Source organism: Spirosoma fluviale, assembly GCF_900230225.1.
GTDB lineage: Bacteria > Bacteroidota > Bacteroidia > Cytophagales > Spirosomataceae > Spirosoma > Spirosoma fluviale.
Genome location: NZ_OCNH01000004.1, coordinates 345735 through 461077, shown reverse-complemented (window position 1 = coordinate 461077; position 115343 = coordinate 345735). Strand labels below are relative to the sequence as shown.

Annotated in this window: 69 protein-coding genes and 1 tRNA gene (2 of these 70 cut by a window edge); 32 read left to right on the top strand and 38 right to left on the bottom strand. The window is 51.1% G+C overall.

All coding sequences use genetic code 11. The features are described 5' to 3' along the window. Positions 1 to 2022: the 5' portion of a BamB-related PQQ repeat family beta-propellar protein gene (locus tag CRO74_RS23025; RefSeq protein WP_097129312.1), read on the bottom strand. Its footprint begins 339 nt before the window's first position; only the first 2022 of its 2361 coding nucleotides appear in the window; the start codon lies at positions 2020 to 2022; its stop codon lies off the left edge, out of view. A gap of 370 nt (positions 2023 to 2392) precedes the next feature. Here CRO74_RS23025 and CRO74_RS31365 point away from each other — a divergent pair, with 370 nt between their 5' ends. Then, positions 2393 to 2854 carry a hypothetical protein gene (locus CRO74_RS31365; protein ID WP_144035968.1) on the top strand — a complete coding sequence of 154 codons (462 nt, stop codon included), beginning with the start codon at positions 2393 to 2395 and terminating at the stop codon, positions 2852 to 2854. Between the two features lie 584 nt (positions 2855 to 3438). Here CRO74_RS31365 and CRO74_RS23020 read toward each other — a convergent pair. The 11 genes from CRO74_RS23020 to pbpC all read right to left on the bottom strand — a co-directional run bounded on the left by CRO74_RS23020 (position 3439) and on the right by pbpC (position 22633). Further along, positions 3439 to 3512 (bottom strand) — tRNA-Pro (locus tag CRO74_RS23020). Positions 3513 to 3515: 3 nt separating this feature from the next. Then, complete coding sequence (locus tag CRO74_RS23015; protein WP_262508244.1) at positions 3516 to 3755, bottom strand: GIY-YIG nuclease family protein; 240 nt, start codon at positions 3753 to 3755, stop codon at positions 3516 to 3518. A gap of 166 nt (positions 3756 to 3921) precedes the next feature. Then, positions 3922 to 6327: a M1 family metallopeptidase gene (locus tag CRO74_RS23010; RefSeq protein WP_097129308.1), complete on the bottom strand. Its 2406-nt coding sequence runs from the start codon at positions 6325 to 6327 to the stop codon at positions 3922 to 3924. A gap of 24 nt (positions 6328 to 6351) precedes the next feature. Continuing rightward, positions 6352 to 8733, bottom strand: coding sequence for a M1 family metallopeptidase (locus CRO74_RS23005; protein ID WP_097129307.1), 2382 nt, complete (start codon positions 8731 to 8733; stop codon positions 6352 to 6354). 25 nt (positions 8734 to 8758) lie between these two features. Then, a complete protein-coding gene (locus tag CRO74_RS23000) occupies positions 8759 to 11137 on the bottom strand; it encodes a M1 family metallopeptidase (protein ID WP_097129305.1) in 2379 nt (792 codons plus the stop codon). A 117-nt stretch (positions 11138 to 11254) separates the two neighbouring features. Further along, positions 11255 to 11869 carry a HupE/UreJ family protein gene (locus CRO74_RS22995; protein WP_097129304.1) on the bottom strand — a complete coding sequence of 205 codons (615 nt, stop codon included), beginning with the start codon at positions 11867 to 11869 and terminating at the stop codon, positions 11255 to 11257. A 2-nt stretch (positions 11870 to 11871) separates the two neighbouring features. Next, on the bottom strand, positions 11872 to 12384 hold the full coding sequence (locus CRO74_RS22990) for a gamma carbonic anhydrase family protein (RefSeq protein WP_097129302.1): 513 nt from the start codon (positions 12382 to 12384) through the stop codon (positions 11872 to 11874). A gap of 178 nt (positions 12385 to 12562) precedes the next feature. Next, positions 12563 to 13963: a hypothetical protein gene (locus CRO74_RS31360; RefSeq protein ID WP_097129300.1), complete on the bottom strand. Its 1401-nt coding sequence runs from the start codon at positions 13961 to 13963 to the stop codon at positions 12563 to 12565. A 129-nt stretch (positions 13964 to 14092) separates the two neighbouring features. Next, the gene (locus CRO74_RS22980; protein WP_097129299.1) at positions 14093 to 19675 is read right to left on the bottom strand and encodes an alpha-2-macroglobulin family protein; all 5583 of its coding nucleotides are present in this window, start codon (positions 19673 to 19675) and stop codon (positions 14093 to 14095) included. 88 nt (positions 19676 to 19763) lie between these two features. Next, positions 19764 to 20204 carry a nuclear transport factor 2 family protein gene (locus tag CRO74_RS22975; protein ID WP_097129297.1) on the bottom strand — a complete coding sequence of 147 codons (441 nt, stop codon included), beginning with the start codon at positions 20202 to 20204 and terminating at the stop codon, positions 19764 to 19766. A 68-nt stretch (positions 20205 to 20272) separates the two neighbouring features. Next, positions 20273 to 22633 carry a penicillin-binding protein 1C gene (gene pbpC / locus CRO74_RS22970; protein WP_097129296.1) on the bottom strand — a complete coding sequence of 787 codons (2361 nt, stop codon included), beginning with the start codon at positions 22631 to 22633 and terminating at the stop codon, positions 20273 to 20275. 93 nt (positions 22634 to 22726) lie between these two features. Between pbpC and CRO74_RS22965 the strand changes: the two genes are divergently transcribed. Beyond that, positions 22727 to 24121 (top strand): MBL fold metallo-hydrolase RNA specificity domain-containing protein, encoded by a 1395-nt coding sequence (locus CRO74_RS22965; protein ID WP_097129294.1) that lies wholly within the window; start codon positions 22727 to 22729, stop codon positions 24119 to 24121. 239 nt (positions 24122 to 24360) lie between these two features. Here the strand turns inward: CRO74_RS22965 and CRO74_RS22960 are convergent, their stop codons facing one another. Beyond that, positions 24361 to 24564 (bottom strand): hypothetical protein, encoded by a 204-nt coding sequence (locus CRO74_RS22960; RefSeq protein ID WP_097129291.1) that lies wholly within the window; start codon positions 24562 to 24564, stop codon positions 24361 to 24363. 129 nt (positions 24565 to 24693) lie between these two features. Here CRO74_RS22960 and CRO74_RS22955 point away from each other — a divergent pair, with 129 nt between their 5' ends. The 3 genes from CRO74_RS22955 (at position 24694) to CRO74_RS22945 (ending at position 27962) form a co-directional block, all read left to right on the top strand. After that, positions 24694 to 26145 carry a BatD family protein gene (locus CRO74_RS22955; RefSeq protein ID WP_097129289.1) on the top strand — a complete coding sequence of 484 codons (1452 nt, stop codon included), beginning with the start codon at positions 24694 to 24696 and terminating at the stop codon, positions 26143 to 26145. 96 nt (positions 26146 to 26241) lie between these two features. Beyond that, positions 26242 to 27321 carry a chorismate synthase gene (gene aroC, locus CRO74_RS22950; RefSeq protein WP_097129287.1) on the top strand — a complete coding sequence of 360 codons (1080 nt, stop codon included), beginning with the start codon at positions 26242 to 26244 and terminating at the stop codon, positions 27319 to 27321. Positions 27322 to 27389: 68 nt separating this feature from the next. Continuing rightward, on the top strand, positions 27390 to 27962 hold the full coding sequence (locus CRO74_RS22945) for a Uma2 family endonuclease (RefSeq protein WP_097129286.1): 573 nt from the start codon (positions 27390 to 27392) through the stop codon (positions 27960 to 27962). 39 nt (positions 27963 to 28001) lie between these two features. On the opposite strand, the gene CRO74_RS22940 is transcribed toward CRO74_RS22945, so the two are convergent. Beyond that, positions 28002 to 28205, bottom strand: a complete 204-nt coding sequence (locus CRO74_RS22940; RefSeq protein WP_097129284.1) for a hypothetical protein — start codon at positions 28203 to 28205, stop codon at positions 28002 to 28004. A 39-nt stretch (positions 28206 to 28244) separates the two neighbouring features. Between CRO74_RS22940 and CRO74_RS22935 the strand changes: the two genes are divergently transcribed. Next, a complete protein-coding gene (locus CRO74_RS22935; protein WP_097129357.1) occupies positions 28245 to 29255 on the top strand; it encodes an FAD:protein FMN transferase in 1011 nt (336 codons plus the stop codon). A 229-nt stretch (positions 29256 to 29484) separates the two neighbouring features. On the opposite strand, the gene CRO74_RS22930 is transcribed toward CRO74_RS22935, so the two are convergent. Beyond that, on the bottom strand, positions 29485 to 30843 hold the full coding sequence (locus tag CRO74_RS22930) for a Gfo/Idh/MocA family protein (protein WP_097129282.1): 1359 nt from the start codon (positions 30841 to 30843) through the stop codon (positions 29485 to 29487). A 217-nt stretch (positions 30844 to 31060) separates the two neighbouring features. Here CRO74_RS22930 and CRO74_RS22925 point away from each other — a divergent pair, with 217 nt between their 5' ends. Further along, a complete protein-coding gene (locus CRO74_RS22925) occupies positions 31061 to 34099 on the top strand; it encodes a carboxypeptidase-like regulatory domain-containing protein (protein WP_245877960.1) in 3039 nt (1012 codons plus the stop codon). A gap of 168 nt (positions 34100 to 34267) precedes the next feature. Continuing rightward, positions 34268 to 35641 (top strand): APC family permease, encoded by a 1374-nt coding sequence (locus tag CRO74_RS22920; RefSeq protein ID WP_097129279.1) that lies wholly within the window; start codon positions 34268 to 34270, stop codon positions 35639 to 35641. Between the two features lie 96 nt (positions 35642 to 35737). Here CRO74_RS22920 and CRO74_RS22915 read toward each other — a convergent pair whose 3' ends face one another. Together CRO74_RS22915 and CRO74_RS22910 are read right to left on the bottom strand one after the other, a co-directional pair. Next, positions 35738 to 38212, bottom strand: coding sequence for a GEVED domain-containing protein (locus CRO74_RS22915; RefSeq protein ID WP_245877959.1), 2475 nt, complete (start codon positions 38210 to 38212; stop codon positions 35738 to 35740). 289 nt (positions 38213 to 38501) lie between these two features. After that, positions 38502 to 41534 carry an FAD-binding and (Fe-S)-binding domain-containing protein gene (locus tag CRO74_RS22910; protein ID WP_097129275.1) on the bottom strand — a complete coding sequence of 1011 codons (3033 nt, stop codon included), beginning with the start codon at positions 41532 to 41534 and terminating at the stop codon, positions 38502 to 38504. Positions 41535 to 42424: 890 nt separating this feature from the next. Between CRO74_RS22910 and CRO74_RS22905 the strand changes: the two genes are divergently transcribed. The 9 genes from CRO74_RS22905 (at position 42425) to CRO74_RS22865 (ending at position 68322) form a co-directional block, all read left to right on the top strand. After that, positions 42425 to 45538: a SusC/RagA family TonB-linked outer membrane protein gene (locus tag CRO74_RS22905; RefSeq protein WP_097129273.1), complete on the top strand. Its 3114-nt coding sequence runs from the start codon at positions 42425 to 42427 to the stop codon at positions 45536 to 45538. An 87-nt stretch (positions 45539 to 45625) separates the two neighbouring features. After that, positions 45626 to 47215 (top strand): RagB/SusD family nutrient uptake outer membrane protein, encoded by a 1590-nt coding sequence (locus CRO74_RS22900; protein ID WP_097129272.1) that lies wholly within the window; start codon positions 45626 to 45628, stop codon positions 47213 to 47215. A gap of 101 nt (positions 47216 to 47316) precedes the next feature. Beyond that, on the top strand, positions 47317 to 50781 hold the full coding sequence (locus CRO74_RS22895) for a VCBS repeat-containing protein (RefSeq protein WP_097129356.1): 3465 nt from the start codon (positions 47317 to 47319) through the stop codon (positions 50779 to 50781). Positions 50782 to 51399: 618 nt separating this feature from the next. Continuing rightward, positions 51400 to 54531, top strand: a complete 3132-nt coding sequence (locus tag CRO74_RS22890) for a SusC/RagA family TonB-linked outer membrane protein (protein ID WP_097129270.1) — start codon at positions 51400 to 51402, stop codon at positions 54529 to 54531. A gap of 126 nt (positions 54532 to 54657) precedes the next feature. Beyond that, positions 54658 to 56139 (top strand): RagB/SusD family nutrient uptake outer membrane protein, encoded by a 1482-nt coding sequence (locus CRO74_RS22885; RefSeq protein ID WP_097129268.1) that lies wholly within the window; start codon positions 54658 to 54660, stop codon positions 56137 to 56139. A gap of 205 nt (positions 56140 to 56344) precedes the next feature. Next, entirely contained in the window at positions 56345 to 59836 is a 3492-nt protein-coding gene (locus CRO74_RS22880; RefSeq protein ID WP_097129266.1) for a VCBS repeat-containing protein, read from the top strand. A 208-nt stretch (positions 59837 to 60044) separates the two neighbouring features. After that, positions 60045 to 63401 carry a VCBS repeat-containing protein gene (locus CRO74_RS22875; protein WP_097129265.1) on the top strand — a complete coding sequence of 1119 codons (3357 nt, stop codon included), beginning with the start codon at positions 60045 to 60047 and terminating at the stop codon, positions 63399 to 63401. 288 nt (positions 63402 to 63689) lie between these two features. Beyond that, positions 63690 to 66869, top strand: a complete 3180-nt coding sequence (locus tag CRO74_RS22870; protein ID WP_097129263.1) for a SusC/RagA family TonB-linked outer membrane protein — start codon at positions 63690 to 63692, stop codon at positions 66867 to 66869. A 1-nt stretch (position 66870) separates the two neighbouring features. After that, positions 66871 to 68322, top strand: a complete 1452-nt coding sequence (locus tag CRO74_RS22865) for a SusD/RagB family nutrient-binding outer membrane lipoprotein (RefSeq protein ID WP_097129262.1) — start codon at positions 66871 to 66873, stop codon at positions 68320 to 68322. 4 nt (positions 68323 to 68326) lie between these two features. On the opposite strand, the gene CRO74_RS22860 is transcribed toward CRO74_RS22865, so the two are convergent. The 5 genes from CRO74_RS22860 to mscL all read right to left on the bottom strand — a co-directional run bounded on the left by CRO74_RS22860 (position 68327) and on the right by mscL (position 73621). Next, the gene (locus CRO74_RS22860) at positions 68327 to 69997 is read right to left on the bottom strand and encodes a hypothetical protein (protein ID WP_097129260.1); all 1671 of its coding nucleotides are present in this window, start codon (positions 69995 to 69997) and stop codon (positions 68327 to 68329) included. Positions 69998 to 70074: 77 nt separating this feature from the next. Continuing rightward, positions 70075 to 70566, bottom strand: a complete 492-nt coding sequence (locus CRO74_RS22855; RefSeq protein ID WP_097129258.1) for an NADH-quinone oxidoreductase subunit C — start codon at positions 70564 to 70566, stop codon at positions 70075 to 70077. 1 nt (position 70567) lies between these two features. Beyond that, a complete protein-coding gene (locus tag CRO74_RS22850) occupies positions 70568 to 70945 on the bottom strand; it encodes a hypothetical protein (protein ID WP_097129257.1) in 378 nt (125 codons plus the stop codon). Between the two features lie 88 nt (positions 70946 to 71033). Further along, positions 71034 to 72983, bottom strand: coding sequence for a M1 family metallopeptidase (locus CRO74_RS22845; protein WP_097129255.1), 1950 nt, complete (start codon positions 72981 to 72983; stop codon positions 71034 to 71036). 158 nt (positions 72984 to 73141) lie between these two features. Further along, complete coding sequence (gene mscL / locus CRO74_RS22840) at positions 73142 to 73621, bottom strand: large conductance mechanosensitive channel protein MscL (protein ID WP_097129253.1); 480 nt, start codon at positions 73619 to 73621, stop codon at positions 73142 to 73144. A 326-nt stretch (positions 73622 to 73947) separates the two neighbouring features. On the opposite strand from mscL, the gene CRO74_RS22835 reads away from it, so the two are divergent. From CRO74_RS22835 to CRO74_RS22810, 6 genes are all read left to right on the top strand, one after another. Then, the gene (locus CRO74_RS22835; protein WP_097129252.1) at positions 73948 to 75537 is read left to right on the top strand and encodes an N-acyl-D-amino-acid deacylase family protein; all 1590 of its coding nucleotides are present in this window, start codon (positions 73948 to 73950) and stop codon (positions 75535 to 75537) included. A 124-nt stretch (positions 75538 to 75661) separates the two neighbouring features. Then, positions 75662 to 77695 (top strand): response regulator, encoded by a 2034-nt coding sequence (locus CRO74_RS22830; RefSeq protein ID WP_097129250.1) that lies wholly within the window; start codon positions 75662 to 75664, stop codon positions 77693 to 77695. A gap of 546 nt (positions 77696 to 78241) precedes the next feature. After that, positions 78242 to 79759 (top strand): alpha,alpha-trehalase TreF, encoded by a 1518-nt coding sequence (gene treF, locus CRO74_RS22825; protein ID WP_097129248.1) that lies wholly within the window; start codon positions 78242 to 78244, stop codon positions 79757 to 79759. Between the two features lie 112 nt (positions 79760 to 79871). Further along, positions 79872 to 80624: an outer membrane beta-barrel protein gene (locus CRO74_RS22820; RefSeq protein ID WP_097129247.1), complete on the top strand. Its 753-nt coding sequence runs from the start codon at positions 79872 to 79874 to the stop codon at positions 80622 to 80624. Between the two features lie 95 nt (positions 80625 to 80719). After that, positions 80720 to 81337, top strand: a complete 618-nt coding sequence (locus CRO74_RS22815; protein ID WP_097129245.1) for a Cj0371 family chemotaxis-regulating polar lipoprotein — start codon at positions 80720 to 80722, stop codon at positions 81335 to 81337. A 106-nt stretch (positions 81338 to 81443) separates the two neighbouring features. Then, positions 81444 to 83102, top strand: coding sequence for a glycerol-3-phosphate dehydrogenase/oxidase (locus CRO74_RS22810; protein ID WP_097129243.1), 1659 nt, complete (start codon positions 81444 to 81446; stop codon positions 83100 to 83102). Between the two features lie 33 nt (positions 83103 to 83135). Here CRO74_RS22810 and CRO74_RS22805 read toward each other — a convergent pair whose 3' ends face one another. Continuing rightward, the gene (locus CRO74_RS22805) at positions 83136 to 84497 is read right to left on the bottom strand and encodes a sulfatase family protein (protein ID WP_097129242.1); all 1362 of its coding nucleotides are present in this window, start codon (positions 84495 to 84497) and stop codon (positions 83136 to 83138) included. A 267-nt stretch (positions 84498 to 84764) separates the two neighbouring features. Between CRO74_RS22805 and CRO74_RS22800 the strand changes: the two genes are divergently transcribed. From CRO74_RS22800 to CRO74_RS22785, 4 genes are all read left to right on the top strand, one after another. Beyond that, entirely contained in the window at positions 84765 to 87785 is a 3021-nt protein-coding gene (locus CRO74_RS22800; RefSeq protein ID WP_097129240.1) for a SusC/RagA family TonB-linked outer membrane protein, read from the top strand. A 12-nt stretch (positions 87786 to 87797) separates the two neighbouring features. Beyond that, positions 87798 to 89297 (top strand): RagB/SusD family nutrient uptake outer membrane protein, encoded by a 1500-nt coding sequence (locus CRO74_RS22795; RefSeq protein WP_097129239.1) that lies wholly within the window; start codon positions 87798 to 87800, stop codon positions 89295 to 89297. A 200-nt stretch (positions 89298 to 89497) separates the two neighbouring features. Continuing rightward, on the top strand, positions 89498 to 90919 hold the full coding sequence (locus CRO74_RS22790; protein ID WP_097129237.1) for a glucoamylase family protein: 1422 nt from the start codon (positions 89498 to 89500) through the stop codon (positions 90917 to 90919). Between the two features lie 330 nt (positions 90920 to 91249). After that, positions 91250 to 92455, top strand: coding sequence for a Gfo/Idh/MocA family protein (locus tag CRO74_RS22785; protein WP_097129354.1), 1206 nt, complete (start codon positions 91250 to 91252; stop codon positions 92453 to 92455). Between the two features lie 76 nt (positions 92456 to 92531). Here the strand turns inward: CRO74_RS22785 and CRO74_RS22780 are convergent, their stop codons facing one another. Then, positions 92532 to 94874, bottom strand: coding sequence for a mechanosensitive ion channel family protein (locus tag CRO74_RS22780; protein ID WP_097129236.1), 2343 nt, complete (start codon positions 94872 to 94874; stop codon positions 92532 to 92534). A 377-nt stretch (positions 94875 to 95251) separates the two neighbouring features. Between CRO74_RS22780 and CRO74_RS22775 the strand changes: the two genes are divergently transcribed. Next, positions 95252 to 96664 carry a hypothetical protein gene (locus tag CRO74_RS22775; RefSeq protein WP_144035967.1) on the top strand — a complete coding sequence of 471 codons (1413 nt, stop codon included), beginning with the start codon at positions 95252 to 95254 and terminating at the stop codon, positions 96662 to 96664. A gap of 45 nt (positions 96665 to 96709) precedes the next feature. Here the strand turns inward: CRO74_RS22775 and CRO74_RS22770 are convergent, their stop codons facing one another. The 9 genes from CRO74_RS22770 to CRO74_RS22730 form a co-directional block, all read right to left on the bottom strand. Then, positions 96710 to 98242: a carboxypeptidase regulatory-like domain-containing protein gene (locus CRO74_RS22770; RefSeq protein WP_097129233.1), complete on the bottom strand. Its 1533-nt coding sequence runs from the start codon at positions 98240 to 98242 to the stop codon at positions 96710 to 96712. Positions 98243 to 98285: 43 nt separating this feature from the next. Continuing rightward, complete coding sequence (locus CRO74_RS22765) at positions 98286 to 99716, bottom strand: CsgG/HfaB family protein (RefSeq protein ID WP_097129231.1); 1431 nt, start codon at positions 99714 to 99716, stop codon at positions 98286 to 98288. An 82-nt stretch (positions 99717 to 99798) separates the two neighbouring features. Next, positions 99799 to 100221: a curli production assembly/transport component CsgF gene (locus tag CRO74_RS22760; protein ID WP_097129230.1), complete on the bottom strand. Its 423-nt coding sequence runs from the start codon at positions 100219 to 100221 to the stop codon at positions 99799 to 99801. 24 nt (positions 100222 to 100245) lie between these two features. Further along, the gene (locus tag CRO74_RS22755; RefSeq protein ID WP_097129228.1) at positions 100246 to 100767 is read right to left on the bottom strand and encodes a CsgE family curli-type amyloid fiber assembly protein; all 522 of its coding nucleotides are present in this window, start codon (positions 100765 to 100767) and stop codon (positions 100246 to 100248) included. Between the two features lie 398 nt (positions 100768 to 101165). Next, positions 101166 to 102413: a hypothetical protein gene (locus CRO74_RS22750; RefSeq protein WP_097129226.1), complete on the bottom strand. Its 1248-nt coding sequence runs from the start codon at positions 102411 to 102413 to the stop codon at positions 101166 to 101168. Between the two features lie 1144 nt (positions 102414 to 103557). After that, positions 103558 to 103944 carry a hypothetical protein gene (locus CRO74_RS22745; RefSeq protein ID WP_097129224.1) on the bottom strand — a complete coding sequence of 129 codons (387 nt, stop codon included), beginning with the start codon at positions 103942 to 103944 and terminating at the stop codon, positions 103558 to 103560. A 68-nt stretch (positions 103945 to 104012) separates the two neighbouring features. Further along, positions 104013 to 105749, bottom strand: coding sequence for a beta strand repeat-containing protein (locus CRO74_RS22740; RefSeq protein ID WP_097129223.1), 1737 nt, complete (start codon positions 105747 to 105749; stop codon positions 104013 to 104015). A gap of 709 nt (positions 105750 to 106458) precedes the next feature. Then, the gene (locus tag CRO74_RS22735) at positions 106459 to 107391 is read right to left on the bottom strand and encodes an RraA family protein (RefSeq protein WP_179830279.1); all 933 of its coding nucleotides are present in this window, start codon (positions 107389 to 107391) and stop codon (positions 106459 to 106461) included. Between the two features lie 98 nt (positions 107392 to 107489). Next, on the bottom strand, positions 107490 to 108428 hold the full coding sequence (locus CRO74_RS22730) for an RraA family protein (RefSeq protein WP_097129219.1): 939 nt from the start codon (positions 108426 to 108428) through the stop codon (positions 107490 to 107492). Positions 108429 to 108716: 288 nt separating this feature from the next. Between CRO74_RS22730 and CRO74_RS22725 the strand changes: the two genes are divergently transcribed. Further along, positions 108717 to 110141 carry a mandelate racemase/muconate lactonizing enzyme family protein gene (locus tag CRO74_RS22725; RefSeq protein WP_097129217.1) on the top strand — a complete coding sequence of 475 codons (1425 nt, stop codon included), beginning with the start codon at positions 108717 to 108719 and terminating at the stop codon, positions 110139 to 110141. Between the two features lie 101 nt (positions 110142 to 110242). On the opposite strand, the gene CRO74_RS22720 is transcribed toward CRO74_RS22725, so the two are convergent. After that, entirely contained in the window at positions 110243 to 111154 is a 912-nt protein-coding gene (locus CRO74_RS22720; RefSeq protein WP_097129215.1) for a TIGR01777 family oxidoreductase, read from the bottom strand. A 180-nt stretch (positions 111155 to 111334) separates the two neighbouring features. On the opposite strand from CRO74_RS22720, the gene CRO74_RS31700 reads away from it, so the two are divergent. From CRO74_RS31700 to CRO74_RS22710, 3 genes are all read left to right on the top strand, one after another. Continuing rightward, positions 111335 to 111472 carry a hypothetical protein gene (locus CRO74_RS31700; protein ID WP_179830273.1) on the top strand — a complete coding sequence of 46 codons (138 nt, stop codon included), beginning with the start codon at positions 111335 to 111337 and terminating at the stop codon, positions 111470 to 111472. 57 nt (positions 111473 to 111529) lie between these two features. Beyond that, positions 111530 to 112060 carry an energy transducer TonB gene (locus CRO74_RS22715; RefSeq protein ID WP_097129213.1) on the top strand — a complete coding sequence of 177 codons (531 nt, stop codon included), beginning with the start codon at positions 111530 to 111532 and terminating at the stop codon, positions 112058 to 112060. A gap of 206 nt (positions 112061 to 112266) precedes the next feature. After that, positions 112267 to 112773, top strand: coding sequence for a hypothetical protein (locus CRO74_RS22710; protein ID WP_097129211.1), 507 nt, complete (start codon positions 112267 to 112269; stop codon positions 112771 to 112773). A 193-nt stretch (positions 112774 to 112966) separates the two neighbouring features. Here the strand turns inward: CRO74_RS22710 and CRO74_RS22705 are convergent, their stop codons facing one another. The 4 genes from CRO74_RS22705 to CRO74_RS22690 all read right to left on the bottom strand — a co-directional run. Further along, positions 112967 to 113521 carry a hypothetical protein gene (locus CRO74_RS22705; protein ID WP_097129210.1) on the bottom strand — a complete coding sequence of 185 codons (555 nt, stop codon included), beginning with the start codon at positions 113519 to 113521 and terminating at the stop codon, positions 112967 to 112969. Between the two features lie 126 nt (positions 113522 to 113647). Next, a complete protein-coding gene (gene rimK / locus CRO74_RS22700) occupies positions 113648 to 114556 on the bottom strand; it encodes a 30S ribosomal protein S6--L-glutamate ligase (protein ID WP_097129208.1) in 909 nt (302 codons plus the stop codon). Between the two features lie 44 nt (positions 114557 to 114600). Continuing rightward, positions 114601 to 115089, bottom strand: coding sequence for an ATP-dependent zinc protease family protein (locus tag CRO74_RS22695; protein WP_097129206.1), 489 nt, complete (start codon positions 115087 to 115089; stop codon positions 114601 to 114603). 4 nt (positions 115090 to 115093) lie between these two features. Further along, on the bottom strand, positions 115094 to 115343 hold the end of the coding sequence (locus CRO74_RS22690) for a DNA polymerase III subunit (RefSeq protein WP_097129205.1). It continues 866 nt past the right edge of the window; only the last 250 of its 1116 coding nucleotides appear in the window; its start codon lies beyond the right edge, outside the window; its stop codon occupies positions 115094 to 115096.

The following is a 115343-nucleotide window of genomic DNA, read 5'->3' as shown; positions in this document are numbered from 1 at the left end:
CCATTTATGGTCGCCGGTGTTCAGGTCGATGGCTGTGATGCGTCCGTAAGGCGGTTTCACCAGCGGCAAGCCATACGGACCAATGCGGGCATTGCCCATATAGGCCACATAATCCATGTCCGAAATAGCGGGGGCGGCCTCCAGGCTCATGGGCCGGATAACGGTGCTGGACGATACATAGAGCATGCCCGTTTCGGGGTCGAGGACACCGCCCTGCCAGTTGGCCCCGCCCACGGCATCGGGGAGCATCAGCGTGCCTAAATTTTTGGGTGGATCATACTGGCTGATGGGCGTGAAGAGCGGCCCCTTTTTGTAGCGACTGACAATTTTCAGTGCTGCCTTTTTTATCTCGGGGGTGAAATCGACCAGAATATCATCCGAATACCCCTGTCGATCAAACGCGGCCGGTTTTGTCGGGAACGGCTGCGTGGGCGATGTCCATTCGCCTTTTACATCGCTTTTGGGAACGGGCCGCTCCTCAATGGGCCAGACGGGTTTTCCGGTCACGCGGTCAAACACGAACGCAGAGGCCTGTTTGGTCACCTGCACTACCGCTTTGATGGGTTTGCCGTCTACCCGTATGTCGGCCAGAATGGGCGGGGCGGGTAGGTCATAATCCCAGATGTCGTGGTGGATCAACTGGTAGTGCCAGACTTTTTTGCCCGTTTTGGCATCCAGACAAACCAGACTCTGCGAAAACAGATTGTTGCCGGGTCGATGCCCACCGTAGAAATCGCCGGTAGCGGCTTCCAGCGGCAGGTACACATAGCCTAGTTCCGGGTCGGCGGTGAGGGGTGCCCAGGCGCCGGCGTTTCCGGTGTATTGCCAGCTATCCTTTTCCCAGGTTTCGTTTCCAGCTTCTCCGGCTTGCGGGATGGTGCGGAAAATCCATAGCTGTTTGCCGGTTTTCACGTCATAGCCCATAATGTCGCCCCGCACCTGTTTTTTGGAAGTCGGAGCCAGACCAACCGGAAAACTGGCCCCCATGATAATCACATCGTTGACAATGATCGGGGGCGAGGTCGAACCGATGGTGGAGGTGAGCGGGTCGACGTGCGGGCCAAGGCCTTTTTTGAGGTCTACCACGCCATTATCGCCGAAATCGGGGAGGAGGTGCCCGGTTTGCGCGTCGAGGGCGATGAGCTGAAAGCTGGGCGTGATATAAATGACCCGGTCCTTCCCTTTGTCGGGCGAAGTCCAGTAGGCGACGCCCCGGCCGGAATTCTGACGGGGTACGTACGTCTTGCGGTCCTTTTCGTCGAACCGAAACGTCCACAGCGTTTCGCCGTTTTCGGCATTGATGGCGGCTACCGTTCGGCTCAGACCCGCCGTGGTATACAGCACGCCATTGACCATCAGGGGCGTCGATTTAAAATAGAATTCCGGGTTCGAGCCGAAATTATCGGTCTTCCAACGCCAGGCAATTTTGAGCTGTTTGGCGTTGTCTTTATTGATCTGGCTCAGGGGCGAGTAGTTGGAACTGGCATAGTCGCTCCGGTGCTGCCGCCAGTCGCCCTCAATGGTGGTTGGTTTGTCGGTGTAGGTGGCGGGTTTAAACTGCATACTCACCCGCGATGAGGGGGGAGGGGTACCCATCGGAATCAGCCTCAACCGTGCCGTTGCAGACGGTAACGCCACATCGCCCTCCGGAAAGCCGTTCGCACTCAGGATATACGCGATCAGCGACGCGTAGGAAGCATCGTCCAGCGAATGCGGGTTAGTTTTGGGCATGGACGATTTGGTCAGGTCGAACAACTGCCCCACCGATTTATCGCTCCACTTGGCTACGAACCGCTCGCCAACCAGCGCGTTGCCGCCTTCCGTCCCCCGCAGATCCCGACCATGACAGGCCGCGCAATGCGTGGCAAAAAGAGCTGATCCTGCTTCAACCTGTTTCTGGGTGAAAGCGCCCAGATTCGCCGTTAGCCCGACTTTGGGGCTGGGCCGTTGCTGCGCGTTTAAACTTGAATGAAAAAGGAAATAAACAACGACTAAGCCAACGGATGTGGATAAGTTCTTCATTTAGCCGGGGTAACGGTAGTATCTATTTGTCCGGAAAAGTACGATTGATACAGTATATACCCCATGCTACGGAGTGCGGTTTACACACAAGTGGCCTAAAAGCCAAACTCGTATTGGCACTAGTGCCAGCCTGTGTTCTAGCCGTTCACTGATTGAATTGAATCAGATCGTTAGCGTGTAACAGGGCTCTATTAGGTGCTGTTGCATCTTACTCGCTATATAAATCGTAATGTTGGCTCGTGTTTTAACTAAGCTGGTGAATGCTCAAAAAAAATAATAGAGCAATCCACTCACCTTTATACAGGTCGTCTTATTAAGTAGCAGACAGTTAGGATAGGCCTATCGGCTATTTGTTAAACTTAAAATTAGTATGAAACTCTCCATCCATGTTCCACCCGTTTACAGATTATTATTCTTTTTAGGGCTTTCCGCTGGCTTGTTAGGGCTAATCGGGGAGTCAAAAGCCCAGTATCCCAGCAGCCGATCTACTTACCAGTTGCCAAGTTCACCTACTACCCCTTCTTATGGTACCAGTGGCTCTTACAATTCTTCTCCAGATTCACGATTGAACAGTGGTTACACACGGCAAAATGGTACGGTAGTAGCCCCCTATTATTCAACTGTACCGGACAATACGAATCAGAATAATTACTCAACTCAAGGGAATAATAATCCCTACACTAATTCTGCCGGTAGCCGGGCTAGGGATTATTCACCTGATGCGTCTAATTACGGTCAGGGGAGAGATATTCAAACGGGCCCAAGAGGAGGGCAGTATTATGTCAATGACCAGGGTAACAAGGTCTATGTTCCCAAAAGAAGTAACCCATAGTATTTAGATAAAGCTGTAGCTTCTCAAATGCCTGATCATGGTGTGTTAAGGACTCAGGCCACTTAATCTAATGTGAATAGTGGGCTATGCTGTTTGAATATCAGTAGTCTAAGTGCCGTAGGTACGGAATGATTGTAGTAAAAGTGGCCCTCTGATTCACCGGGCGTGCCATAGGTACGCGACCCCTACTGCTTGTTGCGTACCTACGGCACGCCGGTTGGAGCAGGAGGCCACTTTGCTACAAACATCTCGTGCCTACGGCACTTAAGGCCTGAATTTTAGTCACGTTAACCTATTCTTGAGGCTGACACAGCCGGGCAGTATATACTGTTGCACTAAAGGCATAAAAAAAGGCCAACTCATTGAGTTGACCTTTTGTGTCGGGAAGGCGGGATTCGAACCCACGACCTTCCCGCTCTCGGCGGGACACGCTACCCGCTTGGGCACAAAAAAAGGCCAACTCGTTGAGTTAACCTTTTGTGTCGGGAAGGCGGGATTCGAACCCACGACCTTCCCGCTCTCGGCGGGACACGCTACCCGCTTGGGCACAAAAAAAGGCCAACTCGTTGAGTTAACCTTTTGTGTCGGGAAGGCGGGATTCGAACCCACGACCTCTTGCACCCCATGCAAGCACGCTACCGGACTGCGCTACATCCCGAGGTTATTTTAACAGGTTGTTGTCCTGCAAATATCGTTTAATACCTCGACTTTTAATCGTTTTCTCCAAATGTATTGCTTCGCTTCTACTGGCACACTCAAAGCAATGAACCATTCGCCAGGGGGCACCTTTGGAGGTGTAATTTCCTTTACCTGAATTGTGTTCAAGCAATCGTCGGTTCAGGTTTTCGGTTTGTCCTGCATAATACTTCATGAGTGAATCACTGTAAACTATATATACCACGTGATTCTTACACGACCTTCCCGCTTCTGGCGGGACACGCTACCGGACTGCGCTACATCCCGAATTGGTTTGCAAAAGTAATGGATAATGGTCAATGTACAATGGATAATAATGTAAATTCTCTAGTATCATTATCCATTGTACATTGGCCGTTATCCAGTATTCATTAATTCTTCCCGCTGCCCTGAGTGGCAGGTGGTTGATTGGCCCGCCGTTGCTGCTGCATGGGGTTTGGGCCTTGTGGACCGAAACGCTGCTGTTGCTTGAACAACTGGAAACGCGTGGGTTGCGCCATGCGTGGGAATGAATTGTTTTCCGTATCGATGTCGGCGATCTCCTGGAAAGGGTCCAAAACCCATTGTTTCACTTTCTTAGGTGTAGCAATGACCTTGTTGATCGAAACATCATTGAAGCGCCAGATTTCGGCCGGAAAACGGGCTACCGAGTCGGTACCATCTTCGAACTCCATCCGTATAATCACCGGCATGGGAAGACCCCCTTTGTTTTTCAACGACAGGGTATAAAAGTTCGTCGCTGCGTTTGTTTCCAGCGTTTTGCGCTCATCGGGGCTTAGGGTTGCCAGGTAATCCTGGTATCGCTTCTTGTCGGCTTCGGTAACAGCATAGGGGTCATAGCTGTTGTAGAAGTCCTTCATGGTGCTGTCTTTCGCGACAACCGTTTCGGCCTGCGTGGCGGCATCCCGCTGCTTGCTGATGGTACCCGCGCGACGTTTTGCTTCGGCACGGGCCGCTGCTTTTGTTACCTCCGGATTGCCCGAATCAACCTGGAACCAGTTTACCTCTACCAAATCCTGATCGACCGGCTCAACGCCGTAGAACCAGCCTTTCCAGAACCAGTCCAGATCAACGCCCGAGGCATCTTCCATGGTTCGGAAGAAGTCGGCGGGTTCGGGGGATTTGAAGGCCCATCGGCGGGCGTACTCTTTAAAGGCGTAGTCGAACAGTTCGCGGCCCATCACCGTTTCGCGCAGGATGTTCAGCGCTGTTGCTGGCTTTGCATACGCGTTAGGCCCAAGGCTAATAACATTATCGGACGATGTCATGATGGGCGATAACACGGATTTGTCCGACTTCATGTAGTCGACAATCAACTGAGGCTCACCCCGGCGGGTGGGGAAGTTGTAATCCCATTCTTTTTCGCTCAAATACTGACAGAACGTGTTCAGACCTTCGTCCATCCATGCCCATTGGCGCTCATCGGAGTTGACGATCATGGGGAAAAAGTTGTGCCCTACTTCGTGGATGATTACGCCAATCATGCCCGCTTTGACCTGCTCCGAGTAGGTGCCATCGGGTTCGGGGCGACCACCGTTGAACGAGATCATGGGGTACTCCATGCCGCCACCGGCCGTTGCATGGCAGGAGATAGCTACCGGATACGGATACTTGATGGTTCGGTTACCGTACGACTTCAGCGTATGCTCAACCACGCGAGTCGAATACTGCCCCCAGAGTGGGTTGCCTTCTTTGGCGTAGAACGACATCGACCAGATTTTACGACCATCGCCGTACACATCGGTTTGCATGGCATCCCAGATAAATCGGCGGCTGCTGGTAAACGCAAAGTCCCGCACGTTCTGAGCTGCATATACCCATGTCTTTTTACCAACCTTGTCAGTTGGTTTTGTTTTCAGCGCTTCCTCGGCTTCGGCCTGGGTAACGATCACAACGGGGATTTTGGCCGTAGCCGCCTGCGCCATTCGCTTCTGCTGTGTTGCCGACAATACCTGCTTGTAATTCTGGCATTCGCCCGTAGCCCCAACAATGTGATCGCTGGGGGCGGTTATGGCTACTTTGTAGTTGCCGAAGATGAGGGTAAACTCGCCCTGTCCCAGAAACTGCTTGTTCTGCCAGCCCGTTACGTCGTTGTAAGAGCAAAGGCGGGGGAACCAGTGGGCAATGAAGTAGTTGTAGTTGCCATCTTTGGCAAAGAACTCCATACCGCTCCGGCCGTAGTACTCCGTTACGAAGTAGTTCCAGTCCACATTGAACGAGTAGCTGCCGCCGGGTTTTAAGCCTGCTGGCAGGTCGATCCGCATCATGGTTTCGTTAATGACGTACTTGAGCGCTTTCCCTGTTTTGGCATCTTTTACCGAAGTAATGTGGTAGCCATATTTGTCGGAAGCCTGCTGGCTGCTGCGTTCACGAACCGAGGTCAGGTTCTGCAACTGAGCAAAGCTCATACCGCTTTCATTCACACTGCCGGTGCGGGTTACACTACCGGGAGAGCCTTTGGCAAACAGGTTCTGGTCGAGTTGAAGCCAGATGAACGGTAGCTCGTCCGTCGAGTTGTTATGATACGTAACCGTTTCGGAACCGATGATCTTCTGATTGGCGTCGTCAAGTTCTACCTTGATGTCGTAATCAGCGCGGTTTTGGAAGTAATCTTTTCCCGGAGCGCCGGAGGCTGTACGAAAGGTATTGGGCGTGGGCATCATGGAGCCCAACTGCTCGAAACGCGAGTTGGCGTTCTGCGTAGGGGCTGCTGGTGCCTGTGCCATCGAAGCGGCCGACCCGAAGGTCAAGCTCGCCATTAACAGGAGTTTTCTCATAGTTTATTGTAGGTTGATGCTAGGTTAATTTCGGCCGGTGCCTTGTTTGGCGGGGGATTGTTGACGTTGTTGTTGCATAGGGTTAGGAGCCGCTCCGCCACCCCGCTGTTGCTGTTTGAACAACTGGAAACGCGTCGGCTGAGCCACCGGCGGGAAGCTGTTGTCCTCCGTGTTGATGTCGGCAATCTCATAGAAAGGGTCCAGTGTCCACTGCTTGACCTTCTTGCTGGTGGCAATCACCTTGTTGATGGCCACATCGTTGAAACGCCAGATCTCAGCCGGAAAACGAGCCACCGAGTCGGTGCCGTCTTCAAACTCCATCCGCACAATGACGGGCATGGGAATACCGCCCTTGTTTTTGAGCGAGAGGGTGTAGAAGTTGGTGCCTGCTTCGGCCAGTTGGCGCTCCTCGGGGGTTAGGGTAGCCAGGTAGTCCTGGTAGCGCTTCTTGTCTTCAGCCGTAACGGCATAGGGGTCGTAGGTGTTGTAGAAGTCCTTCATGGTGGTGTCCTGAGCCACCACGGTCTGGTCTTTGCTGGCCGCATCGCGCTGTTTGCTGATGGTGTTGGCCCGCTTCTGGGCGGCTGCCTTGGCTTGGGCTTTGGTGATCTCGGGGTTCTGGGAACCGGCCTGGAACCAGTCGACTTTGACGAGTGTCTGGTCGACGGGCTGTACGCCGTAGAACCAGCCTTTCCAGAAGAAGTCCAGGTCAACGCCGGAGGCATCTTCCATAGTTCGGAAGAAGTCGGCGGGTTCGGGGGATTTGAAGGCCCAGCGTCGGGCGTACTCTTTGAAGGCGTAGTCGAAGAGCTCGCGGCCCATGATGGTTTCGCGCAGGATATTGAGGGCCGTAGCCGGTTTGCTATACGCGTTCGGGCCAAAGGTTCCTCTCGGAATGTTATCGGAACTGCTCATGATGGGCACCTGGAGGTTAGAATCGAGCCGCATATAAGGCACAATACCTTGTGGAGTAATACCACGGGCCGGATAATCGGCGTCCCACTCCAGACCGGCCAGCCCGTCCAGGAAACTGTTGAGTCCTTCGTCCATCCAGGACCACTGCCGCTCATCGGAGTTGACGATCATGGGGAAGAAGTTGTGACCCACTTCATGAATGATCACGCCGATAAGTCCATTCTTCGTACCCACCGAATACGTACCGTCGGCTTCGGGACGGGCACCGTTAAAGCTAATCATGGGGTATTCCATGCCGCCCACAGGTCCGTGAACCGAGTAAGCTACTGGATATGGGTAAGCGATCGTCCGGCGTGAGTAGGAGCGCAGCGTGTGCGCCACCAGCCGGGTTGAGTACTGGCCCCAGAGTGGGTTGCCTTCTTTTGGATAGAGCGACATGGCCCAAACGCGCTTGCCTTCCACGTTCGGATTCAACGCATCCCAGATGAACTTGCGGCTGCTCGCAAAGGAAAAGTCGCGAACGTTATCGGCTTTGAAGACCCACGTCTTGGTACCTGTGGGTTTGCCTTTCTCAGCGGCTTCGGCCTCTGCCTGTGTCACGATGACGGTGGGATTTTCGCCTGGCTTATCGCCTTTGCCTTTGGCCTCGTTCCAGCGCTTGATCTGAGTGGGCGTCAACACCTGCGTGGCATTCTGTAATTCGCCCGTTGCGCCCACAATGTGATCGTTGGGCACGGTCAGCGCCAGTTTGTAATTGCCGAAGATGAGGGTAAACTCACCCTGCCCCAGAAACTGCTTATTCTGCCAGCCCGTCACGTCGTTGTAGGAGCAAAGCCGGGGAAACCACTGGGCAATCTCGTAGATGTAGTTACCGTCTTTCGGAAAGTATTCGTACCCACCACGAGCGCCTGTCGACCGAACGTCGACAATATTGAAGTTCCAGTCGATGGAGAACGTAACCGACTTACCGGGGCCAACGGGCTGTGGCAGGTCAACTCGCATCATGGTCTGATTGATGGTGTGCTTGAGGGCTTTCCCCGCCTGATCGCGCACTGCCGTGATTTTGTGGCCGTAGTCTTTGGCAATCAGCGTTGCATTGGCGTTGATCTGCTGGAAACTCGCGCCCTGCTCGCTGATCGTGCTGGTTTGCGAGGTCCGGCTATCGGCGTCGGCCCTAAACGTATTCTGATCTAACTGTATCCACAAATAAGGAAGCGCATCACCCGAATTGTTATGGTAGGTGATGATTTCGGAGCCCGTTATTCTCTGTTTGGTATCATCCAGCGTTGCTTTTATGTCGTAGTCGGCGCGGTTCTGGAAGTAGTCCTTACCGGGAGCACCGGAGGCTGTCCGGAACGTGTTGGGCGTGGGCAGCATGGGGCCTAACTGCTCGAAGCGTGTGTTTGCGCGCTGCGTAGGGGCCGCTGGTGCCTGTGCCATCGAAGCGGCCGACCATAGGGTCACGCTCGCTATTAACAGGAGTTTTCTCATAGTTTGTAATAAGCAGCCGCTATGGTTAGTTGCGGCCGGTACCTTGTTTGGCGGGGGATTGTTGACGTTGTTGTTGCATAGGGTTAGGCGCTGCTCCGCCACCCCGCTGTTGCTGTTTGAACAACTGGAAACGCGTCGGCTGAGCTACCGGCGGGAAGCTGTTGTCCTCCGTATTGATGTCGGCAATCTCGTAGAAGGGGTCCAGCGTCCACTGCTTCACCTTCTTGCTGGTGGCAATGACCTTGTTGATGGCCACATCGTTGAAACGCCAGATCTCAGCCGGAAAACGAGCCACCGAGTCGGTGCCGTCTTCAAACTCCATGCGTACAATGACGGGCATGGGGATGCCGCCCTTGTTCTTCAAGGAGAGGGTGTAGAAGTTGGTACCCGCTTCGGCCAGTTGGCGTTCCTCGGGGGTCAGCGTAGCCAGGTAGTCCTGATAGCGCTTCTTATCGTCGGCGGTGACGGCATAGGGGTCGTAGCTATTATAAAAATCCTTCATGGTGGTGTCCTGAGCGACCACGGTCTGGTCTTTGCTGGCCGCATCGCGCTGTTTGCTGATGGTGTTGGCCCGCTTCTGGGCGGCTGCCCGGGCTTGGGCTTTGGCGATTTCGGGGTTCTGGGAACCGGCCTGGAACCAGTCGACTTTGACGAGTGTCTGGTCGACGGGCTGCACGCCGTAGAACCAGCCTTTCCAGAAGAAGTCCAGGTCAACGCCGGAGGCATCTTCCATGGTTCGGAAGAAGTCGGCGGGTTCGGGGGATTTGAAGGCCCATCGTCGGGCGTACTCTTTGAAGGCGTAGTCGAAGAGTTCGCGGCCCATGATGGTTTCGCGCAGGATGTTGAGGGCCGTAGCCGGTTTGTCATAGGCATTTGGCCCGAAGGTATTCGGTAAAATATTATCCGAGCTGCTCATGATGGGCACTTGCTGGGTCGAATCGAGCCGCATGTAAGACACGATCGACTGGGGTTGGATGCCCCGCGCCGGGAAGTTAGCGTCCCATTCTAAACAGGTCACCCCTTCGAGGAAACTGTTGAGTCCTTCGTCCATCCAGGACCACTGCCGCTCGTCGGAGTTGACGATCATGGGGAAGAAGTTGTGACCCACTTCGTGGATGACTACCAGAATCAGGAAGTTTTTGGTGCCTTCTGAATACGTACCATCTTCTTCAGGACGAGCCCCGTTGAAGCACATCATCGGGTATTCCATGCCGCCTACGGCTCCGTGAACCGAGTAGGCCACCGGATACGGATAGGCGATCGTCCGGCGCGAGTACGAGCGCAGCGTGTGCGCCACCAGCCGGGTTGAGTACTGGCCCCAAAGCGGGTTGGCTTCCTTAGGGTAAAGTGACATGGCCCAGACGCGCTTGCCTTCCACGTTGGGGTTCAGGGCATCCCAGATAAACTTGCGGCTACTGGAAAATGCGAAGTCGCGGACGTTATCGGCTTTGAAGACCCAGGTTTTGGTGCCGGTGGGTTTAGCTTTTTCGGCGGCTTCGGCCTCGGCCTGTGTCACGATGAGGGTGGGGTTTTCGCCGGGTTTGTCGCCTTTACCCCTGGCCTCGTTCCAGCGTTTGATCTGCGTTGGGGTCAACACCTGCGTTGGGTTCTGTAACTCGCCCGTTGCGCCCACAATGTGATCGTTGGGTACGGTCAGCGCCAGTTTGTAATTGCCGAAGATGAGGGTAAACTCGCCCTGCCCCAGAAACTGCTTGTTCTGCCAGCCTGTTACGTCGTTGTAGGAGCAAAGCCGGGGAAACCACTGCGCTATCTCATAGACATAGTTGCCATCTTTCGGGAAGTATTCGTAACCCGATCGGGCGTGGGTGGCTTTGGCATCAACGATATTGAAGTTCCAGTCGATGGAGAAAGTGACCGACTTGCCGGGACCAACGGGCTGTGGCAGGTCGATGCGCATCATAGTCTGATTGATAGTGTACCGGAGCGCTTTCCCGGCCTGATCGCGCACTGCCGTAATTTTGTGCCCGTAATCTTTACCTTTTAGAACCGAGCTGGGGTCAAGCTGCTCTGCCGTCATACCCCGTTGAGTGTTTATGCTGTTGGTTTCGGTTGTGTTACCATCAGCGTTGGGACGAAACAGGTTCTGATCCAACTGAAGCCACAAATATGGAAGCGCATCGCCCGAATTGTTGTGATATATGATGGTTTCCGAACCGGTTATATGCTGTTTAGCATCGTCGAGCGTTGCTTTTATGTCGTAGTCGGCACGATTCTGGAAATAGTCTTTTCCCGGAGCGCCGGAGGCTGTACGGAAGGTATTGGGCGTGGGCAGCAGAGGACCTAACTGCTCAAAGCGCGTGTTAGCATGCTGTGTTGGAGCTTGCGCCTGTACCAACCCGAAGGGGATGGCCAAACTAGCCAACAGCAAAACTATCTTTTGCATAAACAAGATTGTAGTTGTTGATAAGAAGGGTAAAAGTACAAAAAAAGAGGTTATCCATTGCTCAATATGATGAGTGGATAGACCTCCTGTTTAAATTTTAATCGATCTGGTAAAAGGCTACTCCAGCAGTTCCTGTAGATAGTCATTGCCAATAATGAGCGATAAGGCCATACCCGCCACAATACCGGAAATGATAAGCGTCCAGCGTAAACGGCTGACTTTGGCAAATTCAATGATAATAAACGCAGCCCCCAGAATGAGTGCAACAATAACTAACTGGCCGATCTCCAGCCCGATATTAAAGGCGAGCAGGGGTTTTATGATGTTTGCCTCACGGCCGAGCAGGCTGCGGAGGTAGTTGGAAAATCCCATGCCATGGATAAGGCCAAACAGAAGCGCGAGTACATATCGCCAGGATCGTTTTTGAGGCCTATCGGGTGTCAGCCACGTTTTAGGTTCCTCGAAAAAGAAGTTGGCAATGGCGGTGATGAGAATAGTAACGGGAATAAGCAGTTCGATCAGGGCGGTTTTATACTGGATGAGTTGAAGGGTCGCCAGGGCCAGAGTTAGTGAATGCCCGATGGTAAAAGCCGTTACCAGAATGATCACCTGTCGCCATTGCGGAAGAGTGTACACGGCGCAGAGGGCTATTACAAACAGGACATGGTCGTACCCCCGTGGGTCGGTAATGTGCTCGAAGCCTAAACTAAGGTAAATGAAGAAATCATCCATGCTTATTCGTTAAACCAGGCTGCATACATGACATAATTATTGGCCGTACGACTGAATATCTCAGCCTGTTCTGGCGAAACGGCTTTCAGAAAACGGGCTGGATTGCCCGCATAAATCGAACCGGGCGGCACCTGGGTATGCTGGGTTACAATGGCCCCGGCCGCAATAATACTGCCGGTACCCACCACGGCCCCATCCATCACGATGGCACCCATGCCCACAAGTACGTCGTCTTCAAGGGTACAGCCATGAACAATGGCATTATGCGCAATCGACACACGACTGCCAATGGTTGTCTTGAATTTCTGGTAAGTGCAATGAATAACAGCACCATCCTGAATGTTGGTCCGGTCGCCAATGACGATGGAATTAACGTCGCCCCGCACAACAGCGTTGAACCAAACGGTACAATCCCGCCCCATTAGTACATCACCAACAATTGTTGCATTGTCGGCAAACCAGCAGTTGTCGCCAAAAGTGGGGTGATTGCCCCGAACAGCTTTTATTAGTGCCATGTTACAAATATAATCCGAGTGGGATAGGTTGTACTTTTTTCTGCCGTTTACGCATAAAAAAAGGCTGATTCAACGAATCAGCCTTCAAGCAGTATCGACCGTCCCGGCAAAAAGTTTGTGAACTGCTGTTAACACCCGATCGGGACGGTCGCCGGTCCGCCGAAGCGGCACTACATGCTTATTTCTTTTCCAGTTTCTCGGCTGCCTTGTCCAGGTCCTTGCCGATATCATCAACAACCTTACCGGCGTCTTTCTTCACTTTATCAAAGTCATCGGCGCTGGACCGCTGCACTTTGTAAAACGAGTCGGAAAGCTGACGGCGTTTATCTTCCAGATCTTTAACCCGATCTTCCCGTTTCCGGCGATCCCGCTTGCTTTCGTTCTTCACTTCGGCTTTGGCTTCATCAAGCTGTTTGTCGACTTTGTCCATTTGCTCCGAAATGCGGTCGCTTAGATCGCGCTTGTCCCGATCACTTGATTGATCGTTCTTGTTGCTGTTTCGGTCATTATCGCGGTCGTTGTTCCGGTTGTCGCTATTGTTGCTCATCGAGCGATTGTCGCGGCTGTCGTTGTTGCGGTCGTCATTCCGGCGATTATCCCGATCACTGGACGAGCCAGCGCTATTCGAACGATCATCAGAACGGCTGTCCCGGTCGCGGTCATTCGAACGGTCATTTGAGCGGTCGTCGTTGTTCCGGTCACGGTTGTCGTTCCGGCGATCGTCGTTCATGTTCCGGTTGTCCCGGTCGTTGTCGCGATCCCGGTCGTTGTCCCGGTTTCGGTTGTTATCGCGGTCGTTGTACGAATTGCGATTGCTGTCGGAGCGGTCATCATTGCGATCCCGGCTATACCGGTCATTGTTCGAATTCCGATCATCATAACGGCGGTTGTCGCGATCACGGTCATTAGAAGAGTCGCGGGAGTTACGGCTGTCATTTCGATCATCGTACCGGTCATTATACGAGTTGCGACTGCTGCCGGAGCGGTCATCGTATCGGTCAGAGTTGCGGTTATTGCTGTAGCGATCGTCGTCCCGGTCAGAGTTGCGGTTACTGCTGTAGCGGTCCTCATACGAATCCCGACGATCGGATGACCGGTCATTATTCGAGTAGCGGTCGTTATACGAATCACGCCGGTTATACGAACGGTCGTTGTCGTCGTCGCGGTCCCTGTACGAATCCTGGCGATCATACGACCGGCTATTGTATCGGTTGTTGTAGGTATCCCCACTCGACATCCGGCCCGAGCGATCCGAGTCATCACTACGGTAGCTCATCCGGTCGTTCGACGACTGATAAGGGTTTCGGTATGAACTGTTGTCACGCGAATCATCCCGGCTTGTACGGTCGTCATCCCGATCTCTGTCTCTGTTCCGGCGGCTAAAGATACCACCTTCATCATCGCCATAGGTTCGGCTGCGTGAGTCCCGGCTGTTTTGTGAACTGTTGCGGTCGGCCCGAACGATGTCTTCCCGGCTATTGTCTGAGTTTCCGTAAATCAGGCGTTCTGTCGATGCGCAGGATGATAGCCCAGCCATAGCTACCAGCAACGCACCCACTACCCATGTTTTCCTTTTCATAACGTCGTATCTTTTATTGATATACTAAAATCAGCTTGTGTTGAGTATCCGTGCTGTTTTGACCTGTATAACCAACAAGTGACTATAAATGTTAGGAATTTAGTGGGATAGTCGGGGTACTCAAGTCCGCTACCGAATGGTTAGGGCACCCGCTCCGTTATAACTTCGGTACTCCGCATTGTACATGGCATCGGCCGATACAGGCCCCAGTACGAACCGGCCTTTCGACACGGCCCGGGCCAGGTAATAAAACGTTCGCTCGGTGCCCGTTGCCGTCGTATAAAAATTGATCCGGTCGTCGCGCAGGTCGAAATGGTCGGGTTGGTCCGACACACTGGATTTCGATTTACTGATCCAGGGCATATCACTGGCTTCACGGCCCGGTGACCCGGTTAAGCGGGGATTTTCCACTTCCAGGCCCGCCGGAAGCAAGTCCGTCACCACCACGTTTTCGACGGTAAGGCCATTCTGGCTGGCCAGCGTAATTTTAACAACCACCAGGTCATTCTGCCGAATATCACTGATCGGCTTACCGTCGCGGTTGAGGTATTGCCGACGAACCCGCAGGCCATTGTCTTCGGCGGTCAGCTTGCCACTGGCCGGAATGCCTTCACTTTGGGCATAGTAGTAAACGCTGCCGGTACCGTTGGCGCTCAGGGTAAGCGGAGCATTGGTCGGTACCCGCCTGACTGTCAGCAGGCTACTATTGAGAGCGCCAAGCGGCTTTCCGGCGGCTGTCAGGGTAGCGGTTGCCGTACTGCCCGCCGTTTGCCGGGCGAGTTTGCCGAGCGACAGAAAAGCGAAGGCGGCTTCCTGCGTGTTCAGATAAGCGGACTGTTTCAGAGCCGCTGAGAGTTGCCTTGCCAGAGCGGGAATCTGAATATTATCCCGGTCGGTGTCGATGAGGGCATCGAGAACGAGGGCCAGGTTACGAAGGGGCGAGGCATAGCTGTCTCCCGTTTGCCGTCCGGTCGTGTTGTCACTAAACTGCTTTGGCAGCAATGAGGCATAACTCCGGGTGTCGCCCACACGGAAGAATGTCGATGCCAGCAAATAGCGGCTATCGTTGGTGAGCAGACCGGCGTTCTGCTTGTAGTAGTTCATGGCCGAGCGGTTCGGCTTACCGGCTACAGACAAGGCGTACAAGGCATAGATCGTTGTGCGGCTCGCTACTTTCTTTACGGTTCGTCCACCGGCCTCATCGAAGGTAACGGCATTTTCGGTGGCGGGGCTGTTGGTGAGTGTTGTCAGGTAGTCAATTGCCGAACTCAGTATGGATGACCGGACTTCGTAGCCTGCTTCCTGCGCTTCGGCCAGAAAATGTACGGCATAGGCCGTAGCCCAGTCATCCACATTCGATTTTCCGGACACGGCGGCCATGCCCGGCCACATCGTAAAGCCGCCGTTTTGTGCCTGCAAACCCTCTACCTGCTGAACCGCCTGCCGGATATTCGTGGCCGGATTCAGATCGCTTTCGCCCGCTCGGACGAAGTAGGTACTGGTCGATAGCTGTTTGGCCAGATCGGCGAAGTACAGTTGAGGGAACGCTTTTGAAATCGTCTGCTCCAGGCACCCGTGCGGATACCCCAGCAGGAAGGATAACTCCCGCCCGTACTGAGCTACCGGCGACCGGCTCAGGGTTACACTGGCACGCGCTGTTCCCGGCAAAAAGCCGCTTGCCAGTCGAAGCGCCTGGGTTTTACCACCGGCCACCGCGCCCAACAGGGTCGTTTTTTGTAAGGATGCCGCCGGACGAACCGTAATTTCGGTTTTCTCGGTGAAGGTTTCGTTCAGGCCATTGACCGTTACCGTAATGGCTCCCGCCCCAATGGCCTGTTGGGCGGCTACCCGGAAGATGGCCCGGCTTTCGCGACCTGGTTGAATGGTGAGTTTTTGCGTACTGATGCTATCGGCGGTCAATGGCCCCGTCAGACTCAGGCGGGCGGTAACGGTGGCTACCTGTTTGGTCGTGTTGCTAAGGTTAACAGGTAGCTCAACCCGGTCGCCGGGAGTCAGAAAACGGGGTACGCCCGTACTGATCACGATGGGGTCGGCCACTTTTATGTTGCTATTGGCCGATCCGAATGCATCGTTTTTGTAGGCAACGGCCATCACGCGTAAATCGCCCGAAAACTGTGGAATGTCAATCGGAAAGTCTACGTTGCCGTCGGAGTCCGCTTTCTTGATGCCGCTCCAGAGAGCTACCAGTCGTACCCGGCCGTTACTGAGCGGGTTAACGCGCCGTTCCAGGTCGTAGCCGTCGCCCCCCACGCTCGACTTCGATTGCAGCGAAAGCTCAGGGTACAACAGGGCGTACAGATCGTGGCTGGTCACTTCGAGGGCGCGTTTCTGGTAAAAGAACCCGTGTGGATCGGGCGTTTTGAAGTTCTTTAATTGCAGGATTCCTTCGTCCACAACGGCAATTGTTACCTGAGCGTTGCCCGCTGTTTTAACCCGAATCGTCTGCTTCGTTTTGGAACGCGACTGCGTAACGGCGGTAAGGGTTACGGGTAGGCGGGTGTACGCATCCTGAACGGCAATGGAGGCAAAACCATGCGCTACGGTGAGCGGTAGATTCGTCGCGTCGATGGCCCGGATCAGGGTGGCCGTCACGTAAACGTTGGGCAGGTGCTCAACGCCAGCCGAAAAGCTCCACTCGGCCGATTTGTTCGTGGTGGTGAGCCAGTGTTGTTCCAGAACGCGATTGCGCTCTACCGTAACGAGCAACCTGCCATCGAAAGGAGCTTTAAACAGAACCTTGATCTTGCTGCCGGTTTGCACGGTAGACTGGCCCGTTTCGATCAGCACCTGCCCTTCCTGACTGACCTCGAACGAAGAAGCCGACGTACTTCCGAAACCATACGCATAGAAACCCGTGGCCGCGTATTTGTCCGCAGCCGCATCGGGCCGACGAACGCGGACTTCGTATTCGCCCGATACCGTGGGTACATAGCGAAACGACGCCTTACCTCCTTTGAACAAAAGAGTGTTTGTATAAACGGATTTCTCGCGCCTTTTGGTGGTGTACTTGACGTTGTTGTCGGCTTTTTCGATAACCGTCTGGTAATCGAACCGGATTACCTCAACGACTGCCGAAGCCGACGAACGCAATTGCCCGGCCGGGTCCAGAGCCACAAGGTCGACGGCGAGCGGGGCGTTGGTGGCTACGTAGCGGTCAGGTAAGCGCAGTCCGTAGAAGGTTTCCTGCGTTAAAACATCCAGCCGACGAAGCCGGTTGACGGGCCGTCCGTTTTCATCAAAGACGGTCACGAACAGTTTTCCTTCCAGCAAACCAATGTCCTGATAAAGTTGAGAAATCGGGAAGCGTTCGGTGGCCTGGCCGTTGGCATTTGTCCGGCCCTGCCTAACTTCTTTGGGAAATAGATCCGTTTTGGCGGTTTCGCCCCCCGGTGAGGCCCCATTGGCCATAGTGAAGGCATACTCGCCGAAACCTTTGGGCGCAAAGGCTTTTCGCTTTAGCTGAAGTTCCACTTCATAGGCCCGGTCGGAAGCGGGTGGCCCGAACAGGTTCATCGCCGTAGCCGATAGAGTAATTGTCTGGCCTGCTTTGTAACTCGTCCGGTCGGTGAGTACGTCGACTTTGATGCGGTCGGGGACGAACTCCTCCACGCTAATGGATTCTGATGCCAGCAGCACGTTATTGGCGTTCAGAATCTCAACGGTGTAGGAACCCGTTACAGCGGCCGGGTCGAGGGGCACATCGGTTGTGACCGATCCCTGCGTATCGGTCGTTTTGCGAAACGCCCGGAATTCGCGTCCGTTGGGCATCAGCACCCGAACCACAATGGGAATCTGGCCAACGCTTTGCCAGGTTTGTGAGCGAATGATCGTGTTGAAATGAATGGTATCGCCGGGGCGGTAGATGTCCCGGTCGCCATAGACGAAGGCATCGAAGCCGGACGGGTTATCGCGTTTGCCGTCTACCTCGAAACGGGATGTTTCGACCTGCGTATCGGGCAAAAACAGGAAGTTGAAATCATCCTGGTTCGACTGGCTGGCCGTGGCCGGTGTGGTTGTGCGGGCGGTCAGCAGGGCTATTTTAAATCCCGGCGCTTTCTCGCTCACCTTGTCGAATTTTACAAAGCCGGTACCATCGGTCTTGAGAGTATACACCGACTGGTTGTTGCTGCTGATCAGCGTGACCTCCACACTTTGCAGCGGTTCGCCGGTGCGGATGGAGTTCGCCCAAACCAGCACCTCGTCGTTCGTATGCCGCGCAATCAGGCCAATATCCGATACGGAAACCAGTTGAGAAGCCTGTAAATACGCTTCATTTTTTGAGTTGACCGTTACCAGATAAACACCGCGGAGTGGATACTCGTTGGAACCTTTATTCTGATCCGGTAGGGCCAGATTCAGGGCCGATACGCCCCGAACTTTGGGCAGGTCGGTCGTTTCGACGGTTTTATTGACGAGCACATCGCTTAAATCGCCGGTCTCATCGGCACTGTAGTTGAACGAGCCGGAGGGTCCCCATTCGCCATTGGCCTTTTCGGTATACTCTTCGTACCGGTTTGACCGCAGGTAGTTCAGGAGATTGTTCTCGTAGACTTTCACGATTTTGACCTGCACTTTCGGGACGTTAACAATGTTGAGCCCAACGTTGCGCGCGCCTTTCGAGGATAAATACAGTGCCTTTTTGTTGGCAAACTGAATGCTGGCGGGCATTTTCCCGAAAAACAGATCACGCGTTACGGGCTCGGCCAGTTTCGTACCCAACACCCCGCGAATTTGATCGGTGAGGGTTAATACGTAGGTATCGGCTTCATTGAAATTGCCCCGGATAATGAACCCGTTCTCGGTTAGTTCGGCGGTTGTTTCTACCGATGGCTGAATGGTGTAATAGGCGCTCAGATTACCCGCTGCCGACCCGCCGGACTGAGATTGAAGTTCCTGGGTGGTAATGACCTTTATGACGCCCTGGTTGTTTTCAAACGTTGTCTGTACATCGGCCACGTCAACGGCAAAGCGGGAGGGTAGGGTACTGGTTTCAGTAATGGCGTCCTTTGTGATGAAAGCCGTTTTTGGCACCTTCACCCCCTTGTCTATTTTTATAGACAGCGGCTGTTCATTCTTCAAGGCCGGAGCATTGGTGAGCGCCAGAGCTACGGAATTAACCGCATCGCTGGGGGCGCTTTGGACGGTAAGTGCTTTTTCTTCGGCGGCAACGGCCAGTTTTTCAATCACTTCCGTCGGCGACACCGGATAATTGAAGTTAAGGCGGGTTTTGGCAATTGGCTGCCCCGTTCCGCGATCGCGAGACCACCAGTTTTCAACGCTGGTCAACTGCAAATAGGGCGTGTGGAACGCAATGACTTCGCTGGAGACTTTCAGGTCTTTTTTATCGGCGTAGCGAACCAGATCATTCGTCAATTCGGCGCGGTAATCGGTTGCCTGATCGAAAGCGCGGGCGGGCGAAAAGACGAGTTCGTTGGGAGCCACCCATTTAAATTTGCCGCGAACGGCCGGAATGAAACGCACGTATTGGGTCGAATCCCACTCGTCGAGCTGGCTGGTCGGGCCAATGTTTTTATTGAAGGTAAACGTCAAATTCTGTGTCTGCTGTACTTCATCACTGAAATTGCGACCCACTACAGACACTTCATTAAAAGACAGTCGCGAGCAATGGGTAAACGCGAACATGAAAAGGAAGCCGGTCAACAGGCTAAGAAGGAGCGGGCGGGTGTACATAGATGTCGTTGTAAGAGGCCGAATATAGACGAAAAATTTCACTCGGTTTTGGCAGCGGACATCACCCCGGTAGTGACTTAGTAAACGGTTATTGACTGACAGGTGTGAACTGAACATTGACAATTTTCCAAACGCCTGCCTGTTTTGCACTCACAACCGAGAACGCAAGGGTGGTGTCAAATCCCTGTCCATCTATACTGCCTTTGGCTTGCCAGGTGCCCGTCATGACAGCGGCATCGTTGTTATACTGGCGGGTAACGGCGTCCATGACAACGCCGGTTTCGACAATGAAAATGTTGCCAGCAACGTTCTGGACGAATAAGTCACCATCGATCGATTGCCCGTCAAAACTGATTACATCCAGATCGTCTGAGACAATAGTACCCAACACTTTGTCGTCTTCATCGAGCAAAGCCTTGAAAAAGGTGTTACCAATGGCTGTTGGGTCCTGGGCGGGAATCACCTTTTGCTGCCCGAAAGCGATTGTTGTCAGCAAAGAAAGAATAAGGAAGAGAACGACGTTTTTCATAATGAGTAAAGTTGACTTTTCTGACCGGAAGCTGTGAATAAATTTCGAGAAGGTAAAGTCATTAGTTGTTATTCCGGCCTGATCAAAATTCGTATGTCATTGCTGCCACCTTTGTCATCGGCGCAGGAAATTTTTAATACCCCCGGTCGGGGTTTGAAAAAGACGGCTTCGGTTGGTTTTGCCCGTCGGTAAAGCCTGTCATTCAAATACCAGAATACCGTTTTGACATCGGCAGACGTTTGGCAACTAAGCTCCAGTTCGGCGGCTTGTTTGGGATTGATGAAATACTCGCTGTCCTCATTCAGACTTGTGATGCGTGGCCCGGCATGGTTACCCCCGGTGCGCTCGAACACCCGTTCGCAGGCGGGGTTATGCGGGGGCGGGGTTTGAATCGGGATATGATGGCTCTGGTAAAACGCGATTACTTCCGGTGCTGCATTTGGGTAAGCGCGTCGAACTGCGCCCGTGTCCGGAAGGCAGTAGGCGCAGTAAGAGATCGTGCCCGCTGAATTTGTAAAAACAGCTTTTTTGTGCTGGCAGCGTCTGTACCGAGAAACACCCATGATAGAGTAGTCGGTTACGGGATTGGGGCAGAACTCGCCCGGTACATCGCCCGTTTCGGGGCAGATCAGCCGGGTGGTCAGTTTTGAATTGGCCCCCGGTGCCCTGAACCAGCCCGAAGCCGAGTTGTAATCCAGCACGTTGAAAAGCTGGAACAATAGCGGTGTAGCCGTATTGGCCCCGCTGAGTTCGGCCACGCCAACACCCGAAAAATTGCCCACCCACACGCCAATCGTGTACCGCTTGTTATATCCGATACTCCACGCATCCCGCCGACCATAGGATGTGCCCGTTTTCCAGGCAATGCGTGGCAGGTGGTAACTATTGTCGAAGTTATTTGGCAAGTCGGGCCGGGTGATTTGCGTAAGCGTGTGAGTAACGAGGTAAGCGGCCTCGGGCGAGAGGAGCGGTACCCCATCGGGTGGGGTAGTTTCGGGCGTAAACACCAATTCTCCCACCGTTCCCCCATTGGCCAGCCCCGAATACAGTTTCGTCATTTCTTCCAGCGTGACGCCACAGCCGCCCAGAATCATGGACAGGCCTAACTCTTTCGCTTGCCTTTTAACGGTCGAAAAACCCGCTTTTCGAAGCGTTGACACGAGGGTCGGCGTACCAATTTCCTTTAGTAGCGCTACCGCCGGAATGTTGAGTGAATTAGCCAGCGCGAACTCGGCCGTAACCGGGCCGTTGAAACGCCGGTCGTAATTGTCGGGTTGGTAACCGCTGAAATTCGTCGGTACGTCGGCGAGTTTCGTTTTTGGGGTGATAACGCCCGCGTCGAATGCCAGTCCGTACAAAATGGGTTTCAATGCGCTTCCCGGCGACCGTACCGCCTGGATGCCATCGACCTGCCCCCCGTCGAATGTATTCGTAAAATCGGCCGAACCCACATACGCAATTACTTCCCGCGATAAGTTATCCACAATTAACACCGCTGCGTTGTGGATATCGTACGCCCGGATACGATTGGCGTACTGCTGCATCAGCCGTTCGGTGGTGGCTTGCACGGACGGGCTCAGCGACGAGCGAACGATTGGCGTATTCGGATTGTCGAGCCGCAGCCGACGGGCGAGGTGGGGAGCCCGTTGGGGTGCTTCCCGTCGGTAGGCGGTGAGCGGTTCGTTGATGGCATCGGCAATGGCCATTTCATCGAAAAGATGACCCGCCCGGAAGCGATTAAGCCAGCGGTTGCGCTCCTGAACAACCAACGCATTATGAACACCCAGCCGCAAACTCGACGGCCGATTCGGGATAATGGTCAGCGTGGTGAGCTCGGCTAGGCTGAGCAGGGCCGGTGTTTTGCCAAAGTAGAGCAGCGAGGCCGATTTTAGTCCTTCGATGTTGCCGCCATACGGAACCAGATTCAGGTAAAGCTGAAGAATTTGCTCTTTGGAGAAGTGGAGTTCCAGTTGCAGTGCCCGGAATAGCTCGATGAATTTGCTGAGGTAAGTCCGCTCGCGGGGTTCGAGCAGGCGAACCGTTTGCATCGTGATGGTCGACGCCCCCGACGTTCGCCGGCCGGTCAGCAGGTTGCGGCCAGCGGCCCGGAGCATAGACACGGGGTTAAAGCCCGGATGATACCAGAAGTATTTGTCTTCCTTGAACAGAATGGCGTCGCGCAGAGTGGGGGTAATTTCGTCCAGTTCCGCGTACATTCGCCATTTGTCATCGCGGCTCAGGAATGCGTGCAGAATGGAGCCATCGCGGGCCGTAATCAGGGTTGAATACGGAACGGCGGTGTCGATGGGAAAGGAGAAATCAAGCCCCAAAAAAATCAATATCGCTGCGATAAACGTTTTTACGAGACGGTATCGCCATAACCGTTTGGCAATGCCGCCAACGTTTCTGAATATTGACCCAACCGTCATCCTGTTTTTTTTAGGGCTGTGCGGTACTAAGCGTACCGTTTGCCGTCGTAAAAATGAGTTAAATCCCTTAATCAACGAAATCGCAGGTAGCCAATGACCATTCAATTTTTCGGTGCCGCCCGAACCGTAACCGGCAGCAAACACCTAATTACCACCATTGGTGGAAAACAAATTCTGCTTGACTGCGGCCTCTTTCAGGGCATCAACACGGACGAGCTGAACCAGGAATTTGGGTTCGATCCGGCCCAGGTCGATTACATGGTTCTTTCCCACGCCCACATTGACCACACCGGATTGATTCCCCGGCTGGTGCGGCAGGGTTTCAGCGGACCAATTTACACGACATCGTCTACCATCGACTTGTGCGAAGTAATGTTGCTGGATAGTGCCCGGATTCAGGAGCGCGACCTTGAGCGGGTCAATAAACGGCGAACCCGGCGGAACGAGCCCGAGCTGGAGGTACTGTATGATGAAACGGATGTTGAGCAGGCACTCAGCCAGATGCAGGCTGTCGAATACAACAAGCCATTTGTTATCTGCGATGAAGTAACGGGCTCACTGACGGATGCGGGCCATCTGCTCGGCAGTGCATCGGTGAGCCTGACGATTCGGGAGAACACGATCGAAAAACACCTGTTCTTTAGTGGAGACATTGGCCGCCCCAACGACAAGATTCTGCGGTCGCCCCAGCCTTTTCCGCAGGCAGATTACATCATTTGCGAATCGACCTACGGCGACCGGCTTCACGAAACGGAACCCGACATGAAGGCGCATTTGCTGCAAATTGTACAGGATACCTGCGTCGACGGCCGGGGCAAACTCATTATCCCGGCGTTTGCCGTCGACCGCACTCAGGAAATCATTTACGCGCTCGACCAGCTGTCGAGTGAAGGCCGTTTACCCCGGCTCTCCGTTTACATCGACAGCCCCATGTCCGTAAAAGCAACCGACGTGATGCGCGACCATGAAGAGGATTTCAACCCGGATATTCTGTCATACATCAAAAAAGACGGCGATGCGTTTCAATTTCCCAACCTGCATTACATAACCGACGTTGAGGAGTCGAAAGCCATCAACGACAGCAAAGAGCCGTGTATCATCATTGCGCCATCGGGCATGGCCGAAGCCGGACGCATCAAACACCACATCAAGAACAACATTACCAAACCAAACACAACCATACTGATGGTTGGCTATGCATCGCCAACGAGCCTGGGCGGGGCACTGAAACGGGGCGACAAAGAGGTAACTATTTTTGGCGAGCGGTTTCCGGTTCTGGCCAAAGTTGCCATTATGGATTCGTTTTCGGCGCACGCCGATTATCGCGAAATGCTTCAGGTACTAAGCTGCCAGGATGCGTCGCAGGTTAAAGCCCTGTTTCTGGTTCATGGCGAATACGACAAGCAGCTAATCTGGAAAGAACATTTACGGGAAGCGGGCTTTCAGCATGTAGAGATTCCGGATATGAAAGACAAGGTAACGCTTTAAGAAACAGATTTAAAAACAAAATCACCCGGTCAAGAAGGCCGGGGGATTTTAAGTTAGTGGTGCGGTGTGGTCAGTTTTAAGAAACTGACAGCACAATAGTCAATCAAGTCTTTAACTTCATGGCTATGGTATCCTCACAGGACGAGGAGACAGCCCAGACCTAACAGACCGGTATAAACACAAAATCCCCCGGCCACAAAGACCGGGGGATTTTGTTTCGAAGAAAACGGTTCCTCTTGTCAGGTGAACCGTACCCGGGCAAAACGACGATTCAAAACAGCACGGTACATTTTACCAAACTGGAGATAACACCAGCGTTTAAGTTGCTTCAATTCTTTGGGAATGAGCATTTTTATGGCTTTCGCCAGCTCTTTCTCAAAAAGACCTTTATCAAAACTCACCTTCTGAAGGATTGTCTTGATATACTCAAGCATAGAGAGCATAGGTTTAACATTTTTTTCGTTTAAAGAAGCTCAAGGGTTTTAGAAGAGGATAGATAGTTCGTTCGTTAGTAACTTTGATCCCTCAACTCGTAACGGCTTACCTCATACTTTTGTTGTTCAAAAATAAGAATGTTCCTTGTAATATTCCGAAATATTCTTGTATTATTTTATTGTGTCCTAACCGTTGGTTTTGCACAATCTATTGACAATGTTGCTTCTATTGAACTGGGGGAAACCAGTTTTCCGATTGAACGGACTTTTACCATTTCGCTGATTATTCCGAACAGCGAAACCCGCGCTACCATTGCCTTTCCAGACATACCGGGCTTTATAAAAAGAGGTACCTCCACGAGCGTGACGCCCCTTGAAATAAATGGAAAGTCGGTTACCAGTCAGGTGATTACGCAGAATTATAAAGCACGTGCTCCCGGTCGTTTTCGGCTGATGCCCTTCTCCGTCGTTGTCAATGGTGAAACCATTCACTCCGATGGGGCCATGCTGACTGTATTGCCAACTCCAGGGCTGGCTGCCCCCGAAAGCGCCACAGCAAATACGGTCGACATAGCACCCAACGGAGCTGCATTCCTGTCTTTTCGGGCCTCAAAACCGTCACTTTATGCCGGGGATGGCGTTGCGCTGACTTTATCATTTTTCGTAGCTGACAACTACCCGTACGAACTCAGCTTTCAGGCCCTCGACAAGCAGCTTCAGGGCATTACCCGGAAAATCCGTCCGGCTAATTCCTGGGAAGAAAACGTGCCAATTAATGACCTGAAGCCTATTTCGGTTGTCATCAACAATAAGAAGTTTCGGGAGTATCGGCTCTTTGAGTCCGTCTTTTTTCCCTTGTCGAGTCAAACCATACGGTTGCCTGCGGTGTCGCTTCAGCTCAGCCGTCGGCCGGTTGTTGGCCCCCCGGCGTCGCAGCCCGAACTTGTTGGGTTCACCAGCCAGCCGCTCACGGTGACCGTCCGGCCGTTGCCTGTTCATCCGCTGCGGGGCCGTGTAGCCGTGGGGACATTTCAGTTGGAAGAAGGACTGGAGAAGAAAAATGTTGGGGTAGGTAAAAGCGTGCGGTATACGTTTTCCATTACCGGACGCGGCAATATTGCAACCCTGCCGGGGCCGTCAAGTCCGGATGACCGTACGGAATTAGATATATTTCCACCCGAAGAACGGCACACGGTAAACCACGCTGGCGACGAAATACGGGGCCGTAAAACGTTCACCTATTTCGTTGTCCCTCATCAAAATGGCACCGTTTCGTTGGCAAATCACTTTCAATGGATTTACTTCGACCCACAAAGAGCCCGCTATGATACCCTCAGGCCCCAGTTGGCGCTTCGGGTTGGCGGTACTGAAGAGGCTGTTGCCAATGCCGTCAGTATACCAACTGGCGAAGCGATTGCCAATGGCGAGGCTATTCCGGGTGCCCCGGTCGGCAATTCGCTGTATACCGGTATTGAATTGATGGACAGCAGCCAGCAACCCGTTAGTGTGTCTGCCTTGATTCGATCTGTGGCTAACGTATTAATTATGTTGATGTTAGTGGGGATGGTGTTTGTATTGATTAAGCGATAGCAGAAAAATAAAGGGAATGAGCTTAGGGGTTGTTCCCTTAACAGGTCAATATCCTGGAGTTAATTAAAAGCGGGGAGGCATTCCCCAGTCAGCAGCATGAGTAGCACATACGGAGTTCAGTTTAAGATTTCTACATTCGGTGAGTCGCACGGGCCAGCCATTGGCGTTGTGATTGATGGCTGTCCGGCGGGATTACCGTTCGATACCGATTTTATCCAGCACGAATTAGACCGGCGCAAACCCGGCCAGTCGCGTATTACCACCCAACGGCGCGAGGCCGACGAGTTTGAGGTGCTGTCGGGTGTGTTCGACGGCCACACGCAGGGAACGCCCATTGCGCTGGTTATCCGCAACACCGACCAGCGGAGCAAAGATTACGGCCATATTTCCGAACAGTTTCGTCCGTCGCACGCCGATTACACCTACCAGGCCAAATACGGCACCCGCGATTATCGGGGTGGCGGACGGTCGTCGGCGCGGGAAACGGCGGCTCGGGTAGCTGCCGGAGCCGTTGCTAAATTGCTCCTCGCCCAGCAGGGTGTTCAGATTCAGGCGTATGTGTCGCAGGTGGGCACACTCAAACTGGAGAAAAATTACACGGAGTTAAATCTGGCGCTGGCCGAAGAAAACGCCGTTCGCTGCCCCGACCCCGAAACGGCCGAGCAGATGTTTCAGTACATCGATGATATCCGGAAGCAGGGCGATTCCATTGGCGGTATTGTCGATTGCGTCATTACGGGTGCGCCCGCCGGTTGGGGGGAACCCGTTTTCGATAAACTCCACGCGGAGCTGGGTAAAGCCATGCTCAGCATCAACGCCGTAAAGGGCTTTGAGTACGGCAGCGGATTTGCGGGTGTCGCGCTGCGGGGTTCTCAGCACAATGATGAATTCTACACCGAGGAATCGGGGCGGGTGCGTACTAAAACCAATCAGTCGGGCGGTATCCAGGGCGGCATCAGCAACGGCGAAGATATTTACTTCCGAACGGCGTTTAAGCCGGTAGCTACCATCATGCAGGATCAGGATAGCGTGGATGTAAATGGCCAGCCGGTAACGGTGTCGGGCAAGGGGCGGCACGACCCCTGCGTGGTTCCGCGCGCTGTGCCCATTGTAGAAGCCATGGCCGCGCTGGTACTGGCCGATATGTACCTGCGCGGTAAAGTGGCTCAGGTGTAGCGATCAAAAAGAACATCGACAACTACTCTGGTCAAAATCAGTATCTTTGATAAACAGCAACACTCAACATGGAAACAACCGCAATGCCTTCACGCAGAAAACGCCCATCGGCTCCGCAGACGGTTGCTGAGTTTGAGAAATGGCTTTCGCGCAAAAAAACGGATGCAAACTACGAGTTTGTCCGGGGGCGAATCATCCGAAAGCCATCTATGAAACAGGAGGAGTTGTTTATTGCCCGGTTTTTAATGCGGGCATTTGCCAAAACACAATTGTACCAGCAAGGCGCCGAGATGTTATCGGAAGGAGATGCTTACATTGATACCTTCCGTAAGCGTATTCCTGACTTAGCTGTTTTTACAGATGAGCAAATCCGAGATGCAAAAACAGGTAAACGGTTTATGCCGCCACTTGCTATCGAGATTTTGTCCGACTCCGAATCGCAGAATGATGTGCTTGAAAAAGTACAGGATTACTTCGATGCGGGGGTTAAACTGGTGTGGTATATCGCCCCGAAACAACAAAAGATATATGCCTACACCTCACCCGATGATATAAAGGTTTATAAAGGTGAAGACGTCTGTTCGGCAGCACCCGTTGTGCCCGACTTCCAGTTTGTTATTCGGGACTTGTTCCAGTCTTAAGGAAACTGGCCCGCTGGTATGATCGTCATCATCAGCGGGCTACTTTTTCCTGAAAACCGCCTGCATGATGGCGAATCCCAGAAAACCGAAGCCAATGGCCTGCGCTGAAATGCCAATTGTCAGTAAAGTACCGGTGGAGGCCCATTGATGGCTTTTTCCGTAAGCACCCAGTAACGTCAGGGCCAGGCCCGATAGCCAGAATCCGGCGGCCAGCAGGATGTATTTATTTTTTATAGTAACCACGGGTAAGTCAATTTGGTCAGACTGCCCCGCAAAAATACGTTGAATACACGTTTATCTTTTCGCTTTCTACTCGGTATAATCCTGGTAACCTTCCTCCGGCCGTCCTGTGCGTTTGCTCAATCGGGTACAGCTCGCTTTATCTTTCGCCGGGGCCTGATGGGTACTCAGTTCAACGTCATTTTCTACGCCCCCGACAGCCTGACCGCACACCGGGTAAACACGGCTGTTTCGGCCCGGATGGACTCGCTGAACCAGATCATGAGCGATTACATGGACGGCTCCGAAATCAATCGGTTATCCCAAACGGCAGGTTCCGGTAAGTGGGTGCCCGTTTCGGTGGAGTTGTTCGAGGTTCTGCAGAAAGCGCAAACCATCGCCCGGCTTTCAAACGGGCGCTTCGACCCAACCGTTGGGCCATTGTCGCTACTCTGGCGACGGGCCGTTCGGCGGAAGGAGTTTCCAACGGATAAGGAACGGCGTCGGGCCAGACGGGCCGTGGGGTATAAACTCATGGAACTGGATAGTGCAACGCACTCCGTACGATTGCGCCGACCGGGTATGCGGCTGGACGTTGGTGGAATAGGGCAGGGGTTTGCCGTCGATGAAGCGCAGAAGGTTCTCCATCGGTATGGGATTCATTCGTCGCTGGTCGATATTGGCGGGGATATTCTGGCCGATGAGGCTCCTCCGGGCAGCCGGGGGTGGCGCGTTGAGATTGGTTCCGGCCAATCTGGCGATGCCGATACCAAAACGATCTTAATCCGAAAAGCTGCCATCACCACGTCCGGCGACACCTATCGCTTTCTGGAACACAAAGGCCGACGCTATTCACACATCATGAATCCGCGCTCGGGTTTGGGGTTGCGGCACTTCGTCCGGGCAACGGTGCTGGCTCCAGACGGCTACCGCGCCGACGCGCTCACCAAAGTATTCAGCGTGGCCGGCCTCACGAAAAGCCGCCGACTAATTAAGCGCTTTCCGGATGTGAAACTGCTCATTCTGGAGAATAAAAAAGGGCAGTTGAGAAAGTGGCAGTCGGCCGACTTTTAGAGAATCGCGAGTCGTAAATATGGTTTGACTCGTATCCGATACGGGCGGTGAGGCTGCATCTGAAGGGTTAAAACAAAAGGGCTAACAGCCCTAAAGCAGTTAACCCTTGTTTGTAGAGACGCAATACCTTGCGTCTCTGTTTCGATAAGAAAAGACGCAAGGTATTGCGTCTCTCTGTTTCGATAAAAAAAGACGCAAGGTATTGCGTCTCTACGCGTGCTGAATTTCCTTACACCGTCACTGTTTTACCGGGTACGGCAATCTGATACAATCCATTGGCATCGGGCAGGCTCTTGGGCATGGCATCCCAGGCGAGTGTTGCCGGGAACAGGTCGATTTGTGAGCTTAAGGCTTCGTCCCATTTCACCACTTTGCCGGAGTACGTAGCCATACGACCCATGATGGAGGTCATGGTACTTTTGGCAACGCGCTCGGCATCGGCAAATTTGTACTGGCCTTTGGCAATGGCGTCGAACAGTTCGTCGTGTTCGATCTGGTACGGGTTGCCATCTTCTTTCGCGTTGTGCGTGTACATCGCCTGGCCGCTGTAGCTCATCAGGGCGCTGCTTTTCTTCTCCATACCCTCAACCTTGCCTTTGGTACCGAGGAACATTTCGTCTACCCGGCTATAAGTACCTTCGTAGTGGCGGCACTGGCTGTTGATGGTTGTACCATCGGCATACACGAAATCGACAATGTGGTGGTCGAAGATTTCGCCGTAGTCTTTACCGTTTCTTACCTGACGGCCACCGGTACCCTGACAGGAAACGGGATAACTGTTTTTCACCCAGTTAGCTACGTCGATGTTATGAACGTGCTGCTCCGTGATATGGTCGCCACAGAGCCAGTTGAAGTAATACCAGTTGCGCATCTGGTAATCCATTTCTGTCTGGCCGGGTTTGCGGGGCTTCTGCCACACGCCACCACTTACCCAATAGACCGATCCGCCCACGATTTCGCCTAGTGCGCCATCGTGAATACGCTTGATCATATCGCGGTAGCTGGGCTGATAGCGACGCTGTAAACCAACGACTACGTTCAGTTTTTTCCGCTTGGCTTCCTCGGCAGCGGCCAGTACCCGTCGAACGCCCGGTGCATCGGTGGCTACGGGTTTCTCCATAAACACCTGCTTGTTCTGACGAACAGCTTCTTCAAAATGGCTTGGTCGGAAGCCTGGAGGAGTCGCCAGAATAACCACATCGGCCAGGGCCATCGCCTGTTTGTACGCGTCGAAACCTACAAATTTATGATCTTCGGGCACGTCTACTTTGGGCGTACCATCGGCAGCTTTCAAACCCCGTTCGGTCAGTGCTTTGTAGGCATCGTCCAGCCGATCCCGATAGGCATCGGCCAGGGCAACGATCTTAACGTTTTGCTTTGTGTTGAGTGCCTGTTGCGCGGCTCCTGTTCCACGGCCTCCGCATCCGATGAGCGCCACTTTAATGGTGTCATTCACAGAGAAGTGATAGCCTGGACCTTTGCTCATGGCCTGAGCCTGAAATGGTAAGCTACCCAGTAGAGCACTACCTGTTAATAAGCCGGAAGTTTTTAAAAAATTCCGGCGATCCTGGTTAGATTCCGTTGTCATACAGCAGAAAGATTATGAAGGGAAAATGGTCTGATTGTAAAGTAACTAGGGGTTGTGTTTTACTAACTGCATGTCCGTCAATAAACAAAGTCATGTATATAGAGTAGACAGACAATTAATAATTAAAAGAAAGATTTGTACAAAAAGAAGACTTATGCGTAAGTTTATAGCAAAGTAGCAAGCGTAAAAAAGACACGTAATTGACAAAAGGAAACCTATGAAACATTTTACTACTTATTTACTTCTATTAATGGGACTATTTTGCGTGTTGAGTTTCAACGCAGTAGCTCAAACGAAAGTAGCCGGAAAAGTAATTGCCGATGATAGAAAAGAAGAGTTGGCGGGCATAAGTATCGCTGTAAAAGGGAAGGTCATCGGCACCATTACCGACCAACAAGGAAATTTTTCCTTCACCACAAACACGCCAACACCGTTTACCATTGCCATCTCTGGTGTTGGTTTTGAGACGGAAGAATACGTCATTAATGGCAACCGAACAGACTTAAAGGTAAGTTTGAAGGAACAGGTCACCATTGGCCAGGAGGTAGTTGTATCGGCATCAAGGGTCGAAGAAAGCGTATTGAAATCGCCGGTATCCGTCGAGAAAATGGATATTCGGGCTATTCAGTCTACTCCGTCAGCTAACTTTTATGATGGATTGGCCAACGTAAAAGGGGTCGATGTGGCTACCCAGGGGATGTTGTTCAAGTCGATAAACCTACGGGGCTTTGGCGCAACGGGTAACCCGCGCACGGTTCAGTTGATCGATGGTATGGACAACTCGGCACCGGGCCTGAACTTCCCGGTCGACAATATCGTGGGTGTTCCGGAGCAGGACGTTGAAAGCGTGGAGATTTTGCCCGGTGCAGCTTCTGCTCTCTACGGCCCCAATGCCATTCAGGGATTGATTCTGATCAATAGCAAAAGTCCGTTCCTGTATCAGGGGTTGAGCGCCAACGTGAAAACAGGTTTTATGGATGCGTCGAATCGGACAACGTCCACGACGGGTTTTTACGATGCCTCAATTCGGTACGCCAAAGCGTTCAACAACAAGTTCGCTTTCAAGATGAACCTGTCTTACATAAAGGCGAAGGATTGGGAAGCAACGAATTATACGAACCTGAACGGTGGTGGAAGTTCTGATCCCAACCGGGGAGCGGGTACGGCTATCAACTACGATGGAGTGAACGTATATGGCGATGAAAACCAGCAAAACATGCGGACCGTGGGTCAGGCGTTGATTGGTGCGGGCCTTCTGCCGGCGGCTGCCTTAAACATATTGCCTAACGTTAACGTCAGCCGTACGGGTTACCCCGAAGCAAATCTGGTTGATTACAATACCAAAAGTTTTAAGTTCAACGGGGCGTTGCACTACCGGATTACGGATAAAATCGAAGCCATTGGCCAGTTGAATTACGGCACCGGAACAACCGTTTATACGGCCACCGGGCGGTATTCGTTACGGGATTTCAGCATAGCCCAGGCTAAACTCGAACTGCGTGGCGATAACTTTATGATACGTGCTTACACGACGCAGGAGCGTTCGGGTAAATCATTTACGGCGGGTTTGGCCAGCATTGGCTTTAATGAAGCCTGGAAACCAAGTGCTACCTGGTTTGGGCAGTACGTTGGGGCTTATGCCGCTGCTCGGGGAGCCGGTCAGACGGATGATGCGGCCCAGTTGGCTGCCCGTGGCGTAGCCGATCAGGGTCGCCCGATACCCGGTACCGAAGCCTATACGACTTTGTACAATAAATTAAACTCGACACCCATCAGCCAGGGGGGCGGAGCTTTCTCCGACAAATCGAACCTATACCACGTTGAAGGGTTGTACAACTTCAAGAATCAGATCAAATTTGCCGATGTACTGGTGGGAGCCAATTACCGGCAGTACCAGCTGGCTTCGGAGGGGACGCTCTTTGCAGACCAGGCTGCCGGCCGCAATGGCACTATTGGCATTACGGAGTTCGGTGGATTCTTACAGGCCAGCAAGTCGTTATTCAACGAACACCTGAAATTGACGGCTTCGACCCGCTACGACAAAAACCAGAATTTCGAGGGTCAGTTTACGCCCCGTGTATCGGCTGTGGCAACCTTCGGTGAACATAATATCCGGTTGTCGTACCAGACCGGTTTCCGTATTCCAACCACGCAAAACCAGTACATCGACCTAAAAACTCCACTAGCCCGCCTGATTGGTGGTTTACCTGAGTTTTCGGATCGCTACAATCTGGCTAACTCCTACTCGCGTACTGACGTAACCGCTATCGGTGCTGCTATCACAGCCAGTGCCTCCAATACGGCCGTGCAGCAGGCAGCGGTACAGCTCATTACGCAACAGGTGACTGCGCAGGTAACAGCCGCCGTTACTGCACAGGTGAATGCCGCTGTAGCCGCTGGGCAGATTCCGGCCAGCGCAGCCGCAGCCGCTATTCAGAACGGCGTTGCCACTACCTTGCCAACGGTACTGCCCGGCCAGATCGCTGCTAACATTAATAATGCCGTGACGGCCGTAGCCATTAACAGCAATATCGGTAACCTGAAACCCTACCAGCGTCAGGCATTCAAGCCAGAGCGGGTGGCCAGTTATGAAATTGGTTACCGGAGCGTACTTGGTAAGCGTCTGTTTATTGATGCTTATTATTACTACAGTGTTTATACAAACTTCATTGGAAGTGTTATTCTGCTTCAGCCGACGGCTCCCGTAGCTGCGGGGCTGCCGCTGGCATCTGGTGTGTTGAGTGGCGGTACGCGTAATGCGTATTCGATGCCTGCCAACAGCAGCGAAAAAATCAATACATCGGGTTGGGCACTGGGGCTGAATTACCAGTTGCCAAAGGGCTATGGTATATCCGGTAATCTGGCTAACAATAAGCTCAATAACTTTACGCCCACGGCGGAGTTACAGACGTCGGGATTCAACACGCCGGAATATCGCTGGAACTTAGGCTTTAGCAAACGGCCTATGGCCAGCTCGAATATTGGCTTTGCTGTTGCCTTTAAACATCAGGATTCGTTTACCTGGGAGGGTTTTGCGGTACCTACCGAACTGGTTCCGAATTTGTACGAGAAAACAATTGTACCGGCTATCAGCAATTTCGATGCGCAGGTTAACTACAAGGTATCGAGCCTTAAGTCGATTGTGAAAGTGGGTGCAACCAACCTGTTCGGGAAGCCTTACTTCCAGGCGTATGGTAGTTCGTACGTTGGGTCGACCTATTACATCAGCCTGACGTTCGATCAACTGATGAACTAAGTCAGTACGTTACATTATCTGATTCCCCGTGAGTCGTATCGAGGTCAACGCCCGGTACATTCACGGGGAATCTTTTGTTTTGGTAGATCATACGTCTCTCGAACTTTTAAAGAAGTTCTAGCCTTTCTTAAGCGAATACCTGTTTTTAGCCCTGTAGCCAGTACGCTATTGAGTAACGCACCCTCCACCGATCAACCTTCCGATGCTGCATCGGCTGCTTTACCCCGTCGGCTTACCCTTCTGCAAGGGACGGCCCTCAATATGATCGACATGGTGGGCATTGGCCCCTTTGTTGTGTTGCCGCTGGTGATTAAAACCCTGGGTGGCCCGCTTTTTTTGTGGGCCTGGGTATTAGGGGCGTTCGTCTCTCTGATCGATGCGTTTGTCTGGGCGGAGCTGGGCGCTTCTTTCCCGCAGGCGGGTGGCAGCTATAACTTTCTGAAGATTTCTTACGGCGAACGAAAATGGGGCCGGTTGCTCTCCTTTCTGTACGTCTGGCAAACGCTTATTCAGGCCCCGCTGGTTATGGCATCCGGGGCTATTGGCTTTGCACAGTATGCGTCTTACCTGATGCCCCTCGAAGACTGGCAACGAAAAGCCGTTTCCGGCGGGGTCGTGCTGGTAATCATCGTGCTATTGTACCGGAAAATCGACTCGATTGGTAAAATAGGTCTGGTAATGTGGGGGGCTGTTCTGGTAACCCTCGGCTGGATCATCATTGGCGGGTTGAGCAACCAACGAATTCCACTGGCCGAAACATTTGAGTCCATTGGCTCCGTAAGCGGTGGTTTGCTGGCCGCTGGTCTGGGACAGGCATCGGTCAAAACCATCTACTGTTACCTGGGGTATTATAACGTTTGCCATCTGGGGGGCGAAATTCAGCGGCCCACCCGCAACATTCCGGCCAGCATGTTCATCTCAATTTTTGGGATTGCGGCTTTGTACTTGTTGATGAACCTGAGCGTGGTAAGCGTGGTGCCCTGGAAAGTTGCTCAGAACAGTGAGTTCATCGTTAGTACTTTCGTAGAAACGCTGTATGGTCCTCAGGCGGCCCGACTGGCAACGGTACTTGTCTTGCTGGTGGCCTTCTCGTCGTTATTTGCGGTCTTGCTGGGCTACTCGCGGGTGCCTTATGCTGCCGCTGCCGATGGTCAGTTTTTTCGGATTTTTGCCCGATTGCACCCCACCCGACAGTTTCCGTATATCTCGCTCCTTTTCCTGGGAGGGCTGGGGTTTGTCTTTAGCTTATTGTTTCGATTAGGCGATGTCATCACGGCTATTCTGGCCATGCGGATTGTAGTGCAATTTGTTGGCCAGGCTATTGGGCTGATGTTGCTTCACCGCAGGCGGGCAGCCTCGGAGTTTCCCTTTCGGATGCCACTTTATCCGTTGCCGGTAATCTTGGTCATTGGCATATGGCTGTTCATCTTCTTCTCAACCGGAACAAAGTTCATGCTTTCCGGACTGACCGTCATTGGCCTGGGAATTATCGCCTTTCTGGTATCGGCTGGAGTCCGTAAACAGTGGCCGTTTGAGAAGTAGAGTTTGGTTAGTGGTTAATGGTCAGTGCGTTATTGGTTACTAGTAACGTCTTATATAAAAGCCAATAACGCACTGACCATTAACCACCCCACCAAATCAGCGTACTTTTAAATCGACCCAGGCTACATCATCTTCTCCGTTCAGGTTGTTGGCGGTTGGTGTCGACGATCCCGGTTTGGAATCGGGGTCCTGATTGTCGACAGACCATACTTGCGCTACGTTAGTCAGGTATCCGGACAGGATAGGTTTTCCGGTAAACGTCAGTTGAGCCGACGCTCCTTTGGCCAGTGAGGCAATTGTGCCCTGAATAATTGTATAACTTCCGGTTGAACTCACAACGGTCACTCCCGCTGGCAAGGGCGTTAATGTCAATCCTCTCACGGTGTCGCGCACAACGATGTTTGTTGCTGTCAGGCCACCCGCATTGCTGACCATGATGGTGAAAGTGACATTCTGGCCAGGTGCGGGGGTTCGTTGATCGACGCTCATGGCGAGCGATAAATCCGCTTTTGCCGGGTCGGGTGTGGGTTGGCCTGATAACACCGGTGGTAATGGCGTTTGGTTTGGATTGGGTGATGTATATACGGTGCTAGCCGATGTTGTCCGTACATCCACGGTGGCGGCATCGTCCTGGCCATCGCCTGTACCCGAGCCGGGCTGGCTATCGGGGTCTGGCTCGTTACTGGCCATTATTTGAGCCGCATTAACAAATGTACCCTCCTGCCCCGTTTTTAGTCGATAAACGAATGATGCTGATGTGCCGCTTACAAGTGATAAATTACTAACGCCCACAGCTGTACCTGAACTGACAACACTGGCATCTCCACTAACAAAGCTCATATTAGCTGGCAGGGCGTTTTGCCAACTGATGCCTGTTGCGTCGCTGGGTCCTGCGTTCCGAAGCGTGAGAGAGTAACTTACCGGTTGGTTGATAAGTAGCTTTCTGTTACTGATTTGTAAGGATAAGCTAAGGTCGGTAGAACGAGCCGTGCTTATTACGTAATCTTCCGTTTCGCCATAGGGATAGGTGCCGCATGGGTCATTCTGAAAAGCGTTATACAATACCGCAACCCGAAGCGTAAGCGTACCCGCCGTCAGGTTGGCGGGTAAGGCAAGGGTACCCGAAAAAGAAGTGAATATAAGAGCGGGTGTTTGGTACATAAGCTCGCCCAGGCTGGTTTCGAAGACACCATTCCGGTTTAAGTCGGCCCAGATCGTCACACTCTGCGGGTCTCCGTTCGACAGCAGTTGGCCTGATACTGGATACGACTTCCCGGCAACCAGCGTTGTCGATAGTGCGCTAGACAGACTATATCCATTGGGCGAGCAGCCCGAATTCTGACTCAGAAAATTATTGTTTAACGAAAAGCTTGCCAGTCCATCGGCAAAGTTGCAGGAATAGGCATACGTTGGCCGACAGGCACCTGATCGGATACCAATGATTTGGCTGACCCCGGATGTGGTTGAATTGGATGGTCGAATGCGGTAGTAATAAAGGGTTGCAGCAGCTGTCTTTGTATCTGTAAATGTGGTTGTGTTCGGCCCTACGCCCCCAATGGGTAAAAAACCTGATGCCGCCGACAGAGAGCGCTCAATGAAATACCCCATTTCGTTATTGGCGTTATCCTGCCAGGTTAGTGTAACATTCCCTGTAGCAACTGATGCGGCCAGATTGGTCGGCTGTGGAACTGCCGTAGGCGGGCAATCCAGTGAATAGGCTGTATGCGTCTGACGCAGGGCTAATCCTGCCTGTATCCGATCGTACTGACCCGGCGTGAAATCATGGGTACACGGGAAATAGTACGACATGATATTGCTTATAGAGGGCGTGTAGGGCAGACCATTGGCATCGCGGGCGGTACTGGCCGGATCGTATTGTGGGCAGCCGTTCACAGTCGTAAGGGTAGCGCCTGGCTTATTATACGGATCAGCGGGCGTATCGCAGATGTAGTCGCCCTCTGTTGTACAGTTGGCTCCGGTTCCTCGTGTAACCAGCTCAAGCGTCGTTCCCGATCCTAAGGTTCCGTTTCCGGGTACCTGACCAAATGTGTGAACAAGGTTGAAATTATGCCCTAACTCATGAGGAAGCAGGCGATTTCCCAGGTCGTCTTCATTCCAGGATTCATTCAAAATGAAAGAGCGGGTGGAGAATAAACCATTCGCCGGGTAATAAGCGTAACCTCCGGCACCCGATGCAAATGAGTTGACGTAATACTGATTCATCGCATTAGTCACGTCATGGCCCTGCGTTACTGCATTTTCATCACTGAAACTGTTGTATTGCGTGTCATTATCGACATAGTCGGGAGAAGTTCCACAGAAATAAAACTGGATACCAAAACCACTTTGAAGGTAGTAGCTATTGGTAATGGCAATGACCTTGTTAATACTTGCCAGCGACATACCACCGCTGCCATCGCTTCTACGAAGGATGTGCGGTCGAATAGGTACGTAGGTTATAGACGTGAACACCGCATTCGATGCCCGTTTTGCGGCTAGTGCCTGCGACGCCTGGCTATTCAATTCCTTTCGTTGCGCTTCTGTCAGATCGGAGGTAGCACAGAGAGGCAAGGGATTAGTTGGACGGTCCGTGCGCTGGGCTAATAATACTACTGGTAATAAAACCACTAAAATTAATAATAGTACAAGTTTTCTCATATAAACACCTGTGGTATACTTTTTCTAACAAAGAACGTGCCTTATGTGTATACATATTAGCATACAGTATAGAATTTATTTCGCAACTATATACAAAAAACGGCCTGATAGCGCTGTTATCAGGCCGTTTACTTCTCAATAAACGTGTTCCTTCAGAAGGCTACCTTATAGTATATCCTTATAGTATATCCTTAGAAAAAGCTTATAACAGTGCATCGAATAAGATTTCGGCCGGGTGTTGGGCTATTCGATTTGTCCCATCCTTAATCTGGTGACGGCAGGATGTGCCGGGGGCCGCAATAATCACGCCATCGGGTTGCTGCCGAACTGTGGGGAAAAGAACGAGTTCGCCAACTTTCATCGACACCTCATAGTGCTCTGCCTCATACCCGAAGGAACCGGCCATGCCGCAACAGCCTGACGGAATCAACTGCACGGTATAGTTTTTGGGCAATGACAACGCCTTTTTGCCCGGCACCAGCGATGATACCGCTTTCTGCTGGCAGTGGCCGTGCAGTTTAATGAGCCGTGTTTCGGTTGTGAACTGATCCGATTTGATACGTCCGGCATCCATTTCACGGGCGAGAAATTCTTCAAAGGTCAGCGCATGTTCGGCAATGCGTTTCGCGTCGGCCATGAGCGACTCATCCACCAGATCAGGATACTCGTCGCGGAAAGTCAAAATGGCGGAAGGTTCCAGACCTACCAAAGGCGTTTCGGCACTAACAATGTCTTTAAGCAGACGAACATTTTTCTCGGCCAGCGTTTTCGCATAATTCAGCATTCCTTTCGACAAGGCTGCCCGTCCGCTTTCGCCATGCTCGGGAATAACGACCTTGTAGCCAAGCTTCTCAAACAATTGAACTGCCTTCTGCCCAACCTCCACATCATTGAAATTGGTAAATTCATCGCAAAAAAGGAGGAGCGAGGAGTTAGGAGCGGGAAGTGAGGAGCCATCCGGGCGCAATCCAGTACTGCCGGATGGCTCCTCACTCCCGGAACGCCGGCCGCTCGCTCCTAACTTCTCGCTCCTTAAAGAAACCCACTTCTTCAACGTCGTCTTCCCCATTTTGGGCATGGTCCGGTCGGGGTGGAAGCCAACGAGCCGGTTGGCTATACGGCGGAGGGCCGGGGTGCCCAGTACGCCATTCCAAGCCCAGGGGACAAGGGCTGCAATACTGGACAGACGGGCAAAATTAGCAATCAATCTTGAACGTATAGGAATACCGTTCGAGTCGTAATAATGTTGGAGAAACTCGGCTTTTAGCTTGGCAACGTCAACGTTGGATGGGCACTCGTTTTTACATCCTTTGCACGAAAGGCAAAGGTCATAAGTTGCTTTTATTTCTTCGTGATCGAACCGGTTCTCTTTGGGCGAGCGCGTCAGCATTTCGCGCAGAATGTTGGCCCGCGCTCGGGTTGTATCTTTTTCGTCGCGGGTGGCCATGTAACTTGGGCACATGGTGCCGCCCGAAGCCTCTGTTTTGCGGCAATCGCCGGAGCCGTTACATTGCTCGGCGTGCTGAAGAACATTCTGATCTTTATATCGGAAGTACGTCTTGAAATTGGGGGTCTGCTGCCCGGCTTCGTAGCGTAGAAACGTATCCATAGGGGGCGTTTCCACAATTTTGCCGGGGTTGAAAATGCCGTTAGGGTCCCAGGTGTGCTTGATTTGCCGCATCAGTTCGTAGTTGTGAGGCCCCACCATCTGCGGAATAAACTCACCCCGGAGCCGCCCATCGCCATGCTCACCCGATAGTGAACCGTCGTATTTTTTGACGAGTGTGGCAATCTCTTCGGCAATCATCCGGTATTGCCGGTGGCCTTCTTCCGTTTTAAGGTTAATGATTGGCCGCAAGTGCAACTCTCCGGAACCCGCATGGGCATAGTGGACCGAGTGCATGTTATGCTTCGTCAGAATCTCGTTGAAATCACGGATATAGTCGGGCAGGTCGTTGACATCTACGGCAGTATCCTCGATTACAGCCACCGCTTTCTCGTCGCCGGGGAGGTTACCCAATAAGCCCAGCCCCGCCTTGCGAAGCGTCCATATTTTTTTGGAGTCGTCGCCGAACAGCAACGGATAATGGTAGCCCATACCGGCAGCCTGCATTTCGGCGATCATCTCAGCCGCGAGCTGCTCAATTTCGGCGCGGGTATCGCGGGAAAGGTCAACGACCAGAATGATCGGGAAGTGATCCGTCGGCGTTTTCTGGACAAAAAAGCTGTTTTTACGCTGTTCCGGGTTCGTGTCGGCCCGTTCAAGAATAATATCGTCGATTAGTTCAACGGCATACGGCTTGTACTTGAGCGCCACCAGCGTAGCGCGCAACGACTCATCGATTGAATGGCAATGCACGCACACTAGCCCATTTTCTTTAGGCGGCAGTGGCACAATGTTCAGTTTGATCTCGGTCAGAAAGCAAAGCGTGCCTTCTGAACCGGCAATGAACTTGGCCATGTTGAACGGCTCGCCTTCCGAAGTAAATGGCTGCATGTCGAGTAGCGCATCCAGTGCGTAACCCGTGTTGCGTCGCTCGATAGACTTCTTCGGAAAATTCCGGCGGATTTCTTCCTGATTAGCCGGGTCCGACAGGATGGAGTTTGTTTTTAGCAGAATGGTATCGGCAAGGGTGGCTGAGCCATTTTTGCGACTTGCTTCACCTACTTGTTTGGTAAAATCCCAGCCGTTTATGGGGCCAAACTCGGCTTCGGACCCATCGGCCAGCAGCGCTTTCACCGATAGTGTATGCTCTCTTGTAGCCCGGTACACCACCGAATTGGAACCACAGGAGTTATTACCCACCATGCCACCAATCATAGCCCGATTGGCAGTGGACGTCTCGGGGCCGAAATAGAGCCCATACGGCTTCAGAAACTGGTTTAACTCATCCCGAATAACACCCGGCTGAACGCGTACCCACCGCTCTTCGGGGTTGATTTCCAGTATTTTAGTGAAATGCTTCGATACATCGACGACAATGCCGCTTCCCACCACCTGACCGGCCAAGGATGTGCCGCCGGTTCGGGGAATCAGGGATGTTTTATGTTCTTTGGCAAAGACAATCAGGGTCTTAAGGTCCTCGATTGTTTTAGGAATGGCCACGGCTGTTGGCATTTCCCGGTACGCAGAAGCGTCCGTCGCGTACAGCGTTCGGTAGGTTGTATCGGTAAAAAGATCGCCTTCCAGGCGGACTTTCAAATCATCAAACGGAAGAAAAGCAGGTATAGACATGATTGGCAAGCAGGCAAGAATCGGACAGTAAAGATAGCGAAAGTAGCCGATACACGTTCAGCTAATACCCATGTGTTGTGTGCTTGACTATCCGCACAAACAGGTGCTATTCTTCTGTTTAAGTGTTTTTTATGTTTTTATAAACACTTCTTCATTTAACAGGCTGTCATGGCCTATTTGTTTCCTTTCATCATCGGGAAAACGGGCATAAAATAAATTTAATAGGGCTATACGATCAAAAAACGAAGCAAATTTTCAGAAATAACTCTTCTCACGTACTCTTGAGTATAACTACTTGTTAAACAAAACCTGTCATTAAGTATAATGATGTTATACTAATTTTTTGTTTTTTCAACCGACATGCCTATCACAATTTTTAATTAAGAATAACGGGCTTTTAACAGTATAAAAATTTTTGAAATGGTGCCAATTTCCTTTAGTCGTTGAAAAGTTAAGTAGAAATATAGGCTTAGTTATAAATACAGGTCTGAGCTGACGGACTACTTACAGATGAACGGAGTGTCATTGAAATGGGAAAATTTATAAAGTACGTTAATCTATATATCTGTTTATGAGAAACATTATGCTATAGTGTAATTAAAATATATAATTATAATACAATTTACTTTCTTTCTTTTTAAGAAATTTTATGATACAATTTTGACCTGAATTACCCTGATTTTAACCTAAAGCCATTTGTATTTTTATTTTAACATGATGTAATTCGCCAACTGGTTTGATTTTAGTACTATAATTTCTCATCAGATTAATACAGTTGGAGATGAATATGACTGGGTCAATTCAGCTCCAAATGGGTACGACCTTGAGGAAAAAAATAGACCCAAAATGCGGCCAGGGATCTATAAAAAATTCATTTTTACTGTAAACCTATGATGAATAAATCCTACAAAATTAACCGATCCGGTGACAACGTAGGTCAGGTTGGTGCTCGCCAACCCCAGTCAATCAAACAGAATGCTTTTTCGGGCATACTGTCGATGCTGGTGATGGTCTTGTTGTTGAGTCAGTCAACAGCTTGGGCACAGGAGCGCACCGTGACGGGGAAAGTAACCGACCCCACCGGTGCCGTTTTGCCGGGTGTTAGTATTCAGGTGAAAGGAACGCAGCGCGGTACGAATACAAACGGCGAGGGCGTGTATACGATCACCAACGTGCCGGATAATGCCACGCTTGTATTAAGCTTTATTGGGTACACAACGCAGGAGGTAGCCGTAGGTAATCGAACGACCGTTGATGTTCAACTGGCCGACGACACAAAAGCCCTTCAGGAAGTAGTGGTGGTTGGGTATGGTACACAACGGGCAAAAGACGTTACCGGATCGGTAGCTACCTTGGGACCGAAAGATTTCAACAAGGGGGTAATTGCTTCGCCGGAGCAACTTTTGCAGGGCCGTGTGGCAGGTGTGCAGATTACACCAGCCAGTGGTGAGCCGGGTGCTGCCAACAACATTCAGATTCGAGGTGCCGTTTCGCTGCGCGGAGGTAATACGCCGTTGTACGTAATTGATGGAGTGCCGCTCGATGGCGGTGACTTTAGCAGTGGTACGCCGGATTTTGGTACAGGTTCTACCACTGCCCGTAACCCGCTGTCGTTCCTGAACCCAAGCGATATCGAGAACATTTCGGTGTTGAAAGATGCCTCTGCTGCGGCTATTTACGGCGCACGGGGTGCCAACGGTGTGGTACTGATTACGACCCGGAAAGGTCGTGCCGGTGCTCCGCAGTTCAACTTCTCTGCGTCGGGAGCGGTTTCCTCGTCGTTGAAACGGTACGACCTTCTATCGGCTACCGATTTTCTGGCGGGTGTGCAGGCCGCCGGTGGCGATCCAACCCTGTCGACGGTAAATGCCGGTGCCAATACCAACTGGCAGAATGAGATTTTGCGCACCAGCGTTTCGCAGATTTACAACGCCAGCTTTGGCGGTGGTACGAACGATACGCGGTACCTGTTTTCGCTGGGTTACCAGGATCAGCAGGGCTTGGTGAAAGGCACGGGTCAGCAACGGGTTACGGGGCGTATCAACGCGTCGCAGGATCTGTTCAATAAAAAGCTGACGCTGGCGGTTAATGCCACGACCTCGTCGGTAACGGACCAGTACGCCATGACGGGCAACCAGGCCGGTGCGCTGGGTAACCTCTTTGGTGCCATGATTGGTGCTAACCCAACCTATCCGGTGTTCAGCAACACGAGCGACACGGCGTCGTACTATCAACTGGCGGGTGGTTCGTACCGAAATCCGCGCGCCATGCTCGATTATTATCACGACCGGGGCGTAACCAACCGGACACTGGCGAACATCAGCGCTACCTGGAATATCCTCGCGGGCCTGTCGCTGAAAGCAAATTTCGGTATTGATAACTCAACGTCCACCCGCTCAACATCCATCGATTCGCGTCTGAATGGTCAGTTTACCGTACCCTTGGGCTCGGTGACTAACCAGGTGTACGCCGATCCAACAACGGGTCTGGGCGGAGCGGCTTATATCAATTCGCTGAACCGTTTATCGAAACTGGTTGAGTATACGGCCAACTACAACCGCGACCTTGGCCCCGGTAAACTGGAGGCTGTAGCCGGGTTTGCGTATCAGACATTTGGTACCCGAACCAGTTATGTAGCGGCTAGCCGTTTCCCATTCGATGAGTCGGAGATTTCGTACACGGATAACATCGGGGCGGCCAACACCCTAACCGGAACGGCCATTGGGGGCGGTTCGTCACGCGCTCAGAATGACCTACAGTCGTTTTTCGGCAGAGCCAATTACAACTTCAAAGAGAAGTATCTTCTGACGGCAACTGTGCGGGTGGATGGCTCATCGCGCTTTGGGGTGAACAACAAGTATGGTACATTCCCATCGGTAGCGGGTGCGTGGCGGATATCGCAGGAAAGCTTTATCCCGAAAAATATTTTCGATGACCTCAAAATTCGGGCAAACTACGGTATCGTGGGTAACCAGGATTTCACGGGTGGTGCTTCGAAAATTATCTATACCTACAATAGCTCCGGTTCGCAGATTCAGCAGAACAACCCTAACCCGGACCTGAAGTGGGAGCAAAACACGACAACCGGTGCGGGGATTGACTTTAGTGTTCTGAAAGGCCAGCTATCCGGTTCGATCGACTATTATCACCGCGCGGGTACTAACACACTGCTTCAGGTATTCTATGCCCAGCCTGCTCCGGTAAACTACAAATGGATCAACCTGCCCGGCCAGATTGTGAGCCAGGGAATTGAGCTGAACCTGATTTATCAGGTCTTCCAAAAGCCGCAGTTTGGCTGGGAAGCGGTATTCAACCTGACTACGCTCGATATCAAGGCGCAGGGTATTGGTACGGATCAGGCTGTGGGTGCCATCAGCGGTCAGGGTCTTTCGGGTGCTTATGCTGAACGGATCACCAGTGGGTATCCCCCATTTGCCTTCTTCATTCCCAAGTTTACCGGTTTCGATGCTAACGGGTATTCTACCTATGCAGATGACGGCCGGTCGACGTATCAGGGCAGCCCATTTGCCAAGTTGCGGCTGGGTCTGACCAACAACTTTACGTTTGGAGCCTGGACGGCGAGCCTGTTCGTTAATGGTCAGTTTGGCGGTAAGATCTACAATAACACGGCCAATGCCCTGTTTGCGAAAGGTGCGCTCAAAAATGCCCGTAACGTAACCTATGACGTAGCGAACAGCAATGAAAACGGCTTGAATCCGGCATCGGTATCGACCCGCTTCCTGGAGAAAAGTGATTATGTGCGGATTACCAACCTGACCATTTCGCGCCGGTTCGATCTGCCGGAAGGTGGGTTTGCCAAGTCGCTATCGCTGTCGCTCACGGGTCAGAATCTGTTCATTTTCACGGGCTATACCGGCCTGAATCCGGATGTGAACACGGTTACGTTCAACGGAAATGGAAACGGAATTCCATCGCTGGGTATCGACTATACGCCGTATCCAACGCCCCGCACGGTGACCTTAGGCTTAAATGTTGGGTTCTAATCAACCATCAGAGGTCTTCGGCCGTGTTTATGCAGTTTCGGATACAAACACGGCCGAAGACAAAAGACCACTTACAATTTCAACGATATGAATTCATTTAATTATAAGACTGTTGGCCTGTTGACTGCCACCCTGCTGGTGGGTAGTGTAGGCATCAATGGTTGTACCAACCTGGACGATAAGGTGTTCGGATCACTTTCGTCAACAGATGCTACGCAGGGGTCAATCCGGCTCGACCCGGTGGCTACCTTACAGGGCGCTTATCAGGCACTTAATCCGATTGCAAACAGCCAGGGACGTGCTTACGCCTTGCAGGAGCACCCGTCCGACGAAATGATGGGTCCAACCCGCGGTACCGACTGGGACGATTTCGGGGTTTGGCGCAAGCTACACCAGCATACCTGGGATTCACAGCACATTGAAATCCTCAACGCCTGGAATGACCTGAACACGGGTGCTTTCCGGGCCTCGCAGGCTATTTTTGCAGCTGGCTCCAATACTCAGTTGGTTGCTCAGGCGCAGTTTCTGCGCGGCTTCTTTACGTCGAGCATTGTCGACCTGTGGGGCCGGGTGCCGGTTCGTCAGGTAACGGATGCGGCCGATGCCAATCCGGCAGTACTGAGCCGACAGGCCGCTACTAATTTCGTGATCAGCGACTTACGGGCTGCTTTTAATGTGTTGCCAGCCTATACGCAGGCAACCGCAAACGTAGCCAGCAAGGAAGCGGCAGCGGCTATGCTGGCGAAAGTGTATCTGAACCGGGCGGTGTATAACCAATCGCCAACAACTCCGGCAGGTCCATTTACGTTTGCCAAAGCCGATATGGACTCAGCCGTGTACTTTGCCAATCAGGTAATTGCTTCCGGCAAGTTTGCTCTGGCGCCAAGAGGCAGCTACTACGACAACTTTCACTGGGATAACGACCAGCGGTCAAAAGAGCTGATTTTCACCATTCAGAACACGTCAACGGCGCAGCCGGGTAGTGTGCAGAACCGTTATTTCATGACGGAGCACTACAACCAGTATATTGGTGCCTGGAACGGCTTCACGACACTGGCTGATTTCTACAACAGCTTCGAAGCGACGGATGAACGTCGGGGTGCGCAGCCCGCCGATCTTACACCAGCAACGGGTATTACGGCTGGTTTCCAGGTTGGTCAGCAGTATGGCCCTACCGGTCCTGCCGGTCCTGTCCCTCTGAAAGACCGCAGTGGTAATCCGCTGGTGTTCACGCCACAGGTCAACATCGCCCTGGCCAACGAAGTGCAGGGTATCCGGGTTGTAAAGTACCTGCCTAACCCGCTGACGTACAACAACCCAACCAACGACTACGTATTCCTGCGTTACGCTGATGTGTTGCTCATGAAAGCAGAGGCTATTTTACGCGGGGGCACTGATCCACAAGGCCAAACTGCTGCTACGATCGTTAACAACCTCCGCACAACGCGTGGAGCAACGGCCGCTTCGACCATTGATCTGCCTGCTGTATTGGCCGAGCGCGGTCGTGAGTTGTACTGGGAAGGCTGGCGCCGGAGCGATGAAATTCGCTTTGGCACGTTCCTGAACCCCGTCGATCAGCGTCCAACGACTTCACCTGCTACGGCGGTGCTGTTCCCGTTCCCGCAACAGGCCATCGACAGTAACCCGAATCTGCAACCACAAAATCCAGGTTATTGATTGCGGAAGTTGCCAATTGTATTGTCAAACAGCAGCCTGATCGTGGGCTGCTGTTTGCTTTTGTGAAGAGCTACCCCAAAGATCCCATTACCACAACACCCATGCTCAACAAACTCATCCTGCTCGCCATCACCCTCTTCACCCTGCTCGCTTGCCAAAAACAACCGGACCCGCTGTTCGTGAAGTTGACAGCCGAAGAAACGGGGGTCGATTTTGTAAATAGGAGTCTGGATAAGAAGAATTTCAATATTTTCAATTACCGTAACTTTTATAACGGAGGGGGCGTCGCTATTGGCGATGTCAATAACGATGGCCTGCCCGATCTGTTCCTGACGTCCAATTTTGAGGAGAATAAACTGTATCTCAACAAAGGGAGCATGACCTTTACCGATGTGACGAAGCAGGCGGGTATCATCGGCAAGAAATTCTGGTCTACAGGCGTCACCTTTGCTGATGTGAACGGCGATGGGCTGCTCGATATTTACGTTTGCAATTCAGGCAGCCGCGACGAACGGGGTAATCAATTGTATATCAATGAGGGAGTAAAAAATGGGGTGCCTGTTTTTACCGAAAGAGCCAAAGAGTACGGCCTGTGGGATGGTGGTTTTTCGACCCATGCCGCCTTCTTTGACTACGACCGCGACGGCGATTTAGACATGTACCTGCTCAACAACAGTTTTACGCCCATGGATCGGTTAGGGTACGCCAACACGCGTGAAACGCGGGATCGGTTGGGGGGGCATAAGTTGTTTCGTAATAGGAGTGAGGAGTTAGGAGCGAGGAGTGAGGAGCCATCCGGGAGGAGTAAAAAGAATGAGAAGGGAGATGGGACGATGTTTGTGGATGTTTCGGAGGAGGCCGGGATTTATGGGAGTTTGATTGGCTTTGGGCTGGGCATTACCATTGGCGATGTCAACAACGATAACTGGCTGGATATTTACATTTCCAATGATTTCTACGAACGCGACTACCTCTATATCAATAACCACGACGGCACCTTTAAGGAAGATATTGAGAACCAGATGGGGCACATCAGTCTGGCGTCTATGGGGGCCGATATTGCCGATGTAAACAACGACGGCAACCTCGATATTTTCGTGACGGACATGCTGCCCGATGATGATTACCGACTGAAAACGACCACCGCCTTCGAGAGTTACGAACTGGGGAAACTGAAGGAATCCCGTGACTTCTTCTTCCAGGATTCGCGTAATATGCTGCACCTGAATAACGGCGACGGTACGTTCTCGGAAATCGGTCGCATGGCGGGTACATCGGCCACCGACTGGAGCTGGGGCGCTTTGTTGTTCGATATGGATATGGACGGCCGAAAGGATATTTTCGTGGCCAATGGTATCCTGAAAGACCTTACCGATCAGGATTATATGGCATTTCTGGCCAGCAACCCCGATCTACAACCTATGATTGAAGGTACCAAGAAGTTCGACTACAAGGAATACGTCGATAAAATGGGATCACGTCCGTTGCCCAATTATGCGTTTCGAAATGAGGGCGATGGCATGAAATACGAGAACAAGGCCGTCGAATGGGGATTAGGTGAGCCCTCATTCTCCAACGGGTCGGCTTACGGCGACCTGGATAACGACGGCGATCTGGATCTGGTTGTTAACAACAACGATGCACCAGTGTCGATCTTCGCCAACACATCGGTCGAGAAGAACCATAAGAACTTCCTGCGCGTAAAACTCGACGGCTACGGCTACAACCGGAACGCTATTGGCGCTAAAGTGTACGTGTATCAGAAAGACGCCGATGGTAAGCCACAGACGCAGTTTTTGCAGCAGATGCCCAACCGGGGATTCGAATCGTCGGTCGATCTGACGATGGTGTTTGGACTGGATACTAATCCGCGCATTGATTCGCTGGTGGTTATCTGGCCGGATGATCGGAAGCAGCTTATTCAGCAACCGAAAGCCAATACTACTTTAGCGCTGGCACATAAAAATGCGGATCAACGGGCCACGTTTACGGCGTCTTTGCCCGCCAAAAATCAATTGTTTCAGGATGTAACGGAAGCATCGAAACTAAACTATGTCCATAAAGAAAATGAGTTCGTTGATTATGACCGCGATGGGTTGCTGAAGCAAATGTTGTCGCGCGAAGGGCCTGCGATGGCCGTTGGCGATGTCAATGGCGATGGCTTGGACGATGTATTCCTGGGCGGAGCCGTTGATATGCCCCGGTCCTTGTACGTTCAGCGGCCCGATGGCACGTTTTACCTACAAAAACAACCGTTTTTGCTCGATGCCATTTATACGGAAGATGTAGCCGCTACTTTCTTCGATGCCGATGGCGACAAAGACCTGGATTTGTACGTTGCCACGGGTGGAAATGAGTTTACTGACTCGACGTATACAGCTGACCGTTTCTATCGGAATGACGGAAAAGGGCATCTCACCTGGGATAGAACCCTGCCACGCACATTAGCGAGTAATTCCTGCGTAGTCGCTGCTGATTTTGACCTCGACGGTGACCAGGACCTGTTCATAGGGGCACGGATGAATCCGGGTCGATACGGTCAAAACCCGGATCAACTACTGTTGGTAAACGATGGCAAAGGCAATTTTCGTAAGGCCACCAAAGAACTCATGCCTTTTTCGGCCGATATTGGCATGGTCACAGATGCCGTTTGGGCGGATATTGATAATGATCGCTACCCTGATCTGGTACTAGTTGGGGACTGGATGCCTATTATAGTGCTTAAAAACAAAGGCGGTAAAGCGTTTGAACAGGTAGCTAGTGAAAACCTGGCTAACACTGGCGGCTGGTGGAATACCTTACATGCGGCCGACCTAGACAATGATGGTGATATAGATTTCGTAGCGGGTAATCTGGGCCTTAATAGTCGCATGGTCGCATCGGAAAATGAACCCGCTCATCTATACAGCAATGACTTTGATCAGAATGGCTCCTACGATCAAATTATCACCTGTTTCAGACCAACTACCGACGGCCGCGATGGAACCGTGGAAACCCGCGAATGTGTCATGGTGCAGAAGCCGGACTTACAGAAACGGATACCATCCATTAAAACCAAATACCTCAAGCATGTCGATTACGCCAAAGCCAGCTTCGAGGATATTTTTTCTGCCCAGCAGCGGCAGGGAATGACCGTCAGAACAGTGCAAACGGCAGAAACGTCGATGCTGATCAACGACGGCAAAGGCAACTTTATCCGTAAGGCCTTACCTGTGCAGGCACAAACCTCCCCGATTCACGCTGTTCTCACCAATGACTACAATGGCGATGGTAAACTGGACATTCTGCTGGCCGGTAACTTCTTCGATGTATTGACTGAAGTAGGGCGTTATGATGCCAATTTCGGGCTGCTGTTAACTGGCAATGGCAAAGGGAGCTTTGTAGCCACTAAGCCGTCTGAGACGGGCTTTTTCGTACGTGGACAGGTCCGACGGATGCAGACGGGTCGTAGCCAGAACGGTAAACAGTTTGTTGTACTGGCAAAAAACAACGACAAAGCGCAGGTTTTTTCGGTTGGCAGTCCAGTGGTTCCTCAAAAGCAGAAGGTGGCCATGCAACTCAGGTAGACTCATTCCGCTCACAGACGAGCTAGTTACAACTCCTGTGTCCTCCCAAACACAGGAGATAAGCTTTTTAGTACTATGTTTCTTATTTAGTGTATAGTAATAGTTGAAGTAATACATAGCTGTCTGATCCTTACTATTTAATCAACTCTTTGTTTAATAGAGGTCTTAACTCATGTATCGACAGTAAATGGGGATCTGCTTAGGGTTTACCCTCAAAAAAAAATAAGGTAATTACTTATACGTAGTCGAATTAATACTTATTGTAATAGTACAATATCGACTTTGTACTTATATTGCTGTATAGTTATCAATCAAGTAAATAAGCAATTTTTAATCTATACATAATCCTGTTTTATTTATAATTTTTAACATTAATTATGACTCAATATTGACGCTGGCTGAGACGATATTGACCATGATAATTTGTATTTTATTCTGAACATGATGTAATTCGCCACATGGTTCGGGTTTAGTTCAATAATTTCTAGTCATTTTAATACAATAAACTCTACAAAAAGCATTGTATGTGATGGGTGTATACTATTAGCCAAATAGAACTTATATAGCAAACTAAGCATCAACCAGGAATCACAATCCATTCATTTTTACAAAAAACCTATGATGAACAACTCCTACAAAATGAACCGCTTCGGTGGCAACGTAGGTCAGGTTGGTGAACGCCAACCCCAGTCAGTCAAACGGAAAGCATTGGTTAGCTTTCTGTCGATGCTGGTAATGGTACTGCTGTTGAGCAATTCGGCAGCATGGGCACAGGGCCGCACTGTAACGGGTAAAGTGACTGATCCAGCGGGCGCATCGCTGCCCGGTGTAAGTGTACAGCTCAAAGGCACGCAGCGGGGTACCAACACCGACGCTGATGGAAAGTATTCGCTGGCTAACGTGCCAGATAACGCAACGATTGTGTTGAGCTTCATTGGCTATACGTCGCAGGAAGTAGTTGTTGGCAACCGCTCGACGGTGGATGTGAAATTATCGGACGATACCAAAGCCCTCGACGAAGTAGTCGTGGTTGGTTATGGTACGGCAAAACGGAAAGACCTGACCGGCTCTGTGGTACAGGTAACTGCCAAGGATTTCAACGCTGGGGTAAACCCAAACCCACTGCAAGCTATTCAGGGTAAAGTAGCAGGTCTGGTTATTACGGCTCCTTCGGGCGATCCTAACCAGCAGCCCACCGTTCGTCTGCGTGGCTACACCTCGCTGGCCGGTGGTTCTGATCCACTTTATGTGGTAGACGGTATGATCGGTGTTCCTATCAACACGATTTCTCCTTCCGACATCGAGTCGATGGACGTGTTGAAAGATGCCTCGGCTGCCGCTATTTATGGTTCACGGGCTGCTAACGGCGTTATCCTGATTACTACCAAGCGTGGTAAAGCAGGTAAAACAACGGTCTCCTTTAACAACTACGTAGGGGTATCGACCATTTCCCGGCGGTATGAAATGCTGGACGCTCAAGGGTATCGGGATGCTGTTTCTCAAATTAAGGGAACTGCATCACTTAATGATAAGCAGCGTTTTCCGGATGGCAATTACAATACCGACTGGACGAAGGAGGTTACCCAGAATGGAACCGTTAACAACCACGACCTGTCCATTGCGGGTGGTTCGCCAACGTTCAGCTACCGGGGTTCGCTTAACTATATCAATCAGAACGGTATTATCAAAAAGACGGGTCTGGATCGTCTGACGGGTCGTATCAACCTCGATCAGAAAGCATTCGACAACCGACTGAACATTCAGTACAACCTGTCGTATTCGGAAACGAACAAAAAATATGACAATGGTATCATTGGCCGTGCGGTTACGTTCCTGCCAACATTGCCTGTTCGCAACGCTGACGGATCTTATTATGAAGTAGGTGGTAGTTTTGACCTCTTCAACCCGGTTGCCATGCTGGAGAACGTTATTAACAACGGCGTACAGCGGTATTTGCAGGGTGGTATGAACCTGCGCTATGAAGTGCTGGATGGCTTGACGCTGGGCGTTAATGGTCAGATACAGCGGGATAATAGTGTCGATAACCGGTACACCAATCCAGCCATCAAAGCCTATGCGGCCGACAATGGTCGGGCTAGCCGGAGATTCTACCAATCGAATACGAAACTGCTGGAATTGACGGCTAACTACACCAAAGGATTTGGTAACCAGAATAGCAACTACTCGTTATTGGGTGGTTATTCGTTCCAGAACTTTGATAATGACGGCTTTACTGCCGCTAACTCGGGTTTTGTAACCAGCGATATCAACTACAGCAACTTGGGTTTAGGGTCAGGTACACTGGTTAACCCCGGTAACAACTACGCTACTTCATACCGTAATAACGCGAAGTTGATCTCCTTCTTCGGGCGGGCATCGTTGAATTTGAACGACAAGTACAACGTGACGGCTACAATCCGTCGGGATGGTAGTTCTAAATTTGGTGCCAACAACAAATGGGGCGTATTCCCATCGGTGGGTGCCGGCTGGACCATTACCAACGAGTCGTTCTTCCCAAAAGGCAACACACTTAACTTCCTGAAACTGCGTGTTGGTTACGGACAAACGGGTAACTCGGAAGGTATTGCCGCCTACAACTCGATTCAGTTGTATGGTCAAAAAGGTACTTACTACGATGGTACGCTGGGCGACTTCCTGCCAGGCTATGGTATCACACAGAACGCCAACCCCAACCTGAAGTGGGAAGTACTGACCACCTCGAACGTTGGTCTGGATTTCCAGTTGCTGGGTGGTCGTTTCTCCGGTACAGTTGAGTATTACAACAAGCTGACCAAAGACATGCTCTATCCGTACTCGGTACCTGCTGATGGTATCAAGTACTTTGCCAACACCATTCTGGCCAACGTAGGCTCGATGCGGAACAGCGGTTTTGAGTTATCCTTCGGTGGTGATGTTATCCAGAAAGGTAATTTCTCCTGGAACTCACGAGTTGTGGGTGCATACAACAAAAATACGGTTGAGTCGCTGTCGAATGATCAGTTCAGCAATGGACAGGTTCGTTTCAACGCGTTCAACGGTCGGGGTCTTTCCGATGTATTTGCCTCTTATCTGACACCTGGTCAGGCGCTGGGCGAATTCAACAACGTGCCTACGTTTACGGGTGCTTACTCAGCTGACGGGCAGCCTCTGCTGAAAGCTGCCTCGGGCGACACACCGGTAACGGACGTGTCGAAAGCCGATGCCGCTGCCGCTGTTACGGCCGGAAATCCGTTGAAGCAGGGTAACCCACAGCCATTCCTGAACGCTTCGTTTATCAACACCTTCCGCTACAAAGGATTTGACCTGTATTTCCAGTTGCGCGGCACGTTTGGTAATACGATCCTGAACGCCATCCGGTCCAACCTGCTCATTCCGGGTTCTATTCTGGAAACCAATATGCTGCAGGGTGTAACGGATTATCCTAAAAATTACGGTGTGAACGTATTGTCGACCAACTGGCTGGAAAGCGGTTCATTTGTACGGTTTGATAACTGGCAGGTAGGTTATAACATCCCACTGCCAGCGAGCAAGTACATCACGAACGCCCGGATTTATGCTGGTGGTAATAACCTGTTCATCATCACCAAATACAAAGGCATTGATCCTGAACTACAGGTAAAAGCTGATTTGCAAAACAATGGTCAGCTTCAGCAGGCACCTAACGCCGTTGGTTTAGATGGTGGTGGCTACGGAAACGTTGTTTACCCAAAAACCCGTACGTTCCAGTTAGGTGTTAACCTGACGTTCTAAATGGTTCTTGTTCACAAACCGGATTAATACAAAAAAATATCCGGTTTGTGAAAACTGTTTTAATTAACACAGCGTACGTAGTTTGTCAACACTAACGCTGTAACTAGTTAACTATCAAAAACTTCTATGAAACAAATAAATATAAAATTGCTTCTGGGCTGCTCGGCGCTGATGCTGGCAGGCCAATCCTGTACCGATCTGACCGAGACAACCTATGACGTTATTCCTACGAGCGGTACCTTCGGTAGTACACCCGCACAGGCATCTGCGCTGATTGGTCCTCTCTATAATGGTCTGGGTGATTATTACGGCAATATGTCGAACCTGAACACCACTACGGATGAGCAGATTGTGCCAACCCGCGGTGGTGACTGGAAGGACGGCGACAACTGGAAACGCCTGTATCAACACACCTGGGACCCCATTACCGACAATGGTCAGTTCAACGGCCCCTGGACCTGGTGCTACAACAACATCACCAGTATCAACCAGCAGTTAGGCACCATTACCGATGCCAACACCAAGGCTGAGTTACGGGCTCTGCGGGCGTTCTTCCACTACCAGGCAATGGATTTGTTTGGTAACGTTATTATTTCTGATGCCGTAACGGCGGCTACACCCAAGCAGAATACTCGGGCTGAAGTGTTTGCTTTCGTTGAGAAAGAACTGCTGGCGGTCTATCCTAGCCTGAGCGATGTATCGGGTGGTGCATACTATGGCCGGATGAACAAGTACGTAGCCGATATGATTCTGGCTAAAATGTATTTGAACGCACAGGTGTATACAGGTACCCCCCGCTGGGCTGATTGTATCACGCGTTGTGATAACCTGATCAAGTCGGGTAAATTCCAGATTTCCGGTGATTACCTGAGCAATTTCTCTGTTCAAAATCAGAACTCGCCCGAAACGATTCTGGCAACACCCTTCGACAAGTCGAAGCGGGATGGGTTTAACCACCAGATGAAAACGCTTCACTACCTGAACCAGTTGACCTATAACCTGGGCACAGCTCCCTGGAATGGTTGGGCTACGGTAACGGAGTTCTACAACTCGTTCGACGATAAGGATATCCGGAAAAAGCAGTGGATCGTTGGCCAGCAGTATAAAGCCGATGGTACGCCGTTGAAGGATGATGCCCTGGACATGGTGTACCGCCCCGAAATCGAATCGTTTACCTTCGATGCCGGTGCCAACGGTCGTTTGGCGGGTGCGCGCAGCCAGAAGTACGAGATTCAAAAAAACAACTCGTTTACCAGCCAGGATAACGATTTCGTCGTCTATCGTTTAGCTGACGTGTATATGATGCGTGGTGAAGCTAACTTCCGCTTAGGTAATGTGGGTGCTGCACTACCCGATTTTAACGTTGTTCGTAAACGGGCCGGTATGCCGGATTATACCAGCGCTACCCTGACACTAAACGAAATCCTGGCTGAGCGTGGTCGTGAGCTGGCCTGGGAGCAACACCGTCGGCAGGATCTGATCCGTTTCGGACAGTACACGAAGGCATGGCGCTTCAAGGAGGCTTCACAGCCCTTCCGCCAGCTGTTCCCGATTCCGAAGGATCAGTTGTCGCTGAACCCGAACCTGAAGCAGAATCCTGGTTATTAATTTGCCGGATAATGGGTGAAAACGAGCAGGCTCCTACGAGTCTGCTCGTTTCATTTTTGGCTGATTAAAAGCCTATTAATCGTATTTCTGAGGTGTAAGAACTTCGGTAATTACTTATCTTTGTAGCCCCTGTTTTCTGAAATAATACATTTGAGCGATAACTTGTCTTAACGATAACTTTCTTATAATTCACGTACCTGTGCTAATGCGCATCCGTTTACTAGTACTGGCAATAGGCCTGCTTGCCGGTTGTAGATCCGAACAGCAACAACCATCAGATCCGCTGTTTCGAAAATTACCCGCCGAAGAAACCCACGTTAATTTCATCAATACCGTTACCGACGACAAAGACTTTAACGTCTTTAACTATCGAAATTTCTATAATGGCGGAGGGGTGGCTATCGGCGACGTGAACAACGATGGCCTGTCGGATGTGCTCATGATCGCTAACATGGGCGATAATAAACTGTACCTGAATCGGACCTCAACCGGCAAAACCGTGTCGGAACAAACCGGCATCCAGTTCGAGGATGTGACCGCCAAAGCGGGTATAGCGGGTAAGCATGCCTGGAGTACGGGTGCGACTTTTGCCGATGTCAATGGCGATGGTCGGCTGGACATCTACATCTGTAATGCCGGTAACCGCGATGGCGACGACCGCGCCAATGAACTCTTCATCAACAATGGCAACGACGCCAGCGGTGTCCCTACCTTCACCGAACGGGCCGCCGAATATGGGCTGGACGACCGGGGCTACTCAACCCATGCCGCCTTTTTCGACTACGACCGAGATGGCGACCTGGATATGTACCTGCTCAACAACAGCTTCATGCCCGTCGGGAAACTGCAATACGCCAACCTGCGGTCGCAACGGGACTCGCTGGGGGGGCATAAGTTGTTTAAAAATAGGAGCGAGGAGCGAGGAGCGGGGAGTGAGGAGCCATCCGGCGGTAGTAAAAAAAGTAAGAGTGGGGCGAATGAAGGAAAGGGAAAGAGCGCTACGGGGACGATATTTGTGGATGTTTCGGAGGAGGCTGGGATTTATGGGAGTTTGATTGGCTTTGGGCTGGGGATTACCATTGGCGATGTGAACGACGATAACTGGCTGGATATTTATATTTCCAACGATTTCTACGAACGCGATTACCTCTATATCAATAACCACGACGGCACCTTCCGGGAGTCGATCAAAGAGTCGATGCCGCACACGAGTCTGTCATCCATGGGGGCCGATGTGGCCGACATGAACAACGACGGTCGACTCGATATTTTTATCACCGATATGCTGCCCGGTAACGACCGGCGGCTAAAACGAACATCCAGCTACGAAAGCCACGACCTCGAACAGATTAAAGTTGGCCGGGATTTCCATTATCAGTTCATGCAGAATATGCTGCACCTGAATCAGGGTAATCAGCCAGGAAATGGGGGACTACCGGTTTTCAGCGACATCGCCCGGTTCTCGGGAGTTCAGGCTACCGACTGGAGTTGGGGTGCTCTGTTGTTCGACATGGACAACGATGGGCAAAAAGACATATTCGTGGCCAACGGTATTGCCAAAGACGTAACCGATCAGGATTTTATCAATTTTCTGGCAGACGGGGAAAATATGGCGCAGATTGCCCGGCAGCGAGCCTTTAACTTCAAGGAGTTTCTGGATAAAGCGCCATCGGAAGGGGTGCCCAATTATGCTTTCCACAATGAGGGCGGGCTACAGTTTACCAATAAAGCGTTCGACTGGGGCCTATCGGAACCGGATTTTTCCAACGGAGCCGCGTATGGCGATCTGGACAATGATGGCGACCTGGATTTGATCGTCAACAACATGAATGCGCCGGTGGCTATTTACCAGAATCAATCCGTTGAGAAACACAAGACCAACTACCTGAAAATAAAACTGGAAGGCACCGGCATGAACCGAAACGCCATTGGTGCCCGCGTGTTTTTGTACCAGCCCGCACAAACGCAGTTGCTCCAGCAGATGCCGAACCGGGGCTTTGAATCATCCGTCGACCTGAATCTGCTCTTTGGGTTAGGCACCAGCCCCAATATTGATTCACTCGTGGTCATCTGGCCGGACGATAAGATGCAGACCCTGCGTAAGCCGAAAGCCAACCAGATGCTAACGCTTCGGCAACAGGATGCCAACCAGCTTTGGAAACCAGTCACCGTCAGTCAGAAACCGTTTTTTCAGGACAATACAGCCGCTTCGGGCCTGAGCTACCTGCATCAGGAAAGCCCCTTTGTCGATTACAACCGGGATGCTTTGCTCAAACAGCAACTGTCGACCCAGGGCCCGGCACTGGCAACCGGCGATTTGAACGGCGATGGGCTTGACGATGTATTTTTTGGTGGTGCCAGCGGGCAACCGGGCCATTTGTTTGTCCAGCAACCCACCGGTCGCTTTGCTGATAAAACGCCCGCTGCCATGCGGCAGGATACGACCTACGAAGCGGTCGACGCCGTTTTTTTCGATGCTGACGGCGATAAAGACCTTGACTTGTACGTGGTGTCGGGAAGCAACGAATTTGGTGAAGAGACCGACGAACTGCTGGATCGGTTTTACCTCAACGATGGCAAAGGAAACTTCGCCCGTTCGGAAACGGCTTTGCCCAATTTGAAGGCCAATGGCTCCTGCGTAGCGGCCGCCGACTTTGACCGGGACGGGGACATCGACTTATTTGTTGGTTCACGAATGATTTCCGGCCAGTATGGTCGCGACCCGGCCAGTTATCTGCTGTCTAACGACGGCACCGGGAATTTCAAGAACTACACCAAGCGGTCGCTGGCCGATGTCGAGCAATTAGGAATGGTAACGGATGCCACCTGGGCCGACCTCAACGGCGATTCGTACCCCGAACTGGTGGTGGTAAGCGATTGGGGCCCCGTGCGGGTTTTTGAAAACAAGCGCGGAAAACTGAGCCAGAATCCCGAATTCGCTATCAAAAACGTGCAGGGCGACGTCCTGAAAACGAATGGCTGGTGGAACTGCGTAACTGCCGGTGATGCCGACGGCGATGGTGACCTTGATCTGGTCATTGGCAATCTGGGTACGAATTCACGCATTAAAGCCACTCAGACAATCCCCGCCGAACTCTATACCGGCGATTTCGACCATAACGGCACCGTTGAGCAAATCATCAACTGCGCCGACGAAACGGGCGAACTGTATCCAATGGTGCTAAAGCAGGAGTTGCAAAAGGCGATGCCGACGATCAAGAAGAAATATGTGAAGTTTCAGGATTATGCAGGTAAGAAGATTACCGATATGCTGGACGAAGATCAACTGAAGCAAGCGGTCGTGAAGCAGTCGTTTATGGGAACAACGGTTATCCTGCTGAACGACGGCAAGGGAAAACTGACGTTGCAACCTTTACCGGCCGAGGCTCAGTTCTCGCCCGTGTGTGGTGCCCTCTTCACGGATTACGACCACGACGGACGTACGGATCTGCTGCTGACCGGCAACTTTCTGGATGTACTCCCCGAAATCGGGCGCTACGACGCGAGTTACGGCGTTACCCTTCATAACAAGGGAAAAGCGGCCAACGGCACCATTCAGTACGAATCAGTCAATCCGGCGGTATCCGGCTTTTTCGTCCGTGGACAGGTCAGGCACGTCGCCCAACTAAAACAGGGGCAAATTATTCTGGCCAAAAATAACGACCGGGCGCAAGTGTTTTTTTTAAGTAGTGAGTAGTTAGGAGCGAGGAGTGAGGAGCCATCCGGCGGTGTGAAAACCATCCGGTTTCTTTCTCCTTATCGCACTAGTAGCTCTTCTAATTATTGATAAATGAATATAAAAGGAGTTAGGAGAGAGGAGTCATCTAGCGGCACAACATGCCGGTCCGCCGACCGGCTGCGGTGCGGTCGGCCCTCCTCACCCCTCGCTCCTCACTCCTAATACTATGAACCGTATTCTTCTATTTATCAGCGCTTTGGCGTTGACGGGTTGTAATCCATTCAAATCCGAAAAAGCCCTTTTTCAATCGCTCGATTCGACCCAGACGGGCGTGGGGTTTATCAATCAGCTAATGCCCAACGAAAAGCTGAACATCCTCGACTACCTGTATTTCTACAACGGCGGGGGTGTTTCGGCGGGCGATATCAATAACGACGGTCTCACCGATCTGTACTTTGTATCCAATCAGGGGAAGAACAAGCTGTACCTCAACAAGGGAAACTTTAAGTTTGAGGATATAACCGCCAAAGCGGGTGTCGAAGGGTTTGCAGACTGGCAAACGGGCTCCACTATGGCCGATGTAAACGGTGATGGCCTGCTCGATATTTACGTTTGTGCCGTGGGTAATTTCCGGGGTCAGGAAGGTTCCAACGAACTGTACATCAACAACGGCGATGCAACCTTTACCGAAAAAGCTGCCGATTACGGGCTCGACTTTACGGGTTTCTCGACCCAGGCCGCTTTCTTCGATTACGACCACGACGGCGATCTGGATTGCTACCTGCTCAATCACGCCATTCACACCTCCCGCAGTTACGACCGCGTTTCGGCCCGGAATTTCCGGAACAACGAATCGGGCGATTACCTGTACGAAAATCAAATGATCACCAAGGCCGGGAAAGCGCCTGCCGGAAAAATTCCCCGGTTCCAGAACGTGAGTGAGCGGGCGGGCATCTTCGGGGCGGCTATGGGCTACGGACTCGGTATTTCGGTCGCCGATCTGAATAACGATGGCTGGGAAGATATTTACGTCTCTAACGATTTTCACGAAGACGATTATTACTACGTCAATAACCACGACGGGACCTTTACCGAAAGCGTACGGAAAGCCTTTCAGCACACCAGCCGCTTCTCGATGGGGAACGACATTGGCGATGTGAACAACGACGGTTTTGCCGATGTGGTCACGCTCGACATGTATCCCGAAGATGAAACGGTGGAGAAATCGTCGCTGGGCGAAGACCCGCTGGATATTTACACCTACAAACTGGCGTACGGCTACATGAACCAGTACAGCCGGAATTGCCTTCAACTAAGCCTTTCGGGCAAAAAATTCATGGACATCGGCGCGATGTCGGGTGTAGCTGCTACCGACTGGAGCTGGTCGCCGTTGCTGGCCGATTACGACAACGATGGGATTAAAGACCTGTTCATTACGAACGGCATTGTCCGGCGCCCCAACAACCTGGAATACGTGAAGTTCGCGGCCGACGACTCGCTGCGGTATGCCATGGAAACATCGAAATCGCTCGATGAGCGGGCTACCAAACTCATGCCCGAAGGCAAAGTACACAACTACCTGTACCGGGGCACGCCCTCGCTTCGGTTCGAAGATAAGTCGGCGGCCTGGGGTTTCGAACTGCCCAACTACTCGAACGGTTCCGCCTACGCCGACCTCGATAACGACGGCGATCTGGACCTCATTACCAACAATATCAACGACCCGGCCAGTTTGTACCGCAATGAAGCCACGACCTTGTTTCCCGACAATACCCATCTGACCGTTAAGCTGAAAGGCGATTCGCCCAACACCTTTGGGGTGGGAGCGAAGGTGATTTTAAAGTACGGCAAAGACAGCCTGATGATGCAGCAGCTGATGCCAACGCGCGGCTTCGAATCGTCGGTGGCACCGGAGCTGTTGTTTGGATTAGGCAAGCGGGCCAACATTGATTCGCTGATCGTTATCTGGCCGAATCAGCAAATGGAGGTGCGCACCAACGTAAAAACGAATCAGGCGATCACGCTGAAACAGACGGATGCCAAACTCGATGGTGCCGGATTCGTTTATACAAATCCGCTTATGCAGCCCCTGTTCGCGGACGTATCGACCGCCGATTCGATTCCGTATCAACACAAAGAGAATAAAGAGTATTTCGATTTTGTGCGGGAGTCGCTGATGCCCTTCAAAGTATCGACCGAAGGGCCGCACCTGGCCGTTGGCGATGTGAACGGCGATGGCCTGGACGATCTGTACGCCGGTGGTGCCAAGTGGCAGTCGGGAAGTTTACTCGTGCAGCAGGCGAACGGAACATTTAAACCATCGGTACAATCGGCCTTTACCAACGACTCGACGTACGAAGATGTCGATGCCGTTTTCTTCGATGCCGATGGCGACAAAGACCTGGATTTGTACGTCGTGTCGGGGGGGAATGAGTTTTACAACAAAATGCCGGAGCAATTCGACCGGCTCTACCTGAACGATGGCAAGGGGGGCTTTACCCGTTCGCTGAATGCGCTGCCCGCCATGTACGACAATAAAAGCTGCGTCCGGCCTTTCGATGTGGACAACGACGGCGATCTGGATTTGTTTGTGGGTGGGCGTGTGGTGGGTTTCGGCTACGGCAAATCACCCAATTCCTATCTGCTGATCAACAACGGGAAAGGCACATTTACCGACCAGATTGATAAGCTCGCACCGGGCCTTCGGAACGTAGGCATGGTTACCGATGCCGTATGGGCCGATTATGACGGCGATAAGGACCAGGACCTCATTGTAGCGGGCGACTGGATGCCAATTCGTATTTTCGCCAACGACAAAGGGAAATTCTCAGAGGTAAAATCCATTACCGATACCCCACTGAATGGGTTCTACCAGCGCATCATTGCCGCCGATTTCGACCGGGACGGCGATATTGACCTCGTAGCAGGAAACATCGGCACCAACACCAAGTTCCGCAAAACGCCCGATTCGCAGTTGCGGATGCTGGTGAAGGATGTGGACAATAACCAGAGCGTGGAGCAGATCATTTCGTATAATCGTGGGGATGAGTGGTATCCGCTGGCTTTCAAAGACGAACTGGGCAAGCAAATGCCGAGTATCATCAACAAACGATTTACTGACTATGTATCCTTCGCCGGGAAGCCGCTTGGTGATGTATTGAAAGATGAGGAACTGAAAGGAGCCGATGAACTTACGGTTAACCAGTTTGCGTCTGTCTATCTGGAAAATAAGGGCGGCAAGGATGGTAATCCACAGTTTGTTGTTCACGAACTTCCCCTGATGGCGCAGGTGTCGAAGTTGTTTGCGCTACAGGCTATCGACATCGACCGGGATGGTGATCTGGACCTACTGGGCGGAGGAAATTTTTACGGTGTCAGTACCTATCAGGGGCGCTACGATGCTGGTTACGGGCTGGTGCTGCGAAATGATGGCAAAGGAAATTTCGCAACGCTGTCGCCTGTTGATTCCGGTTTTCAGCTTAATGGCGAAATACGGGATATCCGTCCGGTGCGTTCGGGGCAGGGCGTCCGAATTGTTGTTGCACGAAATGACGCTGGTATGCAGGTATTCAAATCGCTGTAGTAGATTCTTTGCTTATTGAGCAATAACTAATAACCCAGTAATTTACTAACCAATAGTTCAAAGTCGGTAGAGACGCGTAAGCACATGCGTCTCTACCGACTTTTATTTGGCAATTCAAATGATATAATTAATCTATAGGTCAAAATATAATTAACGTTATAATAGTTTGTATTTATCGATAAAACTAGAATATAATATTACTTGGTTTAGAAAATTCAGTTGGTTGTTGCGTAGTTTTATAGAATAATTATAGTGGTTCTATATACTTTATATATAATTGACCAACTTATGAAACACTTCTTACCAAATGAAAAGAGACGTCATTTAGCTCTAGTGACGGCCTTCTGGTTGCTCACAATGCTCGTCGGCTGGGCTCAAAATCCGGGGCGCACCATTACTGGGAAAATTCTATCTAAAACCGACGGGAAAGGTCTTCCCGGTGCCAACGTACTTGTGAAAGGCTCGTCGGTGGGGGCGGTGACGGATGCGGAAGGTAGCTTTGCCATCAGCGCACAACCCAACGCCACGTTAACCGTTTCCTACATCGGTTTTGTGTCCCAGGAAATGGCTATTGGCAATCAGACCGAGGTGGTGATTTCGCTGGCCGAAGATGCATCCCAACTAAGCGAAGTGGTCGTTACGGCGCTGGGGATTTCGCGGGATAAAAAAGCACTGGGGTACAGTCTCCAGGAGCTGAAAGGAAACGAACTCACGCAGGCGCGGCCAACCAACCTGGTCAATGCATTGTCCGGAAAAATTGCGGGTATTCAGGTTACAGCAACGAACGGACTACCCGGCGCATCGTCGCGGATTCTGATTCGCGGGGCCAACTCGATTGGGGGCAACAACCAGCCGCTGTTTGTGGTCGACGGGATTCCGATTGATAATGGCAGTTACAACGTCACACCGGGCAGCACGGGCGGAAACGTCAATAACGTAACCACCGATTATGGCAACGGCGCATCGTCCATAAACCCGGATGATATTGACAATATTTCGGTACTGAAAGGTGCCAATGCCGCTGCGCTGTATGGCTCGCGGGCGGCTAACGGGGTTATTCTGATCACGACCAAGCGGGGCTCGGCCAGTAAAAACGTTGGTGTAACGGTCAATACCAACACCACGTTCGAGAATCCGTTGCGTTTGCCCGATTTTCAGAATGAATACGGGCAGGGCCTTAAGGGGCAGTTTTCGTACGTCGATGGTATGGGCGGGGGCGTCAATGATGGTGTGGATGAGAGCTGGGGACCCAAGCTGGATGGTCGGCTGATCCCGCAATTCAACTCGCCCATTGGCGCTGATGGCAAACGCACGGCCACACCCTGGATTGCCCGACCCGATAACGTCAAGAACTTTTACGATACGGGTGTTACTACCTCGAACAGTATTGCATTGACCGGCGGCAACGAAAAAGGTGATTTCCGGCTGGGGTACACCAATCTTTATCAGAAAGGCATGCTGCCCAACACGAACTACAAACGGCAGAATCTGTCGTTCAACGCGGGCTGGAATTTTACCCCAAAATTCACCGTCCGTACCAGCATCAACTACATAAAAGACGGCTCCGACAACCGGCAAAACCTGAATCTCTACTGGATCTGGTTTGGTCGGCAGGTCGATTTGGAAGACCTCAAGGCCAACCCGGTCCAGCCCGATACCGACCCGAGCCAGTGGCCCGTGCAGCGAAACTGGAATTCGAACTACTGGAACAACCCGGCGTATGCGCTGAAGTACCTGAAATACGCCAACGATAAAGATCGCCTGATTGGCAACATTACCGCCACGTATAAACTGACCGACTGGCTGACGCTGACGGGCCGCACCGGAACCGATTTCTCGAACGACCGGCGCACCACCAAACAGGCCAAAAACGTGGGCGTACCCAATGGCAGCTATGCCGAAGATATCGTTTACGTAAGCGAAACCAACAGCGATTTCCTGCTGACCGCCGACAAACGGTTCAGTGAACTTCACGTCGTAGCCTCGGTGGGCGGCAACACGCGCCGGAACTACACCCAGCGCGATTATATGTACGCATCGGAGTTGACGATTCCCAACTTGTATAACATCGGGAATGCAAAATCGCGCCCAACGGTCTACAATCGGATTACGGACAAACGGGTAAATAGTCTCTATGGCTCGGCGTCGCTGTCGTTCCGCGATTATCTGTTTGTCGATCTGACGGCCCGCAATGACTGGTCGAGCACCCTGCCCGCCGGTAACCGGAGCTATTTTTACCCATCCATATCGGCCAGCGCCATTGTGACGGATATGTTGGGGCTGACATCCAACGTGCTCACCTACGCCAAGTTGCGGGGCGGCTTCGCGCAGGTGGGTAACGACACCGATCCGTACAACCTGACGCAGGTATTTTCGAACGAAACGGCCTGGGGAAACACAACGACTTTCTCGGAAAACAACCTGATTTATAACAAGAACCTGAAGCCGGAGCTGACGACCGCCATTGAATTTGGCGTTGAGACCCGCTTGTTCCGAAACGCGCTGAATTTCGAGTTCACGTATTACGACAAGAACACGAAAAACCAGATTTTACAGGCCAACGTAGCGCAGAGTTCGGGCTATTATAACTCGGTGATCAATGCCGGTCAGATTCGGAACAGCGGTTTCGAAATCGAACTGTCCGGGGCACCGGTTAAGAATGCGGGAGGCTTCCGTTGGGATGTGGGAATCAATTTCGCCCGGAACCGCTCCGAAGTGGTGGATTTGGGTGGCCTGTCGACTTACCAGATCAATACTGGTTCGCTGTTGCGCAACGTGATTTTGGAAGCTCGTCCGGGCGATCCCTACGGCAATTTTTACGGTACCTACTACCGGCGCGACCCGAGCGGCAACCTGATTTTCAACAGCCAGGGGTATCCGATTATGGCATCGGATCGGAAAGTGGTTGGGAACATCATGCCGAAATGGACGGGTGGTTTTCAGAACACCTTCTCCTACAAATGGGTGTCGCTCAGTTCGCTGATCGATGTACGTTACGGCGGGAATGTCTTCTCGCAGGGGATCAACATTGGCCGGTATACGGGCGTGCTAGCAGAAACGGTGCCCGGTCGCGAGGGCAATATCGTAGGCAAAGGCGTGGTCGAAACCGCTAACGCCGACGGTAGCTTCTCGTATGCGTCCAATACAACAGCGGTGGCTTCGGCGGACGATTACTACCACAATTTTTACAATCGCAACGTCAACGAGAATTACATTTTCGATGCTAGTTACGTAAAACTCCGGGAGGTACGGCTGGGCTTTACCCTTCCGCAGCGGTGGCTGGGCAAAACGCCCTTCCGTAGTGCAACGTTTGCGCTGGTGGGCCGCAATCTGGCGCTGCTCTATAAAAACATCCCGCATATCGACCCTGAAACCAGCTATTACGGCGATGGTAACGTACAGGGCTTCGAAAACGGCAATACGCCATCGGCCCGTAGCATGGGCTTTAACCTCAACTTCGGACTCTAATATGAAAAAGATATTTTTTCTTTCCTTCACACTTTCGCTGTTGACGTTAAGTGGCTGCGAAAACAAGTTCAACGAAACCAACGTCAACCCCAACGACCCGACCAGCGTACCGGCAGAACGGCTACTGCCCCACGGGATTTACTCAGCGGTGAGCAACATCATCGGGCCGTCAAGTACGGTTTCGCTGGGGCTGGATGCCGGTAATGGCTGGGCACAGCATACGGCCCGGATTCAGTATACCGAAATCGACCAGTTCAGCTACACCAGCGATTTACAGGATTTGCCCTGGCGCTACTTGTACAACGAAGCCCTGGCCGATTTTCAGAAGATTTATGAATTGGGCAAAACGGCTAATAACGAGAACCTTCAGGCAATAGGCCTGATCATGCGCTCCTGGGTATTCGCCAATTTAACGGATGTGTATGGCGACATTCCGTACTCCGAAGCCCTCAAAGGCACGACGAGCGGCATTGTCGCCCCTAAATTCGATGCCCAGAAAGATGTGTATGCGGGTCTGGTAAACGACCTCAAAACAGCCAGCGACCTGATCAGTACCAAAACGGTCGACAAAGACGCGGATATTTTATTCGCGGGCGACATGACCAAATGGAAAAAGCTGGCCAATTCGCTAAGTCTGCGGTTGCTGAACCGAATGGTGGGTAAAACGGGCTTGTCTATCGACCCGAAAGCCGAAATGACGCGCATTCTGAGCGACCCGGCCAAATACCCGGTCATGACCTCGAATACGGATGTGGCTCAACTGGTCTACCTGTCTCGCCCCAACAACAACCCCACCAGCGAGAATCGGCGCACCCGCGACGACCATCGCGTGAGTGCAACCTTGGTTGACAAACTCGTTGCGCTGGGCGATCCCCGGTTGGGCGTTTATGCCAACAAAGCGGTGGCTACGGGTTTGTACAAAGGTGTCCCTAACGGGCTCCCCAACTCCGATGCCGGGGCCCTGGGCTTTACCAGTACGTCTAAAATCGGTGATTTCTTCGTGCAGGAAACCACACCGGGCGTGATCATGAGCTATGCCGAACTGAACTTCATCAAGGCCGAAGCCGCCCTGAAAGGGGTGACTGCCGCTGGTGATGCCGCCAAAGCTTATGAGGAAGGTATAAAAGCTTCCATGGCCTATTACAAGCTGACCCTCCCCGCCGATTACCTAACGACAAATGCGCTCAAAGCCGGTGATGCAGGCCTGACTCAGGTACTGGAACAGAAGTGGATTGCCTTGTTTGGGCAGGGCGTTGAAGCGTGGACGGAATACCGTCGAACGGGCGTTCCGGCGCTGGTTGTGCCCAAAGTCAACTACAACGGTGGCGTAATCCCCACCCGGCTGCCTTACCCGTCCTCGGAAGAAAATCTTAATAACGCCAATTTCAAAGCAGCTCTTACGGCCATGGGTGGGGCCAATACGATGCAAACCAAACTCTGGTGGGCTAAGTAGACCGCTACAGGTTTTTATTGATCGAGTTTCTGGCTTCTTCGAACGCGCCCGGTAAGGGCGCGTTTCGTTTTATGATCTTACCTGTTCGGTTGAGGATGGTTGCCGAGGTTTCATTATCGGGCCGAAACCGCTCAACGGCGTCCATCAGTTGCACTTCGGTTAACAGCAGGTGATCGCCGTAGAGGTTGTAGCGGGTGGCCTGTTCCGGAAACAAAGCCATGTCGGAACTGGGCATGGGTATGTAAATCAGCGCGAAGTCGCGGGGGCTGTAGGCGCTCCGCAGGCGTTGGGCGTCGAGGGCTACCTGGCGTCCGGCTTCGTCGGAAGGAGAAAACAGCAGTACATAAATGACTTTCCCACGATTGGCCGCAATAAGTTGGTCAATCAATACCTGACCACCATTGCGTTCCGATTTCGTTATAAAGACGCCCGGAGCTATTTCTAATCCCTGGGCAATTGTCCCCGCTTTTTGTAGTACCTGCGTAGCCGCCCGAATCCGTGTGCTGTCTTTTACTTCCAGCCGATACAACTCATCGAGCGATTGCCCCAAAGCGGTTTCTTTTACCTGCGGGCGGGCGTAATCGTAAAGCAGCATGGAAAAATTAAGCGTCATAGCGGGCAACGAACTGGCCAGCCAATAAGCCGTCAGGTAGTTCAGGGACGAACTGTCGACCTGCGGACGGCTACGCTCGATCAGCGATTCGTAGCTAACCAGTCGTTGCAGTGTATCGGGGCTGCGTTTGACCAGACCATCGAAAAAACGCAGGTCGGCCGCGCGGGCGCTGTTTTTGATGGCGTAATCATGAAGCCGGATGCGCTCGTCGGCGGTGAGGTTTTTGCCATATCGTTCGAGCAACGTAGAGAGCACACGAACCGACAGACCACTGCTACGCCCATTTGCCGACTCGGTAGACACCCGCTGGGTAATATAATTGGCAAAACGGTTCATGGCCGATGCCCGCGACGCCGTTAGCAACTGGTCGTTGGCGGGCCGCAGGGAGTCGGTCAGGGCAGCGGGAATCTTGTCATTCTCATACGTTGCCTTCTCGTACAAAAAAGCGGCTGCGTTGTACCGGCTGCTGGACGTGATCCAGCGAGCCACCAGCGGGAATACCTTTTCCCGCTTCGCAAAGGCGTTGAAGGGTGCCCGGTAAGCCGCCGAGAGCATGCCGAAGGCGGCACCGATGGATTCATTGCTAATTTGTTTGGACAGTTTTTTGCCATCCGGCTTATCGGCATAGGCCGCTTCAAAGGCCTTATATCGGGCAAACTGACTATTGACCTGTGCATTGACACCCCCAAATCGGAAGGGTACGGCGGCTGTGAACAGAGAGTCGGCATCCAGATCGATGCTAAGGGTACCTGGTGCGGCCAGAAAAGCCGTTGAAATGCGCCCGTAGTTGAAATACATTTCTTCCTGCGGATAAATGAGCGGCAGGGATACCCGAAACGTACCATCTACGTTGAGCGGAGCCGGGCGAACCAGTTCGCGGCTGGCTTGCAGGATATTGTTGCGACTAATCAGAACCGTAGGTGACTCGCGGTAAAGGCGGGCCGTCAGGTTGCGAATACGACCCGTTACAATTACCGAATCCATTTGCGCCTGACTTAGGAAAGGGGCTAGAAAAAGAATGGCAGACAGTACGGCACGGAGGAGCCGGGAACGATTTTTCATGGGTTTCAGGAATACAGACAAAGCAATAACAAACGAATTTCAGAAACAGTCAACAATCGGCTCAAAATGTCGACGGCTTATTTCGTTTTTATGCCGTGGTACTGCTCTTCTTCCTGGTAATCGGTGCGGAGGGGATGCCCAACCCAATCGGTAGGGAGCAGAATCCGGCGCAGGTCGGGGTGACCGCTGAAGTGAATACCCAGGAGGTCGAAGGCTTCGCGCTCGTGCCAGTCGGCGGTTCGCCAGACGTGGGCAATGCTCGGTACGGATGGCAACGCTGTCCCGTTCATGTTACGCGGCACAACGACCTTCATCATCAGGTTGTGTTCGTAAGGAATAGAGGTCAGGTTGTAAACCACCTCCATGGTGTTGGCGCTGGCTCCGTTGTCGATGGCCGTAATGCAGGCCAGCAGGTCGAAGAACAGCCGCTCGTCATTGCGGAGGAACTGACAGATGTCAACCAGTTGCTCAACGGGAACTGTCAGGTAAGGCTGTAAATTCTGAGTATTGGGCTGTATAGCTGCGCCAAATTGAGTGGTGAGGATGGCGGTTAGTTCGGAGAAAGTCATTTCAATGGGGGTTAATAGATAGTATCGTAATCTCGTCAAATGGTTTACTGCTTGCCCAGCCGCAGAATACCCCTTTCGTACGTCCGGTTAATTGATAACGCACGGTAGCTTTTACATCAGCGACTGCGTTCACATAAACAATATAGGGTTTGACAAGCCTGACTGACTCATCACTTAGTGCATATTGACTGGTAGTCGTTGAGCTTTTAGGAATAGAGAGTAATAAATTACAGCCATCAACCGCACTATAATCTGTGAATGAACCTTCGGCTTCAAGCACAGGACCAGTGTTTAGTTGTGGCTCTACCTGTATAACAGCATCTGATTTATTACAGGATGCAAAACTGAATAGACTGACAAATAAGAGTACGTTCTTCATGAGAATACGTTTAGTTACTCGTCAGGATTCAAATCAAGTAAAAGTCGTTGTAAAATTAAGCCATTAAATTGTACTCAGGTTTTATCTTCTACGCCAGCCAGGCCAGCCACTGCATCCAGTTTTCGACCCAAAACAGGAATTTAGCGGCAAATTTAGCCGCCGGAGCAGATGATGGCGATAAGGTCAGACTGTTGTTGTTCAGGTTTGTATCCATGAATATCTTCTGTTTGGGATCTACCTTAGCCCAAAGAACCCGGGCGTTTTCCATAACCGTAAACTGACGCTGGCGAGCCTTTCCGTCCCAGAACAGCATCAGCTCCCGCCCATTGTCGAAATGCACCAGCACATCTACCGGTATCTGGCCATCGCCGTTCCGCCGAACGGTTATCACGGCCTGCTGTTTACCGTTCGGTCGGCTGTTTTTGATCGACGCGAGTTCATAATCGACCACATTATCACCGTAGAGTACCTGATCGAAGAACCAGTTCATATCGGCACCGTACTTACTGCCGAGCCGCTTCGGCACGATCTCGTTCACAATGTCGATGAAGTTCTGTCCGTTGGGGTGTCTGAATTTCCAACGGATAAAATACGTCTGCATGATCTCGTCCATCACCCGTCGGCCAACTAACCCTTCCAGCGTTCGCATCCAGGTGGCCGTTTTCGAGTAGGTCAGCACCCCGTATTGACCCTCGGGCAGTTGCCAGGTGTTGCCGAATGAGGAACCGATGGCCGGGTTATCCTGATGAACATAGCTGTCGCGCGAGCTTTCCAGATCGCCCATGCCGAAGCCAAACAGGTCGATCTGCGACGAACGCGGGCCATAGGTTTCGTCCATAATCCGGCCTTCGTAATACTGATTGAACCCTTCGTCGAGCCAGGCTTCCTCAAACTCGTTGGTGGCTAGTAACTGCATAAAGTACTGATGCCCAAACTCATGAACGGTGACTATTTCGGGAAAGCGGGCTCCCGCGGGTACAAACCAGGCCGTTCCGGCCGTAATGAACGTCGGGTATTCCATTCCGAACGAACCCTGCGCGTGAAAAGGCGGATCGACGATGGTCAGGTTCGGGAACGGGTATTTGCCGAGGTGTTTGTCGAAATAAGCCAGGGCAGAACGGGCCGCATCAATATGGCGCTGCGCCTGATGGACGTGTTCCGGCTGCATAGCCAGTTCGATACTTACTTCGCCACCGCCGGGTCGTTTCCATTTGTCGTTGATCACCTGAAAATGGGGTGAAGCAGTCCAGGCGAAATCAACTACGTCTTCGGCGTGGTAAAACAGCGTCTTGGTGCCGTTGCTGTGTATTTTCTCGGATTGATACAGGCCGGTGGCGCTTACCCAATACGCCTTCGGGGTGGTGATGTTCACATCGTAAACGCCATAATCGGCGTAGAACTCAGAGTGGGCGTGGAACTGGTGGCAGTTCCATTGGCCCGTTTTGGCATACCGCGTGCCGGCCGGCTCGTAAACGCCGATCTTGGGAAACCATTGACCTACCAGAAAGAAGTCCCGACTGAAACCCGTTCGGGCAAAGATTTTAGGCAGCTTGGCCCGAAAGGCAATATCGAGTACGATGGTCTCACCTGGCCCAACGGGTTTGCTCAGCGGCACCCGAATTACAGTATGGTCGTCGCGGTTCTGGTCGTCGGGTTGGAAAAACTCGTAGGCCAGTGGCTCGCCATTGCGAACTTTCATTGAGACGATGTCGATGGAGCCGTAGGGGTTTTCTTTCGCGTTCCGGTCCATGCCCTCGCCCCGCAGTTGCCCACCGGATTCGCGCATGAACGTCGAGTTTTCGTTCCGGAAGGCATTCAGGTACAGGTGAAACTGCAACTCCCGAACAACATCGGCTGAGGGGTTTCGCCAAGTGAGCGTTTCACGGCCGTCAAGTTTTTTGGAGGCCGGGTCCAGCGTTACGTCAATCTGGTAATTGGCCAGCCGGGGGCTCAGCGGAGTCGTGAAGATGGGCTTCGCCGACTGGGCAAAGCTGGTTAACGCCCCACCCATCAGGAGCAGGAACAAACGTAGTTTCATGGCCGGGATTAATTCGGTAGACAGAGCTAAGTACCGAAAAAGCGGCCTTGATTGCAACTGAAGCTTGGCAAGAAAGCAAGAATGGGTAAGTCATGGCAACTGATACTGATATAGATCAGCGCCATGACACAACTTGAATTTTAAATGTAGTGATCAGTTCATGGAATCTGCCGGTTACCAACCTCCGACGGGCTAACTGAAGAGGGCTGCAAAGTCGGTGCGTTTTTAACGAGTGCATCGCGTATCTCGGTTAGCAGTACTTCTTCTTTAGTAGGCGCAGGCGGCACATCTACGGAGTCGGCTTTGGCGCGCATCAGGCGATTCATGCCTCGAACAAGAAGGAAAATGATAAAGGCCAGGATCAGAAAGTCGATAATAATGGTCAGGAAGTTGCCGTAGGCAAAAACGGGCCCCAGCTTTTTGGCATCGTCGAGAGCCAGCCCCTGTGTAATTTTATCGGAGAGCGGTACATACAGGTTACTAAAATCGACGTTGCCAACGGCGCGGCCCACCAGCGGCATAATGAGATCGTTCACGACCGAATCCACAATTTTGCCGAAAGCGGCTCCAATAATTACCCCAACGGCAAGGTCCATAACATTACCGCGCATGGCAAACTCTTTAAACTCTTTTAGCATGGGTGCATGTGTTTTGTGGTTAAAAATGAGAACGGGTAAAGAGATGAATCGATATAAATTCTATGGGGTAACAGTTAACTGTATCTTATTGTTTATCAGCGTTATTCATCTGATAGCTTCGTTGGAATGGTAAAAAAACAATACAGTTTACCTGTCTCAGTTCCTTTCACAACAGATTTGCATCAATTTGTAAATTATCCGGAAAGGCTTTGATTATTTTTGGTTGAGCCGGATGCAGCTTAGGAGGAGGCTGTTCTTTCTTTTGTTTTGAGCCGAAAAAAAGCAAGATTGTTGACGGAATATTATTAGACAACCTTGTAATAACTATGCTAATCCGGCTACTTCCTCTCCTTATCTGTTTCTTATTTCCTTTCCTGACGCAGGCGCAACTGTACGATCTGGTGATCAAAAATGGGCGGGTTGTCGACGGGACGGGTAACCCCTGGGTATATGCCGATGTAGCCATACAAAACGGTCGTATCGTTCGGGTGGGCATGGTGCCTGCTACGGATGCCATACGGACCATCGACGCCACCGGGCTCATTGTTGCCCCCGGTTTCATTGACGTACATACCCATGTAGAAGGTAGTCTGGAGGCTCAGCCCGGTGCCCCTAATTTTATTCACGACGGGGTAACCACCCTGATTACCGGCAACTGCGGAGGATCCAGCGCAAATCTGCGTACCTACTTCGACACACTTCGCACACAGGGCATTTCCGTTAACCTGGGTTCGCTGATTGGCCACAATACGGTACGAATGCGAGTGATGAAAATGGCTTTTCGGGAGCCAACCGCCCGCGAACAGTCGGAAATGGAAGCCCTTATTGAGCAGGCCATGAAAGACGGAGCCGTGGGCCTCTCGACCGGGCTTATTTATACGCCCGGCACTTACGCCCGAACGCCCGAAGTGGTTAATCTGGCTAAAATAGCCTCCCGCTACGGTGGCGTTTACGCATCGCACATTCGAAACGAAGGACAAAACGTGAAACAGGCCGTTGAAGAGGCCATTCTGATTAGCCGCGAAGCCAAAATTCCGGTCGAAATATCCCACTTTAAAGTAGCCAGCAAGCCACTTTGGGGTAAAAGTACCGAAACGGTCGAACTGGTTGAGGCTGCCCGGCGCGAAGGACTCGACGTAACGGTAGATCAGTATCCCTATACCGCTTCCAGTACATCCCTGGAGAGCATTGTGCCTTCGTGGGCACTGGCGGATGGCGATTCGGCCGTACTGAACCGGTTTCGCGACCCGGCCACCCGCGCCAAAATCAAAGCCGAAATGCTGGACGGGCTGGCGAAAAACCTCCGCAAAAATTATGAATATGCCGTAGTGGCCAGTTATAAACCCGACACCACCTTTAATGGCTTGAGCATCAGTGCCATCAATCAGAAGGTAGGCCGTAAAAAGTCGGCGGCTGTTGAAGCAGACCTGATCATGGACCTCATGGAACGGGCCAACCTGAAGCGGATTCAGATGGTGTACCATACCATGTCGGAGACTGATGTTGAGACCATTATGCGTTACCCCAACACCATGATTGCGTCTGATGCGGGTGTGGCCAGGTTGGGGGCAGGCATGCCGCACCCGCGGGCTTATGGCACAAACGCCCGCGTGTTGGGCCGCTACGTGCGAGAACGGCACGTTATTCCGCTGGAAGAAGCCATTCGCCGGATGACGTCGTTACCGGCCCAGCGGTTCCGGCTTCAGGATCGGGGACTGTTACGACCGGGCTATGCCGCCGATATTGTCCTGTTTGACGAAAAAACCGTTTCTGACAAGGCTACCTATGATCAGCCCCATGCCTATACAACGGGCATTTCGTGGGTGTTAGTCAATGGCACGCCCGTAGTCGAAAACAATCTGCATACCGGCAAACGGCCCGGTCAGTTACTTATGGGTCCCGGTTATTTAAACTAATCAATTATAGAATACATCATCTTGCCGTATACATTTATTATGATATAATATATTCTCATGTTGCCATGATTATGCGTAAATTTCCATTCGCATAATGAATTTTCCCCTTTGGTGTATAGCCGTAATGACAACAATTTTAGTTGTAGATGACGAAGTTGACGTTGAACCGTTAATGCAGAACTGGTTCCGACGGAAAATTCAGCAAGAGACGTATCGATTTCATTTTGCCTACACTGGACGGGAAGCACTCAACTTGCTCCAGAACGAACCAGACATTGATCTCGTACTGCTGGATATTAATATGCCCGAAATGGACGGGCTTACGGTACTAAATGAGCTGTCAGCGCTGGATCGTTTATTGGGGGTTGTCATGGTATCGGCTTACAGCGACATGAATAATATTCGGATTGCCATGAACCGGGGGGCCTTTGATTTCGTCGTCAAACCCATTGATTTTTCGGATCTGGAGGTTACCATTGAAAAAACAGCGCAGTATGTTCGGCAGTTACGCGAATCGCAGCAGTTAAAAGTGATCAGTGATCTGAAGACGCGCTTTTACGATAACATTACGCATGAGTTCCGGACACCTTTGACCCTGATCTTATCGCCGGTCGAAAAGTTACTGCAAAAGCACCGTGAACCCGAAGAACTCGTGGTGGGACTGAACATGGTTGAGCGCAATGCCCAGCAGTTATTACGGCTGGTCAACCAACTACTTGACCTGGCCAAACTGGAGTCCGGGCACCTGGCCTTATCGCCCCGAACCGGCGATTTAAGTGATTTCGTCGGCCAGATTGTCCAACTCTTCAAACCAATGGCCGAGGAGCGCGGGCTAACCCTGACCTACGAAAGCGAACTGACCGGTTTTTATAGTTTTGATACCGAGAAAGTTGAACAACTGGTTTACAACCTTATTGCCAATGCCTTGAAGTTTACTCCTGCCGGCCGGGTGGAGGTCGAACTAAAAAAGGGCCGGTCTATACAGATCATTGTTGCCGATACAGGCGTTGGCATTGCTTCGGAAAAGTTGCCCTATATTTTCAATCGATTCTATCAGATCATTCCAACTCAACCCCTTGCAGAGCAATACCTGCCCGATACGTCGGATAAAGTGCCTGCATTCCTGAACTCGGGTACGGGTATCGGGCTGGCACTGGTAAAAGAGCTGACCGAATTAATGAATGGAACGGTAGCCGTAGACAGCACGGTGAGTAAAAGCCCCGGACAACCATCGGGAACTGTTTTTACGGTTGAGTTGCCTTTGGCAACCGTTGAGAGCACAGCCGTTCGTGTAGTTGACAGCCCACTACTGCAACCGCTTGACTGGTCTGCTCAAAGCGTGAGCCTCCCCACAACGCCAGAGCCAGCAACTGAACCGGTCGATACGACGCTTTTAGGCGTTAATGGTGAAAAACCATTGGTATTGATTGTTGAAGATAACAGTCAACTGCGTATGCTTTTAGAGCGGCAGCTATCCCCCCTTTACCGGGTAATGATGGCTACAGATGGGGACATGGGCTGGCAAATTGCTCAGGCCGAACTACCCGATCTTGTTCTCACCGATGTATCCATGCCCAAAATGGATGGCTACGAGTTGACCCGTCGGCTGAAAACATCCCTCATTACCGATCATATTGCGGTTGTCATGCTGACCGCGAAGACGGCGCAGCCCAGCCGTATTCAGGGTTTGCAGCAGGGGGCCGACGATTATATCAATAAACCGTTTCACATCGACGAATTGCATCTTCGACTGAAAAATTTGTTTATCCGGCAGCAAAAACTACGGGCCTATTACCAAAATGTATTTTCGCAGCCAGAGGTATCCTTTCAGCCCGCCACCGCAACGGATAAGTTTCTGCAGACACTCTATGTCGTCATTGAAGCCCACTTGGATGATAGCCGGTTTGGGGTTGAAGAGCTAGCCCATGAAGTGGGTATGAGCCGCCGGACACTCTACCGGAAATTGCTGGTAGTTACTAACCTAACCATCAATGACTTTATGCGTCAGTACCGGTTAAGGCGGGCGGCCCAGTTCCTGCGGGAGGGCCGTAATGTGTCGGAAACAGCGTATCTGGTTGGTTATGAGAGTCCAGCGCATTTCACTACCGTTTTCAAAGAGTTCTATAACAAGACGCCTTCCGAGTATACCGATCTGTGATCAACAGAAATAATGGCTTTGTCCGGGCTAAATTCCGATTCAGTCAACCGGTTATTTAGGGTATAAGTAAGTACTTGCCCGGTAGTAGCGGGAGTATAAATAATCAGGTAAAAATGGGTTGTCCTAAAAACGATAGTTGTTGTCCTAAATTCGATAGCGTGCCAGTCGCTGATAAACGACCTTTGTTATGGCCGAGAGCAATGGCTTTTCGCTTTTAACCACATCTACCACTTCCACGAATAAAGAGTTTGTCAGTGCATTTTGCAGAAAAAACAGGCTCCTATACTTTATCCACGACATTGTGATACCAGGCCAGATAGTATAAAGCTATCTGGCTTTTTACATTATCAGCCCCGAGGTGCCGAATCGCCTGCCACGTTTATCATCTGATGAACTACCCGAATCAGCCAAACCAGTAAACATGCCGGTGTAAGATTGTAATTTTTAGCTAAGACAGCTGAAGGTTTCACATTTTTGCGGTTTATATAAATGATAAAGGACAGACGAGGTCTTTCCCATCCGATCATTTGAACCGATTCACTTACTTTGGCCACTTCATCTGCTTCTCAATCACCCGAACAACTTTTTGGCAGTTTGTTCCTTGATGTCCAATTGGGTCACGTTTTTGCCGACTCAAAAACGTTTGTTGACTGCGTACCCAAGCTGGCTCCAGCGGTTATCATTGCTCGTTATGAAACCGAGAAGGCAGATCCCAACTTCGATTTAAGTGACTTTGTGCACCATAATTTTTGGGTGCCTGAGAAAGTAGCCGGTGATTATGTAAGTGATACCTCCGTCAGTACCACCGAACACATCAATCTGCTGTGGGATCGGCTTTCCCGCCCGGCCGATGGGCAATCCGCTGAGGGTAGCTCCCGGGTGGCTCTCCCTTACCCGTATGTAGTACCGGGCGGACGATTTCGCGAGATTTTTTACTGGGATAGCTACTTCACCATGCTTGGGCTAAAACTAGCGGGTCGGGTCGATTTGATTCGGGGTATGGTGAATAACTTTGCTTACCTGATCGACACATTTGGGTTTATTCCCAATGGAAACCGGACGTATTTTCTCAGCCGGTCGCAGCCGCCTTACTTTGCGCTGATGGTAAAGCTACTGGCCGATATTGACGGTCCGGAAACGTTGGCCCATTACCAGCCACAGTTGCAGCGGGAGTACGACTTCTGGATGCAGAACGTTCAGGCACTTACCGATGAGCAGCCGATAACCAAACGGGTAGTTCGGGTAGCGGGCTGCTCGACCGTAAACCGCTATTGGGATACCAGCCCAACGCCCCGTCCGGAGGCCTATCGGGAGGAGGTTGAACTGGCTGAGGAGGCACAATCGCTTCGTGTCATACCGGCCGAGTTATTTACTCACATCCGGGCCGCCTGCGAATCGGGCTGGGATTTTAGCAGCCGTTGGTTAACCGATCAGCATACGATGGCTAAGATGCACACGACGAAAATTGTGCCTATAGACTTGAATTGTCTGCTCTATTCGCTGGAAACAACGCTGCAAGAAGCGAATCAAGTGGCGGATTCAACCGCTGATAATCATGAACTTCCCCGGCTGATCGAGGCCCGGAAGGAGGCTATTCAAACGCTTTTCTGGAATGAGGAAACGGGATTTTTTCACGATTATGACATAGCACTGAATGAGCCAACGCCAGCCCTGACCCTCGCTGGTGTTTTTCCGTTGTTTTTTAAACTTGCTACGTCTGAGCAGGCCAATCGGGTTCATGACCGGCTCAAAGCTGATTTTTTGCAGGCCGGTGGCTGGGTAACCACACTGATGTATACAGGGCAACAGTGGGACTGGCCGAACGGCTGGGCACCGTTGCAATGGATGGTTTATCGCGCACTGTTGAATTATGGCTTTACCGAAACAGCCGACGAAGGCCGCAACCGATGGCTGGCCCTGAATGATAAAGTGTTTCATGCCACGGGTAAAATGATGGAAAAATATAATGTAGTGGATGCGGCCCTAACGACCGGAGGAGGGGAATACCCCAATCAGGATGGCTTCGGCTGGACCAATGGCGTCTATCTGGCTATGGTGGAGTAGGTGGTGTCGGGTCTGAGCATTCGATACCACTCCACCACTAATTTCCTGGCACTGTATTTGTTTAGGTGTTTTTATCACCTTTATACTGCGCTCATTAGTAGCAGATTAAGCCATGAAAAAGCTCTTCATTACTGTGTTGGCGTCGGGTATGACAACCGTAGCGTTTTGCCAGAAGACATTTATATTATCACATCAGGATAAGCAGGGATTTTTTGCCGTATCAGCAGGTGCCAGTCTGCCCGTTGGTCAGTTTGCCCGTTGCTCACCCGTCGATGACCAGGCCTGTATGGCTGGCGAGGGTGTAGCGTTCAACGCATCAATAGGCTACCGGGTTGCCGGACCGGTAGGGCTGATGGTTCGGGGTGAACAACACCGCAACTCAGTCAACACCAGTGCCATGCTCGATGCTTTGTACCGGAATGATACCGATGTGTGGACGGCCAAAGCCGACAACTGGTCGGTGTTGAGCGTAATGGCAGGCCCTTACGTCAGCATGCCTATGGGCCGTTTCTCCGTCGATGCCCGCCTACTGGCCGGTCGTGCACTGGCCGTGTTGCCAAGTACGTCCATGGCCGGAAATTTCGGCACGACCGAGATGTCTGTGAGAACTACCGGGTCTCAAAGTACTGCTTTAGCACTGGGGGGCGGTCTATCAATTCGGTACCGGCTTGGTCTTAGCACCTCAGTACTGCTCAATGCCGATTACAGCCGCGCCGATTTCACGTTTCACAACCTTGTCTCAACCGCCACCAACGGGTCCATTCGCTCGCAAAGTGCCGCGTTCAGTAGCAATCGGGTCGTTAGTGTCGTGAGTGTATCGGCCGGAATAGCGGTGCTGTTTGGCACAAAATACCGTCCCTTCTAATGACCGTTGATTTATGTTTGCGACGGTTCATCCCTACCGGCTTGTAACCATCGCGTGAGTACCGTAGTTTAGTAGCTAAACTTACTATTCAGGCCATGACACCTCTCCGTCGGCATGCCGTTCTTCGGCGCGTAAAAGATATTACCCTCAGTGCTACCCTTAGTCTGGCCTTGCTCAATGGTTCGGTTTTGTTGCAGAGTTGTGGCAACAACGGTTCCAACGAGCAGGGTGAACGAACAGAAACGACCTTCAAGCAAGGGGTTCGGACATACATTACCGAAACGGCACCGGGTAATTTTAAAATCACCGATGAAGTCCAGACGGGCCCCGACAAGGCCGGGGCTATCGTGAGCTATTATGATGGCCATCGGGATACGTTAAGCGTTGAAGCCGCCAAACGACTGGTGGAAACTGATAAGTCAACGAGCACCTATCTTAACAATCCGGGTGCTTACCAGTCCTATCACCACAATGGTCTGGCCAATGCGTTACTTTGGGGTAGCCTGGGGTACATGCTGGGCCGCAACAACTCATCCCAGTTCCGTACCGATCAGCAACGTTACGGGTCCGGCTTTTATACTAACCCCGGTTCGTTTCAACGATCGACGCAGGTTGGTGAGAATATTCGCAGTTCGCGCGTAACCCGTACCGTTCGTCCTTCGGGTGGTCGGAGCGGGTTCTTTGGTGGCCGGAGTCGTAGTTTTTCCGGGTAACCGTCTGTTAATACGGGTTAACAAATCTGTTGGTTAACAAATCATTAAGCACGTATTCAGTTACTCTACTGCGTTACTTCGTGTCGCAATAGTCTTACCTTTGTGTATGAATCGGCAAAAAAACTGGGAGCGGCTGCGGCAGGAAAAATTTGATATTTGCATAGTCGGAGCAGGTGCCAGTGGTGCCGGTGCCGCTTTGGATGCCGTGCTGCGTGGCTATAGCGTGGTACTGATTGACCGTACTGATTTCGCCGGAGAAACCTCTTCGCGCTCAACGAAATTGATACACGGCGGTGTTCGCTACCTCGAACAGGCCATTAAAAAGCTCGATCTGGCGCAACTTCGTCAGGTTCGGCACGGGCTGGCCGAACGCCGGACCGTTATCCGAAATGCCCCGCATCTGGCCCATCCGCTCGCTATTCTGACGCCCGTATTCAGTTGGTTTGAAGGCATGTACATGACCGTTGGCCTGACCCTTTACGACTTCATTGCCGGGCATGATGCCTTTCCAAAAGGAAGCTGGCTCAGCCGGGCGCAGGCGCTCGAAAAAAGCCCGAAGCTGACGCAGCAGATGCACAGTGCCGTTCTCTACTACGATGGGCAGTTCAATGATGCCCGCTACGCACTGGCGCTGGCCCACTCCGCCGATGAAGCTGGTGCTGCCGTCCTCAACTACGTGGCTGTTACTGATTTTTCGCGCGAGAAAGGCCAGCTTAAAACCGCTACGGTGCAGGATCAATTGACGGGTGAGATCGCAACTATTCAGGCGAGTGTGTTCCTGAACTGTACCGGCCCTTATGCGGATAGCATCCGTCTATTGGCGAACCCCAAAATCAGCCCACGTATCCGGCCCAGCAAGGGCGTTCATATTGTATTGCCGCGCGAAACGCTCGAAAGTGATTACGCCATTCTGATTCCCAAAACCACAGATGGTCGGGTGGTATTTGCCATTCCCTTTGGCGATAAAGTGTTTGTTGGTACGACCGATAACGATTATACCGATCTGGCCAAAGAGCCGGTGCTGGAATCGGACGAGGTCGATTACCTGCTCGAAACCGTGCGGCCTTATCTTGCCAAAATGCCCGTTCGCGCCGATGTGCAGTCGGGTTTCGGGGGCATCCGTCCCCTGATCGTAAGTAGCCGCGCCGACACCAAAACCCTGCTCCGCGACCATGAAATCGAGCATGATGAAGAGTCGGGGCTATTGAGTTTGCTGGGTGGAAAATGGACAACCTACCGTCTGATGGCGCAGGATGCCATTGACCGGGTAGGGGAGGTGCTGAAAAAGACAGTGCCTGGCCGCACCGAAACGCATTACCTGATTGGGGGCGAAGGCTACCGGTTTGAGGACTGGGAAGTGTTGCAGCAGCAGTATGGATTACCCGCCGACGTGTGCCGGCAACTGATGAAAACCTACGGCAACCGCGCTGAAAAGGTGGCGAAGCTAACCGTCTCGCAGCCGGAACTAGCCGAAAAATTGGCCGCCCAACAGCCTTACATTCGGGCTGAAGTGATTTATCAGGTACGGGAAGAAATGGCCGTTACCCTCCGCGATGTGCTGGCCCGCCGGTGGCGCCTTGAACTGGCCGACTGGCAGTTGACCGCCCAAATCACTCCGCAGGTTGCCGACTTGATGGCCACAGAACTGGGCTGGAGCGATACCTACCGGCTGGAACAGGTACAGAGCTACCAAAACTTACTCGCGTCATTTGCCAAACAGGCTGGTATCCCTTCGGGTCAGGAAAAAGTAGCGGTAACGGACTAATATTGGGGTTCGCCCGTAATTTAGCGCATAAACCTATAAGCCTCCCTTTTCCCAGGGTATGGCTCCACCTTGGCGCGTGTGCTCGCGCATGAGTTTTTCCAGACGTCTGAATTCCTCTGGCCGGTCGGTTGCCCGGTTGGCTTTTTCCTGTGGATCGTCTTTCAGATTGTATAATTCCAGAGGGCTGTAGGGGCTATCCTGAAGCAATTTCCAATCCCCAAGCCGAACGGCGTCGATCGTTTTACCATTGTACTCGCTGCCACCTTCCCGCCGGATGTAGAAAAGTGCACGTTCAGGTGTCAGTGTTTGACTTGTTCCCCGCAGAATAGGTAAAAAACTTTGTCCGTCAATCGCGTGGCTGATCGTTGTGCCGGAAGCCTCGGCCAGCGTTGGAAACAGATCCATCAAGAGAAGCGGTTGCTGCGACTGGCTTTGCGCGGCAATTTTACCGGGCCAGACCACACAGGCCGGTATTCGGATACCTCCTTCATACATATGCCCCTTCCCGCTCCGAAGCGGCCCGTTATTTGCCCCGTCAAACAGCTTTCCACCGTTGTCGCTGACAAACACGATCAGCGTATTTTCGTAAAGACCTTTTGCGCGTAAGGTTTGAATAACTTGTCCAATTCCATCGTCCATGTGTTCGATCAGGGCCGCTAGTTTGGCGCGTTTCTCACTGATGCCCGGCTGACGTGCTTTCACCTTTGCCAGCCAGTGAGCAGGGGGCTGAATGGGATCGTGCGGGGCGTTGTAGGCCAGATACAGAAAAAAAGGATTTGGTTTACCCGCCCGTTGCTGAAGATAATCCGCTGCCCATTGGGTAAACAGGTCGGTGGCGTGTCCCTGCGGATTAATCGTCTGCCGGTTGAGCCGCATGTAGTTCTGGTTGTGGCGCAGATGGGTGTAATAGTCGTCCATCATATCCCCTTCGAAGCCGTGAAACAGGCCGAAACCCCGATCGTTGGGTAAGTTGGGCGATTCGAGACCCAGATGCCACTTGCCGATCAACGCCGTATGGTATCCGTTTTTCTTCAATAGCGATGGCAATAGAACGGCCGTTGGAGACAAATATCCCCAGTTGTCATCGGGCATGGTTCGGATAACTCCCGGTACGCCTACCTGCTCGGGGTACCGTCCGCTGAGCAGGGCCGCCCGTGACGGGGAACAGACCGACGAGTTCGCGTAGAAATGGCTAAACCGCATCCCCGCCCGAACCAGCGAATCAACATGGGGCGTCCGGATATCGGGAGCCCCGTAACAGCTCAAATCGCCGTAACCCAGATCATCCGCCAGAATGAGCAGAATGTTCGGTTTTTTAACCGAAGAATTTGTTTGGCCAATTACCCAAATCGGTTGGCAGAACAGGATGAGGAACAGAAGGAGTGTAGGCTTCATACAGGCGAAAAAAGCTGACATACCCAGCTTCTACCCATAAGGACTTCTATTGTAATACCGATCCGTCCCGGCCGGCCGTATATCTACTGTGATGTCAGGTTGAAGAACCTGACGCCACTAGTGGGTGGAAGCAAAAAAAGATACCAAATAAAATTTGTTGCCTAACAATCTGATTGGACGGTTGTTAAAATGAGGTTAAAGAAAGTTTAAATAGTATTCCCATAGGAATACTTATTTTTGTACCCCAATTTAAATTTTTACTCAACTATGAAAACACTTGGTTACTTTTTAACAGTAATCTGGCTTGTTGTTTCCGGTAGTGTGCAGGCGCAGGATCAGCAGGTTACGGTTACGGGGAAGGTTGTCAACAAAGCGGATAAGCAGGGCCTTCCGGGCGTCAACGTTCTGGTGCGTGGCACAACAACCGGTACGGCTACCGATGTAGAGGGCAATTACAAGATCAACGCTCCGAGTGGTGCCGTGCTTCAGTTCAGCATGATCGGGATGACCACCCAGGAAATTCCGGTAGGCAATCAAACGACTGTCAACGTCGAACTCGCCGACGATGCCCGCGCCTTGCAGGAGGTCGTGGTAGTTGGTTACGGTACGCAGCGGAAGATCGACGTGACCGGCTCGGTGGCACAGGTGAAAGGCGAAGAGCTGGTGCGGCAACCGGTGCTGTCGGCCACACAGGCATTGCAGAGTAAAGTAGCCGGTGTGCAGATCATTAACTCTGGCGCACCGGGGCAGGCGCCCACCGTTCGGATTCGCGGCACGGGTACACTGCTAGGCGGGGCCGACCCGCTTTATGTGGTCGACGGGATTATTACCGAAGACATTCGCAACATCAACACCTCCGACATTACCTCCGTCGATATTCTGAAAGATGCTTCGGCAACGGCTATTTACGGGGTTCGGGCGGCCAATGGCGTGGTGCTGATTACGACCAAACGGGGGAAGTCGGGAGCACCAAGTATCAATTACGATGCGTACTTCGGTATTCGAACACCCGCTTTTCGGGTCAAGATGGCCGATGCCCAGTTGTTCACCCAGTACAACAACGAAGCCGTTCGGTACGACGACCCGACGGCTACGCTGCCCTTCGATCCAACGGCTACCAACGCAGCTAACACAGACTGGTTCAAAGCCATCACCCGAACGGGTTTCCAGCAGAACCACTCGTTGTCGGTTAGTGGCGGCTCTGAAAAAACGACCTACCTGTTCAGCGCGGGCTATTTCACCGAGAAAGGCATTCTAAAAGGCACGGACTACAACCGCCTGACCCTGCGTCTGAATAACGAATACACGCTCTCGCCGGTGCTGAAGCTGGGCCATAGCCTGAGTCTGGCGAACGACAATTCGGACCTGACAGGCACTTCGGACCCGGCCATTCCCAGCACAACGGCCTATTCGGCGTTCACGAATGCCTACAAACAGGCTCCGGTGGTACCTGTTCGAAACGCCAACGGTACTTATGGGTTTACGCCCCGCAACAACGTAGCGAATCCCGTTGCCCAACTGGATTACACCAACTACAACGCGAAAGGGTTGCGTTTGCAGGGGTCATTCTACGGTAACTTAACGCTGCTGAAGAAGATTACGGTACTCTCGAACTTCGGGATTGAGAGCAATGCCAACCGGGCATACACCTACAATCCGGTTTATCAGGTATCGGCTAACCAGCGCAATCTGACAAGTTTATTGAACGTTGGCCGATCGACCAGCTCCCGCTGGCTCTGGACCAACACGGCCGAGTACAGCAACACCTTTGCGAAACAGCACACCGTAAAAGTGCTGGGCGGGTATGTGGTTGAGCGGTTCCAGAACAATATTCTGCAATCGGCCCGGCAGGACGTGCCGCCCCAGTCGAACTATTATTATCTGAATACGGGAAATGCCTCAACCGCAACGAACAGCGAAGTGGGAAGCATTCAAACCCGGCAGTCGTACATTGGTCGGGTCAACTACAACTTCGCTGACCGCTACCTCTTTACGGGTACCGCCCGGTACGATGGGTCGAGCAAGTTCCCGACCAACAACCGCTGGGGTTTCTTCCCTTCGCTGGGAGCGGGCTGGGTCATCAGCGAAGAACCGTTTCTGCGCGGCAAAACGCCGTTCGATCAGTTGAAAGCGCGGGTAAGCTGGGGTAAAACCGGTAACGATCGCATCGACCCGAGTGCCTTCCAGTACACCATTGCTAGTGGGCTTGATTACGCCCTCGGCCCAAACCAAACCTTACAACAGGGCCGAACAATTACCAACCTGATCGACCCTAATCTGCGTTGGGAAGTAACGACTGGTACGGACATTGGTCTGGAGTTTGCCATGGCCAACAACCGCCTGACGGGTGAATTTACGTACTATAACAAATTCACCAGCGACGCGCTTTTTCAGCGGCCCATTGACGCCATTTTTGGCGATGTCGACGCAGCTTACCTGACCAATGCGGCCAGCGTTCGGAACCGGGGGTTTGAATTTGCCCTGAACTGGCGCAACAACTCGACCAGCGGCTTCAACTACAACATCGGCGCAAACGCAACAATTAATAAGAACCGGCTGGAAGATGTACAGGGCGGCTTGCCCATTAACGAAGGCGGCATTGGTAACGGGCAGTACACTACACGCACGGCAGTAGGTCAGCCCGTGGGTAGTTTCTGGGTGTGGCAAACCGATGGTATTTTCCAGACGCAGGAGCAGGTAAATAATACAGCAGCCAAAATTCAGGGTACCAAGCCAGGCGATTTCCGCTATGCCGATCAGAACGGCGATGGCGTTATTGACGACAACGACCGTGTGTTTGTGGGGTCATATCAGCCTAAACTGTACTTCGGTGTAAACGGCGGATTCACCTATGGAAACTTCGATTTCTCGACCGACTGGTATGCGAACATTGGCAATAAAGTGTACAACGGCAAGAAGGCACAGCGTTTTGGGAACGAGAACATCGAAGCTTCCCGCGCCGACCGCTGGACGCCCACCAACCCCAGCAATACCGAACCACGGGCCAGCAATTCGGTCCCTATTTCGTCGACCTATTACGTTGAATCGGGCTCTTTCTTCCGGATCAACAACGTGACGCTGGGCTACACGTTGCCTAAAGACTTGGTATCGTCGCTGAAAGTGAGTCGGGTACGGTTTTATGTAACAGCGCAAAACGCCCTGACAATCAAAGCCTTCTCGGGCTATACCCCCGAATTGCCCGGCAGCAATCCGCTGAACGCGGGTATCGAGTTGGGTACCTATCCGGTAACATCGGCCTATCTGGCTGGTTTGAACATTGGCTTTTAAGTAAACAACGAGATGAAAACCTTTCATAAACTCATTACATACACCTGCATTGGTGGTCTGGTGATTGCCAGTGGCTGTTCCAAGTCGTTCCTGGATGTGCCACCCCAGGGACAGCAAACTCCAACGGATTTCTTTTCGAGCAATGCCGATGCGGCTACGAGTCTCGTCAACGCCATTTATTCCAAGATGGTCGACTGGAATTTCCATTCGTTTTCCTGGAATGGCCTCACGAGTATTGCTTCGGATGATGCCGACAAAGGCAGCTCGCCGGGTGACACCGGTACGGATAAAGATCAGTTGGACAACTTCACCTTTACGCCCTCCAGCATTTCGTTCAACGAGGTTTGGGGTGGTCAGTACGAAGCCATTGCCCGTGCCAATCAGGCACTGGATAACCTCCCGGCGCTGACGATTAATGACACGCTGAAGAACCGGCTCATTGGCGAAGCCAGTTTCCTGCGGGCGTATTGCTATTTCAACCTCGTTCGCTCGTTTGGCGGGGTGCCGCTAATCGTCAAAGTGGCTGACCCAACCAACGCCAGCGACATTCAGCAGGGTCGAGTGCGGGCTACGACAGCACAGGTATACACCCAGATTGAAACAGATCTGGCAACGGCCGTCGCTAATCTGCCTGAGAAATCGCAGTACAACGCGGCCGATTTGGGCCGGGCTACTAAAGGAGCTGCTAAAGCGCTGCTGGCTAAAGTGTCCATGTACGAAAAGAAGTGGAATGTGGTGCTGCAACTGACCGACGAGATCATTGCTTCGGGTCAGTATTCATTGCAACCCAACTACGGAGAACTCTGGCGCGAATCGTCGGAGAACGGTGTCGAGTCGATCTTCGAGATTCAGGGCCGGGGTGTTACGCCTAATAAAGGTGTTCAGGGTTATTTCGAGTCGCAGGGCGCACGGGGTGAAAATGGCTGGGGCTGGGGATTCAACACGCCCTCCGAAAATCTGGTGAAAGCCTACGAAACCGGCGACACCCGTAAGGATGGGACCATCATCCAGCGTGGCATGACTCTCTGGGATGGCCGGGTTGTGAGCCCGAATGCCGAAAATCCGTATTACAACATGAAAGCGTACGTGAGCTTCACCAGAGAGACAAACAACGGTGATACCTGGGAAACCAGTAAAAACGTTCGTATTCTGCGTTATGCCGAAGTGTTGCTGATGAACGCCGAAGCCGCCAACGAACTCGGCCAGCCGACCAAAGCGCTGACAGCCTTAAATCAGGTCCGGACACGGGCGCGGGGTGGCCTCGCTACAGCCTTGCCAAACGTAACGACAACCGCTCAGGCTGGTTTGCAGCAGGCTATCTGGAACGAGCGCCGGGTGGAATTGGCGTTTGAGCACGACCGCTATTTCGACCTGGTTCGGCAGGGACGGGCAGCGGCTATTTATCAGGCCCTCGGCAAAAACTTTGTAGCGGGCAAACACGAAGTTTTCCCCATTCCCCAGCCGCAGATTCAATTGAGCGGTGGGCAGTTGACCCAGAATCCGGGGTATTAGGGGTTTGCTCTATTGGTGCTGACCACCCCCCAACCCCCTCCTTGAAAAAAGGAGGGGGCTTTTTAACGAGGTACTTTTTTTCCACAATCCATTATGATCAATTCGGCCCTTTAAGCGAGTATAGATCGTAACGAAGCCCCCTTGCTCTAGTTCCTCCCCTTTTTTCAAGGGGAGGGGTTGGGGTGGGGTAAGATCCCTCTATGAAACAACTCCTTGCCATTTTCATCACCTGTTCCAGCCTCTCCATCGTCTGCTGCCAGCCGAAGCCACAATCAGTAACGCCGGCACCAACGGCGTTTAGCCTATCCGGCTCCGACAATACGTTTCTGGACAGCTTGCAACGCGATACGTTTCGCTATTTCTGGGAAACGACCAATGCCGAAAACGGGCTGGTTCCCGACCGGGCACCGTCCAATTCTTTCGCCAGTATTGCCGCCGTGGGTTTTGGTCTGACATCGTATCTCGTCGGGGTGGAGCGCGGTTATGTAACGCGGGTGCAAGCCGCCGAGCGTACGCTGAAAACGCTCCGTTTCTTCGCCAACGCGCCCCAGTCCGACAAGGCAACGGGTGTAGCAGGCTACAAAGGGTTTTTCTATCATTTTCTGGATATGAAAACCGGCGAACGCTTTAAGCAGGTCGAACTCTCAACCATCGACACGGCCCTGCTGCTGGGTGGTATTCTGAGCGCACAAAGCTATTTCGATCAGAACAACGCCGTTGAAACGGAGATACGCCAACTGGCCGATCAGATTTACGGGCGCGTCGACTGGGTCTGGTTTCAGAATAACAACGGTCCGGCGTCCCGGCCGTTTGTGTCTATGGGCTGGCACCCGGAGTCGGGCTTTATCAAAAGCGACTGGACGGGCTACAACGAAGGGATGCTGCTGTACGTGTTAGCCCTCGGCTCGCCTACGCATGCCGTTGGCACCGACGTCTGGGCGGCCTGGACCAAGTCGTACCCCTGGGCAACGTTCTACGACCAGACTCACGTGAACTTCGACCCGCTCTTCGGGCATCAGTACTCGCACGTCTGGATTGATTTTCGGGGGATAAAAGACGAATACATGCGGGGTAAAGGCATCGACTATTTCGAGAATTCGCGCCGGGCTACCTACGCCAACCGGGCGTATTGTGTAGCCAATCCGGGCAAATGGCAGGACTACAGCCCGACCATCTGGGGACTTACCGCCTGCGACGGCCCCAGCGATACCCTGGTGAACGGTAAGCAGTTTTTCTCGTACCGGGCGCGGGGAGCAGCCAGCACCCAAATCGTGGACGATGGCACCATTGCGCCCACGGCTGCGGGTGGGTCGGTGGCGTTTGCGCCGGAAATCTGTGTGCCTGCTTTGCGGGCTATGAAAGCAAAATACGGGTCGAAGCTGTACGGCAACTATGGTTTTCGCGATGCGTTCAACCCAACTTATCGCTATCCGGCTCGCGTAGCCAATGGCTCTACGCAGAATGGCTGGTTCGATGTGGACTACCTTGGTATCGACCAGGGGCCGATCCTGCTGATGGCCGAAAATATGCGCTCGGAGTTCGTCTGGAAACTGATGCAGAAGAATCCCCACATTAAGCGTGGACTGATCAAAGCCGGGTTTACCGGTGGCTGGCTGAACTGATAAACGAACTCATTTCACTTCTCGACTCCCTATCCGAAAGGCTTACTCGCGTCTGCTTTTTGGGTGGGGAGTTCCTGATTTACAGAGAAACCAGTTTAAACTTTTCTAAAATAGGTTGAAAGGTGGCTTTGAGGCTGTAGTACCGACCGGGACGGTCGGTACTACAGCCTCAAAGCCACCTTTATTAATAGAATCAAAACTTTAAACAGGTTCGAGGCCAAATAGTCAATAAACCCGCCCACAACCGAACATTTGGCTTTGGATGGGGTTGAAACAGGTGCGACGTCAACGTCTCAAGGGTCGTTTTCTCTGGCCAAATTCATCAGCGTTATGGAACAATCTTCTCACTCACGTCGCCAGTTCATTCACCAGATGGGGGCGGCATCGGTCATACTTCCCGGACTGTCTGTACTGGGCCTGCAAAGCTGCGGGGGCAAAAGCGATCAATCAACGGCCGAGTCCGCAACGTCTACCACAACCACCGATGGCTCAACCCGTAAGCTGGGGGTTGCGCTGGTGGGGCTTGGCCAATACAGCGAAGGTCAATTGGCACCCGCGCTGGAAAAGACGACCAACTGCCGACTGGCGGGTATCGTAACGGGCACGCCCGATAAAGCCGAGACCTGGAAAAAGAAGTACAATATTCCCGACAAGAATATCTACGACTACAAGACGTTCGATAAAATCGTCGACAACCCGGACATCGATATTGTGTACGTGGTGCTCCCAAACTCCATGCACGCCGAATACACGATTCGGGCGGCTAAAGCGGGCAAGCACGTTATCTGCGAAAAGCCGATGGCCATGAATGCGGAAGAATGCCAGCAGATGATCGACGCCTGTAAAAAGGCCAATCGACAACTATCAATCGGTTATCGGCTGCACTTTGAGCCCCATAATCAGGAAATGATGCGGCTGGGTCAGGAGGAAACGTTCGGAAAAATAAACCGGATTGTGGCCGAGAATGGGCAGGTTCAGGATGAAAGCTCGCCCTGGCGACTGGGCAGAGGAGTAGGCGGGGGTGGCCCCTTACGCGATGTAGGTGTATACTGCATACAGGGAGCCGTTTATACCAAAGGCCAGATTCCCATTGCCGTTACGGCCCGGAAACACCCGGTTACGGATGCCGAAAAGTTCAGCAAAATAGAAGAGGGCATGGATTTCAGCCTGTACTTCCCGGACGGGACCATAGCCGCCTGCAAAGCCAGTTTCAACGATAAATACAACAAGCTGCGGGCCGAAGCCGCCAAAGGCTGGTTTGAACTCTCCCCGGCTTATGCCTATTCCGGCCTGGAAGGGAAAACAAGCGAGGGGAAAATGGACATTGAAAATGTGCCGCAACAGGCGCATCAGATGGATGCCTTTGCCAATTGTATCTTACAAAATAAACCAACAACCGTACCCGGCGAACTGGGTAAGCGGGATGTCCAACTGATCGAAGCTATTTTCGAAGCCGCCCGAACCGGTCAGAAAGTACCGACGAAAGATGTCGTTCAGATACTCGATAAGTCAGTACTGACGGGGCAGGGGGCATAGGGCTGAGGGGTTTGGGCATAGGGTTAGCTGGGTCAGGGACAAGCTATGTGCCTAACCCCACTCTGCCCCATGCCCCTTAAACCAGCGTAATATTGGCTCCTTTAAAAGCCGTGAGCAGCCGTTGCAGCAACTGGCTTTTAAGGGCCACTTCGGCGTATACGCTTGTCAGCCATACCTGCACCTTAAGGTCTACGCTGGCCCCGCCAATACCCGTGACGGTTACTTCTGCCGGTCGATTATGCAGGGTTCCCTCCAACTGACTTACTTCTTTATTTATGATCTCCTGAACGACGTCTAAGTCGGAGTCCAGGCTTACTTTCAGCGTAAATTCTGTTTTCAGGTAGGTATCACCCGATGTCCAGTTGACGAGCCGGTTGGATAATAAGTCGCCGTTGGGAATAATTACTTCCGAGCCTTGTGGGGTAATCATCCGGCTGGAGCGGATGCCAATGTCGCGAATCCGGCCTTTTTTATCAGCCAGTTCCACGTAATCGCCGATCTTGAACGGTTTCTCGAAAATCAGGATAACGCCCGATACAAAGTTGCTTACGATGTTCTGCATACCCAGGCCAATTCCTACGCTGAGCGCGCCCAGAACAACCGTAAACTTATCGACCGAAATGCCGGAGGTAGCGATAGCCAGTAATACCCCGGCAATAACGATCACCAGCCGAACCAGCGCCAGCACCGAACTTAGTTGCCCAATTTCTTCGGTTTCGCTAGGGAGCTGACTCTCGCCAAACAGGAGCCCGATGTTTTTCTGCAACAGGCTCGACAGGTAAATGATGATCGAGAACGACAGTACATTGCTCAGCGTAAATGTCAGGCTGCCAAACGAACGCGGTCTGGTGAGAATGTGATGGAGGATGTTAAAGACCGTATCGGCCGCACCGATGTTGATAAAAAAGACGATCAGCCACAACGTAACCGCTATAAAGGAAAGTCCTTTCCGGAACGACCGGCGGATGTGGTTGATGTTGACCCTGGAAAATAATCCCTCCGCACTGGTACTCAGGTTGATCTGTAAATCGAGCGTTTCCAGAATTACTTCGATAAAAGCACCCAGCGCCGTTAGCTGAATCAGCCCGATAACGGCGGTTATCCCAAACGTTTTGGCTAGGCTGATGCGCCCGAGAATATTGAGAATGATGGCCAGGATGTGGAGTATCATGTATAGGGTCGTCACAACCCGAACAACCCTGGCGCTGATGTGCTGGCGGGGTAACCGGCGGGAAAATACGATGCCGATATAGATAAAGCCGATGTTCAGGGCAATCAGGCCAAGGCGCATAAACAGCGGATCACCAACCAGCGCATTGGCAATCACCAGCAGCATGTACATGGTGCCAATCAGGAGCCACATCCGAAGCTCGTGCCGGGAAAACCGCGACCAAAATTGTACGGTGAGCACGATAAACAACAGAAACTGGGTAATCTCGACGTACAGCGAAGGCGATTGTGGCTCAAACAGGGGCGTCAGGTTGAGCAATACAATAAGCGTGGCAACCACCGGCAGTGGTTTCAGGTAGCTGAAACGCTGCGGGTTTATCTTCTGCCGTGGTGAAGGTCTTTGGGCTTTTTTGTAGTTGAAAAATACCCAGGCAAAGAACAAGCCGCACAGCATAATGAGCAGAATGCGGTTGTCCCAGGTGGCGGATACGAAATACGTGAATATTTTACTTTGTCCCTGAAAGCTTGATTGAAGGAGTGTGGGCAGATCGGCAAGCGACAGTGAAGCAGGGGCTTCCCACAAATAGGGGGCTCCTTTCTGAAATGTATTTTCCGATGATTTCTGTAGCCGGTCGTTGATCGCCGTTTGCAGGTTGCTAATCGTTAAATAAGTGCCTGATACATCGGCCAGCAAACGACTTACTGTGTCCAACTGGGCACTGGTTCGGGTGCCTGCATCCTGCAACTGAAATTTAATACTCCTGAGCTGGTCGGCATATAGCTTCCTGTCGGTCGTGTCGTTTCCATTTATTGTCAATAATGAATCGGTGCTCAGGGCAAGCACCTGGTCCAGGTTTGATTGTAAGTAATTGTTCGATTTGGAAAGCGTTGTTCGCCAATCGGTCAGTTTTTTCAGTCCATCATTCAGAATCAGGCTGTAGTTGACCAGGTTTTTGGTGTCGACTTCTTTGCCATGAGCCCGCATGTCGGCGGCAATAGGGGCGAGGTTCGCTTTTACATCCGCCAGCCCCGATCGTATCCGGGAGATACCGTACCTGCGTTTGTTGGCCGCTTTGATCTGGGAAATGACGGACTGAGCCTTCTGAATTTTAAATAAAAGCGTATCCGGAATGGCTTGAGACACCCGTGTCTCGCTCGTGGTGTCCGTATCCTGAGCCATTGCGGGAACCGTTACACTCTGAAAAAGGACGAGTACGAGTAATAAATTAGTGATTTGCCTGATAAACATAGAATCGCAAAAGAATAGGCAGGCGAGCAGGTTTAATACGCGAACGTGTCGCCTAGCCAAGTGTTATCCTTTTGTTAAAACTGCCCGTTGGCGCTTATGTTAGATCGATAAGGTTTATGGTTTTAGCTGGAACAGAATCACTACGCTTTCTCCGCCAGCGTCGACAGGGTTATTTAAAAACATATTCGCCAGCTTGTGAAGTAGTATTGATTTATTTACTTATAGAAACGAAATTTTATTAAATGTTAACAATAATTAGAATAGTAATAGATTGACATTTGGTATTATTAAAATAAATTCATATAATTAATGAAATGACGATTATTTTACAAAGGCTTTACACGCAAGGTGCAAGGTCTTTACCTTAATTGGCTGTTGTGCTATTTACTCCTCGATTTCTGGTAACAATTCTTTCCGTTCTGTTTTTTTTGTTCCTGTTGACGCTATGGCATCGAACGCCAACGGGCGACGATGCCTGGTTCGCCGAGCAATCGTATTGGTTACAAAAAGATGGACTGATTCGCTCCGAGTTTTTTAGAGGTACTCTTGGCTGGGAAAATCAATTGCTGGTTAGCCACAAACTGTTTCTGCTTTTCGGCGCTGGATTAATTAAGTTATTTGGCTTTGGCCTGCCAACCGTTCAATTTGTAGGGTTGATTCCGTTTGTAATTATCCTTGTCGAAATCACAGCTTATATCCGCCAGAAGAATAAACTAAATCCGCTTTATTTTATTTTCCTGGTTTTGATCCTGATCTTTTCGAATCGATTGTTGATCAGATTGAGCTTTGAAAACCGTCCTGAACTGATGCTGGCGGCATTGGGCTTCGGTTCATTTTTGTGCCTTAAGCCCGGGAGTCATCCACTGCGCAGTGCTGCGCTTGCCGGCTTATTAGCTGGCCTAGCCATGCTGTGCCATCTTAATGGGGTCATCTACCTGATTGCCGGTGCGGGTACTTATCTGTACACCCGTCGATTTAAAGAAGCCGTTCTCTTTTCAATTGTGGGAGGGTTGACCCTGTCAGGGTACTTCATTGACATTGTACAGGCAAAAGATGGATTCTCAATCTGGTATTATCAATTTCGCCACGATCCAGCTACCCAAACTGCTTTTGGCTGGCATTCCAAGTTGGTGGTCATGCTTACTTTTCCCAAAATGTTTTTTGAATCTCCCGAACAGGCTGCCTTATCTGGCTTGTTGGTATTCATGCTTTGGCACCAGCGCCGGTTTATCCACCAGTTACCCCGTCTGATAAAAGTATATCCGATAATTCTGCTGATTTCGTTCTGGATCATTACAAAGCATGGTTCCGGGAGTTACATGCCTCTCTTTATGCCGTTTATGCTGGTTATTCTGTATGAGCTTTACTACAGCAATCCATTCATGAGTTGGGGATTACGAAGCGTCCTGGCTGCGTATTTCATTATTGGCCTTTATGGGACTGTAGAAATAATTTACAGGAATTACGCCCTCGGTAGTTTGCCGGTAGCCTACCAGAAATTACGTCCTTACATTCCCGGCAACGCGACAGGGTTGGTGCCGCTTACGTTTTTCTTTGACGAGTACGACCAGTACCCCCGCTTATTGTGTCACGAGAATTTCATCAATTACTCTACACAACAGGATGATTTGCCCGTCTGGGCAAATCATCACAAAGCCGATTTTATACTTCTTGACTACGTATACAGACCGGAAGCGTTCTACCCAAAACCAGGCACTACCACGCTACCCTTCTATAAATTAACGTATTATGACGGCCGATTTGCTGTGTACTCGCATAACCGTCGATAAGTATTGACAAACCATCATAGCGCCTGCAATTTGTTAACCAGCGTACTATCGCCAATAGGGCATTTCGGCAGCCGTAAACAGGAGCTTGCGGTTTGAGGAGACGCTTTGCCCCGTGCTAAAGTTCAGGTCCAGTGTATACACGGAGCGTACCCCGTTGCCGGTGTTATCGGTATTTGTAAAAATGAGCTGCGCACCGTTGGGTGAAAAACGAGGGTCGATGTCGTTAGTCCCGGCAGGTTTACCCGAAGCCCCCGTACCCGACGAACTTTGACTGGACGATAAACTGATGATTCCGTTCGTATTCAGATCGAGCAGATAAAGCCGGGCATCGAGCTGGCGACCCTGTTCATTCATGAAGTTGCTTGAGTCGGCCGAGAACACCAACCGGCGGCCATCAACCGAAAAGGCAGGATTCCCAACCCGGGCCGACCGCTGGCTATAGACCAGCCTGGATGCTGAGCCATCGGCCTGGAAGGTCGTAATTTCATTGTCATACACACTGGTGCCGGTTGTCCGGGCGGCTATCCGGTTGCCCTGCGGAGTCCAGTCGCAACCGGCAAACACCCGCCCACCGGATGCCTGGCTTACCACGCGCAACCCGGTACCATCGGTACGAACGGCATACAGACGGTCGTTGCTCGGGTAAAGCAACTGGGTACCATCCGGCGACCAGCTGAACGACAGGTCTGTCTGGTACAAACCGGCAATGGGTACCGTAGTAACCTGACGAATATTGGTGCCGTTGGCATTCATGACATACAAATGCAATTCGGTATTTACGTTTGAAATAAACGCAATCTGTTGTCGGTTCGGGCTGGCCACGGGTCGCCAGTTGCTGCCGTCGCGGGTAAGTTGAACGGTCTGTCCGGTTGCGCTGGCGGAAAAGATCTGGTATTGACCGTTGGTTCGGCGCGCAAAAAAGAAGCTGTAGTCGGGTACTTCACCAATCCTGAATGACCAGATCGGGCCATTGACGGTATTGACTTTGTCCTTTACGATCACCTGCCACAGATAGGTGGTGTTATACTCCAGAGCCGACACGTTCAGGGTGTCAACGGTGAGCCCCGTAAAGGAGGCCGTGGGCGTGGCGCTTCCTCCTTTAAACAGCAATACATCATACGTAAGGCTATCCCGATTAGGGTCGGTAGCGCTCCATTTGAGCGTGGCTGTCGTTGATTGCAGGGTTGTATTGGTGGCAGGCGATACCAGCGTGGGAGACGTTGGTGGCCTGTTGAGCGCGGCATCTTCCGTTACTAAAATGGTTACCAGCGCAGAGGCATCGGCCGTGGCCGAAACCGTGCCTATACCCGTTCCGTAGTTGGCTTTGGCCACCTGAATGGTATAACTACCAACCAGAACGCTATCAAACCGAAAATAACCAGACGAGTCCGTTGAAATAACCCGGCTGGTGGGCGACAAGGTTACGGTAGCATTCCGAACGGGTTGCTGCGTGGTGCTGTAAAGAACCCGTCCCCGAACGCTGGTGAGTTGAACCGGGGTAACGAATGTTTCTTCATTGCAACTCCAGAGGCCAATCAGGGCAGCCGCCAGAATGGTTAAATAGATAAAGTATTTCATTAGAAATTTTGAGATCTGTGGCTAATCGCAGTGGATAGACTCGTTACTTATTGGTTACCGGTTGTTGAGGGGTGAGTGGCTTGACCTTAGGTGGGGAGAACCGGCCAATATGGAAAACCACGCCCAGTGTTCCCCGCAGGTAGTAGTCGTTACGGGTGCCAGCCACTCTGCTGTCGAGGGCATCTGTAAAGGGCTGGTTGTAAGACAAGGTAGAGCGGAACCCGATTACCTTGCTTGGGGAAAACTGCACCCCAACTCCTCCCTGCGCTTGTAAGTAACTGGCTCCCTGCCACTGGAAGGGCGATGAACCACTTTGCGAAACAGCACCGGCACCCGCAAATAGCAGGGACGTCCAGCGTTGATAGGGTGTTAGCCGAAAAATAAGGTTGCCTTCCAGGGAGGTGATGTTCTTCGAAAAAGCACCTTCACTGGCCAGAACGCCGGTGGCTCCGTTCACCTGAACGCCAAAAGCGGGCGTAATATGAAAGTCTACGGAGGCACCATAACTGCCTTTGATGGTATGGCGTGCGTAGTCGCCATAATACCGCATGGCACCGGCATAGGCTTGTACGCTCAAAAACGGCGGGGCTACTTCGGAGCGTATGCCATACACATCCGTTTCGCTCATTACGGTTTTCTCTTTCTCATAATCTTTAACGACGGCCTGCATGGCAGCAGTCTGGTTATCGGCTGCGGACCATAGCCCATCCCGCACACCTTCGATAATCAGGCCCTGAACGGCTTTTTCGATGGCCTCTGTAACGGCCAGCTGGCCTGGTTCGGTAGTGGTCAGGCCAGTCTCGGTTTCGAGGAGCCGTTTAAAGGTCACGTAGCGAAACAAACTGGCGTTAACCGTTTGCGACAGAATGGTTTTGGAGGTGTAGATCGTTTTGAGAATCTTTCCTGATTTTGTGGACACAGCCCGCAGATAGACCGTTACCCGGTCTTGGCGATACTGCGTTGACCCCCCGGCGCTAAAGTACTGGAGACCGCCACCGCCGGTTATGATATTGGCATCGTACGAAACAACGCCACCTTCCAGAATTATACCGGCAAACAGCAGGGGAGGCAGGTTTTCACCCTCTTTATATTGAGCTACGCTGGAGCGTACAATCTTTCGTTCATTGAGCAGATTGCTAACGTTTTCGCGCTCAATGGGCAAAAACCAGCCACTCTCTTCCAGCGCTTTTAGCAGTATGTTGGTAGTTCCCTGGGTAACCGCAGTCGAGAACGTAGAACCCGCTTCTATTTGCTTGTATTGGCCCGTTAAGTCCCGGAATTTATAAACGGCAGTGATGATTTTTTCTTTGGCAACCGGCAATCGGTGTAAGTCCGCCGTAACCGGTGTTTCTTCTCCCAAACGAGCGCGACGAGCCTTCGTTGGTTGAAAGAAAAAAGCGGTACACCCCGATAAAACGCCCACCAAGCCAGTCAGCATAAGAAGCTGGATAGCTTTGGATAAAAGTACTTTCATTGTGTGAAGTAAGAGGAAAAAGAGGAAGTAATGCTATACTACGCTACGCAGTTGCCGGGTCCGGCAACTGCTACACAAACGATCAATAATAGGGTATGGTAATGGAGGTTTCTCCGCCCTTTCCATCAACAATCCGGACAACAACGCCACTGGAGCCATTGCTGATATCAACCTGGTAATCCCCAAATTTATACGTGCCGGGTTTAAGGGTTCCCTCACCAAACTGAGAGCCAACCAAACTACTGGTAATGCGACTCAACAACTGACTTTGGAGAGACTGAGCAAAGGAATTCAACGAGCCGGTTTGCGATAACGAATTCGCCGTACGGGCCGTTGCGGTGGGGTCAGTGGTGCGGTCCTGCGCCTGGGCGGAACTTAACATCCACGAATAATTAAACGTATTACCCCCAAAATTTGGATTGTTGGGGTGGTACACAAACGACTGAGCGGAGGAGTAACCGGCCAGAAAAACCACGAAAAGAATAGTAAATAGATGTGTTTTCATGTTGGGTAAGAGAAATGTAATTCATTAAAATACGCCGGTCCCCTTTTGGTCATCGTTTTCGAGGGAGCGTTGAACTTCCTGATAATTAAGTACATATTGGTTAATTACCTCGGCGGCATTGAAGGCATACAGTTCAAGCACTTCCTGCCGAATCTGGACATAGTTCTGCCAAACCAACTGGTCGTTGAGTGATACGGAAATAATGCTCGTACCGGCACCTAGAGCGGGTAGCTCGTCAATTGTGACCACAAATGCATTAATATCTAACTCTACATTTGGGGTTATTTTGAGGGTAGTGTCGGCCGGAAAAACGGGTGCAATGGTCTTTGGTAGCTCGGCATAATGGCGGAAGAAAGCTTCGTAAAAATCACGGCCTATTTTCGAGCGGGTATTATCCAGCAACAGCGTTTCAGTACCTTCTTCCGTGATCACCGCTTCGTCCATAGTCCCTTCTTCCAGCTTCCCTTCCAGATCGGGGTCCTGTGCCCAGCCTGCAAAACTGACCAATGTCAAACAAACCAGTAGTAGTTCCTTTAGCCGTTGCATACAGTTTAGTAATTGGTACTGTTAGATATTCCGGTTTGTGTTTAGTTAATTGGTTGAATTCTAATCTAATGTAAAGATTTATATGCTTAAAGAGTTACAGAAGTTTACTAATAACTAGTATCTGTAAGATAAAAATACCAAGTCTTTTTTGATTAGTCACATACTGGCTAAGTAAATACACTAGGAATCGATTAAGTGGTATATCATGTTAAAGGGTACTTAACTAGTTACTTATGAACCCTGTGGGGGGAGGGATGTCAACTAAAGTGTGGGTATCAGGTGACTGCTATTGATTGTAGCATTTTCTTTTCTCGAAAGTTCTCCTCTTAATCACACGTAAGCCGCTCCAGATAGAGCGGCTTACGTGTTAAACTGTACTCATGAATGCGAATGGCCCGTTAAGGGGCAACACCCGTTTGAACCACAGAAGCAGAATTGCCTGAACCGAACTGTGAAATGGTTGCGGTATTCGGCAGACCCGATTGGGTTACGCTCAGCATGTTCATACTTCCGCTCTGAACCAGAATGGCTGTCTGACTGTCATCGCTCTGAGATACCATTAATGTGTTGTCATCACCGATCTGCCGCAGCGTAGTCAGATTGGTGTTACCTGTTTGGGTAATGTCAATCGAGTTGCCTACGCCATACTGTGGAGGCAGAACATAGCCGCCATTGGCCAAAACCCGGTTATTATCTCCCGTCTGAACGGAGGTAAATGTGTTCTCACTACCACCATTACGGAAAACTCCCGATTTGTTGCTGTTACCCGTTTGGGTGATACTGGCCGTATTTCCACTGCTGAAGTAATCCTGAATCTGACCGTCGTTGCTGTTGCCTACCTGAATAATGGTGCTGTTATTCGTATTACCAATTTCCTGAATAAAGGCATTGTTCGAATTACCGGTCTGCGACATGAACGCTACGTTGTTATCGCCTAGCTGTTGAAGACCTACTGGACCCCCTCCGTTGTCATTATTGCCTATGACGTTGTTATTACCAGACTGAAAGACTTCTGCGTCGTTGCCGTTGCCGGTCTGAGTTGCCAGAAAGGTGTTCTCGGTACCTCCTGCCTGAGCCATTCTGATTACGTTGTCATTACCAGTCTGGTCAATCGTGGCTACGTTAAACGTACCATACTGTGGGGGTAATATATAAGCACTGGTAGCCAGAACCTGGTTACGATCACCGGTCTGCGTTGTTGTAAAGGTATTGTTCGAGCTGCTCGTCGTGTGGAACACACCTGATTTGTTATCATTACCAACCTGGGTAATGGTCGACGTATTCATGTTCGACGCCGAGAAGTCAATCGCCTGTCCATCGTTGCCATTGCCCGTCTGCGAGATAGTCGTTGTGTTCATATTACCCCGCTGATAAATGAAGCCGTTGTTGCTGTCTCCACTCTGAGTGATCGTACCGGCATTCGATGTTCCATTTTGCTGCAGCCCGCTTGTTCCAAGATTATTGTCGCTTTGGCCAATGGTATTGTTATTGCCAGTTTGGGTAATGGTACCGGTGTTTAAGTTGCCGGTTTGGATCGTACCTGCACTATTACCGTTACCTGACTGGGATAAGGATATAGTGTTTTGTGCAAAAGACGCTGTTGCCAATGCAAGCAGCGCAATACCTGATAAAATATACTTTTTCATGATTTGAGAGGTAATGGTTAAAATTAAGAATTGGTAAAGGTCTTAGCGCTCACGGCGTTGCATTTCGTAATAGTGCGGATCTCGTAAGGGGTTCGGTTTTAGGTATGAATTTGTCTGGGTTGAGGTTGTGGATAGATGAAAAGGTTGAGTTTATATGGTGAAAAATGATTTAAATTTGATTGTGTTGCGTAACAAAAGAACCAGGTGTGTTTAGCAACATAATCAGAAAAGAAACTGATGTTAGTAATGAAATTGGGACTCCGTAAATGACAATCGGACACTAGCTAAAATTACACGTGAGTGACTTTTTCAATCCATACGCTAATCAGTTTAACTCACTTAGCCAGGTATTTAAATTGCTTATTTTCGGGGGCCTCTATAAAGTAATTTTTTGATGGGTCAAAGCTAATAGCAACCTTAGTGAAAATCAATATTTCTTTGCGGTCCAGGGCCTAGGCTTAGAGATGATTATTCGCTTTTGTTAAATATTCAAATTAGAATATTATTAATGATGTCTATGTGTGCTATTGTTAATAAGTGTCTGACAATGAGTAAATAGTATTACTGATTCGACTATTTGTTCTTTTGTATAATAAGACTTTTCCGTGAAAAAATTTAATTTAAATCAATGAAATAGCCACTTTTTTTAATGCTTATATTTAGCGAATGGTAGTTATTTTTTCGGTTTGTTTTTTTAATGTAAAAATTGGAAACAAGGATATATGTATTGTTGAATTAAAAAATATTGGGTATCATAATTACTGTTTCTGTTGCCATTTTAGTTTCATTTTTTTTTAAACGTATATTTCTACTTTCGGTTTTAGTATAGATAATTTTATTTTTAGGTAATATATTTTTCAGGGAGCTATATTGTTTGCTTGTGCTTAGGCGCGATCGTTGATAAGTAATAAACGTAGACTAAATTTTTCTGATTTGTTTGTAGGTTTTACGGTTAGTGATTTTAGAAAGACAGGTATCTGCCAGGACATGACTTATTTAAAAAAGTTTGTTCAAGTGAGTGGATTTTTAGGTAGGTACTATCGAAACTAAAAACGTCATCCTATTGCAGATTTTCTCGTGCAATAGGATGACGTTATAAAAAAAGGTGTGGTAATTTACTATACCTATTATCTGATAACGGTCGCTATTTTTGTTTACTCTTCTTTCTTTCTTTCCTGTTGATTGAGGCTGGCCCTTGATAAACACTTATTGTATTGCCACCATTCGACTGGTTTATGATTGTTTCACCTGTACCTGACTGACTGGCGTCTACCGAATTTTGCGATCCGCTTGCATGCTGCGGGTCACTCCCCTGACTGATAGTGACCCTATTGCCGTTGCCCGACTGAGTAACGGTAGCCTGATTACCGTTACTCACCGCCGACTGGTTGATAACTGATGTATTTCCTGAACCCTGCTGCACAACAGTTACTTCATGAGCAGTGCCTTCCTGCGTGATGGTCGCTTTATTCTGAGCGCCTGCCGTTGCTCCACTCAGGGCGGCAAGTCCTACTAAAAAGAAGTTTTTCATAAAGAAAGGATCGTTTAAACGTGAGTCCTGGGGGCTTTCGGTCGTAAAATGACTCTAAATAGATAAAGCTAGTTGCCAATCATACTGATGCTTACCGTATTGCCGATACCAGTCTGCGCAACGGAAATGTTATGACCATTACCTATCTCCGAAAAGGTGATCGTATTGCCTGAGCCATTCTGCAGAATATTGGCAATATTGTCTGAACCAATCTGTGCTACGTTAGCGATGTTGCCACTGCTACCGGCTGCCTGCTCTATTGTCAGTCTGTTGTTTGTGCCTAACTGAAGAGCCGACGAGTTAAGGGATGCATCTGCATTGCGAACGATGTTGCCGTTACCGGTTTGTAAGATCGTCGCTACGTTTAAGTCGCCGGTTTGCTGCAAACGGGCCTGGTTTGAACTGCCCTCCTGATTTATGGTAGCCAGATTTGCATTCGAGTTCAAGGCTGAGGTTAAAATTCCCTGCACAATGGACGCAATGTTATCTCTCCCCCCGGCTATCAGGTTCTGACTGATGGTCGCTGAATTCCCGCCCAGTCCACCATCCGGCGCAGATTGTTGCTGTGTAATCGACGCCCTGTTGTTGCCATTGCTGAAAGCCCCCTGGTTGATCGTGGCGTTGTTGGCTATCGAGTTGATCGATTGGGTAATGGTGGCTATATCACTAACCCCGTTTTGATTAACGGTTGCCGTGTTGAAGGCGCTTAAATCCCTTTGAAAAATAAATGCCTGATTCAGTGAATTGGACTGGCTAACGTTTGCTGCGTTATTGTAGCTATCGCCCTGCCCATTCTTGTTTGAATCGGCACTTAGCTGACGAATATCCGTTTTATTGCCGCTTCCGGTTTGGTTAACCGCCACCGTGTTATTGTAGCTGCTAAAAATATCATCGCCGTCCTGATTGATATAAGCCGTATGTTGACCCGCAACGGATTGGTTTATAACCGTAGAGTTGTTCTGGGAGTGGTTGCTTTGGCTTACACTGGCAATGGATCCTAAGACTCCTGACTGACTAATGGTAACGTCGTTCCCCAACTCACCAATACCACCACTGAAATTGTTCTGAAAAACTCGCGCAATATTAGACGCTCGGTTGATTTGAGTTATGGTAGTCTCGTTGCCCGACGAACTCCCAAGAGCTCCTCCGTTTTGTTCAACAATGGCCGTTGCATTAAACGCGCTGGCACCCAGGTTAACGGGAAACCCTTGTCTTATCGTAGCAATGTTGTTGTCTGAATTGTTTGACTGACTGATGCTCAGTGTATTATTATTGCCGACTTGGTTCGTCGTGGCCGAGTTTTTTGTAGAGCCATTAGTTTGATTAACAGTTGCTGTTTGGGCAGCTCCTGTATTCTCCTGGCGCATAGCGACCTGGTTGGCTATCGAATTGTCGTTCTGATTGACGGTTATTTGTTGATTGAACCCTCTCTGGAACGTTGTTACCACATTGCCATCTCCGCCAGAACCAGCATTGTTGTTTTTCTGGTTGATCGTTGACAGGTTGCCAACCCCTTCCTGCTCGATAGTCGCCGAGCCATATCTCGTCCCTAACTGATTAATGGTGGCCTGGTTTTTCTCCGAGAATGACGTAGCCGATTTCTGAATGGTTCTGGCAACGTTACCGACGTTGGCAATGTTGTTGGCTGATGTCTGTACAATAGTTGATATTAAGGCTTTACCCTTCTGCATAACCTCTGCACTTTGCTGACTACCAGATTGAGTAATCGTTGAGGTATTATTCTGGGCAAAGCATGCTGCTGCCAGAGCTAGAATAGCTGTACCGGTGAGGATAATTTTTTTCATGATATGATGGGAATACAAAACCTATGAAAAAACCGATATATACACTTTCTGAAAACAGGTTTGTGAGACCCCTATTTACGAGCGTGTATATACTTATATCAGTTACTTTGGCGTTACAAAACGTCGTTATTTGCTGATGCATCAAAGGTATAGGCAAGTTGTAAAAAAGCAATAACTATTTTGTTTTCTATTAAATTTATTCGTATACAAAATTTTGATTATTTATTTCTTTATTAAGCGTTCATATTTTAGTTGGTGTCAAGGCTATTCTATTGAAAATCAACCTATAATAGTTTGGTATAAGTATGAAAAAACATTTTCTCATATAAACTCAGAGTTTATGTTTTTTGCACTTTTGGGAAGTAAAATCATTTTTTACTATAAAAATTTAGTGAGCGGTATCTTGGCAAGATATATGATTTAAAATATAAAGAATTGGTAATAAATAATTTTATGGTTTAGGTAGTAAAGTTAGAAAAGTAAGTAAATAGCATTAGTAAAAAGATATAAATCCGATCCTTAATTTCCGCTAACAAACGGTGTAAAAATTGTATTCTGGCGGCTAATTCACGCGTTTATCAAATGGCTTTTTATACTTAATAAGAGGTAACTAATCCATTTAATCTATAATTAGTTTTATGTAAAAAGTAAAAGACTATAGAACAAAACAGCCTCCTTAAACTAAGAAGGCTGTACTGCCAAACGAAAGCTACCACGTTCGTTTACTCATTACTTTGTCCAGGTCTGGTCTGGTCATGGTGCCTAGCTCCGGGTGTTTGCCAAGCCAGGCAAGGAAGTTCGTCTTTATTTCGTCCGTCCATTGGCTGTCAATCTGACCGGTTGTGTAACGCCCTGACTTTACCATCTCGAACCCAAACTGATCCTTGCGGGTTACGAATTCCGCTGTGCTGATCACTTGTTCGGCCATATGGGCCGGTACGAATAGTACGCCTTCTCGCTGCGCAATGACCAAATCGCCGGGTAGCACCATTACGTTGCCAATCCGGATGGGGGCATTCAGGCCCATCAGGACCATTTCTTCCAGAAAAGACGGGTGAAAATCGCGCACAAACGCATTGAAGCCTTTTATACTCTGTAGCTCCTGAAGGTCTCTGGCTGCTCCGTTAAATACAACGCCGTTGCCCGTTTTGCTGAAAATAGCATTGCCCAGCGTAGCACCCATGAGTGTGCCCCCGCCAATTTTACCGAAGGCATCGGCTACGTAAACATCTCCTTTGCTGAGTACTTCAATGGGCCAGGTGTTGGTGTTGCCTTTGCGGCCCTGTTTGGTGATGCCCCGATCTTTAATGAGCTTTTCAACATCTGGCCGACTTGGCATGTAAACCGCCGTAACGGCCCGACCGGTTACGGGTACATCATTATGAATCAGTTTCCAGTTGCCCTCAAACTGGTTAACATAGCCTTCGTTTTTAAGCACCGTCCAGGCGTCGTCAATGCCTATGTATTTAGCCCGTTCGAGCAAGCCATCCGGAATTTTGGGCCGTCCATCCGGAAATCGCTCTCCTTTCCACTCGGACGTTAAAAACATCAGCTCATCTTTCGGTATAGTCTGGGCCTGTAAAGCGCTACTAAAGCAGAAACTTACAACAAACGTCAATAAAACGGCAATTCTGAAGCTCATCATTTTTGTGAATTAATGGTAAAAAGGTTTAGAGAGGAGTAGCCGGATTTTGGGCACAAAATCCGGCTACTCCTCTCTAAACATAAGTACAATTACAATCAGTGGCCTTCTTTAGCCAGATAACTGTCAATATCTTTCTGGGTGATAGCCAGCTTCTTTGGGTACTTACCAACCCAGGTTCTAAATTCTCCTTTGATTTTATCTGACCAATCGCCGTGAATTTCGCCGGATGGGTATTTGCCCTGCTGAAGCAGCACCCGTTCGAACTCGTCGCGCAGAGCGGTCATTTCCGAGGCCGATACCAGTCCTTCAACCAGGTGGGCCGGGATAAACACGGTTCCGTATTCATTGGCAAATACGGCATCGCCGGGCAGCACCGTTACGTCGCCAATGCGAATGGGCGCATTGATGGAGGTTGGCGTCATGTCTTTAATGTATGAGGGGTCATGACCTTTTACCCAGGCATTGAACCCTTTCGTATCCTTCAACTCCTGCATGTCGCGTACGGACCCGTAAAAGATAACGCCTTTACCGGTTTTGCCGTAAATAGCGTTGCCCAAACTGGACCCGATCAGCGTTCCATCTTTAATCTTACCGAAGCCATCGGCCACGTAAATGTCTCCTTTCGTCAATATGTCGATGGGCCAGATGTTTATCCCGCCTTTTTGGGAGCGGCCTTCGGCCTTCCCCTGTGCGCGGACCAAACTGTCGAGGTCGGGCCGCATGGGCATGAATTGAGCCGTAACGGCGCGGCCTGTCATGGTTTCGCCGGGCTTGAGGATAATCCAGTTTTTTTCCACCTGATTCCGGTAGCCTTTCTTGCCCAGATAGCCCCAGATTTGCTCCAGCGTACAATTGGCCAGACGTTCCATGACAATATCCGGGATCTTCGGACGGCCATCCGCCAAACGCTCGCCTTTCCAGTCGGCAGTTAAGGCTTTAACGTATTCGGGCGAAGAGCCCACCCGTTGGGCTCTGGCGGCAAGGCCACCCGAAAGAGTGATAATCGATAAGAGTAAAAGTGTTCTTTTTATCATTGCTTTAATGTCGTACTGACTGTTTGGTAAGGGTTTTACAGGAAGTTTAGGGACGTAAATGGCTCTGTTACAAGGCGAGTCTTAAGAGTTCATAGGTAAACGTAGGTTTTAAGGTAATTCTCCTCGAAAAGCCGATCGCATAAGTAAAATACTGGCATTTGCCTACTTATATGATGACAGAACACTAGACTAAGCCAGGCTAATCGTTTACCGCTTTTTTGCAGTGCAGGTTGGCTTAAAACTAAAATCTGTGTTAACCAGACATAAACCCTATCGTCTTTTTTCGCCATGAAAAACATCTTCTCCCGACTGACAGCCTCGGGAAAATCTTCCGACCGACGTGACTTTCTGCGGAATGCCGGTTTAGGTGGCCTTTCGCTTGGTTTAGCGTTCGATGGTCAGCACGACCAGGAAATGGAATTTATTACCCAGAAAGTAAGCCGCGATTCCAAACCATCGGACTTGCGAATTACCGACATGCGGGTTGCCGTACTGAATGGTGTGCCTTTCAGCAGTCCAATTATTCGGATCGACACCAACCAGGGTCTCGTGGGCTGGGGTGAGGTTCGCGATGGAGCCAGCGCCAACTATGCGCTGATGCTCAAAAGCCGGTTGCTGGGTAAAAACCCCTGCAACGTAGAGCAGATTTTCAAGCAGATCAAGCAGTTTGGCGGTCAGAGCCGGGCGGCAGGTGGCGTTTGTGGCGTTGAGATGGCCCTATGGGATTTGGCTGGTAAAGCGTATAACGTACCCGCGTATCAACTGCTCGGTGGTAAATACCGCGACTTTATCCGGTTGTATGCCGATACGCCGGAATCCAACACCTACGAAGGCTTTGCCGAAAACATGAAGAAGCGCCGGGATCAGGGGTACACTTTCCTGAAAATGGACTTCGGTATCGGTATGCTGGCCGATCAGCCCGGCATGCTTGTCAACGCCAGTAACTGGAGCGTTAAGCAGCAGTGGAACGACCGGGAGTCGGGTAAACTAGGCAATTACGCCAATACGAAACACCCGTTCACCCGTATTCAGGTCACGAAAAAAGGACTCGACCGGCTGGTAGAGCACGTAGGTAAAGTGCGGGATATTGTGGGTTACGATATGCCACTGGCTGCCGATCACTTCGGCCACTTCGATGTGAACACCGCCATTCAGATTGGTAAGGCGATGGAGCCGTTCCGTCTGGCCTGGCTGGAAGACCTGGTCCCCTGGTTCTACACCGACCAATGGAAGCAAATTACTGACGCCATTGAAACGCCAACGCTGACGGGCGAAGATATCTACCTGAAAGAAGGATTTATCAAACTCATCGACGCTAAAGCCATCGACATGATTCACCCCGATCTGGCCAGCTCGGGCGGTCTGCTGGAAACCAAAAAAATAGGCGATTATGCCGAAGAGAAAGGAATTCCGATGGCCATGCACTTTGCAGGATCGCCCATTTCGATGATGGCAAACATCCACTGCGCAGCTGCTACCGAGAACTTTGTCGCCCTCGAACACCACGGCGTCGACGTAGCGGGTTGGGAAGATCTGGTAACCGGCATGAAGCCCATCGTTGAAAAAGGCTTCGTAAAAGTCCCCGATAAGCCGGGCTTGGGCGTTGAACTGAACGAAGACGCAGCCAAGAAATTCCTCAAGAAAGGAGCGACCTGGTTTGCCCCAACCGATACCTGGAATACGAAAGACTCCGCCGACCGGGAGTGGAGTTAATAATATAAGATGTAAGACGTACCTATGGGCTTTAGCCCGTGTCTAAGCTGGCTCATAGTTAAGAAAAAGACACGGGCTAAAGCCCATGGGTACGTCTTACGTCATTCCAACAGGTTCTCCAATGCCCTGGTCAGATCGCTGTATTGATACTGAAAATCGGTTTCGTCGGTGATGCGCTTGTTGAGCACGTAGTTGCCGCCCGTTACGACGATGGCCATTTCGCCGTACATCAACTTTATGGCAAAGGCCGGAATGTTGGGCAGTAATATTGGCCGGTGCAGTACCTGAGCAATGGCCCGTGTTAGGGCTTCGTTGGTGACGGGCATAGGTGCCACCGCATTATAAACGCCCTGCCATTTTGTATTTGACAGCCCCTCGATAAACAACCGACACATATCGTCGAGGTGGATCCACGAGATATACTGCTGCCCTGACCCGATGGGAGCTCCGGCTCCCAACCGAATGGGCTGGACTAACTTGGGCAGTGCTCCGCCCCCGGCCATAAGCACAACGCCAATCCGGAATTTTACCGTTCGAATCCCCAGAGTAGCGACCTGCTCTTCCGACCGTTCCCAGGCACGTACCACCTGAGCCAGAAAGTCAGAACCACCCTCACTGGTCTCTGTCAGTGGCCGGTCGTCCGTATTGCCGCCATAATACCCAATAGCCGAAGCGCCCATAAACGATTTGACGTGATGCGGATTAGCTTTCAAGGCCTGTACCAGCAAATCTGTCGATTGTGTACGGCTGCTCAGAATGGCCTCTTTACGCTGGTCAGTCCAGCGCTCATCAGCAATCCCTTCACCGGCAAGGTGAATAATATGATCGGCGGTGGCGATGGCCTGCGGGTCGATGTGCCCTTTCCGTATATCCCATTGATAGACCCGAACATCGGGTATAGATTTGGGTGATCGGCTCAGCAAAGCTACCTGATAGCCCGCCTGTTGAAGCAATCGGGTTAGGCGACGGCCAATGAAGCCGGTACCGCCTGTTATTAAAACTGTTTCGCTCATGTGTGATTCAATAAGTGGGTGGGTAAAGATACATAACACACAAAATGGCCGAGTGTTCGCTGGTGTAAAGTGATGCTTGAGGAGGTATCACGCTAGCCGAATCAATAGCTAATTAGCTTTTAAGTCCTTATGTTTGGTTAACACAACGTTTGATTAGACAACAGCCTCGACCTTAAAATAATGAACACGGCCCGACAACCCCAACCGCTTCCCGGTGATTATTACGGAGTGGTGTACAAAGGCAGTCTTATTCTGCCAGTCTTGTTTGTCATTATTTTTGCCGTAGCCTTGTGGTGGTTTCTAAAGAAACGTAAGTAAACAACGTAACTCATTATAAATGAGGTTAATAGGTTGTTTGTGCTTAACCCCTCAATCATGAAAACTCTTTGTTCAATACTAGTTGCCTTTCTGTTAACCGGACTGGAAGCGAACGCTCAGATTACAGGGTATGCTCTTGATGAAGATCCTGTTTTTACGGCTACCGTTGCTCAACATCTTCATTATCCTGCAACAGCCATTAGGGGAAGCGTTTATGGTAGATTCTATGTAAAATTCTCCATCGACTCGACAGGTAGCCTCCAAAATATAGCTGTTTTGTACCCACAGATTAGTCCCAAGATTGCAAAAAGCCTTGGCTTTGAGTATGAATTAATCAACAGCTTGAGGCAAGTACCCCGGCTAACTTCTCGTTACAGAGGGAGTTATATTTTGCCGGTCGCCTTCGTTTACATAAATTATAATGAGGACAGTAAGCCACGAGTGCCCACGAATACTTTGCCCGAAAAGTATTTAGATAACAGCCTTATTTTAAACGAAGTAAAAGTCGTGGGTCGCAGTGATATGTATAGAAGCCTAAGACCATTGAGTGGAAACGCACCTGCGAGTAGACAAGTAGTTTTGTTTTAATAACAGGAGTTGTTTTAAATGGCTTTTTAAGCCATCCGTAGCCATTAATTAACCGAATTGTAGTTGTACATACGCTATCAATCTCTGCTCAAACCTTCATCGGGCGACTGCTGTATGTTTTGCTCATGTCACGTATACAGCAACAAAAGTATGTTATTCATAAGGTATGAGGCTTAAGTTAGTGTAACATCACTTATACAACAGAAATGGAAAATCAGATTCTGTTTACTGAGAAACAATACTTTCGCCAATTTCTGGTCATTGGCTTACTAGCATTTGTCAACTTATTTTTCGCGGTTGGCTTTATTCAGCAAATTCTCTTGGGCCATCCTTTTGGGACTAAATCCGCTCCCGATGCCGTTTTAATTTTATTTCTGATCGGGGCTTGGCTACTGACCTATTTCACGTTAAAGGCTAATCTAACAACGACAATCAGTAGCGAGGGAGTTTCTTATCAATTTACCCCCTTTCAGCGACAGCCTAAATTGATTGCCTGGCATGAAATGAAAACCTGTTATATCAGAAAGTATAGTCCTCTGAAAGAATATGGGGGGTGGGGTTATCGAAACTATCCTAAAAATAGTGCTTACACGACTTCAGGCGTTGAGGGTATTCAGGTGGTGCTCAAAAGTGGCGATTTCATTTTGATAGGCACCAATAAGAGTACTCAGGCTCGAGCAGTTATCAATTCAATCTATGAGGTTACGAATTAGCCTTTTTCAAGAAATCTGTCTTTTATAGATCGGCTTGACTTCTAACTTCATTCCATCAACATAAAATGAGTTATAGGGCGAGTCTGGGGATGGTGATAACTTACTATTAGACAGCTTGTTGTGCTTTTCGTTGGTGAAGGTTTTCTGACTCAACTTGCAGATTTATAAATGTTGCCCTCAGGCGTCATAAATCTCACACCAGCCACTCTTTGGGCAAGCTCAGTTGCCGGGCGTAATGTGCTGAAGCGGTCGTATTGACCCAGTTGAGCAGTTTGTTAATCTCGTCGACAAATTCGACGTAGTAATCCGGATCGAGTTTTACGGCTTTCTTGAGCACCTGTTCGGTTCGTTTGGCCACGTATTCGGCGGCTTTGTCGGTGCGGGAGTTGTACTTCTGGAGCAGGTGGGCGTTGTGATCGTAAAAGGTATTGAGCATGTACAGCATCAGTTCCACCTCGCCGTATTTGTCTTTCGTGACTTTCAAATGGCGGCTGATGTACCCGCTCGCGGTACGCATATCCATCATCAGCCAGCCGGGTGTATCCGCGTGAAGTCTGGCTGTACGGTCGATAAAGTCGCGGATGAGGCCCCGTCGTTCGTCGATGGTTTTGCCTTCTTCAACCAGTTCGAACTGAAGCCGCTCGGTGAGTACGGCGTCTTTCGTGATTAGGCGCAGCAGTAATTTATCTTTCTCCGCGCCCGGCATCCGGACAATGGCTTTCTTAAGTTCAGAATCGAGAGCAGGCATTTTTTTTAATGATGAATGAGTGAATTTTGAATGAGTGAATGGCTTCTCGGCCTGCTAAGTTATGAGGTTACAGGCACACATGGTGATTTCGGCCTATTCACTCATTCACTCATTCAAAATTCACAATTAAACCCCCACCGTGTCGCCTTCGTCGGTTCGGATTTTTTCTTCGATGTAGGCGATGATTTCAGCGGCAATGTCGACACCCGTTGCTTTTTCAATCCCTTCCAGGCCGGGCGACGAGTTTACTTCCAGCACCAGCGGCCCCCGGTCGGAGGGGAGCATATCCACACCAGCCACTTTAAGGCCCAGGGCGCGGGCAGCCGCTACCGCCGTTTGCTCTTCGTCGGGGGTGAGTGTTACGGTCATGGCATTGCCGCCCCGGTGAATGTTGGACCGGAATTCACCTTCCAGCCCCTGTCGTTTTATCGCTCCCACTACGCGGCCACCCACCACAAACGCCCGAATGTCGGACCCTTTGGCTTCGGCAACGAACTCCTGCACCAGCACGTGTTTTTTCAGGCCGTAAAAAGCTTCGATGGTCGATTTAGCCGCTTTGGTTGTTTCGGCAAGCACAACCCCGATGCCCTGCGTGCCTTCCAGCAGTTTGATAACGACCGGCGGGCCACCCACCAGCTTGATCAACTGCGTGACATCGCCGTTTTTGGGGTGGTTGGCGAAAATCGTCTTGGGCAAGCCAACCCCTGCTTTGGAAAGCACCTGTAAGCTGCGCAGCTTGTTGCGCGAACGCATAATAGCCTGCGATTTACCCGTTGTAAAAACATTCATCATCTCAAATTGCCGGACAACGGCACAGCCGTAATCCGTAACGGAGGCTCCAATACGGGGCACAATGGCATCGAATGAGTCCAGTTCCTGACCTTCGTACAGCACCGTAGGCTTGCCGCCTTCGATCATAACCTGGCAGTTCAAATGATTGATCAACACACCCTCATGACCGCGCTGGTTGGCGGCTTCGAGAAGTCGTTGGGTAGAATATAAATTCGGATTGGCCGATAAAATGGCAATACGCATTGATTCAGTGTTCAGTTGTGATAAGATGTTGTTTGTAAACGAGCTTACTCGTCGTCGGTGTCGGTCGATAAAACGCAGGGCTGGGCTGCGGTTTTGGCTTCGTAAGACAGATTCTTCTGGGATACATCGACGATAAAGCGGTTCCGAAGGAGCTTTCGACCCAGCAGCACCGGGTTTTTGAGTTGCTCGCGGTCGGCCAGGGTGAATTCGGCCCGTATCGTACGGCCGAAGAGAACGATGCGGGTTTGAATAACGTACCGCAATTCGGCCACGCCGAACGAGTTACGAATCATGCGCTGGCTAAACTGGTCGCTGCGGAATTTACGCGCGGGTAGTCCGGTCTTGTCAATCAGCCAGAAGCTTAGTTTGCGTTTGCCTCCCGACTTTACCAGCCGGATATCTTTGCAATGCAGGGCGGATGTAAACGCGCCGGTATCGACTTTGGCCTGTATGTCATAAAGCCCCAGATCCGGAAAATCGACCAGGTCTGTCATGCCAATGATCTGTTTGGGCTTGGGCGTTCGGGGGTTCATAACGTCACCTGATTAACCGGCTGAAGGTGAGCGACATGTCCAGCATAATCATTTTGGCACGGGCGTTTCGTTCGAGGTGGTAGGCGGCTTCGTTGAGGTCGTGAACAATGCGTTCAATATGGTCGATGGTAAGGACTTTAGCGAATTTTTTGACAAAATCCAGTTCATCATCGGGCAGCCGCAGCAACTCAGCGGCTCCCTGCTGCCAGAGGAACAGATCGCGGTACAGCCGAATGCTGTAATCGAGCAATCCC

Coding starts and splice junctions, on each gene's coding strand:
- CRO74_RS22745 (WP_097129224.1), bottom strand. CDS start 103,944: ATGAAAAACTTCTTTTTAGTAGGACTTGCCGCCCTGAGTGGAGCAACG.
- CRO74_RS22710 (WP_097129211.1), top strand. CDS start 112,267: ATGGAAAATCAGATTCTGTTTACTGAGAAACAATACTTTCGCCAATTT.
- CRO74_RS22885 (WP_097129268.1), top strand. CDS start 54,658: ATGAAACAAATAAATATAAAATTGCTTCTGGGCTGCTCGGCGCTGATG.
- CRO74_RS22955 (WP_097129289.1), top strand. CDS start 24,694: ATGTTCCTTGTAATATTCCGAAATATTCTTGTATTATTTTATTGTGTC.
- CRO74_RS22870 (WP_097129263.1), top strand. CDS start 63,690: ATGAAACACTTCTTACCAAATGAAAAGAGACGTCATTTAGCTCTAGTG.
- CRO74_RS22820 (WP_097129247.1), top strand. CDS start 79,872: ATGAAAAAGCTCTTCATTACTGTGTTGGCGTCGGGTATGACAACCGTA.
- CRO74_RS22930 (WP_097129282.1), bottom strand. CDS start 30,843: ATGACAACGGAATCTAACCAGGATCGCCGGAATTTTTTAAAAACTTCC.
- CRO74_RS22805 (WP_097129242.1), bottom strand. CDS start 84,497: ATGAAGCCTACACTCCTTCTGTTCCTCATCCTGTTCTGCCAACCGATT.
- CRO74_RS22785 (WP_097129354.1), top strand. CDS start 91,250: ATGGAACAATCTTCTCACTCACGTCGCCAGTTCATTCACCAGATGGGG.
- CRO74_RS23010 (WP_097129308.1), bottom strand. CDS start 6,327: ATGAGAAAACTCCTGTTAATGGCGAGCTTGACCTTCGGGTCGGCCGCT.
- CRO74_RS22960 (WP_097129291.1), bottom strand. CDS start 24,564: ATGCTCTCTATGCTTGAGTATATCAAGACAATCCTTCAGAAGGTGAGT.
- CRO74_RS22800 (WP_097129240.1), top strand. CDS start 84,765: ATGAAAACACTTGGTTACTTTTTAACAGTAATCTGGCTTGTTGTTTCC.
- CRO74_RS22890 (WP_097129270.1), top strand. CDS start 51,400: ATGATGAACAACTCCTACAAAATGAACCGCTTCGGTGGCAACGTAGGT.
- CRO74_RS22750 (WP_097129226.1), bottom strand. CDS start 102,413: ATGAAAAAGTATATTTTATCAGGTATTGCGCTGCTTGCATTGGCAACA.
- rimK (WP_097129208.1), bottom strand. CDS start 114,556: ATGCGTATTGCCATTTTATCGGCCAATCCGAATTTATATTCTACCCAA.
- CRO74_RS22695 (WP_097129206.1), bottom strand. CDS start 115,089: ATGAACCCCCGAACGCCCAAGCCCAAACAGATCATTGGCATGACAGAC.
- CRO74_RS22875 (WP_097129265.1), top strand. CDS start 60,045: ATGAACCGTATTCTTCTATTTATCAGCGCTTTGGCGTTGACGGGTTGT.
- CRO74_RS22980 (WP_097129299.1), bottom strand. CDS start 19,675: ATGTACACCCGCCCGCTCCTTCTTAGCCTGTTGACCGGCTTCCTTTTC.
- CRO74_RS22725 (WP_097129217.1), top strand. CDS start 108,717: ATGAAAAACATCTTCTCCCGACTGACAGCCTCGGGAAAATCTTCCGAC.
- CRO74_RS22990 (WP_097129302.1), bottom strand. CDS start 12,384: ATGGCACTAATAAAAGCTGTTCGGGGCAATCACCCCACTTTTGGCGAC.
- CRO74_RS22860 (WP_097129260.1), bottom strand. CDS start 69,997: ATGAAAAATCGTTCCCGGCTCCTCCGTGCCGTACTGTCTGCCATTCTT.
- CRO74_RS22760 (WP_097129230.1), bottom strand. CDS start 100,221: ATGAAAACACATCTATTTACTATTCTTTTCGTGGTTTTTCTGGCCGGT.
- CRO74_RS31365 (WP_144035968.1), top strand. CDS start 2,393: ATGAAACTCTCCATCCATGTTCCACCCGTTTACAGATTATTATTCTTT.
- CRO74_RS22975 (WP_097129297.1), bottom strand. CDS start 20,204: ATGAAAAACGTCGTTCTCTTCCTTATTCTTTCTTTGCTGACAACAATC.
- CRO74_RS22945 (WP_097129286.1), top strand. CDS start 27,390: ATGGAAACAACCGCAATGCCTTCACGCAGAAAACGCCCATCGGCTCCG.
- CRO74_RS22730 (WP_097129219.1), bottom strand. CDS start 108,428: ATGATAAAAAGAACACTTTTACTCTTATCGATTATCACTCTTTCGGGT.
- CRO74_RS22880 (WP_097129266.1), top strand. CDS start 56,345: ATGCGCATCCGTTTACTAGTACTGGCAATAGGCCTGCTTGCCGGTTGT.
- CRO74_RS22895 (WP_097129356.1), top strand. CDS start 47,317: ATGCTCAACAAACTCATCCTGCTCGCCATCACCCTCTTCACCCTGCTC.
- CRO74_RS22755 (WP_097129228.1), bottom strand. CDS start 100,767: ATGCAACGGCTAAAGGAACTACTACTGGTTTGTTTGACATTGGTCAGT.
- CRO74_RS22855 (WP_097129258.1), bottom strand. CDS start 70,566: ATGACTTTCTCCGAACTAACCGCCATCCTCACCACTCAATTTGGCGCA.
- CRO74_RS22865 (WP_097129262.1), top strand. CDS start 66,871: ATGAAAAAGATATTTTTTCTTTCCTTCACACTTTCGCTGTTGACGTTA.
- CRO74_RS22995 (WP_097129304.1), bottom strand. CDS start 11,869: ATGGATGATTTCTTCATTTACCTTAGTTTAGGCTTCGAGCACATTACC.
- mscL (WP_097129253.1), bottom strand. CDS start 73,621: ATGCTAAAAGAGTTTAAAGAGTTTGCCATGCGCGGTAATGTTATGGAC.
- CRO74_RS22790 (WP_097129237.1), top strand. CDS start 89,498: ATGAAACAACTCCTTGCCATTTTCATCACCTGTTCCAGCCTCTCCATC.
- CRO74_RS22780 (WP_097129236.1), bottom strand. CDS start 94,874: ATGTTTATCAGGCAAATCACTAATTTATTACTCGTACTCGTCCTTTTT.
- CRO74_RS22795 (WP_097129239.1), top strand. CDS start 87,798: ATGAAAACCTTTCATAAACTCATTACATACACCTGCATTGGTGGTCTG.
- CRO74_RS22815 (WP_097129245.1), top strand. CDS start 80,720: ATGACACCTCTCCGTCGGCATGCCGTTCTTCGGCGCGTAAAAGATATT.
- CRO74_RS22770 (WP_097129233.1), bottom strand. CDS start 98,242: ATGAAATACTTTATCTATTTAACCATTCTGGCGGCTGCCCTGATTGGC.
- CRO74_RS22765 (WP_097129231.1), bottom strand. CDS start 99,716: ATGAAAGTACTTTTATCCAAAGCTATCCAGCTTCTTATGCTGACTGGC.
- CRO74_RS22850 (WP_097129257.1), bottom strand. CDS start 70,945: ATGAAGAACGTACTCTTATTTGTCAGTCTATTCAGTTTTGCATCCTGT.
- CRO74_RS31360 (WP_097129300.1), bottom strand. CDS start 13,963: ATGAAAAGGAAAACATGGGTAGTGGGTGCGTTGCTGGTAGCTATGGCT.
- CRO74_RS22965 (WP_097129294.1), top strand. CDS start 22,727: ATGACCATTCAATTTTTCGGTGCCGCCCGAACCGTAACCGGCAGCAAA.
- CRO74_RS22810 (WP_097129243.1), top strand. CDS start 81,444: ATGAATCGGCAAAAAAACTGGGAGCGGCTGCGGCAGGAAAAATTTGAT.
- CRO74_RS22910 (WP_097129275.1), bottom strand. CDS start 41,534: ATGTCTATACCTGCTTTTCTTCCGTTTGATGATTTGAAAGTCCGCCTG.
- CRO74_RS22900 (WP_097129272.1), top strand. CDS start 45,626: ATGAATTCATTTAATTATAAGACTGTTGGCCTGTTGACTGCCACCCTG.
- CRO74_RS31700 (WP_179830273.1), top strand. CDS start 111,335: ATGAACACGGCCCGACAACCCCAACCGCTTCCCGGTGATTATTACGGA.
- CRO74_RS22925 (WP_245877960.1), top strand. CDS start 31,061: ATGAAACATTTTACTACTTATTTACTTCTATTAATGGGACTATTTTGC.
- CRO74_RS22705 (WP_097129210.1), bottom strand. CDS start 113,521: ATGCCTGCTCTCGATTCTGAACTTAAGAAAGCCATTGTCCGGATGCCG.
- aroC (WP_097129287.1), top strand. CDS start 26,242: ATGAGTAGCACATACGGAGTTCAGTTTAAGATTTCTACATTCGGTGAG.
- CRO74_RS23005 (WP_097129307.1), bottom strand. CDS start 8,733: ATGAGAAAACTCCTGTTAATAGCGAGCGTGACCCTATGGTCGGCCGCT.
- CRO74_RS22835 (WP_097129252.1), top strand. CDS start 73,948: ATGCTAATCCGGCTACTTCCTCTCCTTATCTGTTTCTTATTTCCTTTC.
- CRO74_RS22905 (WP_097129273.1), top strand. CDS start 42,425: ATGATGAATAAATCCTACAAAATTAACCGATCCGGTGACAACGTAGGT.
- CRO74_RS22735 (WP_179830279.1), bottom strand. CDS start 107,391: ATGAGCTTCAGAATTGCCGTTTTATTGACGTTTGTTGTAAGTTTCTGC.
- CRO74_RS23000 (WP_097129305.1), bottom strand. CDS start 11,137: ATGCAAAAGATAGTTTTGCTGTTGGCTAGTTTGGCCATCCCCTTCGGG.
- pbpC (WP_097129296.1), bottom strand. CDS start 22,633: ATGACGGTTGGGTCAATATTCAGAAACGTTGGCGGCATTGCCAAACGG.
- CRO74_RS22845 (WP_097129255.1), bottom strand. CDS start 72,983: ATGAAACTACGTTTGTTCCTGCTCCTGATGGGTGGGGCGTTAACCAGC.
- CRO74_RS22830 (WP_097129250.1), top strand. CDS start 75,662: ATGACAACAATTTTAGTTGTAGATGACGAAGTTGACGTTGAACCGTTA.
- CRO74_RS22740 (WP_097129223.1), bottom strand. CDS start 105,749: ATGAAAAAAATTATCCTCACCGGTACAGCTATTCTAGCTCTGGCAGCA.
- CRO74_RS22720 (WP_097129215.1), bottom strand. CDS start 111,154: ATGAGCGAAACAGTTTTAATAACAGGCGGTACCGGCTTCATTGGCCGT.
- CRO74_RS22715 (WP_097129213.1), top strand. CDS start 111,530: ATGAAAACTCTTTGTTCAATACTAGTTGCCTTTCTGTTAACCGGACTG.